The 111955-nt window shown below is 70.8% G+C and carries 104 protein-coding genes and 1 tRNA gene (2 of these 105 only partly in view); 65 read left to right on the forward strand and 40 right to left on the reverse strand.

All coding sequences use genetic code 11. The features are described from left to right. The 8 genes from ACFVTX_RS10525 to ACFVTX_RS10560 form a co-directional block, all read left to right on the forward strand. Window positions 1-183, forward strand: the final stretch of a protein-coding gene (locus tag ACFVTX_RS10525; protein WP_386900389.1) for an ATP-dependent RecD-like DNA helicase. 1125 nt of this gene lie to the left of the window's left edge; 183 of the gene's 1308 nt are visible here — the last part of the coding sequence; its start codon lies off the left edge, out of view; its stop codon occupies window positions 181-183. 183 nt (window positions 184-366) lie between these two features. After that, a complete protein-coding gene (locus tag ACFVTX_RS10530; protein WP_386899786.1) occupies window positions 367-1695 on the forward strand; it encodes a serine hydrolase domain-containing protein in 1329 nt (442 codons plus the stop codon). Window positions 1696-1778: 83 nt separating this feature from the next. Then, window positions 1779-2621 carry a class II glutamine amidotransferase gene (locus tag ACFVTX_RS10535; RefSeq protein WP_386899787.1) on the forward strand — a complete coding sequence of 281 codons (843 nt, stop codon included), beginning with the start codon at window positions 1779-1781 and terminating at the stop codon, window positions 2619-2621. Between the two features lie 116 nt (window positions 2622-2737). Continuing rightward, window positions 2738-3238: a hypothetical protein gene (locus tag ACFVTX_RS10540; RefSeq protein ID WP_386899789.1), complete on the forward strand. Its 501-nt coding sequence runs from the start codon at window positions 2738-2740 to the stop codon at window positions 3236-3238. 86 nt (window positions 3239-3324) lie between these two features. Next, the gene (locus tag ACFVTX_RS10545) at window positions 3325-3924 is read left to right on the forward strand and encodes a DUF305 domain-containing protein (RefSeq protein WP_386899791.1); all 600 of its coding nucleotides are present in this window, start codon (window positions 3325-3327) and stop codon (window positions 3922-3924) included. 154 nt (window positions 3925-4078) lie between these two features. After that, window positions 4079-4759, forward strand: coding sequence for a M23 family metallopeptidase (locus ACFVTX_RS10550; protein ID WP_386899793.1), 681 nt, complete (start codon window positions 4079-4081; stop codon window positions 4757-4759). Window positions 4760-4844: 85 nt separating this feature from the next. Then, entirely contained in the window at window positions 4845-5585 is a 741-nt protein-coding gene (locus ACFVTX_RS10555; RefSeq protein WP_386899795.1) for a DsbA family protein, read from the forward strand. Window positions 5586-5674: 89 nt separating this feature from the next. Next, entirely contained in the window at window positions 5675-6637 is a 963-nt protein-coding gene (locus ACFVTX_RS10560; protein WP_386899797.1) for an aldo/keto reductase, read from the forward strand. A gap of 23 nt (window positions 6638-6660) precedes the next feature. Here ACFVTX_RS10560 and ACFVTX_RS10565 read toward each other — a convergent pair whose 3' ends face one another. After that, a complete protein-coding gene (locus tag ACFVTX_RS10565; RefSeq protein ID WP_386899799.1) occupies window positions 6661-7431 on the reverse strand; it encodes a FadR/GntR family transcriptional regulator in 771 nt (256 codons plus the stop codon). 126 nt (window positions 7432-7557) lie between these two features. Between ACFVTX_RS10565 and ACFVTX_RS10570 the strand changes: the two genes are divergently transcribed. The 9 genes from ACFVTX_RS10570 (at window position 7558) to ACFVTX_RS10610 (ending at window position 21350) form a co-directional block, all read left to right on the forward strand. Continuing rightward, window positions 7558-8679: an enolase C-terminal domain-like protein gene (locus tag ACFVTX_RS10570; protein ID WP_386899801.1), complete on the forward strand. Its 1122-nt coding sequence runs from the start codon at window positions 7558-7560 to the stop codon at window positions 8677-8679. A 3-nt stretch (window positions 8680-8682) separates the two neighbouring features. Further along, window positions 8683-9381, forward strand: coding sequence for a ThuA domain-containing protein (locus ACFVTX_RS10575; protein ID WP_386899803.1), 699 nt, complete (start codon window positions 8683-8685; stop codon window positions 9379-9381). Beyond that, window positions 9354-10463, forward strand: a complete 1110-nt coding sequence (locus ACFVTX_RS10580; protein ID WP_386899805.1) for a Gfo/Idh/MocA family protein — start codon at window positions 9354-9356, stop codon at window positions 10461-10463. Before ACFVTX_RS10575 ends, ACFVTX_RS10580 begins: the two co-directional genes overlap by 28 nt. Window positions 10464-10629: 166 nt before the next feature. Then, complete coding sequence (locus ACFVTX_RS10585) at window positions 10630-11646, forward strand: LacI family DNA-binding transcriptional regulator (RefSeq protein ID WP_386899807.1); 1017 nt, start codon at window positions 10630-10632, stop codon at window positions 11644-11646. Window positions 11647-11765: 119 nt separating this feature from the next. Continuing rightward, on the forward strand, window positions 11766-13031 hold the full coding sequence (locus tag ACFVTX_RS10590) for an ABC transporter substrate-binding protein (protein WP_386899809.1): 1266 nt from the start codon (window positions 11766-11768) through the stop codon (window positions 13029-13031). Window positions 13032-13038: 7 nt separating this feature from the next. Continuing rightward, window positions 13039-14004 (forward strand): carbohydrate ABC transporter permease, encoded by a 966-nt coding sequence (locus ACFVTX_RS10595; RefSeq protein ID WP_386899811.1) that lies wholly within the window; start codon window positions 13039-13041, stop codon window positions 14002-14004. Next, the gene (locus tag ACFVTX_RS10600) at window positions 13997-14860 is read left to right on the forward strand and encodes a carbohydrate ABC transporter permease (RefSeq protein ID WP_386899813.1); all 864 of its coding nucleotides are present in this window, start codon (window positions 13997-13999) and stop codon (window positions 14858-14860) included. The genes ACFVTX_RS10595 and ACFVTX_RS10600 overlap by 8 nt, the downstream gene beginning before the upstream one ends. Window positions 14861-14870: 10 nt before the next feature. Continuing rightward, a complete protein-coding gene (locus tag ACFVTX_RS10605; RefSeq protein WP_386899815.1) occupies window positions 14871-16085 on the forward strand; it encodes a Gfo/Idh/MocA family protein in 1215 nt (404 codons plus the stop codon). Between the two features lie 162 nt (window positions 16086-16247). Continuing rightward, on the forward strand, window positions 16248-21350 hold the full coding sequence (locus ACFVTX_RS10610; protein WP_386899817.1) for a discoidin domain-containing protein: 5103 nt from the start codon (window positions 16248-16250) through the stop codon (window positions 21348-21350). 228 nt (window positions 21351-21578) lie between these two features. Here the strand turns inward: ACFVTX_RS10610 and ACFVTX_RS10615 are convergent, their stop codons facing one another. Together ACFVTX_RS10615 and ACFVTX_RS10620 are read right to left on the reverse strand one after the other, a co-directional pair. Beyond that, a complete protein-coding gene (locus ACFVTX_RS10615) occupies window positions 21579-22526 on the reverse strand; it encodes a DUF4432 family protein (protein ID WP_386899819.1) in 948 nt (315 codons plus the stop codon). A gap of 12 nt (window positions 22527-22538) precedes the next feature. Further along, window positions 22539-23249: a GntR family transcriptional regulator gene (locus ACFVTX_RS10620; RefSeq protein ID WP_386899821.1), complete on the reverse strand. Its 711-nt coding sequence runs from the start codon at window positions 23247-23249 to the stop codon at window positions 22539-22541. A gap of 91 nt (window positions 23250-23340) precedes the next feature. On the opposite strand from ACFVTX_RS10620, the gene ACFVTX_RS10625 reads away from it, so the two are divergent. The 3 genes from ACFVTX_RS10625 (at window position 23341) to ACFVTX_RS10635 (ending at window position 25622) form a co-directional block, all read left to right on the forward strand. Continuing rightward, a complete protein-coding gene (locus tag ACFVTX_RS10625; protein ID WP_386899823.1) occupies window positions 23341-24147 on the forward strand; it encodes an SDR family NAD(P)-dependent oxidoreductase in 807 nt (268 codons plus the stop codon). Between the two features lie 62 nt (window positions 24148-24209). Continuing rightward, a complete protein-coding gene (locus ACFVTX_RS10630; RefSeq protein ID WP_386899825.1) occupies window positions 24210-25265 on the forward strand; it encodes a mannonate dehydratase in 1056 nt (351 codons plus the stop codon). A 6-nt stretch (window positions 25266-25271) separates the two neighbouring features. Beyond that, window positions 25272-25622 (forward strand): L-rhamnose mutarotase, encoded by a 351-nt coding sequence (locus ACFVTX_RS10635; protein WP_386899827.1) that lies wholly within the window; start codon window positions 25272-25274, stop codon window positions 25620-25622. Window positions 25623-25665: 43 nt separating this feature from the next. On the opposite strand, the gene ACFVTX_RS10640 is transcribed toward ACFVTX_RS10635, so the two are convergent. After that, the gene (locus tag ACFVTX_RS10640) at window positions 25666-25854 is read right to left on the reverse strand and encodes a hypothetical protein (RefSeq protein WP_386899829.1); all 189 of its coding nucleotides are present in this window, start codon (window positions 25852-25854) and stop codon (window positions 25666-25668) included. Window positions 25855-25941: 87 nt separating this feature from the next. On the opposite strand from ACFVTX_RS10640, the gene ACFVTX_RS10645 reads away from it, so the two are divergent. Continuing rightward, window positions 25942-26382, forward strand: a complete 441-nt coding sequence (locus ACFVTX_RS10645) for a hypothetical protein (RefSeq protein ID WP_386899831.1) — start codon at window positions 25942-25944, stop codon at window positions 26380-26382. Between the two features lie 64 nt (window positions 26383-26446). Further along, window positions 26447-26980 (forward strand): GNAT family N-acetyltransferase, encoded by a 534-nt coding sequence (locus tag ACFVTX_RS10650; protein ID WP_386899833.1) that lies wholly within the window; start codon window positions 26447-26449, stop codon window positions 26978-26980. Window positions 26981-26992: 12 nt separating this feature from the next. Here the strand turns inward: ACFVTX_RS10650 and ACFVTX_RS10655 are convergent, their stop codons facing one another. Beyond that, window positions 26993-27457 (reverse strand): ASCH domain-containing protein, encoded by a 465-nt coding sequence (locus ACFVTX_RS10655; RefSeq protein ID WP_386899835.1) that lies wholly within the window; start codon window positions 27455-27457, stop codon window positions 26993-26995. Window positions 27458-27480: 23 nt separating this feature from the next. Next, a tRNA-Gly gene (locus ACFVTX_RS10660) sits at window positions 27481-27551 on the reverse strand. 130 nt (window positions 27552-27681) lie between these two features. On the opposite strand from ACFVTX_RS10660, the gene dcd reads away from it, so the two are divergent. Beyond that, window positions 27682-28287 (forward strand): dCTP deaminase, encoded by a 606-nt coding sequence (gene dcd / locus ACFVTX_RS10665; RefSeq protein ID WP_386899837.1) that lies wholly within the window; start codon window positions 27682-27684, stop codon window positions 28285-28287. 116 nt (window positions 28288-28403) lie between these two features. Then, the gene (locus ACFVTX_RS10670) at window positions 28404-28928 is read left to right on the forward strand and encodes a hypothetical protein (RefSeq protein ID WP_386899839.1); all 525 of its coding nucleotides are present in this window, start codon (window positions 28404-28406) and stop codon (window positions 28926-28928) included. 34 nt (window positions 28929-28962) lie between these two features. Here the strand turns inward: ACFVTX_RS10670 and ACFVTX_RS10675 are convergent, their stop codons facing one another. Next, entirely contained in the window at window positions 28963-29907 is a 945-nt protein-coding gene (locus ACFVTX_RS10675) for an alpha/beta fold hydrolase (protein ID WP_386899841.1), read from the reverse strand. A 69-nt stretch (window positions 29908-29976) separates the two neighbouring features. Between ACFVTX_RS10675 and ACFVTX_RS10680 the strand changes: the two genes are divergently transcribed. Next, window positions 29977-30633, forward strand: coding sequence for a TetR/AcrR family transcriptional regulator (locus tag ACFVTX_RS10680; RefSeq protein ID WP_386899843.1), 657 nt, complete (start codon window positions 29977-29979; stop codon window positions 30631-30633). Window positions 30634-30779: 146 nt separating this feature from the next. On the opposite strand, the gene fdxA is transcribed toward ACFVTX_RS10680, so the two are convergent. The 11 genes from fdxA to ACFVTX_RS10735 form a co-directional block, all read right to left on the reverse strand. Then, on the reverse strand, window positions 30780-31121 hold the full coding sequence (gene fdxA / locus ACFVTX_RS10685; protein ID WP_157423705.1) for a ferredoxin: 342 nt from the start codon (window positions 31119-31121) through the stop codon (window positions 30780-30782). Continuing rightward, on the reverse strand, window positions 31118-32551 hold the full coding sequence (locus tag ACFVTX_RS10690; protein ID WP_386899845.1) for an FAD-dependent oxidoreductase: 1434 nt from the start codon (window positions 32549-32551) through the stop codon (window positions 31118-31120). The genes fdxA and ACFVTX_RS10690 overlap by 4 nt, the downstream gene beginning before the upstream one ends. Beyond that, window positions 32548-33318, reverse strand: a complete 771-nt coding sequence (cobA, locus tag ACFVTX_RS10695; RefSeq protein ID WP_386899847.1) for a uroporphyrinogen-III C-methyltransferase — start codon at window positions 33316-33318, stop codon at window positions 32548-32550. The genes ACFVTX_RS10690 and cobA overlap by 4 nt, the downstream gene beginning before the upstream one ends. Further along, entirely contained in the window at window positions 33315-34220 is a 906-nt protein-coding gene (locus ACFVTX_RS10700) for an ABC transporter permease (RefSeq protein ID WP_386900391.1), read from the reverse strand. Before ACFVTX_RS10700 ends, cobA begins: the two co-directional genes overlap by 4 nt. Window positions 34221-34455: 235 nt before the next feature. Next, complete coding sequence (locus ACFVTX_RS10705) at window positions 34456-35199, reverse strand: ABC transporter ATP-binding protein (protein ID WP_386899849.1); 744 nt, start codon at window positions 35197-35199, stop codon at window positions 34456-34458. Between the two features lie 4 nt (window positions 35200-35203). Continuing rightward, a complete protein-coding gene (locus ACFVTX_RS10710) occupies window positions 35204-36295 on the reverse strand; it encodes an ABC transporter substrate-binding protein (protein WP_386899851.1) in 1092 nt (363 codons plus the stop codon). Window positions 36296-36325: 30 nt separating this feature from the next. Next, window positions 36326-37720 carry a sulfate adenylyltransferase subunit 1 gene (locus ACFVTX_RS10715; protein ID WP_386899854.1) on the reverse strand — a complete coding sequence of 465 codons (1395 nt, stop codon included), beginning with the start codon at window positions 37718-37720 and terminating at the stop codon, window positions 36326-36328. Continuing rightward, window positions 37720-38751, reverse strand: a complete 1032-nt coding sequence (gene cysD / locus ACFVTX_RS10720; protein WP_386899856.1) for a sulfate adenylyltransferase subunit CysD — start codon at window positions 38749-38751, stop codon at window positions 37720-37722. Before cysD ends, ACFVTX_RS10715 begins: the two co-directional genes overlap by 1 nt. Beyond that, on the reverse strand, window positions 38748-39638 hold the full coding sequence (locus ACFVTX_RS10725; protein WP_386899858.1) for a phosphoadenylyl-sulfate reductase: 891 nt from the start codon (window positions 39636-39638) through the stop codon (window positions 38748-38750). The genes cysD and ACFVTX_RS10725 overlap by 4 nt, the downstream gene beginning before the upstream one ends. Then, window positions 39635-41380, reverse strand: coding sequence for a nitrite/sulfite reductase (locus ACFVTX_RS10730; protein WP_386900393.1), 1746 nt, complete (start codon window positions 41378-41380; stop codon window positions 39635-39637). The genes ACFVTX_RS10725 and ACFVTX_RS10730 overlap by 4 nt, the downstream gene beginning before the upstream one ends. A 262-nt stretch (window positions 41381-41642) precedes the next feature. Further along, window positions 41643-42380 carry a sirohydrochlorin chelatase gene (locus tag ACFVTX_RS10735; RefSeq protein ID WP_386899860.1) on the reverse strand — a complete coding sequence of 246 codons (738 nt, stop codon included), beginning with the start codon at window positions 42378-42380 and terminating at the stop codon, window positions 41643-41645. Between the two features lie 70 nt (window positions 42381-42450). Between ACFVTX_RS10735 and ACFVTX_RS10740 the strand changes: the two genes are divergently transcribed. Beyond that, window positions 42451-43686, forward strand: coding sequence for a glycosyltransferase (locus ACFVTX_RS10740; protein ID WP_386899862.1), 1236 nt, complete (start codon window positions 42451-42453; stop codon window positions 43684-43686). Window positions 43687-43693: 7 nt separating this feature from the next. Here ACFVTX_RS10740 and ACFVTX_RS10745 read toward each other — a convergent pair whose 3' ends face one another. Both ACFVTX_RS10745 and ACFVTX_RS10750 read right to left on the reverse strand, forming a co-directional pair. Continuing rightward, a complete protein-coding gene (locus ACFVTX_RS10745; RefSeq protein ID WP_386899864.1) occupies window positions 43694-44491 on the reverse strand; it encodes a cache domain-containing protein in 798 nt (265 codons plus the stop codon). Between the two features lie 102 nt (window positions 44492-44593). Continuing rightward, window positions 44594-45355: a FadR/GntR family transcriptional regulator gene (locus ACFVTX_RS10750; protein WP_386899865.1), complete on the reverse strand. Its 762-nt coding sequence runs from the start codon at window positions 45353-45355 to the stop codon at window positions 44594-44596. Between the two features lie 146 nt (window positions 45356-45501). Between ACFVTX_RS10750 and ACFVTX_RS10755 the strand changes: the two genes are divergently transcribed. The 4 genes from ACFVTX_RS10755 (at window position 45502) to ACFVTX_RS10770 (ending at window position 49608) form a co-directional block, all read left to right on the forward strand. Continuing rightward, a complete protein-coding gene (locus ACFVTX_RS10755) occupies window positions 45502-46596 on the forward strand; it encodes an ABC transporter ATP-binding protein (RefSeq protein ID WP_386899867.1) in 1095 nt (364 codons plus the stop codon). Window positions 46597-46720: 124 nt separating this feature from the next. After that, the gene (locus ACFVTX_RS10760; protein WP_386899869.1) at window positions 46721-47899 is read left to right on the forward strand and encodes an ABC transporter substrate-binding protein; all 1179 of its coding nucleotides are present in this window, start codon (window positions 46721-46723) and stop codon (window positions 47897-47899) included. Further along, complete coding sequence (locus ACFVTX_RS10765; protein WP_386899871.1) at window positions 47899-48801, forward strand: ABC transporter permease; 903 nt, start codon at window positions 47899-47901, stop codon at window positions 48799-48801. The genes ACFVTX_RS10760 and ACFVTX_RS10765 overlap by 1 nt, the downstream gene beginning before the upstream one ends. Window positions 48802-48810: 9 nt before the next feature. Continuing rightward, a complete protein-coding gene (locus tag ACFVTX_RS10770) occupies window positions 48811-49608 on the forward strand; it encodes an ABC transporter permease (RefSeq protein ID WP_386899874.1) in 798 nt (265 codons plus the stop codon). A gap of 82 nt (window positions 49609-49690) precedes the next feature. On the opposite strand, the gene ACFVTX_RS10775 is transcribed toward ACFVTX_RS10770, so the two are convergent. From ACFVTX_RS10775 to ACFVTX_RS10785, 3 genes are all read right to left on the reverse strand, one after another. After that, a complete protein-coding gene (locus ACFVTX_RS10775) occupies window positions 49691-51601 on the reverse strand; it encodes a VWA domain-containing protein (protein WP_386899876.1) in 1911 nt (636 codons plus the stop codon). Window positions 51602-51844: 243 nt separating this feature from the next. After that, window positions 51845-52426, reverse strand: a complete 582-nt coding sequence (locus ACFVTX_RS10780) for a hypothetical protein (protein WP_386899878.1) — start codon at window positions 52424-52426, stop codon at window positions 51845-51847. Between the two features lie 83 nt (window positions 52427-52509). Next, the gene (locus ACFVTX_RS10785) at window positions 52510-53169 is read right to left on the reverse strand and encodes a MarR family winged helix-turn-helix transcriptional regulator (RefSeq protein WP_386899880.1); all 660 of its coding nucleotides are present in this window, start codon (window positions 53167-53169) and stop codon (window positions 52510-52512) included. Window positions 53170-53267: 98 nt separating this feature from the next. Between ACFVTX_RS10785 and ACFVTX_RS10790 the strand changes: the two genes are divergently transcribed. After that, window positions 53268-53888, forward strand: coding sequence for a MarR family winged helix-turn-helix transcriptional regulator (locus ACFVTX_RS10790; protein ID WP_386899882.1), 621 nt, complete (start codon window positions 53268-53270; stop codon window positions 53886-53888). Window positions 53889-53898: 10 nt separating this feature from the next. On the opposite strand, the gene ACFVTX_RS10795 is transcribed toward ACFVTX_RS10790, so the two are convergent. The 3 genes from ACFVTX_RS10795 to ACFVTX_RS10805 all read right to left on the reverse strand — a co-directional run bounded on the left by ACFVTX_RS10795 (window position 53899) and on the right by ACFVTX_RS10805 (window position 58164). Beyond that, on the reverse strand, window positions 53899-55335 hold the full coding sequence (locus ACFVTX_RS10795; RefSeq protein WP_386899884.1) for an MFS transporter: 1437 nt from the start codon (window positions 55333-55335) through the stop codon (window positions 53899-53901). A gap of 209 nt (window positions 55336-55544) precedes the next feature. Next, a complete protein-coding gene (locus tag ACFVTX_RS10800) occupies window positions 55545-56462 on the reverse strand; it encodes a serine protein kinase RIO (RefSeq protein ID WP_386899886.1) in 918 nt (305 codons plus the stop codon). Between the two features lie 211 nt (window positions 56463-56673). Then, window positions 56674-58164, reverse strand: a complete 1491-nt coding sequence (locus ACFVTX_RS10805) for a M1 family metallopeptidase (RefSeq protein ID WP_386899888.1) — start codon at window positions 58162-58164, stop codon at window positions 56674-56676. A gap of 141 nt (window positions 58165-58305) precedes the next feature. Here ACFVTX_RS10805 and ACFVTX_RS10810 point away from each other — a divergent pair, with 141 nt between their 5' ends. Continuing rightward, window positions 58306-58896 carry a TOPRIM nucleotidyl transferase/hydrolase domain-containing protein gene (locus tag ACFVTX_RS10810; protein ID WP_386899890.1) on the forward strand — a complete coding sequence of 197 codons (591 nt, stop codon included), beginning with the start codon at window positions 58306-58308 and terminating at the stop codon, window positions 58894-58896. 13 nt (window positions 58897-58909) lie between these two features. On the opposite strand, the gene ACFVTX_RS10815 is transcribed toward ACFVTX_RS10810, so the two are convergent. From ACFVTX_RS10815 to ACFVTX_RS10825, 3 genes are all read right to left on the reverse strand, one after another. Next, on the reverse strand, window positions 58910-59359 hold the full coding sequence (locus ACFVTX_RS10815) for a pyridoxamine 5'-phosphate oxidase family protein (protein WP_386899892.1): 450 nt from the start codon (window positions 59357-59359) through the stop codon (window positions 58910-58912). A gap of 56 nt (window positions 59360-59415) precedes the next feature. Beyond that, a complete protein-coding gene (locus ACFVTX_RS10820) occupies window positions 59416-59970 on the reverse strand; it encodes a hypothetical protein (RefSeq protein WP_386899894.1) in 555 nt (184 codons plus the stop codon). An 88-nt stretch (window positions 59971-60058) separates the two neighbouring features. Beyond that, entirely contained in the window at window positions 60059-61222 is a 1164-nt protein-coding gene (locus ACFVTX_RS10825; protein WP_386899896.1) for a GTP pyrophosphokinase family protein, read from the reverse strand. A 280-nt stretch (window positions 61223-61502) separates the two neighbouring features. Between ACFVTX_RS10825 and dnaK the strand changes: the two genes are divergently transcribed. From dnaK to ACFVTX_RS10845, 4 genes are all read left to right on the forward strand, one after another. Then, on the forward strand, window positions 61503-63371 hold the full coding sequence (gene dnaK, locus ACFVTX_RS10830) for a molecular chaperone DnaK (RefSeq protein WP_386899898.1): 1869 nt from the start codon (window positions 61503-61505) through the stop codon (window positions 63369-63371). Between the two features lie 2 nt (window positions 63372-63373). Beyond that, the gene (locus ACFVTX_RS10835) at window positions 63374-63994 is read left to right on the forward strand and encodes a nucleotide exchange factor GrpE (protein ID WP_386899900.1); all 621 of its coding nucleotides are present in this window, start codon (window positions 63374-63376) and stop codon (window positions 63992-63994) included. A gap of 123 nt (window positions 63995-64117) precedes the next feature. Then, the gene (locus ACFVTX_RS10840) at window positions 64118-65110 is read left to right on the forward strand and encodes a DnaJ C-terminal domain-containing protein (RefSeq protein ID WP_386899902.1); all 993 of its coding nucleotides are present in this window, start codon (window positions 64118-64120) and stop codon (window positions 65108-65110) included. A 3-nt stretch (window positions 65111-65113) separates the two neighbouring features. Further along, on the forward strand, window positions 65114-65533 hold the full coding sequence (locus ACFVTX_RS10845; RefSeq protein ID WP_386899904.1) for a heat shock protein transcriptional repressor HspR: 420 nt from the start codon (window positions 65114-65116) through the stop codon (window positions 65531-65533). 22 nt (window positions 65534-65555) lie between these two features. Here the strand turns inward: ACFVTX_RS10845 and ACFVTX_RS10850 are convergent, their stop codons facing one another. Both ACFVTX_RS10850 and ACFVTX_RS10855 read right to left on the reverse strand, forming a co-directional pair. Continuing rightward, window positions 65556-66284, reverse strand: coding sequence for a hypothetical protein (locus ACFVTX_RS10850; RefSeq protein WP_386899906.1), 729 nt, complete (start codon window positions 66282-66284; stop codon window positions 65556-65558). Window positions 66285-66363: 79 nt separating this feature from the next. Then, entirely contained in the window at window positions 66364-69111 is a 2748-nt protein-coding gene (locus ACFVTX_RS10855) for a cation-translocating P-type ATPase (protein ID WP_386899908.1), read from the reverse strand. Between the two features lie 104 nt (window positions 69112-69215). Here ACFVTX_RS10855 and ACFVTX_RS10860 point away from each other — a divergent pair, with 104 nt between their 5' ends. The 4 genes from ACFVTX_RS10860 to ACFVTX_RS10875 all read left to right on the forward strand — a co-directional run bounded on the left by ACFVTX_RS10860 (window position 69216) and on the right by ACFVTX_RS10875 (window position 72489). Further along, a complete protein-coding gene (locus ACFVTX_RS10860) occupies window positions 69216-70361 on the forward strand; it encodes a class I SAM-dependent methyltransferase (RefSeq protein WP_386899910.1) in 1146 nt (381 codons plus the stop codon). A gap of 123 nt (window positions 70362-70484) precedes the next feature. Further along, window positions 70485-70775 carry an ATP-dependent Clp protease adapter ClpS gene (clpS, locus tag ACFVTX_RS10865; RefSeq protein ID WP_386899912.1) on the forward strand — a complete coding sequence of 97 codons (291 nt, stop codon included), beginning with the start codon at window positions 70485-70487 and terminating at the stop codon, window positions 70773-70775. Further along, on the forward strand, window positions 70772-71275 hold the full coding sequence (locus tag ACFVTX_RS10870) for a DUF2017 family protein (protein ID WP_386899914.1): 504 nt from the start codon (window positions 70772-70774) through the stop codon (window positions 71273-71275). Before clpS ends, ACFVTX_RS10870 begins: the two co-directional genes overlap by 4 nt. A 65-nt stretch (window positions 71276-71340) precedes the next feature. Then, a complete protein-coding gene (locus ACFVTX_RS10875; protein ID WP_386899916.1) occupies window positions 71341-72489 on the forward strand; it encodes a DUF998 domain-containing protein in 1149 nt (382 codons plus the stop codon). A gap of 86 nt (window positions 72490-72575) precedes the next feature. On the opposite strand, the gene ACFVTX_RS10880 is transcribed toward ACFVTX_RS10875, so the two are convergent. Then, on the reverse strand, window positions 72576-72977 hold the full coding sequence (locus ACFVTX_RS10880) for an SHOCT domain-containing protein (RefSeq protein ID WP_386899918.1): 402 nt from the start codon (window positions 72975-72977) through the stop codon (window positions 72576-72578). Window positions 72978-73230: 253 nt separating this feature from the next. On the opposite strand from ACFVTX_RS10880, the gene ACFVTX_RS10885 reads away from it, so the two are divergent. The 6 genes from ACFVTX_RS10885 to ACFVTX_RS10910 all read left to right on the forward strand — a co-directional run bounded on the left by ACFVTX_RS10885 (window position 73231) and on the right by ACFVTX_RS10910 (window position 80208). Beyond that, window positions 73231-74055 (forward strand): mechanosensitive ion channel family protein, encoded by an 825-nt coding sequence (locus ACFVTX_RS10885; RefSeq protein WP_386899920.1) that lies wholly within the window; start codon window positions 73231-73233, stop codon window positions 74053-74055. Window positions 74056-74068: 13 nt separating this feature from the next. After that, entirely contained in the window at window positions 74069-75367 is a 1299-nt protein-coding gene (locus ACFVTX_RS10890; protein WP_386899922.1) for an ion channel protein, read from the forward strand. A 35-nt stretch (window positions 75368-75402) separates the two neighbouring features. Further along, window positions 75403-77061 carry a SulP family inorganic anion transporter gene (locus tag ACFVTX_RS10895; RefSeq protein WP_386899924.1) on the forward strand — a complete coding sequence of 553 codons (1659 nt, stop codon included), beginning with the start codon at window positions 75403-75405 and terminating at the stop codon, window positions 77059-77061. 77 nt (window positions 77062-77138) lie between these two features. After that, window positions 77139-77810 carry a GAP family protein gene (locus ACFVTX_RS10900; RefSeq protein ID WP_386899926.1) on the forward strand — a complete coding sequence of 224 codons (672 nt, stop codon included), beginning with the start codon at window positions 77139-77141 and terminating at the stop codon, window positions 77808-77810. Further along, on the forward strand, window positions 77811-78995 hold the full coding sequence (locus ACFVTX_RS10905; protein WP_386899928.1) for an AI-2E family transporter: 1185 nt from the start codon (window positions 77811-77813) through the stop codon (window positions 78993-78995). It abuts the gene before it with no gap. Further along, the gene (locus tag ACFVTX_RS10910; RefSeq protein WP_386899930.1) at window positions 78973-80208 is read left to right on the forward strand and encodes an AI-2E family transporter; all 1236 of its coding nucleotides are present in this window, start codon (window positions 78973-78975) and stop codon (window positions 80206-80208) included. Before ACFVTX_RS10905 ends, ACFVTX_RS10910 begins: the two co-directional genes overlap by 23 nt. Before the next feature lie 77 nt (window positions 80209-80285). Here ACFVTX_RS10910 and ACFVTX_RS10915 read toward each other — a convergent pair whose 3' ends face one another. Continuing rightward, window positions 80286-82610 (reverse strand): arylsulfatase, encoded by a 2325-nt coding sequence (locus ACFVTX_RS10915; protein ID WP_386899932.1) that lies wholly within the window; start codon window positions 82608-82610, stop codon window positions 80286-80288. A 215-nt stretch (window positions 82611-82825) separates the two neighbouring features. Here ACFVTX_RS10915 and ACFVTX_RS10920 point away from each other — a divergent pair, with 215 nt between their 5' ends. The 5 genes from ACFVTX_RS10920 (at window position 82826) to ACFVTX_RS10940 (ending at window position 86861) form a co-directional block, all read left to right on the forward strand. Beyond that, window positions 82826-83260 carry a DUF6325 family protein gene (locus tag ACFVTX_RS10920; RefSeq protein WP_386899934.1) on the forward strand — a complete coding sequence of 145 codons (435 nt, stop codon included), beginning with the start codon at window positions 82826-82828 and terminating at the stop codon, window positions 83258-83260. Between the two features lie 2 nt (window positions 83261-83262). Next, window positions 83263-83616 carry an SHOCT domain-containing protein gene (locus tag ACFVTX_RS10925; RefSeq protein ID WP_386899936.1) on the forward strand — a complete coding sequence of 118 codons (354 nt, stop codon included), beginning with the start codon at window positions 83263-83265 and terminating at the stop codon, window positions 83614-83616. A 75-nt stretch (window positions 83617-83691) separates the two neighbouring features. Beyond that, on the forward strand, window positions 83692-84843 hold the full coding sequence (locus ACFVTX_RS10930) for a type III polyketide synthase (protein ID WP_386899938.1): 1152 nt from the start codon (window positions 83692-83694) through the stop codon (window positions 84841-84843). 9 nt (window positions 84844-84852) lie between these two features. Then, on the forward strand, window positions 84853-85629 hold the full coding sequence (locus tag ACFVTX_RS10935) for a methyltransferase domain-containing protein (RefSeq protein WP_386899940.1): 777 nt from the start codon (window positions 84853-84855) through the stop codon (window positions 85627-85629). After that, window positions 85626-86861, forward strand: coding sequence for an FAD-dependent oxidoreductase (locus ACFVTX_RS10940; RefSeq protein ID WP_386899942.1), 1236 nt, complete (start codon window positions 85626-85628; stop codon window positions 86859-86861). Before ACFVTX_RS10935 ends, ACFVTX_RS10940 begins: the two co-directional genes overlap by 4 nt. Window positions 86862-86874: 13 nt before the next feature. Here the strand turns inward: ACFVTX_RS10940 and ACFVTX_RS10945 are convergent, their stop codons facing one another. Then, on the reverse strand, window positions 86875-87312 hold the full coding sequence (locus ACFVTX_RS10945) for a nitroreductase family deazaflavin-dependent oxidoreductase (protein ID WP_386899944.1): 438 nt from the start codon (window positions 87310-87312) through the stop codon (window positions 86875-86877). A gap of 195 nt (window positions 87313-87507) precedes the next feature. Here ACFVTX_RS10945 and ACFVTX_RS10950 point away from each other — a divergent pair, with 195 nt between their 5' ends. After that, complete coding sequence (locus tag ACFVTX_RS10950) at window positions 87508-87996, forward strand: DUF1877 family protein (RefSeq protein WP_386899946.1); 489 nt, start codon at window positions 87508-87510, stop codon at window positions 87994-87996. A gap of 7 nt (window positions 87997-88003) precedes the next feature. Here ACFVTX_RS10950 and ACFVTX_RS10955 read toward each other — a convergent pair whose 3' ends face one another. Further along, a complete protein-coding gene (locus ACFVTX_RS10955; protein WP_386899948.1) occupies window positions 88004-89440 on the reverse strand; it encodes a PucR family transcriptional regulator in 1437 nt (478 codons plus the stop codon). A 117-nt stretch (window positions 89441-89557) separates the two neighbouring features. Between ACFVTX_RS10955 and ACFVTX_RS10960 the strand changes: the two genes are divergently transcribed. Both ACFVTX_RS10960 and ACFVTX_RS10965 read left to right on the forward strand, forming a co-directional pair. Then, window positions 89558-90655 carry an alcohol dehydrogenase catalytic domain-containing protein gene (locus ACFVTX_RS10960; RefSeq protein ID WP_386899951.1) on the forward strand — a complete coding sequence of 366 codons (1098 nt, stop codon included), beginning with the start codon at window positions 89558-89560 and terminating at the stop codon, window positions 90653-90655. Window positions 90656-90783: 128 nt separating this feature from the next. Next, entirely contained in the window at window positions 90784-92157 is a 1374-nt protein-coding gene (locus ACFVTX_RS10965) for an APC family permease (RefSeq protein WP_386900395.1), read from the forward strand. Between the two features lie 117 nt (window positions 92158-92274). Here ACFVTX_RS10965 and ACFVTX_RS10970 read toward each other — a convergent pair whose 3' ends face one another. Beyond that, window positions 92275-93003, reverse strand: a complete 729-nt coding sequence (locus tag ACFVTX_RS10970) for a GntR family transcriptional regulator (protein ID WP_386899953.1) — start codon at window positions 93001-93003, stop codon at window positions 92275-92277. A 190-nt stretch (window positions 93004-93193) separates the two neighbouring features. On the opposite strand from ACFVTX_RS10970, the gene ACFVTX_RS10975 reads away from it, so the two are divergent. After that, entirely contained in the window at window positions 93194-93898 is a 705-nt protein-coding gene (locus ACFVTX_RS10975; protein ID WP_386899955.1) for an HAD family hydrolase, read from the forward strand. A gap of 101 nt (window positions 93899-93999) precedes the next feature. Further along, on the forward strand, window positions 94000-96978 hold the full coding sequence (locus ACFVTX_RS10980) for a LamG-like jellyroll fold domain-containing protein (protein WP_386899957.1): 2979 nt from the start codon (window positions 94000-94002) through the stop codon (window positions 96976-96978). 104 nt (window positions 96979-97082) lie between these two features. Here ACFVTX_RS10980 and ACFVTX_RS10985 read toward each other — a convergent pair whose 3' ends face one another. Further along, complete coding sequence (locus ACFVTX_RS10985; protein WP_386899960.1) at window positions 97083-97790, reverse strand: YceI family protein; 708 nt, start codon at window positions 97788-97790, stop codon at window positions 97083-97085. 120 nt (window positions 97791-97910) lie between these two features. On the opposite strand from ACFVTX_RS10985, the gene ACFVTX_RS10990 reads away from it, so the two are divergent. Further along, a complete protein-coding gene (locus ACFVTX_RS10990) occupies window positions 97911-98441 on the forward strand; it encodes a hypothetical protein (RefSeq protein ID WP_386899962.1) in 531 nt (176 codons plus the stop codon). A gap of 90 nt (window positions 98442-98531) precedes the next feature. Here the strand turns inward: ACFVTX_RS10990 and ACFVTX_RS10995 are convergent, their stop codons facing one another. Then, window positions 98532-99569, reverse strand: a complete 1038-nt coding sequence (locus tag ACFVTX_RS10995; protein WP_386899963.1) for an LLM class flavin-dependent oxidoreductase — start codon at window positions 99567-99569, stop codon at window positions 98532-98534. A gap of 91 nt (window positions 99570-99660) precedes the next feature. Next, entirely contained in the window at window positions 99661-100548 is an 888-nt protein-coding gene (locus ACFVTX_RS11000; RefSeq protein ID WP_386899965.1) for a helix-turn-helix domain-containing protein, read from the reverse strand. 71 nt (window positions 100549-100619) lie between these two features. Between ACFVTX_RS11000 and ACFVTX_RS11005 the strand changes: the two genes are divergently transcribed. The 4 genes from ACFVTX_RS11005 to ACFVTX_RS11020 all read left to right on the forward strand — a co-directional run bounded on the left by ACFVTX_RS11005 (window position 100620) and on the right by ACFVTX_RS11020 (window position 107480). Then, on the forward strand, window positions 100620-103553 hold the full coding sequence (locus ACFVTX_RS11005; protein WP_386899967.1) for a DUF5107 domain-containing protein: 2934 nt from the start codon (window positions 100620-100622) through the stop codon (window positions 103551-103553). A gap of 7 nt (window positions 103554-103560) precedes the next feature. Further along, window positions 103561-104496, forward strand: coding sequence for an aldose 1-epimerase family protein (locus ACFVTX_RS11010; RefSeq protein ID WP_386899969.1), 936 nt, complete (start codon window positions 103561-103563; stop codon window positions 104494-104496). 182 nt (window positions 104497-104678) lie between these two features. Continuing rightward, window positions 104679-106901 carry an ATP-dependent Clp protease ATP-binding subunit gene (locus ACFVTX_RS11015; RefSeq protein ID WP_386900397.1) on the forward strand — a complete coding sequence of 741 codons (2223 nt, stop codon included), beginning with the start codon at window positions 104679-104681 and terminating at the stop codon, window positions 106899-106901. A 111-nt stretch (window positions 106902-107012) separates the two neighbouring features. Beyond that, window positions 107013-107480, forward strand: a complete 468-nt coding sequence (locus tag ACFVTX_RS11020) for an aromatic ring-opening dioxygenase LigA (protein ID WP_386899971.1) — start codon at window positions 107013-107015, stop codon at window positions 107478-107480. Between the two features lie 43 nt (window positions 107481-107523). Here ACFVTX_RS11020 and ACFVTX_RS11025 read toward each other — a convergent pair whose 3' ends face one another. Further along, complete coding sequence (locus ACFVTX_RS11025; RefSeq protein ID WP_386900399.1) at window positions 107524-108795, reverse strand: MFS transporter; 1272 nt, start codon at window positions 108793-108795, stop codon at window positions 107524-107526. 83 nt (window positions 108796-108878) lie between these two features. Between ACFVTX_RS11025 and ACFVTX_RS11030 the strand changes: the two genes are divergently transcribed. The 4 genes in view from ACFVTX_RS11030 to ACFVTX_RS11045 are tightly spaced (at most 40 nt apart) and all read left to right on the forward strand, a layout consistent with a single transcriptional unit that may run on beyond the window. After that, window positions 108879-109352 carry a heme-degrading domain-containing protein gene (locus ACFVTX_RS11030; protein ID WP_386899973.1) on the forward strand — a complete coding sequence of 158 codons (474 nt, stop codon included), beginning with the start codon at window positions 108879-108881 and terminating at the stop codon, window positions 109350-109352. A gap of 40 nt (window positions 109353-109392) precedes the next feature. Next, window positions 109393-111012, forward strand: coding sequence for a carboxylesterase/lipase family protein (locus ACFVTX_RS11035; RefSeq protein WP_386899975.1), 1620 nt, complete (start codon window positions 109393-109395; stop codon window positions 111010-111012). Between the two features lie 36 nt (window positions 111013-111048). Next, window positions 111049-111681, forward strand: a complete 633-nt coding sequence (locus ACFVTX_RS11040; RefSeq protein ID WP_386899977.1) for a TMEM175 family protein — start codon at window positions 111049-111051, stop codon at window positions 111679-111681. Between the two features lie 9 nt (window positions 111682-111690). Then, on the forward strand, window positions 111691-111955 hold the start of the coding sequence (locus tag ACFVTX_RS11045; RefSeq protein ID WP_386899979.1) for a zinc-dependent alcohol dehydrogenase family protein. It continues 815 nt past the right edge of the window; 265 of the gene's 1080 nt are visible here — the first part of the coding sequence; its start codon is at window positions 111691-111693; the stop codon falls past the right edge of the window.

A 111955-nucleotide genomic window follows, 5' to 3' on the forward strand; every position in this document is an offset into this window, starting at 1 on the left:
ATCATCGACCTCGGGCCGCGGGTGTTCAGCCCGGGGCAGAGCTATGTCGCGCTCAGCCGGCTGACCTCGCTCGAGGGGTTGTACCTGCAACGGCCGCTTCGGCCGAGCGACATCATCGTCGACCGAAACGTCGAGCGGTTCATGGCCGGAGCGGCCCGCGAGATCGGCACTCCCGGGCGCTGAGCGCCGAGCGGGTGCTGCGCCACGCCCGGGCGCTGAGCGCCGTGCGGGGTTCTGGAACCTTTCGGTCTGTGCCGGACATAACCCTTCGACGGGGTGTGACGCTCGCGCGTCGCCGCCGGCAGAGCCGGTTACGCCCCTCGCTGCGGGTTACAATCACTACGGACACACGGCTGAGGGGGCACGGTGGCTGACCGTTCTGGGGGCAGGCGGCGAGCGGCTTCGGCTCTCGCGGCGATCATCACCGTGCTCGCGCTCGCGGGGTGCACCGGCGGCTCGGTCGATCCGGCGAGCCGGTTCGAACCGGTCGACGCGTCGTACCAGGAGGACGTCTCCGCGCAGCTCGATCAGGTGCTCGAGCAGGCGATCGCGCTCAGCGGCTCGAGCGGCGGCATCGCCGGGGTGTGGGCGCCGTGGGCCGGCGGGTGGACCGGAGCATCCGGTGATGTCGACTTCCGCGAGAATTCGCGACCCGTGACCGTCGAGACGGGCTTCCACCTGTCGACCGTCACCTCCGAGATCACCTGCCTGATCCTCCTCCGTCTCGTCGATGCGGGCACCGTCTCGCTCGACGACCCCGTGACCGAGTACGTCGACCGCATCCCGAGCATCGAGGGCATCACCCTCGAGCAGCTGTGCCGGCACACCTCGGGCCTCGCCGACTACTACCCGGGCCTCGAGCAGCATTTCGTCACGAACCCGAAGCGGGTCTGGTCGCCGAACGAACTGCTCGCGGGCGGCCTCGCGATCCAGCGCACCGGAGCGCCGGGGGAGGCGTGGTCGTACTCGCGCACCGGCATCCTGCTGCTCGCCCGCGCCCTCGAGGAGGCGACCGGCAAAGACTGGAACGAACTCGCCGAGCAGTACGTGCTCGAACCGCTCGGCCTCGACCGCACCGTGCTGCCCGACCCCGCCGACACCGATCACACGGGCGCGCTCGGCGCCTACGCCGCCGGTATCGCCCCCGGCGGCGGCGCGGACTGCGCGGTGATCCACGACGACTCGGCGCAGTCGAGTTCGATGGGCGCCGCAGCGGCCGGCGCCGAGTCCGACCTCGACGACGCTCGCAAGCTGAGCGAGGCCTTCGCCACCGGCGCCCTCGTCGGCGAGCACAGCGCACGCGAACTCTGGACGACCGAGCACATCGGCGGCGACGCGCCCGTCTGGGAGGGCTTCGGGCTCGGCGGCTCGCAGTTCGGGCCGTTGCGGGGGACCGCGGGCGAGTCGGCCGGCTCGTTGACCGCCGCGTTCACCGATCCGAAGACCGGACTCACCGTGGTCGTCGCGCTCAACAACTCGACGTCGGGAGCCGGGTTCGTGCGCGAGACGGCATTCGCCCTCGCCTCGATCGGGTCGAAGGCGAGCGCCGTCGACGGTCGCGACCAGCCGCTCGTCGAACTGCCGTGGTCGCTCGAACAGGCCATCGCGAAGATGCAGGCGCTCGCCCTCTGCCCCACGGCGCCCGCCGCCGAGGAACCGGTCGCCGAAGAAGGCGCGGCACCGGCCGAAGGCTGAGGCGGCGCCGGCCGGGGCGGGATTGCCTGAATCGGCGTAACCTCGACCACGAGGCATCCGTAACCTCCTGAGGGGGAATCATCATGTGCCGTTGGCTTGCCTACGCCGGGGAGCCGATCCAGCTCTCGAAACTCATCCTCGACACGCAGAACTCGCTCGTCGCCCAATCGCTGAACTCGCCGCTCGGCGCCGAGACCGTCAACGGCGACGGCTTCGGCGTCGGCTGGTATCCACTGGATGCCACGGCCGGAAGCATCCCCGCGATGTTCCACAGCATCGAACCCGCCTGGCACGACGAGAACCTCAGCGAGATCACGCACGCGATCGAGAGCCCGCTCTTCTTCGCCCACGTGCGCGCTGCAGCGGGTCCGCCCATCCAGCAGACGAACTGCCATCCCTTCCGACACGACAACTGGCTGTTCATGCACAACGGCAGCCTCGCCGGCATGGCCCTCGTCCGGCGCGACCTCGCGCTCGCCGTGGCTCCCGAGTTCTTCCCGCTCATCCGCGGCACCACCGACTCCGAGGTGCTGTTCTACCTCGCACTCACCCTCGGACTCCGGGAGGACCCGGTCACGGCGATGGCCGCCGCGATCCGCAAGGTCGAGGAGATCGGGCACGCGCACGGCGTCGAGTTCCCGATGCAGGGCACCGTCGCGGTCTCCGACGGGGCGACGGTTTGGGCGTTCCGCTACTCCTCGCAGGGGCGCACGCGCACGCTCTTCCACTCGGTCGCGATGGCGTCGCTGCAGCAGATGTACCCCGATGAGGAACGGCTGCGCGGCTTCGGCCTGAGCGCGCGCGTCATCGTCTCGGAGCCGCTCACCGACCTGCCCGGCGTGTTCGTCGAGGTGCCCGAATCCACCGTCGCGATCCTCGAGGGCGGCGAGTACCGGCACGAGCCGTTCCTCGCGACCGTCGAATAGCGCGCCGTCGCGGGCCGGATGCCACGCGCTCGCGCCCGGCGGATTCCCAGCCCCCCGGCGTGGCCGGTGGAGTACGCTCGGGGGGTATTCGTCCGCGGCGGTTTCCGGGAGGTGTCATGGCGTCGGATGCGAGCCGTGGCGTCGACCGCACGCGCTTCGGTGCGGCACGCCGGGTGCTCGTCGCGCTCCTCGGCGTGGCCGCGGTCCTCGTCGGCCTGCTCGCGATGCACACCGCAGGGGCGGGGGCCGAGCACAGCGGCATGCCGGTCGTCGCGGTCGCGGCGCCGGGCACCTCGAACGCGGCGCCGGCGCATGGCGAGCACGCCGCATCGGCGTCGGTCTCCCTCGTGGAGACGTTCGCGGCCTTGCCGGTCGTCGAGAGCATCGCGGCCGCGTGCGACGAGCAGTGCATGAGCGGGCTCGTCGACTGCGCCCTCATGGTCATCGGCTGCGTGATGCTGCTCCTCATCGTCGCGTTCGTGCTGCTCGCGGGCGGGCCGGCCGTGTTCCGACGCCTGCTCGACCGGGTCCGCGCGCTCGTCGCGGCGTTCGCACGTGGCATCCCGCTGCACCTGCAGCGACCCGATCTCACCGTTCTCTCCATCAGTCGCACCTAGGCCGAACCCAGCGCCCGCCCGGCGGGCGTGGCTTCGCCATGCCCGTCGGCAGTCACTGAACGACCCCGACGAATGGAAGAACCCCGATGCGAACCGCACGAACCATCCTGATCACGGCCGCCGCGGCGGCCACCGCCCTCGCCCTCGCGGGCTGCGCCGACACCGCCATGTCCGGCATGGACCACGGCGCAGAGCCCTCGGCGAGCGACCCGGCGACGACGGCCGCGAACGGCGCCGACGTCACCTTCGCGACGATGATGATCCCGCACCACGAGCAGGCCGTCGAGATGAGCGAACTGCTGCTCGACGAGCCCGAGCTGAGCGTCGCGGTGCGCGAGCTCGCCGAGGGCGTCATGGCCGCCCAGCAGCCCGAGATCGACCAGTTGCGCGACTGGCTCGCCGAGTGGGGGCAGGAGGAGGTCGACATGGGCGGCATGGACCACGGCGACGGCATGATGAGCGATGACGACCTCGCCGCCCTCGAGTCCGCCACCGGAGCCGACGCCGAACGCCTCTACCTCGAGCAGATGATCGTGCACCACGAGGGCGCCGTCGCGATGGCCGAGGTCGAGATCGCCGAGGGGGAGTACCCCGACGCGATCGCGATGGCCGAACGCATCGTCGCCACCCAGTCCGACGAGATCGCGCTGATGCAGGCACTGCTCGGCGCGACCTCGCGTGGATAGCCGCACGCCGCAGCCCCAGTCGCGTCGCGCCGCCCGGGAATCCGAGGCGGCGCGGCGCCGGCACGGGGCGCGGCGATCGACCCATGCGGTCCGGACCCTGGCTCCGCGTGCTGCCGCGGCCGGTCGCCGCCGGCGCGGGAGCGGCGCGCTCGCGGTGGCCGCATCCGCGGCGCTCGCCGTCAGCGTCAGCCTGCCCGCGCTCGCCGTCGATCCGCGGGCGAACTCGGCGGCGCCGTTCGCCGCAGCCACGCCCGCGGGCGCCGAAGTGCTCGCCGGCTCCGCCCAGCACGCGAGCGCCGGCACCGACGTGGTGGCGCCGCCGCTCACCGACGAGAGCTACACGACGGGCCGGGCCCGCACGACGGGCTGGTACGCGCAGACCGCCTCGACGTTCGTCAACTACTCGGGACCGATCCAGTGGCCGTTCCGGGTCGGCGTGCCGATCTCGAGCGACTTCGGACCGCGCGTCGCGCCGTGCGCGGGATGCTCCACGTACCACAAGGGCCTCGACATGAACCCGGGCGACCGTTCGCCGATCCAGGCGATCGCGGCCGGCGTGGTGCGCGAGGCCTCGGCCGTCGACAACGGCGGGCTCGGCGTCTACGCCGTGATCGACCACACGGTCGGCGGCGAACTCGTGTCGAGTGTCTACGCGCACATGGCCGAGGGCTCGCTCGAGTTCGCGGTCGGCGACGAGGTCGCCGTCGGCGACCAGGTCGGGCTCGTCGGCAACACCGGGCAGTCGACCGGCCCGCACCTGCACCTCGAGATCCTCGAGGGCGGCACGAGGCCCGTCGACCCCTACGACTGGCTCTCCGAGCGGGTCGCGCCGTGAGCGCCGACCGGCCTCGCGCCGCATCCTGCTCCACCCACTCCACCCACCGAAACCCTTACCCCACCCGAACCGGAGGAACCACCCGATGACCACGTCCCAGCCGAAGCGCCCGAACGGCGCCGCCGCCGAGGCATCCCGCCGCAAGAAGATCATGTGGGTGAACATCGCTCTCGTGGCCGCGTTCATCGCCGTCGTCGCGATCGCGTTCGCCCTGCTCAGGCCGCAGACCGCGCCGCCCGCCGACGGCAGGGCGTCGTCGTCCTCGTCGTCCTCGTCGGATGCCGCGGCCCCGACGGTCCGCGCCGACAGCCACGTGCTCGGCGAGCCGGGCACGAGCGGGGTGACCGTCGTCGAGTTCCTCGATTTCGAGTGCGAGGCGTGCGGGGCCTTCTACCCGCTCGTCGAACAGCTGCGAGAGGAGTACGCGGGCGAGGTGACCTTCGTGACCAGGTACTTCCCGCTCGACGGGCACTTCAACTCGCGGCACGCTGCCGTCGCGGTCGAGGCGGCCGCTCAGCAGGGCGCGTTCGAGGCGATGTACGCGAAGCTCTTCGAAACGCAGGCCCAGTGGGGCGAGCAGCGCGAGTCGCGGGCGCCGTTGTTCCGCGAGTTCGCGGCCGAGCTCGGGCTCGACCTCGCGGCCTATGACGCCGCGGTGGCCGACCCGGCGACGCTCGCGCGGGTCGAGTCCGACCTCACCGACGGGATCGCACTCGGCGTGCAGTCGACGCCGACCTTCTTCGTGAACGACGAGATGCTGCGGCTCGAGGCGTACGACGACCTGCAGGCCGGCATCGAGGCGGCGCTGAGTGCGGCGGGCGACTGAGCAGGGGTCGAACACGTGCGCTCCGTGGGCGCGAGTTTGTGCTTGGATGCTTGTATTCAAGTAAGAGGGGTGTCATGGCTATCGGGAATGTGCAACTGGGCAAGCTCGGCTACGGGGCCGCCAACCTGGGGAATCTCCACCGGGTTCTCACCGAGGAGGAGGCCTGGGAGATACTGGCGACCGCCTGGGACGGCGGCATACGCTACTTCGACACGGCGCCGCACTACGGGTTGGGGTTGAGCGAGCGGCGCCTCGGCGCGTTCCTGCAGACGAAGCCGCGCGATCAGTTCGTCGTCTCGACCAAGGTGGGGCGGCTGATCCGTGCCAACCCCGATGACGACGGCGGCCTCGATCTCGCCAACGGCTTCCATGTCCCCAGTACGACCAGGCGGGAGTGGGACCTCACTGCTGACGGTGTGGCGACCTCCCTCGCCGAGTCCCGCGACCGCCTGGGCCTCGATGCGATCGACATCGCGTTCGTGCACGACCCCGAGGTCTTCAGCCTCGACGTGGCGGTGGCCGAAGCGTTTCCCGCACTCGAGGCGCTCAGGAGTGCGGGGGAGATCTCGGCGATCGGGGTGGGCGCCATGAGCAGTGCGACGCTCGAGCGGTCGGTGCGCGAGGCGGATCTCGACCTCATCATGGTCGCCGGTCGCTACACGCTCCTCGACGACGAGGCGAAGGTCGGGGTGCTGCCGGCCTGCCGGGCGCGGGGCACGCTGGTCGTCGCGGCCTCGGTGTTCAACTCCGGCCTGCTGGCCTCCGACTCACCCTCCCGGGACGGGCGATTCGAGTACGGATCGATGCCCGACGAGATGTGGCAGCGCCTGCAGCTCATCCTCGCCGTCTGCCGGAACCACGGCGTTCGGCTGCCTGCCGCCGCGATCCAGTTCCCGTTGCGCGACGCGTCCGTGGCCGATGTCATCGTCGGCGGCTCTCGTCCGGCGCAGCTGCGCGAGAATCTCGAGCTGATGTCGTGCGAGATCCCCGACGCGTTCTGGGCGGAACTCGAGGCCGAGTCGGAGTCGCTGCCGGCGCGGTGGCGCGACTGACACTTCGGCTCGTCGGAGCACCGCTACCGCTCGGCGGCCTCGGATTGCCAGATCCACATCTGCGAGATGTGCTCGCGGAGGATCGCGAGTGCGTCGTCGACGCGTCCATCGCGGAGCGCGAGATAGATCGCCCGGTGCTGCTCGTTCGCACGGTCGTAGGAGGCGCGAGGCTCGGCGATCACCTGAGCCGGCGGCGGCATCTCGTCGACGAGCAGGTGGACGATCCCTTCGGTGAGCTGGTTGCCGGCGCGGGCCTGGTACACCTGGTGGAAGGCCAGATCGGCGTTCTGGAGCTGTTCGAACTCGGTCGAGTGATCCATGGTCCGGAGGTGGGTCTCCATGGCGGCGTAATCCTCGTCGGTGAGTAGCGGTGCGGCCTCCGCAAGGAGCGAGAGGTCGAGATCGAGTCGCAGCTGCACTGCGTCGCGCCGCATGCGTGCGCCGACGTTCAAGGCCAGGGCGATCCGCAGCACGCTCGGATCGAGGAAGTTCCATTTCGAGGGCTCGCGCACGACCGTGCCCTCGCCCTGCCGGATGGCCACGAGGCCGGCGGCCTCGAGGAACTTCACCGCCTCGCGGGCGACCGGCCGGCTGACCTCGAACTCCGCCACCAGCGACGGTTCCGGTGGGAGCAGCGAGCCCACGGAGTACTCGCCCGAGATGATCCGTCGCAGGAGCTCCTCGGAGACGGCGGTGCTCAGGCGGTTCGGTCGACGAGTCCTGCGCGCGTCCAGCGCCCCCGGCGCCAGATCGAGCAGCTCGGGCCGCGTCCGGCCGGCGGATGATGCTCCCACTGCTTCCTCCACTCGGGGTTCCCATGCTCTCCTGAATCGTAGCTTGCCCGATCAAACGTCAAACGTGTAACGTTTGTTGGGTGTCGGGTATCCGGCATTGGCCAACGTCGTTCGAGGATGCACCCGATGAAGATCACCACCGTGGAAGTCTGGACGGTTACCGTGCCGGCCCCGTCGCCGTCGTTCAAGTGGCGCGCCGGGTTGCCGGGCAGCGGACCCGCAGGGGAGCGCGGCATTCTCCGGATCGGCACCGACACCGGCGCGACCGGGGTGGCGTTCGCCTCGCGCCCCGGCAGTGCCCGGATGCTGCGCGACCTCGTCGATCGGGTCTGGCGCGACGAGCTCGTGGGGCAGGATCCCCTGCAGCGGGAGCACCTCTACCACCGCATCTGGGAGCTCGACCGGCTCGAGGAGTTCGCCCTTCCGTACCTCGGCACTGTCGACCTCGCGCTCTGGGACCTCGCCGCACGGGACGCCGGGCTCCCGCTCTGGCAGCTTCTCGGCGGCGCCCGCACGAAGATCCCCGCCTATGCGTCGACGACGACCTTCGACACCACCGAGGAGTTCCTCGCGGTGGCCGACCGGGCGCTCGCGATGGGCTATCCCGCCATCAAGCTGCACGCCTGGGGCGACGCCCGCAAGGACGCCGCGCTCTGCCAGGCGCTGCGCGACCATGTCGGGCCCGACGTGCCCCTGATGTACGACGGATCGGCGGGCTTCGACCTGCCGGATGCGATCCTCCTCGGCCACGCGCTCTCCGACGCCGACTACCTCTGGTACGAGGAGCCGATGCGCGAGTTCTCGGTGAACGCGTACGCCGCGCTCGGGCGTGCCGTGCGGGTTCCGCTGCTGTCGGCCGAGACCTCCGACGGGTCCTTCATGAACGCCGCCGACTTCGTCGCCGCCGGAGCCGCCTCGTTCGGTCTGCGCCTCTCCTCGGAGCTGCGCGGCGGCATCTCAGGCGCGATGCGCACCGCCCATCTCGCCGATGCGTTCCGCGTGCGGGCCGAGCCGCACGGCATGGGCGAACCGGAGCGCCACCTCTGCATGGCCGTCAGCAACGCGAGCTACTTCGAATCGCTCGTCACCCACACCGAGTTCGAGCGCGCCGAGGGCATCGACGAGGACGGCTTCCTCCTCGCCCCGGTCGGCCCCGGCGTCTCGCTTCCGCGGGGCCTGGAGTATCCGCCGGAGCTCGCCGACTACGTCAATCCCGATCCGGTCGTTGCCGCCGCAACCACGGAGTGACGGATGCGCCAGGCGATCGTCGTGCGCGGCGGCTGGGAGGGCCACCAGCCGGTGGAGGCCACTGAGTTGTTCCTGCCGTTCCTCCGAGCGCGCGGCTTCGAGGTGCGGGTCGAGGCCTCTCCAGAGGTGTACGCCGACCCTGAGGTCATGGCTCGGGCCGACCTCGTCGTGCCGTGCGTGACGATGGGGGAGATCACGCCGGAGGAGGTGGAGGGGCTCCGTGTCGCCGTCGAGAACGGGACCGGGCTCGTGGGCTGGCACGGCGGCGTCGTCGACTCGTACCGAGGCAGCCCGGCCTACCTGCAGCTCGTCGGAGGGCAGTTCGTCGCACATCCGATGGCGCCGATCGACGAGCGCGCACCGGGGGCGGAGAGTTCACGGACCCACGCGATCACGTTCACCGAGCAGGGCGCTGCCCACCCGGTGACGCGAGGCCTGATGGACTTCGAGCTCACCACTGAGCAGTACTGGGTCGCGACCGACGAGCTGAACGATGTCCTCGCCACCACCGTGCATCCCATGGATCCCGGCGTTCCCTGGAAGCGCCCCGTCACCGCCCCGGCGGTGTGGGCGCGCGAGTGGGGCGCGGGGCGGATCCTGGTCGTCACCCCGGGGCACGACGTCGACATGCTCTCGCACCCCACCGTCCGCACCATCATCGAGAGGGGGATGCTGTGGGCCGCACGCACCGAATCGGAGTGATCGGACTCGGCGTCATCTCGGGGGTCTACCTGAAGACGCTCCGCGAGGTCGACGACATCGTCGTCGCTGCGGTCGCAGACCTCGACCCGTCCCGCGCCGAGGCGGTCGCTGCGACCCTGCCGGAGGCCAGGGCGCTCTCGGTGGAGCAGCTCCTCGCGGCGCCCGACGTTGACCTCGTGCTCAATCTCACCGTTCCGGCGGCGCACGCCGAGATCGCGGAGGCGGCGATCGCGCAGGGCAAGAGCGTCTACGGCGAGAAGCCGCTGGCCGCCGACCTCGAGGCGGGCCGCCGTGTGATCGCGGCTGCCGAACGGGCCGGCGTGCGGGTCGGCTGCGCACCCGACAGCGTGCTCGGGGTGGGGATCCAGACCGCACGTGCCCTCGTGGATGACGGGAGCATCGGCCGCCCGATCGCGGCGACCGCCGTCATGGCGACGCCGGGGCATGAGCGGTGGCATCCGAACCCCGACTTCTACTACCTGCCGGGTGGCGGACCGCTGCTCGACATGGGGCCGTACTACCTCACGGCGCTCGTGCACCTGCTCGGCCCGGTGCGCAGCGTCATCGGCGCAGGCAGCCGGCTGCGCGCCGAGCGGGTCATCGGCACCGGAGATCGCGCGGGAGAGCGGATCGGGGTGCAGGTCGATTCGCATATGACCGGCGTGCTCGAGCACACGTCGGGCGCGATGTCGACGCTCGTGATGAGCTTCGACGCGGTGGCGACGTCGGCCGCACCCATCGAGGTGCACGGCGAGAAGGGCAGCCTGCTCGTTCCCGATCCGAACCGGTTCGACGGCACCTGCTCGCTCCGGCTCCTCGGTGAGGACGGCTGGCGGGAGATCCCACCGCGTGCGGGCATCGTCGGCGCGTCCCGGGGGGTTGGCCTCGTCGACCTGCTGCGAGCCGGCACCGAGCGGAGGTTCCGCGCCGACGGGACGCTTGCGTTGCATGTCCTGGAGGCCATGACGGCGCTGCTCGAGTCGGCGGCCACCGGCCGTCGCGTGAAACTCGCCTCGACCGCCGAACGACCTGTCCCTCTTACGTTGCTGGCCGGAATCGATGAGCTGACCGCGGCGAGGTGACGACCGGGGCGGTGCGCCGTGAGCGGCGGGGCCGCGTCACCGGGATGCGGGAGCGGCGCCGCAGTCAACGCGCAATGAATCAGAGTCAACCTCGAATCGTCGCATCGAGGTCGGCGGAGCGGCGTGCGGTCGCGGTGCGCGCCTTCCCTACTAGGCTTCTGGGATCATGAGCCGAGCAACGGGGGAGTCGCGCGCGCGAGTGACGCTGCGCGACGTCGCGGCGCGCGCCCGTGTTTCGGTGGCGACCGCGTCCTACGTGCTCTCCGGCACGGAGCAGGAGGGGGCGCGGTACTCCGACGAGACCGCCGAGCGGGTCCGGGTTGCCGCGACCGAACTCCAGTACCTGCCCAATCGCATGGCGAGGTCGGTGCGGACCGGCCGCACGGGGGTCATCCAGCTCGTCCTGCACATGCTCGGGGACCCCTGGACCCTGAGCATCGCCGAGTCGTTCACCGAGCGGGCGCCCGAGCACGGGTTGACGACGCTGATCGCCATGGACTCGGATTTCGCGGCGGCGTTGGCCCGCAGCGAGTTCGATGCGGCGTTCGTGGCGGCCGCCGGGGTCGCGGAGACCGCGCAGTGGCGAGCAGTCCTCGGGCCGCTGGCCCGCAAGGTGGCGGTCTACTCGCCGGCACTCGAGCCCGACGGATTCGACGTGATCCGATTCGATGATCGACGGGCCTCGCGGCTGGCCGTGGAGCACCTGCTCGAGCGCCGTCGACGGGTCGGCACCCTGGCCGTCGCGGCCGACGCCGAACGACCGCGGGGGAGCGCGCGTCGTCAGGCGTACATCGAGGCGCTGCGCGCCGCGGGCCTCGGAGTCGCCGACGGCGACATCGTCGAGTACGAGAAGGATCTCCTCGATCCGTATCGGGCGGCGCGCGCGCTGCTCGATCGCTCGGATCGCCCCGACGCCGTCTTCGCCGAGGCGGACTTCGCTGCCTTTGCGGCGGTGCACACCGCGCGGGAGCTGGGACTCCGGGTGCCCGAGGACGTCGCCGTCGTCGGCATCGGCGATTCGCGGCAGTCAGAGCTCGCCGACATCAGCTCGGTCGGCGCAGTGGACATGCGTGAGCGGATCATCGAGTTCGTGCTCGAGCGTGCGCTGGATGCGACCACGCCGACGAACCGGGTCCTCGAACTGGAGCCGACCTTGTTCGCGCGCGGCTCGACGACACTCTGACACGAACCCCTTGACGCAAAGGTCAAATGTTTGCTAGCTTCTGCGTAATCGTTTAAGCAGACTTCCGCAGTTCAGCGGAATCGACTGGCGCCGCAACGTTGCGGCGGAGAGGAATCGAGATGCGTTCACGAGTTTCCCGGTACGGCATGGGCGTGTTGGGAGTGGCGGCGGCGGCGAGCCTCGTCCTCACCGGCTGCTCCTCCGGCGGCGGCGAGTCCGCCGCCGACGGGCCCGTGACCCTGAACTACACGATCTGGGACCAGAACCAGGAGCCCGCGCTGCGCGAGGCGGCCGACGCGTTCGAGGCGCAGAACGAGAACGTCACGGTCGACATCACCGTTATCCCGTCCGCCGACTACTGGACGAAGATCCAGACGCAGCTCTCAGCCGGCTCCGGACCCGACGTCTTCTGGGTGAACGGGCCGAACTTCCAGCTCTACGCGTCAAACGACCAGCTCGCGGCGCTCGACGACACGGGGATCGACGCAGGCGACTACCCGGATTCGCTCATCGACCTCTACTCCTACGACGGAGCGCTGTACGGCGCCCCCAAGGACTTCGACACGATCGGCGTCTACTACAACAAGGCGCTCTTCGACAAGGCCGGCCTCGAGTACCCCGCCGCCGGATGGACGTGGGACGACTTCGTCACCGCGGCGGAGAAGATCTCGGACCCGGCCGCCGGCGTCTACGGCACGGCCGCCGCGCCCTATGGCCAGATGACCTACTACAACACGGTCTTCCAGGCCGGCGGCGAAGTCCTCACGGACGACACGACGAAGTCGGGCATGGACACGCCCGAGGCGGCGGAGGGCGTGCAGCTCTGGGTCGACCTGATCGAGAAGGGTGCCTCCCCGACGCTGCAGCAGCTGGCCGACACCTGGCCCGGCGACACCTTCAGCTCGGGCAAGATGGGCATGTTCTTCGACGGCTCCTGGGCCGCAGGCACCTACAGCAGCGCCGAGGCGATCAAGGACGTCGTCGGCGTCGCGCCGCTCCCGGCCGGCCCCGTCAGCGACACCTCGGTCATCCACGGCCTCGCGAACGCGGCATCCGCGAAGTCGAAGAACGTCGAATGGGCGAAGAAGCTCGCCGTCTTCCTCAGCGGTGAGGAGGGTGCGGAGATCCAGGCGAAGACCGCGACGGTCATCCCCGCGTTCAACGGCACCCAGCAGGCATGGGTCGACGCGCTGCCGACCATCGACGCGCAGGTCTTCCTCGACGAGGTCGCCAACGCCACGCCGCTGCCGATCTCGAAGAACACCACGGCCTGGATGCCCATCGAGGAGAAGTACATGAAGGAGATCCTCTCCGGGCAGACGGACACCGAGACCGGTCTCGCCGCCATGGCGAAGGAGATCGACGCGAAGCTCGCGGAGGAGTAGAGCGAGCATGACCGACACCGTCATCGACGCGGTCGTCCCGGGCGCTGCCACCGCGCAGCGCCCGGGCGGCCCCGCCGCACCGAAGCGCCGGCCTCACGGCCGAAACCGGGCCTGGTGGGCGCTGCTGTTCATCGGCCCGGCCGGCCTCGGGCTGCTGGTGTTCTACATCTGGCCCATCCTGCGCGGCATCTACCTCTCGTTCCAGAAGGTGGGGCCGTTCGGCGGCGAGACCTTCGCCGGCCTCGAGAACTTCATCACGGTCTTCCAGGAGCCCGATCTCGGCAGGGCACTGGTCAACACCCTGCTGTACGCCGGGATCGCCCTGCTCGGCATCCCGATCGCCATGGTCGTCGCCGTCCTCCTCAACACGCGTGGGCTGCGCTTCCGCGGCCTCTTCCGCGTCCTCTTCTTCATCCCGGTCGTGACGATGCCGGTGGCCGTCGCCCTCGTCTGGCGGCTGTTGCTGAACGTCGACTACGGCGTCGTCAACCTCACCTTCGGAGCGGTCGGGCTCCCCGGCCTCGCGTGGCTCTCCACCCCCTGGGTCAACATCGTCATCCTCGCCGTGATCGGCATCTGGATGGGCCTCGGCACGCAGATCATCATCCTCACCGCCGGGCTCCAAGGTATCCCCGAATCACTGCTCGAGGCCGCGGAGCTCGACGGGGCCGGACCGATCCGCCGCTTCTGGTCGATCATCGCCCCGCTGCTCTCGCCGACGACCTTTCTGCTGTGCGTGCTGAGCGTCATCGCGTCGATGCAGGTCTTCGATCTCGTGTACCTGATGATCGACCGGATCTCGAACCCGGCCTTCGCCCAGTCGAAGACGCTCGTCTACCTCTTCTACGAGAAGGGCTTCATCCAGCACGACCTCGGGGCGGCGGCGGCGATCGCCTGCATCCTGCTCCTGATCATCCTCGGGCTGAGCGCCGTGCAGTTCTGGCTCCAGCGGAAGTGGGTCCACTATGAGTGAAACGACCGCAATCCTCCAGGTTGAAAGTCAGGGCCGCTCGGCCGGACGGTCGCTGGTCTGGGTGTACGTGCTGCTGATCGCAGGCTCGTTCTTCATGGTGTTCCCGTTCCTCTGGGAGATCTTGACCTCGTTCAAGACCATCTCCGGCGCCGCCTCGGTGCCGCCGCAGATCCTCCCCGACCCGGTCACGCTCCGCGCCTACGAGAAAGTCTTCGACACCCTTCCGTTCTGGAACCTGCTCGGCAACTCGATCCTCCTCACCGCGCTGCGCACGGCCGGCCAGGTGATCCTGTGCACCATGGCGGGCTACGGATTCGCCCGGTTCTCCTTCCCAGGCAAGAACATCCTGTTCGTCGCGTTCCTCGCGGTGCTCATGGTTCCCGGGCAGCTGTTCATCCTGCCGCAGTACGAGATCATCCAGGGGCTCGGGCTCATCGGCACCATCACCGGCATCGCCATCCCCGGTCTGTTCAGCGTCTTCGGCACCTTCCTGCTGCGGCAGTTCTTCCAGTCCCTGCCGATGGACATGGAAGAGGCCGCGCGGCTCGACGGAGCCAACGAATGGCAGATCTTCTGGCACGTGATGCTGCCCCTTGCGAAGCCGGGGATCATCGCGCTCACCGTGCTGACCGCCCTGTGGTCGTGGAACGACTTCCTCTGGCCCCTCGTCGTCGCCGGCAACGTCAACTCGATGCCGTTGAGCGTCGGGCTCAGCCTGCTCACCGACCTGCGGCTGAAGGACGACGCGCTGCTCATGGCGGGGGCCCTGTTGAGCTCGCTGCCCATGATCATCGTCTTCCTGGTGCTGCAGCGGCAGTTCATCCAGGGCATCGCCTTCACCGGATCGAAAGGATAAGCAACAGAACATGGACAGCACACGGATGCCGGTCGGTGTCATCGGATTCGGGGTTCGAGCCCTGCTCACCGAGGAGCTCGCCCCGAGGCCGGACGTCGAGATCCGGGCCATCTGCGACCCGTCCGAGTCGGCGCGCGTCCGCGCCGGCGAACAATTCCCGGAGGCGCTCGTCACGGGCGACCTCGACGAGCTGCTCGCCGCCGGCGTCGAAGCCGTGTTCGTGCTGACGCCCGACCACACGCACGCCGAGGTCGTCGGCCGCTGTCTCGCCGCCGGTGTCGCCGTCTTCTGCGAGAAGCCGATCGCGATCTCGGTCGAGGACGCGGATCGCATGCTCGAACTCGCCCGATCGACCGGTGCCCGGCTGTACCTCGGCCACAACATGCGTCACATGCCGGTCGTCCGCCTGATGCGCGAGCTCATCCAGTCGGGTCGCATCGGCGAGGTGAAGGCGGTCTGGTGCCGCCACTTCGTCGGCAACGGCGGCGACTACTACTTCAAGGACTGGCACGCCGAGCAGTCGCAGGTGAACTCGCTGCTGCTGCAGAAGGGCGCCCACGACATCGACGTGATCCACTGGCTCGCCGGCGGCTATACGCAGCGCGTCTCTGCGATGGGCGGTCTCACCGTCTACGGCGATCCCGCGCTGCAGGGCGACCGCGGCGGCGAGATGATGACCGACTGGATCAGCGTCGACAACTGGCCGCCGGCGGCGCAGACGGGGGTCAATCCGAACGTGGATGTCGAGGATCTCTCGATGGTCACGATGCGACTCGACAACGGGGTGTTCGCGAGCTACCAGCAGTGCCACTACACCCCCGACTACTGGCGCAACTACACCGTGATCGGCACCGAGGGGCGACTCGAGAACCTCGGCGACGGGCCGGACGGCGTCGTGAACGTCTGGACGAGGCGGCACCCCGGATTCGCCGCCCCGGACGAGGTGATCCCGATTCCCGAGGCATCCGGATCCCACGGCGGAGCCGACCCGGTGCTGCTCGACGAGTTCCTGCGGTTCGCCCGCGAGGGCGGGGCCACGGAGACCTCGCCGATCGCGGCTCGGCAGGCGATCGCGGTCGGCGTGCTCGCTGCAGAGTCGATGCGCGGGGACGGGCGAGCCCGCACGGTGCCGCCGCTCGAACCGGAGCTGATCCGGTACTTCGACGACGGGCAGCCGGGTTCGCACGGCAGCGTCGCCCTGGCCGCCACCGCCGGGGAACACTGACCCAACCCGGACCACCGAACCAGCACCATCCGAGGGAGAAACCACCCCACCCGGCACCTCCCCACCCAGCACCGCCCTGAGAGGAACGCCTTCCGCGCATCCGACGCGTGAGCCTTTCCCGATTTCGATTCAGCGAAGAACCGATCATCCGCAGGAGGAATCATGAGACACACGCCAACGAAACCGATCGCGATACTCGGCGCCTCGGCGCTCATCGCGACCGCGATGGCCGTCGGCGCAGCCGCCGGTCCTGCGACTGCCCAGCAGACCGGCGGCAACGCGCCGTTCATCAACTCGTGGTTGGTCTCCGGGCCGTTCGACAACGCGGTCGCCGACGAGATCTACGGCTGCGAGATCGCCGAAGCGGTGAACCTCGCCCGCGCCGCGAAGGCCTCGGCTTCGTCGTCGCTCGACGCGAACCCGCCGACCCAGCTGATCGACGGCGACGCCCGCAAGCAGTGGGTGACCCAGAACGATTCCGCCCCGTCGGTCACGCTCGCGTGGGACTCCCCGATCTCGCTCAACGAGGTACGGCTGGCGCAGTGGGGCGATGCCCGCCACGTGAACGGCGAGTACGCGCTCACGTTCACCCTCGCCGACGGGTCGACGGTCGCGTCGCCGAAGGTCGCGAGCACGTCCGCGTCGCCGTCATCACCGACCGTGTACACGCACGCCGAGACCATCGCCGATGTGGTGTCGATGACGGTCGCCATCGACCCGGGCCTGACGCCGTACCCTTCGTTCACCGGCCTGTCGGAGATCGAGGTCTTCGAGCGCGTCGCACCGACCGACGGCGACGCGTCGATCGACCCCGCCGTCGGCGGAACGCTCGGCGACGATGCGGAGTCGAACGAGTGGGAGTACTTCGACGACCGTGTGTACAACCGCAACTACGACGACTACCAGGACCTCTTCGGCTACTACTCGGTGAAGCAGGGCGAGGACACCAGGAACAAGTTCGTCTACGCGCACACCTACGTCTACAGCCCCGAGGCGCAGAAGGGCTTCGTGAACGTCGGTGCGAGCGGCTCGTACCGTCTCTACGTCAACGACGACTGCGTGACCGGGAGGAGCACGCCCGTTGAGGTGCAGAAGGATCTGACCAAGCAGCAGGTCGACCTGAAGAAGGGGTGGAACAAGGTCCTGCTCCAGATCGAGCACACCTACACGGAGGACCTCAACGGCAACGGCGTGCCGATCGCCAAGGACCAGAACGTCGCCTACCTCGGCTTCTACGGCCGGGTGGCTGATGCGAACGGCAACCGGATCGAGGGCCTCGTAAGCTCGGTGAACGGCCCCTCCGAGAATCTGAAGATCGACACCAGGGCGCTCGCGGCCTCCGGAGCCGACGGGAAGGCGCTGCCGGACGGCGTGCTCCCGACCGGATACCTCGAGTGGCCGTACGTGTGGAACAAGTCGGTCACCGGCAGCCGGCACGGCGTCTCCGCTTCGTCGTTCCAGTTCATCGCGAGTGGCGGCAAGCCCGGCTACACGTGGAGGCTCGTGGACGGCGAGCTCCCGAAGGGGCTCGAACTGAACGCCGACGGCACGATCGCCGACGGGCTCGTCGACGGCATGCCGGACCTCGCGAGCACGAAGGGCATCATCAGCCCCGACGCGCGCGTCGGCGACTACGAGTTCGCCCTCGAGGTGACGGATGCCGCGGGCGCGACCAAGACGAAGGAGTTCACCCTCACCGTCGAGGACCGCCCGAACCGCAAGTTCGAAGAGGGACGGGTCGGCGCGCTCACGCACTCCACCCCGGTCTACCGGTACTTCGTCGACCCGAACTACTCGGTCGACCAGTGGGCGCAGCGCGCGAAGGAGCAGGGTCACTCGCTGGTGTCGATCGAGGCGCTCCAGCAGAACTACTACTGGCCCTCGAAGTTCGCCGACCCGGCGCACGACCGCAACCAGTACCTGCCGAAGGACGCCGAGGGCAAGGTTGTCGATGGGCTGAAGCCCTTCGCCGACGCCGTCAAGCGGTACGGCATGGACTTCGGCCTCTACTACGCCACCGAGGGCGGCGGCCTGCAGCACTACTCGACCGACGTGTTCGTGCAGAACGTCGAGGACCTGCTCGACCGCTACGAGCCGGCGTACCTGTACTTCGACGGCCCGCAGACGATGCCCAACGCGAACTACGACGTCATGTACAGCGCGGTGCGCAACCACGGCGCCGACGTGATCATCGACTCGAACGCCTGGGGCGAGGAGTTCGGCGATCCGGATCTCCGCACCGCGGAGGCATCCCACATCTTCGCCAACACGAGCGCCGATCACCTGGTGAAGCGCACGCCGATGGAGCCCTGGAAGATCATCCTTACCGACCACGAGCGGTCGCCGTACTACGGACAGCGCGACGACTTCCGGCTCGTCACGCAGGAGATGATCATGAACGCCGGGCGCGGGTACGTCGACAACAACGACCAGACCGTGACCAACAGCCGCGGCCCGAACTGGGATTCGCCCACGGACATCGCGACTCGCTATCCGCGTGCGGTCCAGGAGTACATCGACGTCCGCGAGGGTCTCGCCGACTGGTTCTCCGCCTCAGGCGCCGACCTCCACGAGTCGACGACCGGCACGGTCCCGTTCTTCCTCCCCGGCTACGGCTATGAGGACGACGGACTCGGCAACTACGACCGGTTCGCATTCCCCGGTGCGGGCGTCGGCCCGCAGTGGGGCTATGCCACGAGCCGTGACAACGTCATCTACCTGCACATCCTGGCCGGACCCGACGGGAAGCAGGGCTTCGGCGCCATCGAGGGCGGCCGGCTCGCACTCGGCGGCATCGAGCACGAGGTCACCGCCGTCACGCACCTGAACACGGGGACGGAGATCTCCTCGTTCACCCAGGACGGGAAGGAGGTCGCCCTCGACCTGTCCTCCGTCCCGGTCGACCCGATCGACACGATCATCAAGATCGAGACGGATGACACGGCGCGCAGCTACCGGCTCACCGACGCCACCATCGACGCCAGTCCGCTCAAGGGGGGTCGCCTGCAGCTCGTCGCCGGCGGGTACATAACGTACCCCGCGCTGGCGGCGGAGCTCGACAAGGTGGTCTTCACCGCACCGGCCAACGATGTCGCGAAGGTCAACAAGAAGGGTCTCGTCAGCCCGAGGGCGGACGGCTCGGTGAAGGTGGATGTCGCCGTGACGTCGGGCAAGGTCACCGAGAAGGCGCAGGTCACCGTCTCGGTGAAGGACGGCGTGGCCTACATCGGCGACGATCTGTCGTCCGCCGTGCTGCGGATCGGGGGCAAGGAGGCGTACTCGGAGCTCCCGACGGACGCGCATCCCGATTACGCTCTCGAGGGGCGCTCGGGGCATGGCCAGTCCGTGCGCCTGGATGCCGCCGACATCACCTGGCACGCCGGCATCGTCGATCTCGACGGTGGCACGAAGACCGAGCCGGTCGCCATCACCGAGGTCGACACCTTCGGCTTCGCGAAGGGCGAGCTCTCCACTCCGCAGGTCACCGAGCCGACGCGCGGCGTCGTGTGGGCGGAGGTCTCCCTGGACGGGAAGACCGTCACCAGCAACCGGGTGTTCCTCGACCTGCTGCCGACCCGCGAGGTCGCCGCGACCGCGACGGTCACGACGAGCGATGAGTCCGAGGCGGGCTCGAAGCTCACCGACGGCATCGTCATCGATGCGGGGCACCTCTCGGGATCCGGGTGGAGCACCTCGGCCGACGGAGCGTCGTGGGCCCAGTTCGACCTCGCCGCCCCTGCCGAGCTGTCGAGCATCGGTCTCCAGTTCAACAAGTCCGGACAGCGCTACGCGAATACGCCGCGGAAGATCGTCATCCAGACGAGCGTCGACGGCGAGACCTGGGCCGACGCGCAGTCCGTGGCGGGCCCCGGCGGGTCCGTGTACTGGGGCACGGTGAACTCCTACCCGGTCACGGGAGTCGCACAGCACGTGCGGGTCTCGTTCCCCGAGGGCTCGGCCGGCGCCTCGCTCGACCTGCTGGAGGTGCAGATCCATGCGACGCACGAGATGACCGGGCTCGCGAGCATCCAGGCCGAGCCGAAGCTCAGCAAGGATGAGCGCACTGCGAAGGTCAAGGTCACCGGGAGCTCCTTCCAGGGCGATGCCGTCTCGGTGCCGGCCCGTGCGGTCAAGGTCGTCGCCGACGATCCCGGCGTCGTGTCGGTCGACGCCAAGGGAGTCATCTCGGCGGTCGGCGAGGGCCGGGCGAAGATCACGGTCACCGCGAGCGTCGACGGCTACCGCGCGTCGGACTTCTTCGACGTGAAGGTCGATGAGGATCGTCGCCTGTCGCTCCCGACGTTCGTGGAGAACGTGCAGCTGTCGCTGAGCGGCAGCACCGTGCGCGTCGGGCACCCGGTGGTGGCGAACGTGGAGGCGAAGCTCGACACCGGAGCAGTGGCGAACCCCGCCGAGCTGACCACGAAGCTCGAGTTCAGCGACCCCCGGCTGACGCAGGTCGGCGGCTCGAACACGATCGTGCTGACCGAGCCGGTGGCCGGTTCCGTATCGGCGACGGTGCGGGCGACGGTCACCTTCGACGGCCAGACGATCAGCTCTGGCCCGGTCGCGCTGACCCTGACTGGAGACAACCTCGCGAGCGCCGCGACCATCACGGTCTCGTCGGTGCGCGACCGCAACGGCGTGCCCGACGGCAACAACCAGGACGATCGCTACCTCGGCGCCAAGGCGGTCGACGGGAACGCGGCGACGTCGTGGGCGTCGAAGCAGACGGATGTCACCCCGTGGATCAAGCTCGACTTCGGCAGCCCGGTGCAGGTCGATCGGGTCAACCTCGTCGACCGCGGCCACGACGTCAACCAGATCGTCGAGGGCCTGCTCGAGTGGGAGGGCGGCAGCAAGCGCATCACCGGGATCCGGTGGGAGGGGCAGCCCGACAACATGATCACGCTCGACGCCCCGGTCACGACCTCGTGGCTGAAGTTCACGATCGATCCCGACAACGTGTTCGACAACCAGGCCGTCCACGGCGAGGTCGGACTGTCCGAACTCGGCGTGTACACGGCCGCGCAGGAGCGCAGCATCGTCGACGCGTCGAACGCATCGGTGGAGACGACGATCGGCGAGCAGCCGGCGCTGCCCGCCGAGGTCGACGCGGTCTACAGCGACGGCACCACCGGCGCCGTCGCGGTCAGCTGGGACGCCGTTCCGGCCGAGAAGCTGGCCGAGGCCGGCTGGTTCATCGTCGAGGGTGCGCTCGAGGGCAGTGGCGTGCGGGCCCGAGCGGTCATCACGGTGCGATAGTCGCAGCACGGAAAGCCGGCCCGGCGCCCCTCACGGGGCGCCGGGCCGGCGGCGTTTCAAGTGGCGACGTTCAGCCGAGACCCGGGGGTCCGGAGACGATGATCGAAGGGCGTCCTGGCGGAGTCCAGAGAGCACGTCGTCGACGGAGGCTTCCGCCCGGCGCATGGAGAGGTTCACCGAGCCGCGGGAGTCCAGGATCCAGCGGCCCTTCGGCCACCTCGGCAGAGCTCAGGGGAGCGCGACCCGGCGCAGCAGCACTGTCGACGTCACGCTGCCGAGCGCCGGAACGAGGGTGCCGTCTCCGCCTCGAATGAGGCCCGTGCGAGTGGTGCCCGTGCCCGGCAGTGTGTCGCCCGGCTCGACGGCGACCGCGAACATGCGGCGGAACCACGGCCAGCCCGATCCGGCGTTCGCCTCCATCCAGAGCCACGCAACCGGGCAGCGGTCTCGTTGCCAGCTCAGCTGCATTCCGAATCCGTGCGTCGGGCTCGCGAAGACGACGGAGGGTTCCGCGCCGGGAAAGTCGGTCAGCGCGGCGAACAGCGACTGTCGCGTTCCCGGTCCCGGGAGTGCGATGCTCGACCTCACTGGGCCGCCGGCCAGGATCGAGCGCGGTGCGCCGACGGCATCGGCCCCCGCGAGCGTGCCAGGTGCTTCGGCGTCGGCGATGAGCGTCCGTGCATCGGTCACGAGGTAGCTGTGCTCATCGAGGAAGGGCCCGCCGAACGCCGGGTGCTGGAGCATCCTCGCACTGACGTCGTCCTCCGAGAGATTCCGAACGGTGTCGGTCACCTCGAGTCCCGCGGCATCGACGGCGATCCGACGGTGGAGCTCGAGCGGCGCGGTGGCCAGATGCGCACCGAGCTCGACGCTCGACTTGTCGGCTGTGTGCACCTTCCACCTCGAGAGCGCCGACTCGCCGTGGTAGCCCTGCGTGATTCCGTCGTGCTCGCGTTCTGGCCCGGCGTTCGGCGTGAGGAACTGCCAGCCGCCGGGGTAGCCGTGGTGCCAGTGCACCCTCGAATCCCCGGGCAGCGCGGGGGTCGTCGTCCGCGCCGTCGGCGCGACGCTGAGCGTGGCGATCCCTGTCGCGCGGTCGACGACCTGCACGATGTCGGCGCCGCGTTCCGGGGTGACGGTGACCTCGAACATCGTCGAGGAGAGCGTGATCGTCATCGGCTGCGGGTGCTACCCGGCGAAGTAGCGGGGATTCTCCGCGCGCAGCCGAGTGGTGTCTGTGAGCACGCGCGTCGCGTGGCGATCGATGATTCGAGTGCCGGCCGCGGAGTCGCGCGCGGCCAGCGCATCGACGAGCTGCTGGTGCTCGCCGAGGAGCTCGCGGTTGGTGACCGCGCCCGCGAGGCTCAGCCGGCGGAGCCGGTCGAGCTGCATCTTGGTGCCCCGGACGACCTCCCACAGCCGGGGAACCCCGGCGAGCTCGAACACCGCCTGGTGCAGGAGCTCGTCGGTTTCGAAGAACGCCTCGAGGTCTCCGGCCTCGGCTGCGGCGAGGTTCGCGTCGACGTGTGCCTGGATCCCGGTGGTGTCGGGAGTGCCGCTCGCGATCGCCTGCTGAAAAGCGCTCGTCTCGAGCGCGCGGCGGATGAAGACCGCCTCCTCCACCTCGCGTATCGAGATCGGGGCGATCTGGCTGCCGACCTGCGGCACGACGGTGACGAGGCCGAGGTCGACGAGTCGGGTGATCGCCTCTCGTACGGGCGATCGGCTCACCTGGAGCGATGCGGCGATGCCGGGTTCGGAGATCGGGGAGCCGGGAGGCAGATGGAGGTTCCGGATGGACTCGCTCAGGGTCGTGAACACGGCGTCGGAGATGCGGTATCGCGATTTCGGCGCGGTCAACGGCTGCAGTGCGGCGATCGCCGGGGGTGTGCTCGTCATGGGTGCCTCCGCCGCGAGTTTATCTTGCGGACTAGTATACAAGTGTGGAATTCTGAGGTCTCGCCGCACTGAAGGGCACGGAGGGACAGGAATGCAGCGCAGACATGACGGCAGCGTCGTCGTCGTCACCGGGGGCTCCGCGGGGATCGGGCGCGGCGTCGCCGAGGCGTTCGCCGTGGAGGGCGCGTCGGTCGTCGTCCACGGCCTCGTGCAGGACGGCGTCGACGAGGTCGTGCACGAGATCACGGCCGAGGGTGGCGTGGCGATCGGCGTCGCGGGCGACGTTGCCGATGAGGCGACGCATCGCGCGATCGTGGGGGCCGCGATGTCGCGGTTCGGGCGCATCGACCACCTCGTCACCTCCGCCGGCGTCCAGACCTACGGCGACGCCGCGACGACGACACCCGCGGATTTCGACCGGGTGTTCGCCGTGAACGTGCGCGGGGTATTTCTCGCTGTGCACCATTCAATCGAGCACATCCGGCGCAGCCGCGGCACGATCACGCTCATCTCCTCGACGCAGGGCGTGGCGACGCAGAGCAACGTCGTCGGGTATACCTCGACGAAGGGTGCGCTGAACGCGATGACCCGTGCGCTCGCGGTCGACGAGGCGGCCCACGGGGTTCGCGTCAACGCCATCCTGCCGGGGTCGATCGACACGCCGATGCTCCGCGCCTCGGCGCGGGAGTGGTCCGACGGCACGGACGCCGGCGAGGAGTCGGTGATCGCGGAATGGGGGCGGATGCACCCGCTCGGCCGCGTCGGCCGGGCCGCAGAGGTCGGCACAGTGTGCTCCTTCCTCGCGAGCTCGGGGGCGAGCTTCGTCACCGGCGCCGAGCTCAGGGTCGACGGCGGACTGCTCTCTCGCATCGCGGCGTCGCTGCCTGTGCGCGACTGACCGCCCCGCCCCTTCCTCCACCCGACGGCGCCCGGCCGACTCAGAACGAACGGAACCACCCCATGATCCAGCTCAGCGAATTCCTTCCCCCCCGCCCCGAATCCTCCTGGAAGCTCATCCGGCAGGTGGGGGTCGACAACGTCGTCGGCGTGCTCAACGGCGGCGAGCAGGACCAGCGGATGTTCGCCTCGGTCGGCAGCGTCGGCTGGGAGATCGAGGACCGCGATGAGGTGCCGTGGAGCCTGGCGGCACTGCGTCACAACAAGGAGCTCTACGAGCAGTGGGGCTTCAAGCTGATCGCGACCGAGGACACCGCGCCCATGGACAAGATCCGCCTCGGTCAGGACGGCCGCGACGAGCAGATCGACCAGTTCATCGAGCAGGTCCGCGCGCTCGGCGGGCTCGGCGTGCCCACGATGGCCTACAACTGGATGGCCATCACCACGTGGGGTCGCACGGACACGGCGCTGCCCGACCGCGGAGGCGCGCTGGTGACCGGGTACAACCGTGCCGTGCAGCAGGCAAACCCCGCACTGCTGCCCGAGGGCGAGGTCACCGCCGAGGACATGTGGTCGGCCCTCGAGTACTTCTTGAAGGCCGTCGTCCCCGAGGCGGAGAAGGCCGGCGTCCGCCTCGCGATGCACCCGGATGACCCGCCTCAGAGCATGGACCGTGGCGTGCCGCGCATCATGAGCTCGGTGGCGAACTTCCGTCGGATGCTCGACATCGTGCCCTCCGACTACAACGGCACGACGTTCTGCCAGGGCAACTTCGCCCTCATGCCCGAGGTGCTCGCCGGGGAGACGAGCATCCCGGCGCTCATCCGCGAATTCGGCACGGCGAAGATCCCGTTCGTGCACTTCCGTGATGTGAAGGGCACGCCCGAGTCGTTCAGGGAGACGTTCCACGATGCGGGGCAGACCGATATGGCGGCCTGCGTCGAGGCCTATCACTCGATCGGCTTCGACGGGGCTATGCGGCCCGACCACGTGCCGACGCTCGAGGGGGAGTCGAACAGCGCGCCGGGATACGAGACGCTGGGGCGCCTGTTCGCCATCGGCTACATCCGCGGCCTCGAGCACTCCGCGTACGGACACCCCGCCGCGCGGAAGGCCTGACCCGTCGTGCCAGGGGACGACTGCGTCGGCACGCCGCGGCGGTTCGCCGCCGTGATCCGGCTGCGGCCCGAGAAGCAGGCGGAGTACCTCGCCCTGCACGCGGCCGCATGGCCCGAGGTGCTGCGACGGCTCACTGAGAGCAACATCCGCAACTACTCGATCTTCCTGCGCGACGGAATGCTCTTCTCCTACCTGGAGTACGTCGGCGGCGACTACGAGGCCGACTCGGCGGCGATCGCCGCCGATCCGGTCTCGCAGCGGTGGTGGGAGCTCACCGATCCGTGCCAGCAGCCGATCGAGTCGGTGGCGCCGGGCGAGCACTGGGCGGCGATGTCCGAGGTGTTCCACCTCGACTGAGGAGGGCGGCGAACGCCCGTGCACCCAAGAGGATGCCGCAACCTCAGGCGTCGAGTGCGCCTGACGCGAGCGACGCGTCCGCGTGCCGCGGCGGTCCGTCCTGGGGCGGGCCGCCGTGCACGAGGCGCCAGAACTCCTCCTCGCGCTCGTTCGGAACGTGCACGTCGGCCTCGTCGTCGCGCCGACGACCCCCGAACGTCCCCTGAACTGCGGCGCTGATCTTCGTAAACATGCTGCCTCCCGTCGAGGAGACGCACGCGGGCATGGATCATGACGCCTCTTCTGTCGAAAGAAGCCCTCCTCGGGACACAATCACGACATGAGAACTTCGACGGCAGCCGGTCTGGCGATCGCCGGGCTCTTCGTGTTCGCGGGCTGCGCGCCCGTCCCACCGGGTGGAGGCCCCTTCGGAGACGGCTCGCAGGCGGAGCGCGTGGTGAGAGGGATGCCCGAGGGGTGGACGGGGTCGGATCCCGACCTGCTCGACGGGACGCCGGTCGTCGGCTGGGTGAGCGACATCGAGTTCGGCGTGGTCACGATGGGCAGCAGCAGTTGCCCGGCGGTCGCGCGCGAGCTCGAGGTGCTCGGTGCAGACGAGGTGCAGGTCGAGTTCGGCGAGTCGCCCAACGACCCGTGCACGGCCGACATGGCGGCGACCACGCACGTGTTCGAGCTGCCGCCCGCGGTCGACGGGCGGCCGGTGACCGTCATCGTGCGGTTCGACGACTTCGAGTCGGAGTTCGCGCTCGAGCTCGAGTAGCGCCGACCCACGAGCGCACGGCTGTCGGGGAGCGCCCGGGCGGCGGGGTCGCTAGGGTTTCGTCATGGAGACGTCGTTCACGGTGCGGCCGGCCCGGCTCGACGACGTGCCGGCGATGGCGCGCGTGATCGTCCGCTCATGGCAGGAGACGTATCGGGGCATCATGCCTGATCGGGTGCTCGACGACCCCGGGCTCGTCGACTTCCGCGAGCGGTTCTGGACGGCGGCGCTCGTCGACGAGCGCTATCGCGCGAACCGCGTCGCCGTGGCAGTGATCGACGGCGCGGTGGTCGGCGTCGCGATGGCGGGCCCGCCCGAGTCGCCCGAGGCCGGGTGGGACGTGCATCTCTTCGTGATGTACGTGCTCGCGGCGCACCACGGATCCGGCGCGGGAGCGGTGCTGCTCGATGCGGTCGTCGACCCGGCTGAGGCCGCGGCACTCTGGGTCGCCGACCCGAATCCGCGCGCCCAGGCGTTCTACCGGAAGCACGGGTTCGCAGCAGACGGGACGGTGCAGGTCGACGACGGCGTGCGCGAGATCCGGATGGTGCGGAGTGCCGGGCGATCGGCGGAGCCGCGCACGGTGCCGGGCGACTGAGGGACGGGTCGCTCAGCCCGCCGGGTCGACGAGCTCGAACCGCTCGCAGAGCACTGGCATGTCGGGCGCGAACCCGCGCGGGTTCTCGGAGTGCTCGCGCCAGTAGCGCTCGTGGATGTCACGCCAGGCGCGGAGCGTGCGGTCGCCTTCGCCCTCGGAGCGGGCGTGCTCCTCGTCGACCTCGTCGAACGGCACGATCCGCACGCTCGTCGTGCGGATCACCGCTCGCGGCGCAGCTGCGCCGTCGAGGATGACGCTGAGATCGCCGGCCTCGGGCATCCGCTCCTCGGCCGCCTCGTAGTCCCAGACCGAGGAGGCGGTGCCGGTCTTGACGCCGGAGAGCACGAGCTCGAGCAGGTCGTCGGCGTGCTCGGGGGTCGCGCCGAACGCCCAGGCCTCGGGGATCTCGGCGGGCAGCGCCGGGATGCGGGTACTCACATCGCGCCAGTACGCGGGCAGCGCCTCGGGAGTCGTCATCCGGCCCCTCGCAGTCGTTCCAGAGCCGATGACGGGAATCGAACCCGCGCTATCTGCTTGGGAAGCAGAAGTTCTGCCATTGAACTACATCGGCATGCGGCATCCGAAAGGGTGCAGCAATGACCATCGTAGCAAGGGTCTCGATACGCTTTGCTACTCGACCGGCTGGTGGTCTCGATACGCTTCGCTACTCGACCGCCGGGAGCGCTCGGTAGGCTGGGCGCGTGCTTCTCTCGGATCGTGACATCAGGGCCGAAATCGACCAGCAACGCATCCGGCTCGAGCCGTCCGATCCGTCGATGCTGCAGCCGTCGTCGGTCGACGTGCGGCTCGACCGGTACTTCCGGCTGTTCGACAACCACAAGTACCCGTTCATCGACCCGGCCGAAGACCAGCCCGAGCTGACGCATCTCATCGAGGTGCAGCCGAATGAGGCGTTCATCCTGCATCCGGGCGAGTTCGTGCTCGCCTCGACGTTCGAGGCGGTCACCCTGCCCGACGACGTCGCTGCGCGTCTCGAGGGCAAGAGCTCGCTCGGCCGGCTCGGCCTGCTCACGCACTCGACCGCGGGCTTCATCGACCCGGGGTTCACGGGGCATGTCACCCTCGAGCTCTCGAACGTCGCGACGCTGCCGATCAAGCTGTGGCCGGGCATGAAGATCGGGCAGATGTGCTTCTTCCGCCTGTCGTCGCCGGCCGAGAAGCCGTACGGTTCGGCCGACTACTCGAGCCGCTACCAGGGGCAGCGTGGGCCGACGGCGTCGCGTTCCTTCCACAACTTCCACCGCTCCGACGTGAGCGTCACCGACGCCGGTTCGAAGGGCGAGTAGCCTCCGAGGGCGGCCCCTGGGCGTCTCGACCCCCACTTGCGCGCGATCCGCAAGGCATTGCCGATGCCGTCGCCCCGAGGTTCGATGGGGTGATCGAGCTGAGGAGGCCGATCATCGTGGACACCAGCACCATCATCTGGATCGTCGTCGGAATCGCCGTGGTCATCGCGATCCTGGTCATCGTCGTGATGGCCACCAACCGGCGGCGCCGGGAGGCGCAGGCCGAAGCCGGTCGGCGCAAGGCCGCAGAGCTGCGGCAGAGCGCAGCTGAGACGGATGCCGCTGCGCGTCAGCGCGACGCCGACGCGGCCCAGGCGGCGGCCGACGCGAAGCAGGCGCAGGCGGCAGCGGCCGAGGCCCGTCTCGAAGCCGACCGGCTCGACCGGGAGAGCGCCGAGCGGCAGTCCGCCGCTGAGGAGCTCCGCGCCGAGGCGGACGACCGCCTCAGGAAGGCCGATCGCGTCGACCCCGATGTCGAGGTCGACACGGACCGCGACCGGGTCGCCGATGCGACCGCGAGCAGCGAGCCCGCTCCCGCGGATCGGGTCGGCGACGACCGCCGGGTCGACGAGCGAGCGGCCGGCGAGCCGCTCGGCCGGCATTCGAGCGGGAGCGGCCAGGGTGACGGTCGCGTACGCTGAGGGCCCTCGATCCGGCTGATGCCGGTCGCATCGCTCAGGCCGGCGGGCCGACCCGAGCAGCGAGCTCAGCGTCGTCGGCACCGACCGTGCCGCCTGCGGCCGTCGGACCTGCGAGCACGGCGTCCGACGCGGTGAGGAAGTCGACCACCGCGTCGAGCGTCACGTCGGCGCGGAGCACGCGGTTGTGGCCGAGCCCCTCCGGCGCCACCAGGCGGGCGCCGGGGTTCACGGCGAGCAGCCGCTCCGACTCGGCGTAGGGCACGCGGCGGTCGCCGCGGTCGTGCACGAGCAGCAGCGCGGTCTCAGGTCGAAGGGGATGCCTCGCGGCCGAGTAGCGCTCGAAGGGGTCGCCGCCGCCCGGGAACAGCTTCGCCGAGAACCGCTCCGCGAGCGCGTCGCGGGTGGGGTCGTCGAGGCGGAGCATCTCGCCGAATCCCTCGATGAAGGCCCGCGGGTCGGCCGCACCGGCGATGCCGACCACCCGATGGGTGTCGAGCCCGTCGTGCGCGGCCATGAGCGCTGCCAGCGCACCGAAGGAGTGCCCGACGACCGCGTGGAATCGGCCGTGCCGCTGCTGCAGGCGCTCCATCGCGTCCAGGTGGTCGATGAGGTACGTGCCGCGACCCGGCGAGTCGCCGTTGGCCGGCCCGTCGAACGCGACGATGCGGAAGCCCTCGCTGCGCAGCTCGCGGATGAGCGGTGCGAAGACGCTCGCGCGCGACTGCCAGCCGTGGGCGAGCAGCACGACGTCGTCGCCCGTGCCCCACTCGTAGGTCACTACGTCGACGCCCCGGCGGTGCAGGCCGGGAATGCGCACGGTGCCGAGCCGAGCCGAGTCGTGGGTGGCGCGGTCGGCCGGCGCGACGGGGGTGCGCGGGCCGACGCGCATGAAGAGCGGGTAGGCCAGCGCGCCGCCGGCGCGCGGCGAGATCGACCCGGTCAGACGGACTCCTGCGGCGATGGCGGATACGGCGGACATCTCGGCTCCTCAAACAATACGAACGATCGTACTGCCACTATACGAACGATCGTGCGTAAAATACAAGACATGGAGCAATCTGACGGCCGACGCGCACGGGGCGACGCCTCACGACGCCTCGTGCTCGAGCGCGCCGTCGACCTCGCCTCGGTCGAAGGGCTCGACGGGCTCTCGATCGGGCGGCTCGCCGAGGCGGCCGAGGTGTCGAAGAGCGGGGTCGCGACGCTGTTCGGCAGCAAGGAGCGACTCCAGCTCGCCGCGGTCGATGCCGCCGTCGAGCGGTTCACCCGCGTCGTCATCGAGCCGGCGCGCATCGAGCCGCGGGGCGTGCGGCGCATCGTCGCCCTGGTCGATCGCTGGATCGCCTACTCGCGCGACCGCGTCTTCCCGGGTGGATGCTTCTTCGCCGCCGCGGCGGCCGAGTTCGACGCCAAGCCGGGGCCGGTGCGCGACGCGCTCGCACGGGCCCTCGCGAGCTGGAGCGGCTACCTCGGGGCGTCGTACGGTTACGCCGTCGCGCAGGGCGAGCTCGAGGGCGACCCCGCCCAGTTCGCCTTCGAGGCCACCGCGCTGCTCGACGCGGCCAACACCCGCTCGGTCATGAGCGGGTCGAGCGAACCGTACGTCTTCGCGCGACGCGCACTCGTCGCCCGGCTGGCCGCGGCGGGCGCCGACCCGGCCGTGCTCGAACCGCTCGCCGGAGTCGACGACCGAGTGCTCGCCTGAGCCGCCCGTCGGTCGAGGAGCGAGCGACGGAGGAGCACGCGTATCGAGACCGGTGAGCCGGTTTCGAGAGCGGCTCACCCGGTTTCGAGACGCGTCGCCGCTTCGCATCGGCGCTCCTCAACCAGCGGCCGGCAGCGCCGGCCCGGCTACTCGCCCTGGGGCGCGAGCGCCGCGACGAGCGGGTGATCGTACGCGAGCGCACCCGTCTTCGCCGCGCCGCCGGGCGAACCGAGCGGCGGCACGCCGCCCGGGGTCACCTCGAAGAACTCGACGTTGGCCTTGTAGTAGTCGGCCCACTCATCGGGCAGGTCGTCCTCGTAGTAGATCGCCTCGACCGGGCACACCGGCTCGCACGCACCGCAGTCGACGCACTCGTCGGGGTGGATGTAGAGCGAACGCTCACCCTCGTAGATGCAGTCGACCGGGCACTCGTCGATGCAGGCGCGGTCCTTCACATCGACGCAGGGCAGCGCGATGACGTACGTCACGACAGTGCGAGCGCGCCGTCGCGCGAGATCGACACCTGCTCCTCGCGGGGCACGACCTTCACGCGCTCGCGCACGACGCCCGCGTACTGCTCGGGCGCCTCGAACGACTCGCCGAGGCCGCGCTCGTGCGCGTCGAGGGCGAGCCAGCCCTGCCACGTCGTGTACTCGACGCCACGGGCTGCGAGCAGTTCGAAGATCTCCTCGCCGTCGGCCGCGTCGACCGCCGGCGCGGCGAGCACGCCGTTGTTCGCGTCCTCCACGAGGTTCGTGATCGTCTCGAGGGCGTCGCCCTTCGTGTGCCCGATGAGGCCGACGGGGCCGCGCTTGATCCAGCCGGTCGCATAGACGCCGGGAAGGGGCGAGCCCGTGGCATCCAGCACTCGACCGCCCTCGTTGGGGATGACCGCACCCTGCTCGTCGAACGGGACGTCGCGGATCGGCGACGAGGCGTAGCCGACGGCGCGGTACACGGCCTGCACGGGGTACTCGACGAACTCGCCGGTGCCCTCGACCGTGCCGTCGCCGACCGGACGCGTCAGCTCGAAGCGCATGCTCTCGACACGCCCGTCGCCCGTGATCTCGACGGGGGAGTGCAGGAAGTGCAGGTGCAGGCGGCGCGACGCCGTGCCGGCGCCCGTCGAACCGGGCCCCGTGCGCCAGCCGTTGAGGGTGCGGGTCATGACCTTGACCTGGTTGTTCGAGGCGTGCAGGGCCTCGGCGTGGGCGTCGCCCTCTGCACGTTCGAAGTCGGCGTCGTAGACGACGATGTCGACGTCGGGCACCTCGCCGAGCTCGCGCAGTTCGATGGGCGTGAACTTCACGTGCCCGGGGCCGCGACGGCCGAAGACGTGCACGTCGGTGACGGGGGAGGCCTCGAGCCCGGCGACCACGTTCGCCGGGACATCCGTCGAGAGCAGGTCCTTCGGGTGCTTCGCGAGCACGCGCGCCACGTCGAGCGCGACGTTGCCGTTGCCGATGACGGCGATCGACTGCGCCTCGAGCGGCCAGGTGCGCGGCACGTCGGGGTGGCCGTCGTACCAGGCGACGAAGTCGGCGGCGCCGTACGATCCGGGCAGCTCGATGCCGGGGATGTCCAGCGGGGCGTCGCGCAGCGCGCCGGTCGCGAAGATGACGGCGTCGTAGCGCTCGGTGAGGTCGTCGACGTCGAGATCGCGGCCGATCTCGACGTTGCCGATGAGACGGATGTCGCCGGCGTCGAGCATCTCGTGCAGCGAGTTGACGATGCCCTTGATGCGGGGGTGGTCGGGGGCGACGCCGTACCGGATCAGGCCGTACGGCGCAGGCAGCGACTCGAACAGGTCGATCGCGACCTCGCCGCCCTGCTCGGCGACCTGACGGCGGAGGATGTTGCCAGCGTAGATGCCGGCGGGGCCGGCGCCCACGATCGCGACGCGGAGGGAACGGGTCATTGCTGCGTTGCCTTTCGAGTTGTGCTGGGGGAGAGCGCCTCGGGCGCGTACGGGCTCAGGGTCACGACGTCGCCGACGACGACCACTGCGGGCGAGCGGATGCCACGGCGTGCCGCCTGCAGTGCGATCGAGTCGAGCGTGCCGATGGTGACGCGCTGGTTCTCGCCGTATCCATCTTCGACGATCGCGACTGGGCATTCGCCTCCGCGCTCGCCGCGGGCGAGGGTGATGGCCGAGTTCGCGAGGGTGCCGATGCCCATGAGGAGCACCACCGTGTGGTCGCGACCGCCGCCGAGCGAGCGGATCTGCTCGTGCCCGGTGACGACCGTGAACGTCGTCGCGAGGCCGCGATGGGTGAGCGGGATGCCCGCGATCGCCGGCACCGAGATCGCGCTCGTGATGCCCGGGACGACCTCGACCGCGATGCCCGCGTCGCGGCAGAAGGCGAGCTCCTCGCCGCCGCGCCCGAAGATGTACGGGTCGCCGCCCTTCAGCCGGACGACGCGCTTGCCCTCGCGGGCGAGGGTGACGAGCAGGGCGTTGATCGCGTCCTGCGGCACGGCGTGGTGGCCGGGGGACTTGCCCACGTCGACGACCTCGGCGCGCAGCTCGACGCCCTCCGCGGCGAGCCCGTCGAGCACGCCGCGGGCGCCGAGCCGGTCGGCGACGATCACGTCGGCGGCCTCGAGGGCGCGCAGCCCGCGGATCGTCAGCAGCCCGGGGTCGCCGGGGCCGGCCCCGACGAGCGCGACCGTGCCGGCGTTCATCGGGATGCTCCCTGCAGCAGGCCGCGGCGGCGGAGCATCCGGCGCTCGAGGGGCGCGAAGAACACGAGCTCGATGAGGATGCCGATGGCCAGGATCACGAGGATCGTCGCGAGCACCGCGGAGATGTCGGCGAGCTCGCGGCTCTGGTCGAGCATCGACCCGAGGCCGAAGCCGATCGTGCCGCCCATCGCGATGATCTCGGCCGCCATCAGCGAACGCCACGAGAACGCCCACCCCTGCTTGAGGCCGGCGACGTAGCCGGGAAGCGCGGCGGGGAGCACGACGAGCGTCGCGAGGCGTCCCGGTCCTGCGCCGAGCACCGTGCCCACCCGTCGCAGTTGCGGCGGGACCTGGTCGACGCCCGAGATCAGACCGTTCACGATCGACGGCACGGCACCCATCAGGACCACGAAGTAGACGGTCGCGTCGCTGAGCCCGAACCAGAGGATGGCGGCGGGCACCCATGCGACCGAGGGCAGCACCTGCAGGCCCGAGATGATCGGGCCGACCGCGCGACGCAGCGGCTGCACCTCCGCGAGCAGCAGGCCGAGGGGCGTGCCGACCACGACGGCGATGAGGAAGCCGAGGACGCCGCGCTCGAGGCTCGTCGCGACCGCGAGCTGGAGGCGTCCCGACTCCCACGCCTGGCCGAGGGCCGCGGCGACGTCGAGCGGGCCGGGCACGATGTCGGGGCGCGGCTGCGCGATCACGACGTAGAGCTGCCAGGCGACGAGCAGCGCGATGACGAAGAGGATGGGCGGCAGCACGCTGCGCGTGAAGACCTTCCACGGGCCGGGGCGCGCGTCGGCGTCGGTCTGCAGCCGGTCGAGACCGGCGGTGAGGGTCTGCAGGTCTTCGGGTTCGGGGGCGGTTGCCGGTTCGACGAGCTCGGGGAACGGCATCGAGCCCGCGGGCAGGTCGGCTTCTTCCGCTGGTCGAGGAGCGCCCGACGAAGGAGGACGCGTCTCGAGGCCCGGTGCGGTGGCCTCGGGAGCGGTTGCAGGGGCGGGTTGCGCGGTCTCGAGACGCGTCGACTCCGTCGGCGCTCCTCGACCGGCGGGGGTCGACTCCGTCGGCGCTCCTCGACCGGCGGGGGTCGACTCGGTCGGCGCTTCTCGACCCGCGAGGGTCTCGGTGTCATGCGGCATTGCGGCGGATCTCCTTCCGCAGTTCGGCGGTGATCTCGAGCGAGAGGGCCGCCACCTCGGGCGACTCGATGCGTCGCCCCTCGGTGTCGTCGATGCGCCATTCGCCCGCGACACGGCCGGGGCGGCTCGACAGGAGGATCACGCGCTGCCCCAGCCGCGCAGCTTCGCGGACATTGTGTGTGACGAAGACGATGGTGCGCCCGGTCTGGCGCCAGACCCGTTCGAGCTCCTCGTGCAGCAGGTCGCGCGTGATCGCGTCGAGTGCGGCGAAGGGCTCGTCCATGAGGAGGACGGGTCGGTCCTGCGCGAGTGCGCGGGCGAGGGCGACGCGCTGGCGCATGCCGCCCGAGAGTTCGTGGGGGCGCTTCGCCGAGGCATCCGCGAGGTTCACGACGTCGAGCAGCTCGAGCGCCTGGGCGCGCCGCTCGGTGCGCGCGACCCCGCGCAGACGCAGGGCGAGCTCGACGTTCTGCACGGCGGTGAGCCAGGGCATGAGCGCCGATTCCTGGAACATCACGGCCGAGCCCTCGGGCGGGGTCGTGATGGTGCCGGTCGTCGGGCGGTCGAGCCCGGCGATGAGGTTCAGCAGGGTCGATTTCCCGCAGCCCGACGCGCCGAGCAGGCAGACGAACTCACCCGCTGCGACGTCGAGGTTCACGTCGTCGAGCACGACCGGCCCGGCGCCGAAGCGCTTGCCGAGGTGTTCGATGCGGATGGCCGTCTGCCCGCTCATGCGACTACTCCTCGCCGAGGCCGCCCGCGGAGATCGGCTCCTCGCCGGCCTCCTCGCGCAGCGCGTTCAGGATGCGGAGGTCGAACAGCCCGTCGATCGAGCCGTCCTTCTGGGTGCCGGCCTCGAGACCGTTCGCGACGAGCGTCTCGAAGGTCTCGGCGTGCGGGTCGACCGAGAAGGTGACGTGCTCGAGCGCGCGGTCGATGACGGCGTCGTCGAGCGGCTTGCCCGTCTCGGCCTCGATGCCCGCGTTGATCACGCCGGCGGCCTCGTCGGGGTTGTCGGCGAGCCAGGCGACGGATGCCTCGTGCCCCTCGAGCAGCGCCTGCACCGTCTCGGGGTGCTCGGCGAGGAACTCGGCCCGCACGAGCAGCACCGTCGTCGGGAAAGCCCCGTCGTCCCACAGTTCGGCCTCGTCGACGAGCACGTGCGCGCCCGCGTCGACGATGAGCCGCGACACCCACGGCTCGGGCAGCCAGGCGCCGTCGAGCGCTCCCTGCTGGAACAGGGTGAGCGTCTGCGCGTTCTCGGTCGGCGTGATGTGCACGTCGCCGCCGCCCTGCGTGTCGGTCTCGAAGCCCTCGTCGGCGAGCCACGAGCGCAGCGCCACGTCCTGCGTGTTGCCGAGCTGCGGGGTCGCGAGCGTGGTGCCCTCGAGGTCTTCGGCCGAGTCGATGCCGTCGCGCACGACGAGCGCGGCACCGCCGGTGGCGGCGCCCGCGACGATGTGCGCCGACTGCCCGCCCGACTGGATGAAGGTGTTGATCGACGGGTTCGGCCCGATGTAGGTCGCGTCGATCGCGCCGGCCGAGAGCGCCTCGATCGCGGCGGGGCCGGCGTTGAACACCGAGGTCGTGAGCTCGGTGTCGCCGAGCGCGTCCTGGAGGAGGCCCTCCTCGAGGCCGACGATCGCGGGCGCGTGGGTGACGTTCGCGAAGTAACCGAGCCGCAGCTCGGCGGCGGGCGACGTCGACGCCTCGGGCTCGTCGTTCGGTGCGGCACCGGCGGCGGCGGAGCAACCGGCCAGCATCATGGCCGCCACTCCAAGTGCGGTGATCGTCAGGGTGTTTCTGGTGGTGCGGGTGGTGCTGTTCACGGTTGTCGCCTCCTTACGGATCGTTGGTGCTTACTGTTCGGTGATGCCGGCGGCCAGAGTGCGGCCGTCGGACGGATGGATGACGAGGAAGGAGCCGGCGTGCCGGTTCTCGCCATAGGGCTCGAGGGGGAGGTCGGCGGCGACGCGCAGCGTCGCCCTGCCGATGTCGTTCACCTCGAGCGAGTCGGCGGGCACGTGCTCGAGCGTGTCGAGGTCGCGCTTCGAATCGATGGATGCCACGAGCCCCTGCACGGTCGACGTGCCGTGCTTCACGAGGACCCGGGTTCCGGGGGTGAGGGCGCGCGGGTCGAGCTGGAAGAGCTCGGCCTCGATCTCGCGGCGCGCCTCGGGCAAGGTGCCCGTCGCCGCGATCACCGCGCCGCGGGCGGCGTCGATGTCGTCGGCGAGGCGCAGCGCGACCGACTGCGGTGCGACCGCTTCGTCGAGGGATGCCCCGGCCTGGTCGATGCCCGTGACGGTCGTCTCGATCCCGGCGGGGAACACGGTGACCCGGTCGCCGACACGCACCCGGCCGGAGCCGATGCGGCCCGCGAACGCGCGGTAGTCGCGGAACGTCTCCGCACGCTCGGGGTCGGCCGCGACGTCGGGGGCGAAGCCGCCCTGCGGGCGCAGCACGAGCTGCACGGCCAGACGGAACGGGTCGTACTCGGTGTCGAGCTCGTCGTGCGAGGGCAGCTGTTCGAGCAGCTCGAGCAGCGCCGGGCCGTCGTACCAGGGCGTGTTCGCCGAACGGTCGACGATGTTGTCGCCCTCGAGGGCCGAGACGGGCAGCACGTGCACCTCGCCGAGCCCGAGCTCGCCGGTGACGCGGCGCACCTCGGCGGCGACCCCGGCGAACGCCTGCTCGTCGTAGCCGAGGAGGTCGATCTTGTTGACCGCGACGATCACGTGCGGCACGCGCAGCAGCGCCACGACCGAGAGGTGGCGGCGGGTCTGCTCGAGCACGCCCTTGCGGGCGTCGATGAGCACGACGACGGCGTCGGCGGTCGTCGCACCCGTGACCATGTTGCGGGTGTACTGCACGTGGCCGGGGCAGTCGGCGAGGATGAAGCTGCGCGCGCCCGTGGAGAAGTACCGGTACGCGACGTCGATCGTGATGCCCTGCTCGCGCTCCGCGCGGAGGCCGTCGGTCAGGAGCGCGAAGTCGAAGCCCGTGCCCGCGCCGAAGCCGCGCTCGGCGGAGGTGCGTGCGACCGACTCGAGCTGGTCGGCGAGGATCGCCTTCGAGTCGTGCAGCAGGCGCCCGACGAGCGTCGACTTGCCGTCGTCGACGGAGCCCGCGGTCGCGAAGCGGAACAGCGTGGCCGGTTGAGTATGCCGCGAAGCAGCCGTATCGAAACCAGTGGTCTCGATACGCTCGCTGGCGCTCGCCACTCGACCGACGGTCGTGGTGGTCTCGGTCATCAGAAGTACCCGTCCTTCTTGCGATCCTCCATGGCGGCCTCCGAGATGCGGTCGTCGGCCCGGGTCGCGCCGCGCTCGGTCAGGGTCGACTGCGCGACCTCGCGCACGACGGCCGCCACCTCCGTGGCATCCGATTCGACGGCGCCGGTGCAGCTCATGTCGCCGACCGTGCGATACCTGACGGTGCGCAGCTCGACGTGCTCGTCGGGCCGCGGCTGCGACACCTCGCCGACCGCGCGCCACATGCCGTCGCGGCGGAACACCTCGCGCTCGTGCGCGAAGTACAGCGGCGGGAGTTCGATGCCCTCGCGCTCGATGTAGCTCCACACGTCGAGCTCGGTCCAGTTCGAGATCGGGAACGCCCGCACGTGCTGGCCGGGCGTGTGGCGGCCGTTGTACAGGCTCCACAGCTCGGGGCGCTGGTTGCGCGGGTCCCACTGGCCGAACTCGTCGCGCAGCGAGATGATGCGCTCCTTGGCACGCGCCTTGTCCTCGTCGCGGCGGGCGCCGCCGAAGACGGCGTCGTGCCGGCCTGCGGCGATCGCGTCGAGCAGGGGCTGCGTCTGCAGCGGGTTCCGGGTGCCGTCGGCTCGCTCCTGCAGGCGGCCGTCGTCGAGGTAGCGCTGCACCTCGGCGATCTCGAGCCGCAGGCCGAGCCGCTCGACGGTCGCGTCGCGGAACGCGAGCACCTCGGGGAAGTTGTGACCCGTGTCGACGTGCAGCACCGGGAAGGGCACGCGGCCCGGCCAGAACGCCTTCGCCGCGAGGTGCAGCACCACGACCGAGTCCTTGCCGCCCGAGAACAGCAGCACGGGCCGCTCGAACTCGGCGACGACCTCGCGGATGATGTGGATCGCCTCGGCCTCGAGGAGGTCGAGCGTGTCGAGCCCCGTCGTCGGTTGAGGAGCGCCCGACGAAGTCGGACGCGTCTCGAAACCCCGCGAGACGGTCTCGAGACCCTCGGTGGTCTCGAGACGCGTCGACTGCGTCGGCGCTCCTCGACCAGCGGTGACAGTCGTGGTCTCGGTCATAGGTGCAACCCGCATTCGGTCTTGTCGAGACCGGCCCAGCGGCCGGATCGGGGGTCGGCGCCCGCGGCGACGGGCTTCGTGCACGGTTCGCAGCCGATCGAGGGGTAGCCCTCGGAGAGCAGCGGGTTCACGGTGACGCCGAACGCGCCGGCGTAGTCGATGAGGTCGTCGAAGCTCCACGCGGCGAGCGGATTGACCTTCACGAGGCCGTTGCGCTCGTCCCACGCGACGAGCGGCGTGTTCGTGCGTGTGGGGGCCTCGTCGCGGCGCACGCCCGTGAACCAGAGTTCGTATCCGGACAGCGATCGCTGCAGGGGCTCGACCTTCCGCATCGCGCAGCACGCGGCCGCGTCGCGGGCGAAGAGGTCCTTGCCGTACTTCGCATCCTGCTCGGCGACGGTGAGCTCGGGCAGCACGTCGACGATGCGCACGTCGAGTTCGGCGGCCACGCGGTCGCGCGTCTCGTGTGTCTTCTGGAAGTGGTAGCCCGTCTCGAGGAAGAGCACGTCGACGCCGGGCAGCGACTGCGCGACGACATGGGGGAGCACGGCGTCGGCCATGGAGCAGGCGACCGCCGCGGCATCGACCGAGAAGTTCCGCGCCACCCAGGCGACGACCTCGTACGCGGATGCCTCGCCGTCGGCCAGGCTCCGGAGCTCCGCGTTGCCGGCCTCGGCGAGGGCCTTCAGCGTGGCGGCATCCCGCTTCGCCGGTCGAAGAGCGCCCGACGAAGTCGGACTTCCCGTTGGTTGAGGAGCGCCCGACGGAGTCGGACGCGTCTCGAAACCACGCGAGACGATCTCGACACCCTGAGCGGTCTCGAGACGCGTCGGCTCCGCCGGCGCTCCTCGACCAGCGGTGGTGGCGCCGAGGTTGCGGGCGCTCATCGCAGCTCGTCCTCGTCGGCGCGGTGGGCCCACTCGGCGAAGGTCTCGTCGGCCGCGGCATCCCGCTGCTCGAGGAATCGGCGCACGACGGTCTCGACGTAGTCGGCGAGGCCGTCGGCGGTGACCTTGAGCCCGCGCACCGTACGGCCGGTGCCGGCCTCCTCGCGCGTGGCCGAGGCGAGCCCGCCGCCGAGATGCACCTGGAACCCGGGCGTCTGGCCGCCGTCGCCGTCGGGCAGCAGCTGACCCTTGAGGCCGATGTCGGCGGTCTGGATGCGGGCGCACGAGTTCGGGCAGCCGTTGACGTGCAGGCTGATCGGGTGCGGGAGGTCGATGCCCGCGAGACGCTCCTCCAGCGCGATGACGGCCTCGGTCGCGGTCTGCTTCGTCTCGACGATCGCGAGCTTGCAGAACTCGATGCCGGTGCAGGCGATCGTGCCGCGGCGGAAGAGGCTCGGGCGGGCCTGCAGGCCGAGCTCGTCGAGTTCTGCGACGACCTGCTCGACGTGCGCCTCCTCGATGTCGAGCAGCACGAGCTTCTGGTGCGGCGTCGTGCGGAGGCGACCCGAGCCGACGCGTTCGAGCAGCTCGGCCAGCCGGGTGAGGGTCGTTCCCGAGATGCGCCCGACGAAGGGCGTCACGCCGATGTAGAAGCGACCGTCGTGCTGGCGGTGCACGCCGACGTGGTCGCCCTGCGTGAGCGGCTTCGGAGCTGCGGGGCCGTCGGGCAGCGGGGCATCCAGGTACTCGGTCTCGAGCACCTGACGGAACTTCTCGGAACCCCAGTCGGCGACGAGGAACTTCAGGCGCGCCCGGTTGCGCAGGCGCCGGTAGCCGTAGTCGCGGAAGATCGCGGTGACGCCGTACCAGACGTCGGCGACCCGCTCGGGGGCGACCCATGCGCCGAGTCGCACCGCGAGGTGCGCGTTCGTCGACAGGCCGCCGCCCACCCACACGTCGTAGCCGATGCCGAGCTCGGGGTGGTCGACCGCGACGAACGCGACGTCGTTGATCTCGTGCACGACGTCCTGGCTCGGGTGGCCGGTGATCGCCGACTTGAACTTGCGCGGCAGGTTGGCGAGCTCGGGGTCGCCGATGTACTTCTCCTGGATCTCGAAGATCTGCGGCGTCGGGTCGATGAGCTCGTCGGCCGCGATGCCGGCGACGGGCGAACCGAGGATGACGCGGGGCACGTCGCCGCACGCCTCGGTCGTCGAGAGGTCGACGGCCTCGAGACGGCGCCAGATCTCGGGCACGTCCTCGACGCGGATCCAGTGGAGCTGGATGTTCTGCCGGTCGGTGAGGTCGGCGGTGTCGCGCGCGAACTCGGTCGAGATGCCCCCGATGACGCGGAGCTGCTCGGTCGAGAGCTGGCCGCCGTCGATGCGCACGCGGAGCATGAAGAACTCGTCCTCGAGCTCGTGCGGTTCGAGCGTCGCGGTCTTGCCGCCGTCGATGCCGGGCTTCCGCTGCGTGTAGAGGCCCCACCAGCGGAAGCGGCCGTGCAGGTCGGTGCCGTCGATCGACGCGAAGCCGCCCTTGGCGTAGATCGTCTCGATGCGCTCGCGCACCGCGAGGCCGCCGTCCTCCTGCTTCCACTGCTCGTTGGCGTTGAGGGGTTCGGTGCCGTCGACCTTCCACTGCCCGTTGGGGCGGTTCGAGGTCGGACGGGCGGGGCGCGCAGGGCGCTCGCCGCGCGTTTCTGCGCGGGCCGGGCGCTCTGCGCGCACCGTTTCGCTCAGCGTCACGAGGGCCTCCTGCGGGTCGAATCGAGGGCGGATGCTCCGCCGATGAGCCGACGCTAGGCGAGGGATGATCGGGCGGCACGTTCATGACGCGTGCCCTCGTCACGCTGCGTCACGGCCCGTCGCACGACGCCGCATTGCGTCACATGCTTGCCGAACGACCGGTGGTCGAGTAGCGACGAAGGAGCGTATCGAGGCCGATGCGCCAGGTCTCGAGACGCGTGCTCCTTCGTCGCTCGCTCCTCGACCAGCGGAGCCGCTACTCGACCAGCGAAGCGACCGCGGCCGCGTAGCGGTCGAGCACGAGCTCGACGAGCTCGGGCGGCGTTTCCGCCCCCGGCACGAGCAGCGGCGGGGTGACGAGGTCGGCGCCGGCCGCCTCGGCCAGGTCCTGGAAGTAGCCCGGCGCGAGCAGATAGCTCGCGACGACGACCCGCCCCGTGGCATCCGCCCTCGCCTCGATGACGGCGTCGGCGAGCAGCGGCGCGGCCGCCGAGAGGAAGCCCAGGCGGATGTCGCGCCCGCTCGCCGCGGCGAGGCGCTCTGCCATGTCGCGGCAGTCGGCCACCGCGCGGGCATCGCTCGACCCGGCGACCGAGAGCACGACCGTGTCGTCGTCGCGCACTCCGGCCTCGGCGAGGCGCCGCACGAGCACGGTCGCGAGCCGATCGTCGGGGCCGAGGGCGCCCGCGAGCACGACCTCGCGATCGCCGGTGTCGTCGACGGCCTCGGTCAGGTCGACGTGCACGTGGTACCCGGCCGACAGCAGCAACGGCACGACGATCGCGGGCTCGCCGGGGGCGAGCGAGGCGAGGGTCGCGGGCACGTCGGGCTGTTCGACGTCGACGTGTCCGAGCCGGGTGCTCGGCGTGGCATCCGGATGCCTCGTCGTGAGCGCCTGCGCGACCGCCTCGTGCAGCGCGCGGACCGCGGCTCGCCCGTCGGGCGAGGAGGTGCCGTGCGAGATGCCGACCAGTGCGGGTGGGAGCGCCGTCATCGCACCATCGTCGCAAATCGCGGCGGCGGTGTCGCCCGGTGTTGCGCCGTGCGACCGCTAGCCTCATCGCATGGCGACGGTTCTGTTCTGCCCGGTGACGTTCAACCTCGCCGAGACGACCCGCATGATCCAGGTCGCTCGTGCGCTCGACCCGGCGCACCGGGTCGTGTTCCAGGGGTACGAGCACGACTTCGTCGATCTGGTGCGCGACGCCGGGTTCGAGTACCTCGCCGGCGAGCCCGCGTGGGGGCGGGCCGAGCGCGACCAGGCGATCGCCTTCGATCAGGGGCGGTCGTTCCGGAGCCCCTTCACCCGCGAGCTCGTGGCGGCCCGCGTCGAGCTCGAGCGGCGCACGATCCGCGAGCTGGGTGCGGCCGCGGTCGTGACGGGGTCGAACCTGACCTCGTTCATCTCGGCGCGCGCCGAGGGGGTGCCGTTGTTCTACCCGGTGCCGTTCCCGCTGACCCGGCCGCAGGTCGCGCAGACGAAGCGCATGGGGTTCGTGACGGGCTCGGGGTGGGTCGCACGCACCGCCGACCTGGTCGCGACGGCCGCGTTCCGCTGGGTCTACAACGCCGCGCCGCTCGCCCCGAATGCGTTCACGAGCGTCGCGAAGGCGAACGGGGTGCCGCCGCTGCGTACGGTCTCGTCGTTGCTCACCGCGGACCGCAACCTCATCACCGAGATGCCGTGGGAGATGGACGGCTTCACGCTGCCCGACGGCTTCGAACTCGTCGGCCCGATCTTCGCGCACCTCGACGCCCCGATGCCCCCGATCGTCGACGAACTGGCCGCCGCGCCTGAACCGCTCGTGTACCTCGGCCTCGGCTCCTCGGCCGATCGGAAGCTCGCGCTCGCCGCGGCCGAAGCGCTCGGCGGGCTGCCGATCAACGTCGTCGCCCCGATCGGGCACTACCTCGAACCGGGCGACCTCGAGCGACTGCCCGCGAACGTGCACGTCGCCCCGCTGCTCCCCGCGCACCGTCTCGGCGGGCTCGTCGACGCGGCCGTGCTGCACGGCGGGCAGGGCACGGTGCAGACCGCGTGCGCCACGGGCGTGCCCTTCGTCGGCATGGGCCTGCAACCCGAGCAGACCTGGCATGTTCGCGCCTGCGAACGGCGCGGCAACGCGATCGCCGTCCCGCCGAAGCGCGTCTCGAAGCCCGAGTTCGTCGCAGCCGTGCGCCGCGTGCTCGCCGATCCCGCGATCCGCACCGCCGCCGACGAGGTGCGCGAGGCCTACCGCGGCGCCGACGGGGCCGCCGCGACGGCGCGGCTCATCGAGCAGGCCGTCGCCGGGGGCTGACCCCGCCTCAGTCGCGCGCCGCCTCGAGCACGAGCGCCAGCGAGGTGTCGCCGCACGGCACGAGCGCCGCGCCGCCCGGGAGGGCCGTGGCATCCTGCGCCCCGCCCTCGCGCTCGCGCAGGGGCGCGAGCGCTTCGACGAGGCCGTCGAGGCGCAGCAGCGCGCCCGTCGCGCGGTGCGAGTCGGTCGAGGTGACGATGCGTCCGGAGGCGTTCACGAGGGTGCACGGATGCCCCGACTCGCGCACCACCGGCAGCAGCACCCGTTCGAGGCTGGCGACGTACACGTCGGTGCCGACGACGCCGGCCATCTCGCCCGCCGCGCGGACGGGCGTGGTGATCGTGACGGTGTAGTCGTCGGTGCAGAGGTAGTCGACGTAGGGGCCGGTGAGGTGGCGGCCGCCGGTGCGCGCGGGCACCCGCCACCACTCGAGCGCCGTGTAGTCGCGGAACTGCTCGGCGTCGGGGTCGCTCACCGCCTCGAGGCGGCGCAGCCCCTGCTGCGCGCCGGCGCCGAAGGTGTTCGCGCCGCTCAACCACCACGCGAGATGCCAGGGCGCGTCGGCGAGGTAGCCGGGGGCGGCGACGAAGCCGGCGCCGGTGATCAGGCTGCCGGGTGCTTCGAGCGCAGGGCCGACGAGGTCGGCGACGAACGGGTCGAGGGCGGCGGCGCTCGGGGTGGAGACGGCGAGGAGCTCGGTCTCGATGCGGTCGCGCCACCCGTCGATCATCGCGAAGACCGGGTCGATGGTGGAGGCGATGCGGGCGGCGATCTGCAAGGCGGTGACGTCGACGGTGACGGTCATGGCCTCGGTCCTTTCTCTGGGACGGAGAGGGGGAGGGGGTGTCGGAGTGGGCCTCGAGACGCGGCGCGCTTCGCGCGGCGCTCCTCGACCACCGGAACTCCGCTACGGCAGGGGCGCCGGGGTTTCGAGGCGGGCCTTCTCGTCGATGAGCCACTCGACGGCCGATTCGATGTGCGCGGTCGTCGCGCGGCGCGCCTCGTCGGGGTCGACCGAACGGATCGCCTGGATCACCTCGAGCCGTGCCTGCCTGCTGCGGTCACGATACGCCTGTTCGCGCATGCACAGCCAGAGCAATGGCCCGGCTTCGGCCTGCAGCCGCAGTTCTTCGTGCACGAGCCGCGGCGATTGGCTGACCGCGGCGATCTCGAGCTGGAACCGGCCGATCGCCCGCCGGGCGCCGCCCGGTGCCGTGAGGTCGGCGCGGGCGTCGATGTCGGCGAGGCTCGCGAGGTCGTCGTCACTGGCCCGGTCGGCCGCGACCGCGGCGGCCATGCCGGCGATCGCCGTGTAGTGCAGCGAGAGGTCGCGGAGCTCGATGCGGCTGAGGGCGCGCACGCGCGCGTCGAGCATGCGCATGGCGGCGTCGCGGTCGTGGGTCACGAAGCTGCCGCCGTCGCGGCCGCGACGGGTGAGCACGAGCCCCTTGTCGCGCAGCGCCACGAGCGCTTCGCGAGCGGTCACGACGGCGACGCCGAACCGCTTCGCGAGCTCGGACTCGCTCGGCAGCCGTTCGCCGTCGCGGAGCACGCCCGCGACGATCGCGTCGGTGAGGCGCTGCTCGACGAGTTCGGCGCGACCGGCGCCGTCGAGGGGCGAGAACACGACCGCGTGGGTCGCGTCGGCACGGCTGGTGGCCTGCGGCATCCGACCCTCCTTGCTCGCGTCGTCGCTGATCTGTGACACGACCGTAACACGGGGGACTGGACATTTACATCTGGAGTCATATGATTTGGAACTGACGAACATCTGGAACCAGATGTTTGAACGTCGTCAGCATCGAAGGAGATGTCATGACCGAAGCGCAGCCGGCGATCCGGCTCACCGGGCTCACGAAGGAGTTCGGCGCCGTCACCGCCGTCGACCACGTCGACCTCGAGATCGCCGCCGGCGAGTTCTTCTCGATGCTCGGCCCTTCGGGCTCGGGCAAGACGACGGTGCTGCGACTGATCGCCGGGTTCGAGCAGCCCACGGGCGGTGCCATCGAGCTCTTCGGCGAGGATGTCACGAAGCGCGCCCCGTTCGACCGTGACGTGAACACCGTGTTCCAGGACTACGCGCTGTTCCCGCACATGAGCGTGCTCGACAACGTGGCCTACGGACTCCGCGTGCGCGGCCTCGGCAAGAAGGAGCGAAACGAACGCGCGATGCGCGCCCTCGCGAGCGTCCGGCTCGAGCAGATGGCCGGCCGCAAGCCCTCGCAGCTCTCGGGCGGCCAGCGCCAGCGCGTCGCCCTCGCCCGCGCCACCGTCGTCGAACCGAAGGTGCTCCTTCTCGACGAACCGCTCGGCGCCCTCGACCTCAAGCTCCGCGAGCAGATGCAGGTCGAGCTCAAGCAGATCCAGCGCGAGCTCGGCATCACCTTCATCTTCGTCACCCACGACCAGGAGGAGGCGCTCACCCTCTCGGACCGCATCGCCGTCTTCAACGCCGGCCGCATCGAGCAGCTCGGCACCCCCGCCGAGCTCTACGAGCGGCCCGTCTCGCGCTTCGTCGCCGACTTCGTCGGCACCTCGAACCTCTTCGGGCCCGAGCACTCGCTCACCCTCCTCGACCGCGAGGGGCACCACTCCGTGCGCCCCGAGAAGATGACGGTCGGCGCCGAGGCGCAGACCGGCGAGGGCGTGCGCAACGCCGCAGGCACCGTCGTCGAGGCGATCTACCTCGGCAGCGGGGTGCGGCTCGTCGTCGACCTCGACGCCGGCCCGCGCGTCAGCGTGCTCGAGCAGAACGTTCGCGGCCGCGTCCACGATGACGCGCACGGCGACCGGGTCGTCGTCTCGTGGCACGACGGCGACGTCGTCGCGGTCGACGGCACGCCCGTGGGCCCCCAGAACCCGACCCCGACCGCCGCGTTCGGCTCGGTCTACCCGGGGATCTCCGGGTGAGCACCCGGGTCTCGAGACGCGTCCGACTCCGTCGGGCGCTCCTCGACCAACGAGGGGCGGGCGCTCCTCGACCGGCGGGACAGCACCAGAACTGCACCACCAAGAGAAGAAACAGGAGAGAACCATGATGCGAATGCGGAACGCGCGACGAAGCGCGACCGTCGGCCTCGCGATCGCCTCGGTCGCACTGCTCACCGCCTGCGGCACCTCGGGCGGCGGCGGCGACTCGGGCGGCGACGCCGCGACCGAGCTCGGCGAGATGGAGGGTCAGCTCTCCGTGCTCGCGTGGCCCGGCTACGCCGAGGACGGCTCGAACGACCCCGCCGTCGACTGGGTCAGCCCCTTCGAGGAGGAGACCGGCTGCGAGGTCACCGTCAAGACCTTCGGCACCTCCGACGAGGCCGTCAACCTGTTCAAGACCGGCGAGTACGACGTGCTGTCGGCGTCGGGCGACGCCTCGCTGCGCCTCGTCGCCGCAGGCGACGTGCAGCCCGTGAACATGGAGCTCACGCCGAACTACGAGAACGTCTACGACTTCCTCAAGGACCAGGCGTGGAACACCGTCGACGGCGAGAACTACGGTATGCCGCACGGCTACGGCGCCAACCTTCTCATGTACAGCACGGACGTCTTCACCGAGGCGCCCGCGAGCTGGGGCGTCGTGTTCGACGAGTCCGACGCGTACGCGGGCAAGGTCACGGCCTACGACTCGCCGATCTACATCGCGGATGCCGCCATGTACCTCATGGCGACGCAGCCCGACCTCGGCATCGAGAACCCGTACGCCCTCGATGAGGAGCAGCTGGCCGCGGCCGTCGACCTCCTGAAGCAGCAGCGCGCCAACATCGGCGAGTACTGGAGCGACTACCTCAAGGAGATCCAGGCGTTCACCACCGGCGACAGCGTCGTGGGCACGACGTGGCAGGTCATCCAGAACGTGGCCGCGGCCGAGGGCGCGCCGACCGACGTCACCGTCCCCGAGGAGGGCGTGACCGGATGGTCGGACACGTGGATGATCTCGTCGAGCACGGAGAACCCGAACTGCTCGTACGCGTGGCTCGACTACATCGCGAGCCCCGAGGCGAACGGCCAGGCGACCGAGTACTTCGGCGAGGCCCCGTCGAGCGACGAGGCCTGCGAGTTCCGCTCCGACTGCGAGGCGTACCACGCCGGTGACGCGTCCTATGCCGAGAACATCTGGTACTGGACCACGCCCATCGAGGAGTGCGTCGACGGTCGCACCGACGTGCAGTGCACCGACTACTCCGCATGGACCGCCGCCTGGCAGGAGATCAAGGGCTGATGACGTCCACCCGTGCGGTGCCCGTCCCGCGTCGCAGTGCGGCGCGGGCGGGCTCCGCCTTCCTCAGCACCCACCCGCGAACCCGGCTCGCCCTGCTGCTCAGCGCCCCGCTGTTCTGGCTCGGCGTCGTCTACATCGTGGCGCTCGTGCTGCTGCTCGTCACGGCGTTCTGGTCGGTCGACAGTTTCACCGGTGAGATCACGACCGAGTTCACCCTCGACAACATCATCGAGGTGCTCACCGGTTCGCTCTACCAGACGGTCACGCTGCGCACCATCGGCGTCGCGCTCGCCGTCACCGTCATCGACGTGGCGCTCGCCCTGCCGATCGCGTTCTACATGGCGAAGGTCGCCTCCCCGCGCATGCGCCGGGTGCTCGTCATCATGGTGCTGACCCCGCTGTGGGCGAGCTACCTCGTGAAGGCGTACGCGTGGCGTTCGGTGCTCTCGCAGGACGGCATCCTCGACTGGCTGGTCACGCCGTTCGGCGGCGAGACCATCGGCTACGGCCTGCCGGCGACGATCATCACGCTCTCGTACCTCTGGCTGCCGTACGTGATCCTGCCCATCTACGCCGGGCTCGAGCGCGTGCCCGACTCGTTGCTCGAGGCATCCGCGGACCTCGGCGGGCGCACCTGGCCGACGCTGCGGCACGTCGTCCTCCCGCTCGCGCTGCCCGCCATCATCGCGGGCACGATCTTCAGCTTCTCGCTCTCGCTCGGCGACTACATCACGGTGAACATCGTCGGCGGGGCGAGCCAGATGCTCGGAAACCTCGTCTACACGAACGTCGGCGCCGCGAACAACCTGCCGCTCGCCTCGGCGATCGCGCTGATCCCGATCGTGATCATCTTCGGCTACCTCTTCCTCGTGCGTCGCACCGGCGCCCTCGACAACCTCTAAGGGGCTCGCATGCGACTGTCGCGACCGTTCCGCGTCACCCTCGGCGTCATCACGACGGCGATCCTGGTGATCGTCTACGTCCCCCTGTTCGTGGTGCTCGTGAACTCGTTCTCGACATCGACCTCGCTGACCTGGCCGCCGCCCGGGTTCACGCTCGAGTGGTGGGGCAAGGCGTTCCAGAGCGCGGGTGCGCTCGACGCGGTCGGCACGAGCATCATGATCGCGCTCGTCGCGACGGCGGTGTCGCTCGTGCTCGGCACGCTCATCTCGCTCGCGCTGCAGCGATTCGAGTTCTTCGGGCGGGAGGCGATCAGCCTGCTCGTGATCCTCCCGATCGCGCTGCCCGGCATCATCACCGGTATCGCGCTCAACAACTTCTTCCGCACGATCATGGGGGTGCCGCTCTCGATCTGGACGGTCGTGATCGCGCACGCGACCTTCTGCATCGTGACGGTCTTCAACAACGTGATCGCCCGTCTGCGCCGCCTCGGCACGAACCTCGAGGAGGCCTCGGCCGACCTCGGCGCCGGGGTGTGGACCACCTTCCGCCTCGTCACCTTCCCGCAGTTGCGCTCCGCGCTCCTCGCGGGGGGCCTGCTCGCCTTCGCACTGAGTTTCGACGAGATCATCGTGACGACGTTCACCGCCGGATCGGGCGTGACGACGCTGCCGATCTTCATCCTGAACAACATGTTCCGCCCGAATCAGGCGCCGATCGTCTCGGTCATCGCGGTCGTGCTCGTGCTCGTCTCGATCATCCCGATCTACCTCGCGCAGCGGCTCTCGGGCGAGGAGCAGCGGCGGTAGCGCCGCCTGGTACGTCGAGCAGCGCACACGGCCGGATGCCACGTGCCGGACCTCGCGGGTCCGGCCACGTGGCATCCGTTCGTCAGAAGCTCGTGACGAGGTCGCCGAGCACGTCGCTGACCTTGGTGGGGTCGGTCGCGTCGTAGAAGTGCGCGCCGGTGGCGGTCGAGATCGCCTGCAGCGAGGCGACGTCGGCGCCGCTGCCGTAGGCGAGCGTGAAGATGAGCACCGGGGTCTCGTGGTGCAGGTGGCCCAGGGTCTCGAGCATCTGCGCCTCGGTCGTCGACTCGCCGAGCGTCTCGTTCTTGCCGTCGCTGAGCAGCACGATGGCGTTGATGCGCTCGGGGTCCCAGGCTTCGGCGCGCTGCTTCGCGAAGGTGTCGACGGCCGCGTACAGCGGGGTGAACTCGACCGGTTGCAGGGCGCCGAGCGCCTTGAGGAACCGGCTGCGCTCGGTGAGGGCGTCCGCCACGGGGCTCACGAGCCCCGGGGTGATCGGGCCGTCGTCGATGGCGCTGAACGCGGCGAGGCCGATGTTGTCGCCCTTCGTGAAGTGGCCGAGGGACTCCTGGATCGCGTCCTTCGCGGCGGCGAGCTTCGTCTCGCCGGTCGCGATCTTCTCGTCCATCGAGCCCGAAACGTCGATGAGGAACAGCACCTCGGCGCGCTTGCGCACCTCGGGGAAGGCGCTCTCGATGGCGGCGATGACCTCGCGGCCGGGGAAGGCGAGCGCCCCCGAGGGTGACTCGGGCAGGCGCCCCACCTCGCTGACGACGGGATCGAGCTCGCCGTTGAGGTCGTGGTAGCCGGCGGTGCGCACGACCTGCTGGCCGTCCTTCGTGCCGGCGAAGCGCAGCAGGTCGGCCGCCGCGGCCGCTTCGGCCTCGTCGACCCACGGGCCGGTCAGCACGGTGAAGGGGTTGTCGGCCAGGTAGTAGCCGTCGCGCGGATAGATCGGCACGAGCTGCTCGAGCGGCGGCGTCGACTCGATGCGGTTCACGCCGTCGCGGCTCGTGATGCCGCGGTTGTAGTCCCACACCGACTTCTCGTCGACGATGACCGCCGAGAGGAAGTCGGCGACCGAGCCCTTCTCCTCGGACTGGCGGGCATGCCAGAGGAAGTGCTCGGGCGTCGCCATGTAGTGGCTCGTCGCGAGCTCGTCCTCGCGCACCGCCTTGACGACCGAGGCGTCGTGGATCTCGTTCACGGTGAGCTCGGCGACGGAGCCCGACTCGGCGCCGAACTCGGCGAGCATCGCGGCCTGGCCCGAGCTCGCGATGAGCGGGCTCGTCTTGCCGAGCTTGAAGGTGCCCCAGTCGGCGTGGCCCAGGTCGGTCCACGTGTTCTCGTCGGCGGCGGCGTTCCAGATCTCGTCCCAGCTGGGGCGGGCGCTCGACCAGCCGATCGCGTCGGCGAGCTGCTGGGGCATCGCCAGCACGATCGCCGAGGAGCCGACGCTCGCACCTGTGGTGGGCACGTTCGCCGCGCCCCCGGAGTCCTGGGCGACCGCGAGCCACGAGCTCGCGTCGGGCAGCCACACGGTGGGGCGATCGTCGACCGCGAGATCGGGGAACCCTGCGGCGGCGTCGGCCGCCGAGATGCCCGACTTGTCCCTCGTGGTGCTCGCGACGACGCATCGGCCGTCGACGTTGCGCGGCTTCGCGTTGTAGCCCTCGACGAGGCGGGTCGCCATCTCGGCGTTCTCGAAGGAGGACAGCACCGAGAGCTCGATGCACGGCTCGGTGCCCGCCGGGTCGGCGGGTTCGTCGGAGGGGAACACGATGGGCTCGGCCGGGGCCGCGGATGCTTCGGCTCCGCCCGCGTCCGTGGCATCCGAGCCGTTCTGATTCATGAGCACGACCGCGGTCGCGACCCCGCCGCCGACGAGCAGCAGGGCGAGTGCGCCGCCGCCGATCATCAACAGGCGGCGCTGTCGGCGCTTGCGCTGCTGACGACCCGATCGGTCGCGTCGGGTCGTGCCCTCCGCGCTCATGCGCGGCCTCGTGCGGTGGATCGGCTCGAGCCGCCGCGCAGGCTCGCTCGAGCGCTGCGCCGGGTCGGGAGCGGGGCGGGCATGACTGGAGCTTCGGGCATCGATGTGTCCTGGGGGGTGGGGGCGGGGGTCTGGCGATCGTATCCAATGCCCGGCGCGCTGCCAATGGCGAGCGTTGACAGAGTGGGGCCGAGGGATCGCCGCGATGGTCGCTCCGGCCGATCGCAGATCGCAGTTCGCTTCTCAGCTCGTCGAGTTGAGCATGCCGATGAGCACCGCGAGCCACCACGCGAGCTGGGAGACGATGGCGCTCGCGATGAACGCCGCACGCACCCGCGGGGCCAACGAACGGAACCGGGCGCGCGCGGGCAGACGGGCGAGCTCGAAGGTCCAGCGGGTGAGGGCGACGCCGTTGAGGCTCAGCACCAGCACCGCCGCGAGCTTGACCTGGGTCATCGGGCTCTCGAGGTCGGGCTCGAGCAGCGCGCCGCTCGTGAGCAGGCCCGCGAGCCCGATCCAGACCGGCAGCACGAGCGTGCGGTCGGCCTGCCGCAGCTCGCGCACCGAGCTCCACTCGGTCGCCCAGAGCAGGGCGTGCCAGTCGATCATGAGCACCGCGCCGAAGCCGACGATGAGGGAGCCGAGGTGCACGAACAGCACCGCCGTGTGCGCGGGCTCGGGCAGGCTGACGACGGTGCTCACGATGATGCTGAGCGCCCAGGCGACGGCGACCCCCGTGTACGCGAGCCCGCGTCGGATGCGACGGCGCCGCTGCTTCTCGCGCAGCGTGACGCGCACGGGGACGGCCACCGGCTGCTCGGTCATGGCGCTCGCTCTCGCGGCTGGGGTTCGGGCGGGGTTCAGACTACCGCCATGCCCCAGCACGCGGGGAGGACGAGCGCCGGGGGTCAGCGACCGGAGTGCGGGAAGGCGCCCGGGTGCCCATGCGTCGGCGCGCCGTCGAGGTGCACGTGGACGTGGAGGTGACGGTCGTCGCGGTGGCCGCGGGCCCCGCGATGCCCGCCGTGTCCGTGCTCGCGGTGCCCGTGTCCGTGCTCGCGGTGTCCGTGCCCGTGCTCGCCGTGCCCGTGCTCGCGGTGCCCGTGCTCGCACCCGTGCCGGCGCCCAGGGCGCGATTCGCGGTGCGGGCGGGGCATCCGCTCGCCGTCGTGCCAACCGAGCTCGCGCGCGATCGCCTCGAGGGTCGCGAGCGTGGTCTGGAAGTCGTCGGGCGTGACACTGCCGGCGACGCGTGCGCGGAGCGCCGTCACCCGCTCGAGCAGTGCGGCGTAGGAGGACTCGCCCTCCTCGGTGAGCCGGGGTGCGGGCTCGTCGGTGACCCAGCCGCGCTCGACGAGGGGAGCGAGGCGCTCGGGGTGGGCGGCGAGCTTCGCACGGAGGCGCGGGTCGTCGACCTTGCCGGCGATGACGTTGAGGCGTCGCCAGTCGCGGCGGGTGATGCCCTCCTCGGCGAAGAGCTCGCGCATGGCGTCGTCGAGCTTGCGGTCGACGACGCGGAGCCAGTAGCCGATGGGGCGGTGGTCGGGGGAGTTCGTGGTGGTGTTCATGGGGGCGTCCATGGTGGGTCCTTCCGTGACGCGCTCGTCGGGGCGAGCGGTCGAGGTCTATTGCATGTCTTGTGACATGTATATGTACAATGACATACATGAATGACGCTCGTCAACCCGTTCCCGGCGAACACTCAGGGCCGGCCGGCGGCGACGCCGAGGCATCCGACCCGATCGCACTCGTCGAGGCCGCGCTCGTCGCGATGCGACGCGACCAGAGCCGGCGGCGCCTGCAGCACCGCGCCGAGCACGGCGCGCACGGCGGCGCCCGCGACGGGCACCGCAGAGGGCGCGGCCCGCACGAGCATCACGAGCACCACGGGCCGGATGCCACGGGCGAACCCCCGCGCGCAGGCCGGGGCAGCGCGGGGCTCGCGCACGCGGCGCGGTTCCGCCTGCTCGACGCCCTCGAATCGGCGCCGCAACCGCCCTCGGTGGGGCAGATCGCCGAAGCGATCGGCGTCGACCAGCCGCGCGCGAGCCGGCTCGTGCAGGCCGCCGTCGAGGCCGGTCACGCGCGCCGCGAGGTCGACCCGACCGACGCCCGCCGCAGCGCGATCGTGCTCACCGCGGCCGGACGGCGCGTGCTCGAGGGCGCGCGCGACACCCGCCGGGGCGCCGTCGAGCAGGCGCTCGCCGGGTTCACGCCCGCCGAGGCCGCCGAGTTCGCCCGACTGCTGTCGCGCTTCGTCACCGCCTGGCCGCGCGACGAGAAGTGACGGGGCGCGTCTACTCCTGCGTCTCGGGCACCTTCACGTAGAGCATGAGCACGAAGCCCGCGGCGACCACGAGGATGATGCCGAGGATGCCCCAGTAGGTCGCACCGAACACCGCGATGAAGAGGGCCCACAGCATCGGCGAGAGGAAGCTCGCCGCACGGCCCGTCGTCGCGTACAGGCCGAAGATCTCGCTCTCGCGGCCCGCCGGGGTGACCCGGGCGAGGAACGAGCGCGACGCGGCCTGCGCCGGACCGACGAACAGGGTGAGCACGAGGCCGAAGATCCAGAACACGAGCTTGCCCGAGTCGTGCAGGAAGAAGACGAGCGACCCCGCCACGACCAGGCCGCCGAGCGCGGTGAGGATGACGGCGCGCGGGCCGAAGCGGTCGTCGAAGCGGCCGGCGACGATCGTCGAGACGCCCGCGAGCAGGTTCGCCGCGATGCCGAAGATCAGGACCTCGTTCGAGCTGAAGTGGAACGCCACCGCCGCGATCACCGCCCCGAAGGCGAACACGCCCGCGAGCCCGTCGCGGAACACCGCGCTCGCCAGCAGGAACCAGAACGTCGGGCGCGAGTCGCGCCACAGCCCCTTGATGTCCTTCGCGAGCACGAGGTAGCTGCGCCAGAACGTCACCCGCTCGCCGCGCGGCGCGGGCGGCGCCTCGGGCACGTAGACGAGCACCGGCCAGGCGAAGAGCAGGGTCCACACGGCGCAGCCGAGCGCGATCACCCGGAACGCGAGGCCGTTGTCCGTGGGCATGCCCCACCAGTCGAACGTCGTCGCGACGACGACGATCACGAGCGCGATGATGCCGCCGATGTAGCCGAGGCCCCAGCCGAGACCCGACACCTTGCCGACCGTCTTCGGCGTCGACACCTGCACGAGCATCGCGTTGTAGTTGACGCCCGCGATCTCGCTGAACACCGTGCCCGCGGCGATGAGGGAGACGCCGAGGAGGAAGTACGCGGGCGAGCCCTCGACGAAGAAGAGGCCCACCATGCACGCCACGAGTGCCGCCGTCGCGCCGCCGAGCCAGACCTTGCGGCGGCCGACGATGTCGGCCCGCTGGCCGAGCACCGGTGCGAGCACCGCGATGAGGATGCCGGCGATCGTGATCGCCCACCCCAGGTTCGAGGCGAGCTCGGCGAGCGCGCGCTCGTAGGCCGGGTCGCCCTCGCCGAGCGCCGCGACCGTCGGATCGAGGAAGGTGTCGCTCGTCAGGTACAGCGCCGTGAAAACGAACGTGAGGATGACCGAGTTGAACGGCTGCGTCGCCCAGTCCCACAGCGCCCACGCGAACACCTGGCGCCGCGGGATGCTCCGGCCCTCCTGCCGCTGCAGGCCCATCGCGCGGATGGCGCCGCTGTGCGCGGTGGCGGGCGGGGCGGTCGCGGCGCCGTACACCGGGGCGGTGCCGGCGGGCGTGTCGTCGGTCGGGTCGGTCATGGGGGCAGTCTCCCGGCTTCCGGTGAACGGGTGGTGTCCGCGCGCACCGGGTCCGATCCGCGTCGATCGTGTTGCACTGTATCGCGCCCGGGGCCTCAGCAGCGCCCCGGCGAGCAGAATTCAGGATGCCCCGGCCGAAACGCCCCACGTGCGACGCGACCGTGCGGTGCGTCGCGCGGGGCATCCTGAATTCTGCACCGCGCCTCTGCTCACATCGCGACCATGCCGACGAGTTCGCCGAACAGCTCCTCGGGGTCGCACTCGAGCCGCTGCCTCGTGAACCACGAGCACACGTTGACGCAGTCGCGGTGCAGGAGGTCGAAGCCCTGGGGATTCGAGATGAGGTCGACGACCTGCGGAAGGTCGATCGCGACCACCCGGCCCTCGTGCACGAGCAGGTTGTACGGCGACAGGTCGCCGTGCGCGAGCCCGGCCGCCGCGAGCGTGTGCATGAAGTCGACGATCTGATGGAACAGCCCGCGCAGCTCGTCGGGCGTCGCCCTGACCTGCGCGAGGCGGGGCGCCGCGACCCGGCCGTCGCCGATGAACTCCATGAGCACCTCGGTGCCCGAGACCTGCACCGGGTACGGCACGGCCGCGCCGAGCTCCGCGAGCCGCGAGAGCGCCTCGAACTCGGCGTACGCCCACTGCACGCGCGCGACCTCGCGGCCGAACGTCGTGCCCTTCGCGAGGGCGCGCGCGTCGCGGCTGCGGCGGGTGCCGCGTCCCTCGGTGTAGACCGTCGAACGGTGGAAGTCGCTGTGCTCGGTGCCGCGGTATCGCTTCGCGGCGAGCAGCACCGCGTTGCCCGCGACGAGCGGGTCGGCGCCCGGCACGGCGCGCTCGATGAGGAAGAGGTCGGCCTCCTTGCCGGTCTTCACGACGCCGAACTCGGTGTCGATCGCCGCGGCCGAGGTGACGACCCAGTCGGGGCGCGGCGCCGGGCCGCGCTCGGTGGGGGTGGTCGCCGGCCAGGTCGACCAGCGTTGGCCCTCGCCGGGCTCCGTGTCGAGGAAGGCGAGGTCGCCCGCGTCGAGACGCGGGGTCGTGAGGGACGGGGATGCTTCGCGCGCGCCGTTGATCGAACGCACGACGGTGGCTTCGTCGAGAGACGAGAGGAGATGCAAGGTGGATGCTCCGAACGTTGCGGAGGCCACCGGGCCGACTAGCGGCTGAGGGCCTCGCAGAGTGAAGGGGTGTCGAGGTGCATGACGAAGACAGCCATGGTCGTCTCCTCTCCTTCAGCCGGATGCTCCGGGCCCGAGGCCGCACGAACGTGTGCGGCCTCGGCAGTCTAGGGCGCTCCGCGCCCCGCGTCCAGACCCCGCCGCCGATCGCCTACGGCAGGGTCCATGTCGCCGGCGGCTTCTCGCCGCCGTACAGCCAGATCTGGAAGAACTCGTCGAGGTCTTCCCCGGACACCTCTTCGTAGACGGCCTGGAAGTCCTCGGCGGTCGCCGAGCCGTCGTCGAAGCGCTCGAGCCAGAGTCGCGTGCCTTCGAAGAAGGCGTCGTCGCCCACCTCGACGCGGAGCGCGTGGAGGGTCGCGGCGCCCCGGTTGTAGACCTGGGTGGCGAACAGGCCGAGCGCGCCGGGGTCGCCGATCTGCAGCTGCCAGTACGCGGGGGTGCGGGCCGGGCCGTACCAGGCGTTGTAGCTCTGCTGCGCGGTCGCGCCGCCGTTCTGCTCGGTCCACATCCACGTGGCGTAGGTGGCCCAGCCCTCGTTGAGCCAGATGTCCTGCCAGCGCTCGGGGCTCACCGCGTTGCCGAACCACTGGTGCGCGAGCTCGTGCGCGACGGTGCCCGCTCCTGCCGATCGCGAGTAGACCGGGCGGGTCTGGGTCTCGAGCGCATAGCCGAGGTCGTCGTCGTCGACGATCGAACCGAACGCGACGAAGGGGTACGGGCCGAAGCGGCTCTCGAAGAAGTCGATCATCGCCGCCTGACGGGCGAGGCTGGCGTTCGTCGTCTCGAGGCGCGCGGGCGTGAGGTCGCGGTCGACGGCGTCGATGATCGGCACCCCGCTCGCCGAGTACCGGGTCTCGCGCAGCTCGAAATCGCCGACCGACGCGGTCGTGAGGTAGCTCGCCTGCTCGTCGGGGGCATCCCAGTACCAGGTCGTGAACCCGCCCGCCGTCTCGGGGAGCCGGGGCTGCGTGCCGTTCGCGACGGCGACCTTGCCCTCGGGCACGGTGATCGCGAAGCTGTAGCTCGCCTTGTCGGTCTGGTGGTCGCTCACCGGGTACCAGGTCATCGAGCCGTCGGGCTCGCTCGCGACCATCGCGCCGTCGCGGGTCGTCACCCAGCCGTAGAGCGCCTCCTCGATATCGGTGGGTCGTGCGGTCGCGCCGCCGTACTCGATCACGAGCCGCGCGTGCTGACCCGCCTTGAGCTTCGGGCGCGGCTGCACCGTGAGCTCCCACACCCGCGCGGCGTCGTCCTGCACATGCCAGTACGCGGCGCCGTCGACCGTGGCGCCGGGGGCGGGCGGTGCGACCGCGGTCGCGGACTTGCCGTTCACCGAGAGCGCGGACACCTGCATGCCGCGCAGGTCGAGGTTGAAGCGGTCCAGGTCCTGCGTCGCGACGAGGTCGATCGTCGCCGTGCCGCGCAGCTCGCCCACGAGCGGCGCCGGTTCGGGGGCGGGCGGTGCGTAGTCGAGGGCGAGGTCGTAGTGCGCCACGTCGTAACCGCCGTTGCCCGCGTACGGGAAGTAGGCGTCGCCGGCCCCTGAGGCGCCCGCCGTGTAACGGGGCCCCGGGCCCTTCGGCGCGGCTGCGGCTCCGATCGCGCCGACGCCGCCGATCAGGATCAGCGCGGCCGTCACCCCACCCAGAACCCGTGTCCGACGCAGACGCATGAGCAACCCCCCGAGATGGATGTCCGACCGTTCGCCACACTCTAGGGTCGAGCGCCCGTCGCCGGTAGTCCCCGGGCGCGGGGGACGCCGCGCGGGTAGGGTCGCACCATGCACGCCGTGGCCACCGCCGAGACCTCCACCGTGGTGCTCGTCGAGGGCGAGAGCGACCGGCTCGCCCTCGAGGCGGTGGCGGTGCGACTCGGTGCCGACCTCGCCGCGGCCGACGCGGTCGTCCTGCCGATGGGCGGCGTGACGAACCTGCACCACTACCTCGCCGCGCTCGCCGAGCCGACCGCGACCCGCGGTCGTCGGCGCCGCGTGCTCGGGCTCTTCGATTCCGCCGAGACCGGGTACGTGCGCCGCGCCGTCGACGATGCGGGACTCGGCGCCCCGGGTGCGCCGCTCGAGCAGCTCGGGTTCTACGCCTGCGAACCCGACCTCGAGGGCGAGCTCATCCGCGCGCTCGGGCCGGGCCGCGTCGAGTCGCTGCTCGCCGAACACGGGGAGGCGGGGCGGTTCCGCACGTTCCAGCGGCAGCCGTTCCAGCGCGGGCGCGCGCTCGACGCCCAGCTCCACCGCTTCTTCGGCACCCACGCCGGTCGCAAGGCGCAGTTCGCACCCCTGCTCGTCGAAGCGCTCGACGCCGACCGCGTCCCGGCGGCGATGACCGCGCTCGTGGTCGCCGCGATCGACGGCTGAGCGCGGTATCCGATCAGGCGCCCGTCGGGGCCCGGTCGAACTCGCGGCCGCGCACCTCCGTGGGCACGATCCGCACCCAGCGGTCCTTCGTCTCGGGCGCCCATGGGGTGATGCCGAGCTGTTCGGCGGCCTCGACGTCGCGCTCGTGGTCGAGCTCCTCCGCGTGACCCTTCACGACGACGCTGAACGCCGAGGTGTCGCTGAACCCGTCGATCTCGAACGCGACCCGGGCGCGGATCGTGAGCTCGAGGAGCTTCGTGCCCGCCGAGGTGCGGAACACGATGACCGGCCCGCTCGGGCCGCTCGGATCGACGACGTGGTTCACCGGGAAGATGTCGACCTCGCCGCCTGCGGCGGTGGCGATGCGCCCGAAGGGGGCGGCGGCGAGCCGCTCCCAGCAGTCGGCGTCGGAGAGCGATCGTGTCGGTGTGCGGCCCTCTTCGAGCTCGTCGATCTCGTCCATACCTCGATTCTGCTCGTTTCGAGCGAGGTCGGGAAGGTCGGCGGCCCGAGTCCCGGCTACTGCAGGGCGGCGACCGAGTCGAGCAGGGTCGCGTAGCTCACGAAGTAGGTGACGCCGTCGACGTGCACGATCGACGGCTGGTAGTTCGCGTCGTAGTCGGCCGGCGCGAGCATCGTGCCGGCGATCGGGTCGTCGGAGACCGTCCAGCCTGCGGCGGGGAGCTCCACCGCGCGCGCCGACCACGCGGCGTCGTCCTCGGCGAGTTGCGCGAACCAGACCGCGCTATCGCTCTGCGGCTTCGACCACTGGCAGTCGAGGGCGCCGTCGTCGATGAGGTCGACCATGACCGGGCCGAGCGGGAACGGGGACTCGGTCTCGAGCGCGAGGCCGTCGGCGGCGAGCTCCGCGTTCTCGGCCTCGGTGAAGACGGCGTCGCAACCGGGCTCGGCCGCGGCGCCCGTGGGGGCCGGCGTCGCCTCCGCGACGGGAGTCGACTCCGCGCTTGGCGAGGCCGTGGTCGGTGCACCGGTCGTGGCGGTGCAGCCGCTGAGCAGGAGCAGGGCGAGGCCGGCGGTGGCGGTCAGGGCGCGCGGCAGGATGCGTAGGGTCATTCCGGCACCCTAGCGGTGCCGATGGTCCTCCGAATCGGGGATGCCCCTGAGACGCGCCGCCCGCGGGGTCGCGCGCGTGCGCGACCGCTCAACCGAGCTCGATCGGCGGGAACCCGGCGTCGTCGAGCGTGCCGACGGGTGCAGCGACGGCGGCGTAGCGGCTGCGGACGGCGAGCGCCGAGGCATCCGGATTCTCGTAGAGGTACCCCGTGACGACGCGGTACTCGGCGAGGCGACCGTCGGGCACCCGGCTCTCGCGGATCGGTTCGCCGCCGAGGAGTGCTGCGGCCAGTGCCGTCCAGTAGACGCCGATGCCGCGGAACGAGCGCGCGGGGCGTTGCGGCTCCGCGTCGGTGAGCAGGATGTCGTTGTCGGTGCTCGCGCACGCGACCGCGAGCCGGCGACCGAGTTCGGAGAATTCGGCGAAGCCCTCGGCGAGGGCGTCGTACTGCAGCCACCCGGCCGCCCGCACGACGCTGCGGAGTTCGCGACCCGAGCCGGTGACCGCGCCGAACGGCACGTCGAGCGCCGCGGTGATGATCTGGTCGAGCGAGCGGGCATCGCCGTCGTACTGGATGAACCGGCCGATGTACCCGCGCTCGCCGCCGCCGTCGCCCGCGGCCGGTGTGCGTGCCTCCTCGACCTGGCGGCGGATGAGGTCGAGGTTGTCGTCGGCCTGCTCGAGGAGCGCCGCCGAGATGGCGAAGAGCCGGTCGACCTCGCGCGGCAGCTGGCGGGCGGACTTGTAGCGGAAGTCGTGCTCGAGCTCGGACCACGTGTCGGAGAGCGCCGTGCGCAGCTGCACCTCGAGCTGGGTGCCCGCGGCCGGGTCGGCGTCGGCGTCGGCCGCCTCGCCCACGTCGGGGAGCAGCCCCACGAACTGCACCGAGCGGTAGCCGAAGGCGTCGAGCGGCAGGAGCGCCGACTTGTCGACCCAGGAGTCGTCGTCGACGACGAGCGCCTCGCGCACGACCTGCTCCATGGCGGGCAGGTCGCCCTCGAAGTTCGCGACGATCCGCACGCCGAGGATGTCGCGCACCTCGCGGTCGGGCGCCCTGCGGACCTTGCGTTCGAAGGATTCGCGCGACTTCACGCGCGCGGTGACGTGGAAGTACTTGAATCCCGCGGCGTCGAGGCGGCGTGCGAAGTCGGCCTCGATCTGCCCGCGCAGCTTGCGGTACCGCCGCAGCTCCCGGTCGTACCGGGCGAGCTCGGCGGCGACGAGCTGCTCGTCGTCTTCGCGCGCATCCATGGTCGGCAGGTTACCCGTCACCGCCCACCACGGTCGGGAGGGCGCGGGAATACTGAGTGTGCGCCGTGAGTTGAGTCAAGTACGCTCAAGTTTCGCCACCTCGACTTGACACGTCGAATCGGGGCTGCGAGGCTTGAGTCGTCAAGGCTCAAGTCTTGACGCATCTGACTTCGGTCGCGGGCCAGGAAGGCCGGACCGGTATCCGAATCCGCTCGGTTTCGAGATCGTGCGACTGCGTCGCGCGCTCCTCAACCAGCGTTCGGGAGAAGAGGAGAAACACATGTCACGTGCAGTAGGAATCGACCTCGGCACCACCAACTCGGTCGTCTCGGTGCTCGAGGGCGGCGAGCCCGTCGTCATCGCGAACGCCGAAGGCTTCCGCACCACCCCGTCGGTGGTGGCATTCACCAAGGACGGCGAGGTGCTCGTCGGCGAGACCGCGAAGCGCCAGGCCGTCACCAACGTCGACCGCACCATCGCCTCGGTCAAGCGCCACATGGGCACCGACTGGAAGACCGACGAGATCGACGGCAAGAAGTACACGCCGCAGGAGATCTCGGCGCGCATCCTCCAGAAGCTCAAGCGCGACGCCGAGCAGTACCTCGGCGACACCGTCACCGACGCCGTCATCACCGTGCCCGCGTACTTCAACGACGCCGAGCGCCAGGCCACGAAGGAAGCCGGCGAGATCGCGGGCCTCAACGTGCTCCGCATCATCAACGAGCCCACCGCCGCGGCCCTCGCCTACGGCCTCGACAAGGGCAAGGAGGACGAGCTCATCCTCGTCTTCGACCTCGGTGGCGGCACCTTCGACGTCTCGCTCCTCGAAGTGGGCAAGGACGACGACTTCTCGACCATCCAGGTCCGTGCGACCGCAGGCGACAACCGCCTCGGCGGCGACGACTGGGACCAGCGCATCGTCGACTGGCTCATCAAGAAGTTCAAGGACTCGACCGGCGTCGACGTCACGAACGACAAGATCGCGAAGCAGCGCCTGAAGGAGGCCGCAGAGCAGGCCAAGAAGGAGCTCTCGTCGAGCATGTCGACGAACATCCAGCTCCCGTACCTCTCGCTCACCGAGAACGGCCCGGCGAACCTCGACGAGAAGCTCACGCGCGCCGAGTTCGAGAACATGACGAGCGACCTGCTCGACCGCACGAAGAAGCCCTTCGAAGACGTGATCCGCGAGGCGGGCGTCAAGCTCTCCGACATCGCCCACGTCGTGCTCGTCGGCGGCTCGACCCGCATGCCCGCGGTGTCCGAGCTCGTCAAGAAGGAGACCGGCCAGGAGCCCAACAAGGGCGTCAACCCCGATGAGGTCGTCGCCGTCGGCGCGGCCCTCCAGGCGGGCGTCCTCAAGGGCGAGCGCAAGGACGTGCTGCTCATCGACGTCACCCCCCTCAGCCTCGGCATCGAGACCAAGGGCGGCATCATGACGAAGCTCATCGAGCGCAACACGGCCATCCCGACGAAGCGTTCGGAGACCTTCACGACCGCCGACGACAACCAGCCGTCGGTCGCGATCCAGGTGTTCCAGGGTGAGCGCGACTTCACGCGCGACAACAAGGCGCTCGGCACGTTCGAGCTGACCGGCATCGCGCCCGCGCCCCGTGGCATCCCGCAGATCGAGGTCACCTTCGACATCGACGCCAACGGCATCGTGCACGTGTCCGCGAAGGACAAGGGCACCGGCAAGGAGCAGTCGATGACGATCTCGGGCGGCTCGAGCCTCCCGAAGGACGACATCGACCGCATGGTGCGCGAGGCCGAGGAGCACGCCGCCGAAGACAAGAAGCGCCGCGAGTCGGCCGAGACCCGCAACTCCGCCGAGCAGCTCGCCTACTCGGTCGAGAAGCTGATCAAGGACAACGACGACAAGCTCCCCGCCGACGTCAAGAACGAGGTCCAGGGCGACGTCGACGCGCTGAAGACGGCGCTCGCCGGCGACGACGACGACGCGGTCAAGACCGCGTTCGAGAAGCTGTCGCAGTCGCAGACCAAGCTCGGCGAGGCGATCTACGCGCAGTCCCAGGCGGATGCCTCCGCCGCCGGCGAAGACGCCTCGGCGACCGGCCAGGCCTCCGACGACTCCTCCGACGAGGATGTCGTCGACGCCGAGGTCGTCGACGACGAGGACGAGAAGAAGTAATCATGACCGACGAGCAGAACCAGAACCACGAGGAGCCGGTGATCCGCGACAAGCGGCGCATCGACCCCGAGACCGGTGCGGTTCGGCAGCCGGCTGCCGAAGGGGCGCCCGAAGAGGGCGCCCCCGAGGCATCCGACTCGTTCGACGACGAGGCCGAGCTCACGGTCGACGACATCCTGAACGCGGCGAACGCCGAGGTCCAGGATCCGAGCGATGAGCACCTCGCGGACCTCAAGCGGGTCACCGCCGAGTACGCGAACTACCGCAAGCGCACCGAGGCGAACCGCGAGTTCGAGCGCGAGCGCGCGGTCGGCCAGGCCGTCGCCGTGCTGCTGCCGGTGCTCGACGACCTCGACCGGGCCGAGAAGCACGGCGACCTCGAGGGCGACAGCGCCTTCGCGACGATCGCCGCGAAGCTCCGCGGATCGGTCGAGAAGCTCGGGCTGGCCGCATTCGGCGAGGTCGGCGAACCGTTCGACCCGAACCGCCACGAGGCGATCTTCCAGCAGCCCAGTGACGAGGTCGAGGTCGACACGGTCGCCGACGTCGTCGAGACCGGGTACACGCTGGGCGGCGTGCAGCTGCGCGCCGCGAAGGTCGTCGTCAAGACGCCGGCGGCGTAACTCGCGATTCCGCCGGTCGGGTAGCGACCCAGGAGCGTATCGAGACCCGTCGACTGGTCTCGATACGCTTCGCTACTCGACCGGCGTCCCACATTCAGACAGACTCAGAGAGAGGAGGTGCCGATGGCCAGTCAGGACTGGTTCGACAAGGACTTCTACCAGGTGCTCGGCGTCTCCAAGGACGCGAGCGACGCGGAGATCAAGAAGGTCTACCGCAGGCTCGCACGCAAGTACCACCCAGACCAGAACCCCGGCGACGCTGCCGCCGAGACGAAGTTCAAGGAGATCAGCGAGGCGAACTCGGTGCTCTCCGACCCCGAGCAGCGCAAGGAGTACGACGCGGTCCGTGCGATGGGCGGCGGCGCCCGATTCACGGCGCCCGGCGCCGGCGGCGGCAACGGCGGCTTCGAAGACGTCTTCGGCGGCATGTTCGGCCAGGGCGGTGGGCGCAGCCAGTCGTACACCTTCCAGCAGGGCGGCGACTACGACGACCTGCTCGGCGGGCTCTTCGGCAGCGGCCGCTTCGGCCAGACGACCGGCGGGTACCGCGGCTCAGGCGGCCCGACACCCGGCCGCGACGTCACCGCGACGACGACCCTCGACTTCATCACCGCGACCAAGGGCGACCAGGTCACCCTGCAAACGGCCGAGGGCAAGCCGCTCACCGTCCGCATTCCCGCGGGCGTCTCCGACGGGCAGAAGATCCGCCTGCGCGGCAAGGGCCACCCGTCGCCCGACGGCGGCGCGCCGGGCGACCTCATCCTCACCGTCAACGTGCGCAAGCACCCGGTGTTCGAGCGCGACGGACTCAACCTTCGCGTCACGGTGCCCGTCACCTTCACCGAGGCCGCGCTCGGCGCGACGATCCAGGTGCCGACCCTCGGGGGCGACCCCGTGAAGCTCCGGGTCGCGCCCGGGACGCCGAGCGGTCGTGTACTGCGCGTGAAGGGCCGCGGCGTCGAGACCAAGAAGGGGACCGGCGACCTCCTCGCCGTCGTCCAGATCGCGGTGCCCTCGCACCTCTCGAAAGAGGCGAAGGAGGCGGCCGAGGCGCTCGCAGCGGCCCTCCCCGACGAGAACCCCCGCGACGAGCTGCTCGCCAAGGCGAAGGGCTAGACGATGGAGGTGCACGAGCGGAGCCCGCTGTTCGTGATCTCGGTCGCGGCCGAGCTCGCCGGCATGCACCCGCAGACGCTGCGTCAGTACGACCGGCTCGGGCTCGTCTCGCCCACCCGCACCGCGGGCAAGTCGCGGCGCTACTCGATGCACGACGTCGTCCAGCTGCGCGAGATCGCCCAGCTCTCGAGCGAGGGCGTGAGCCTCGAGGGCATCCGCCGGGTGCTCGGCCTCGAGGACGAGGTCGCGACGCTGCGCGCCCGCGTCCGCGAGCTCGAGGGCGCACTCGCCGACGAGATGCTCAACCGCCCGGGTCGCCGCGTGTTCGCGGCCGGCTCGGCGGGCGAGGTCATCAGCATGAAGGCCGGCACGCGGGTACGGCGCGAGAACGCCGTCGTCGTGTGGCGGCCGCTCGAACGCTGAGCGCGCCCGGACGCGCGATCGCTCAGCGGCCCCAGGCCGAGGGCGGCGCCTCGATGACCTCGTAGGGTCGCGAGCTCCAGTGGGTGCCGTAGCCGTAGTGGCTCGATGCCCAGGCCGAGGCCCAGATCGCCTGCGCCGTGGCGTCGGCCGAATCGCCGCGGGCGAGTGCCGCGTCGACCTCGGGGTATCGACCGGACTGCAGGTTCTCCGCCGCGTAGTACGCCGCCTCGACAAGGGTGGGGTAGCTGCCGAGACCCGAACCGCCGCCGGACCCCTGCCCGTTGTTCAGCGGGTTGTTGCGGTTGTACCAGTTGTCGGCGCCGTTCTCCTGACGCATCCAGCGCATCATGAACGTCACGTTCTCCTCCGTGAGCGGCCACTCGCCCTCCACGAGCACGAGCTTGGCCCAATCGACGTTCGTGCCGCCGCTGACGAGCGTCTTCTCGCCCGTCGTGGCGACGTACGACTCGTGCGAGACGGCCGGGGCCGCGACCTCCGTTCCGACGCGCACCTCCTGCACGTCGCCGCGCTGCGGCGAATGCGCTGCGGCGGTCGGCAGCATGCCGCCCGGCTGCGGCAGCGGTGCCAGTGCGAGGCCGGCGAGGAGGCCGAAGACCGAGAGCACCGCGGCTGCGGCGAGCGATCGCCGCCGCATGCGCGGTCGTGGCCCCGCCTCGCTCCGGGGACGCGTCACGTGCGTCGCGACCTTCCGCCGCGCCGCCCGCCGTCCCCCGGTTCGTGCGTCCTGCATGCGGCACCGAGGGTAGCAAACGCGTCCGGGAGCCGCACCCAGCGAACTCGATCGGCGATGCGGCCCGTGCGGAAGGGACTCAGCGGACGCCGGCGGAGGCGGTCACCTGGGCCGCAGCCGGACGGTTCGCGATGCGGCGACGCCGCAGCCACTTGTCGCCCTCGACGACCACCAGCAGGATCAGCGTCAGCCCGATGCACTGCAGCCACTGCCAGCCCGTCAGCGACACGGTGCCGAGCATCCGCTGGAACAGACCCAGCTCGGTCGACGCCACGATGAGCACGACCGGCCAGACCAGGATCTTCGCGACCGCGGCGATGGGCGGGAGCAGGCCCGACTCGGGCGTGCGGCGCATGAGCAGGGCGCTCAGCACGGTGGCGAGTCCGAGCACGACGTACGCCATGGTCATCGAGGCCGTCGGCTCGACCGGGCTCGGCTCGTCGGGCCCCCAGACGAGCGGCACGAGGGCGATGAGGAAGATGACCGCGCCGTAGACGAGCCACTCGACGAGCGAGACGCGGTTGACGACGCCGATCTTCGGATCGCGCGGCGGGTGGTTCATGATGCCGGGCGGGTTCGCGTCGGCGGCGATCGCGATCACCGCGAACAGCGCCACGAAGAAGTTGATGAACAGCACCTGCGCCGGGAACAGGGCGACGCCCTCGGCGATCGAGAACGCGCTCGCGGCGAGGAACAGCATGATCAGGCTGAGCAGCTGCGTCATCTGGAAGCGGAGGTACGCCGTGATCTTCGAGTAGACGATGCGACCGAGCTCGACCGCGTGCACGAGCGTGGCGAAGTTGTCGTCGGTGAGCACGAGCTTCGCCGCCTGCTTCGTCACCTCCGAGCCCGAGCCCATCGCGACGCCGATGTTCGCCTGCTTGATCGCCGCGGCATCGTTGACGGCATCGCCGGTCATGGCCACGATGGCGCCCTCCGACTGCAGGAGCCCGACGAGTCGGAGCTTGTCGTCGGGGGTGACCCGGCCGAACACGTGCAGGTCGGGAAGCCCCCGCAGGAGCTCCTCGTCGCTCATCCGCTTGAGGTCGGCGCCGCTCACGGCCCCCGTCCCGAGCCCGAGCTCGGCGCCGATGGCCCCTGCGGTGACGGCGTGGTCGCCCGTGATCATGCGCACGTCGATGCCGGCGCGGTGGGCGATGTCGACCGCGGCCTTCGCCTCCGGACGCAGCGGGTCGACGATCCCGACGATGCCGATGAGCACGAGCTCGGAGACCCACGACATCGGGTCGGCGGCGACCGATCCCTCCTCGCCGTCGTCGAGGAACCGGGCCGCGATCGCCAGCGTGCGAAGGCCGGTGGCCGACATGCGCTCGAGCTCGGCGGTCGCCGAGTCGGCGGCGAGGGGCTCCACGTCCCTCGACTCGCCGAGCATCGTCGTGCACCGACCGAGCACGACGTCGGGCGCGCCCTTCACGAGGAGCACGAGCCGCTGCTCGCCGCGCACCGGAACCCGCTGCAGGGTGGCCATGAACTTGTAGTCGGAGTCGAAGGGCACCTCCGCGAGGCGGGGGTAGTCCTTACGGGCTTGATCGGCGTCGATGCCGAGCCGCGCGCCGAGCACCACGAGTGCGGCCTCGGTCGGGTCGCCCACGACCTCGCCGTCCGCCGAGACGGTCGCGTCGTTCGGCAGGCTGACCGCGAGTCCGAGCGTCGGCGCGTCGAGCGGCTCGTCGGAGGTGCCCAGCACCTTCCCGTCGAACGAGTAGCCCTCCCCGGTGACGCGGTAGCTGTTGCCGCCGAACCAGGCCGTGCGCACCGTCATCTTGTTGAGGGTGAGCGTGCCCGTCTTGTCCGAGCAGATGGCGCTCGTCGCGCCGAGGGTCTCGACGTCGTTCAGCGACGCGACGATCGCGCGCTCCTTCGCGAGCTTCGATGCGCCCCAGGCGAGGAGGCTCTGCACGAACACGGGCAGGCCCGTCGGGATCGCGGAGATCGCCACGGCCGTGGCGAGGAACAGCAGCTCGTCGAGGCTCTGCCCGCGCACGAAGCCGATGATGACGATGACGAGCACGGCGCTCCAGGCGATGATGCCGAGCACCTTCGTCAGCCCGTCGAGCTCGAGCTGCAGCGGGGACTTCTTGTCGCCCACCTGGGTGAGCAGGGAGGCGATCCGGCCCATCTGCGTGCGCATGCCGGTCTCGACGACGGCGATGCGGGCGGTGCCGCGGGTGACCGAGGTGTTCTGGAACACCATCGACGTGCGGTCGGCGAGGGCCGTGTCGGCCGTGTTCTCGGCCGGCCCCTTCGGGATCGGCAGCGACTCGCCGGTGAGCGAGGACTCCTGCGTCTCGAGGTTCGCCGAGCGGAGGATCCGGCCGTCGGCGGGCACGAGGTCGCCCGACTCCAGCTCGACGATGTCTCCGGGGACGAGCCCGGTCGCCTCGATCTGGATCAGTGCCCCGTCGCGGATCACCCGCGCCTTCGGCGTCTGCAGCTTGGCGAGCGCGTCGACGCTGCGACGGGCCTTCACCTCCTGCTGCGTGCCCGTGATGACGTTGAAGAGCACCAGGATCGCCACGATGATCGCGGTCGTGACCTGCCCGATGAGGAGCGACACGATCGTCACCGCGATGAGCATCAGGGTCATGAGCTCGAGCACCTGGCTCAGCGCGATGCGCCACACGCTCGGCGGCGGGGCGCTCTGCAGGGCGTTCGGCCCGGCCTCGGCGAGTCGTCGTTCGGCCTCGGCCGCGGTGAGACCGCGCGACGCCTCGGTCTTCGCCTCCGCGACCACGTCGTCGGGGGCGAGGGCCCACCATTCGACGCCGTGGACGTCGTCGGTGCTGTGCTGAGCTTCGATGGTCATGGAAACCCCCAGAAGTCGTGTCGACAATCGACAGGCTAGCCGGGTGGATGCCGCGAGCGGGAGAGGGACGCGACATCGATTTCGCCGCGCCGTACGCTTGGGGCATGCCCTTCGACTTCGGCGCCCTGCGGCGCACCCCCGATGTCGAGGGTCCGGGGCTCGAGGCCTCGGATGCCGCGGACCGGCTGATCCTCGACGAAGCCGCCGCCCTCATCGACGCGACCGGTCCGGGGGAGCTCGTCGTCGTCGACGACTCCTACGGGGCGCTCGCGCTCGCCGCGGCCGATGCCGGGGCACGGGGCATCCGGGTGCACCAGGATCTCGTGACGGGCGAACGTGCGCTCGCCCTGAACGCGGCGAAACTCGGTCTTTCTGAGGCGGTCGCCCCCGTGCAGCTCTCGCCCGAGCTGTTCGCCGGCGCGCGCCTCGTCCTCATGCGCCTGCCCCGCTCGCTCGACCGGCTCGACGAGGTGGCCGAGCTCGTCGCCGCGCACGCGCACCCCGAGGTCGTCGTCGTCGCCGGGGGTCGCATCAAGCACATGTCGCTCGCGATGAACGAGGTGCTCCGCGGGCGGTTCGACCGCATCGACGTGTCCCATGCGCGGCAGAAGGCGCGCCTGCTCATCGCGCGCGGGCCCCGCGCGGCGAGCACCACGTCCACGACCGGTCTCGAATGGCCGCGCCGTGCGCACCACGGGGACCTGTCGCTCACGGTCGTCGCGCACGGCGGCGTCTTCGCGGGCACCGGTATCGACATCGGCACGCGGTTCCTGCTCGATCAGCTCGGTGCGGCGATGCCGGATGCCACGCGCGCCGTCGACCTCGCGTGCGGGACCGGCGTCGTGGCATCCGCCCTCGCCCTCGCCCGGCCGGACCTGCGGCTGACCGCCACCGACCGCTCGGCGTCCGCAGTCGCGTCGGCCCGGTCGACCGCCGCGGCGAACGGCGTCGCCGACCGCGTCGAGGTGACGCAGGCCGACGGCCTCGAGCTGCTCCCCGACGCGAGCGAGTGGCTCGTGGTGCTGAACCCGCCGTTCCACAGCGAGGCGGCGATCTCGACGGGCATCGCCGCGCACCTCTTCGCCGACGCCGCCCGCGTGCTCGCGCCGGGCGGCGAACTCTGGTGCGTGTGGAACTCCCACCTGCGCTACCGCCCGCTCCTCGAACGCACCGTCGGCCCGACCCGGCAGATCTCGCGGAACCCGAAGTTCACGGTGACGGCGTCGGTGCGCAGGCCGTCGGTCGAGTAGCGCGGAGCGCGTATCGAGACCCGGGCGGGGTCTCGAGACGCGTCGCGCTTCGCGCGGCGATCCTCGACGACCGGAACGGGTGCGGGGTGTGCGGACGGCCGTGCATCGTGTCAGGCTGGAGTGGTGACCGCGACACTCGAAGAGCTCGACCTCGACCTCGCCGCCCAGGGCGCCGCCGAGGTGCCGTGGCGCGCGATCGTGTGGGACGACCCGATCAATCTCATGAGCTACGTCAGCTACGTGTTCCGCAGCTACTTCGGGTTCCCGCGCGACGAGGCCGAGCGGCTCATGCTGCTCGTGCACAACGAGGGTCGCGCGGTCGTCGCCTCGGGCAACCGGGAGGCGATGGAGCGGCACGTGCAGGCCATGCACGGCTACGGCTTGCAGGCCACGGTCGCGAGGAGCGACGGGTGATCGTCGCGGGCCGCGGGGGCGGCGGCGACGGCGTTCGGCTCGTGCTCGAGACCGAGGAGGCGATGCTGCTGTCCGAGCTCGCCGACCAGGTCGACTCGGTGCTGCTGCTCGGCGAACCCGACGACCCGGCGCTCGGGCGACTGCTGCCGAGCGCCTACCCCGACGATGCGGCCGCCTCGGCCGAGTTCGGCCGGTACACGCGCGAGAGCCTCGTCGACGGCAAGCGGCAGGCGGCCCAGCGCGTGCGCGACGCGACGGCGACGCGCGGCGACCGCGGGGTGGTCGAGATCGAGCTCGACCAGTCGGAGGCATGGGGGTGGCTCACCTTCCTCACCGATCTCCGGCTCATCCTCGCCGAGCGCGTCGGGGTCGACGAGCTCGACGACGACGAGTCCGACGTCGACGCCGAGACGCGCGACGACTATCTGCGTGCGGCGTACGAGTGGGCGGGTTTCGTGCAGGGCTCGATGCTCGAGGTGCTCGACCCGACCGACGGGTGAGTCTCGCCCCTCAGGATGGGGCCCGCCCCTAGAGTGGTGCCCGACAGAGAGATCGGAGCGCCAACGTGACTCAGACCCGGACCGAGGACCAATCTCCCGCACCCGCGGAGCAGCACACCACGACGGTCGGCGCGACGCTGCGGCATCCTTCAGCGAACGTCGAATCGCTCGAATCAGCGGCGCTGCTCGTCGGCGGGGCGTTCTTCATTCTCGGCGGCCTCGTCGCCGCCATCGCCTTCTGGGGGCGCGACCTGCCCATCTCCGGCCCCGGGTCGATCGGCGAGTTCGTCTCGATCGCCTCTGCGGTGACGGCCGTGATCGCCTTCGTCCTCGGGCGCGTGCTCGCCCGCCGCACCGAGAACGCGGCGCTGCGGCGCGAGATCGGCCAGGGTCTCTCCGTGCCGGGCGCGCAGCTGCACTGGTTCGACGTCGCCGCGCTCGCCATCGCGCACGCGGTCATCGCTCTCCTCAGCTGGGTGGCGCTGTCGACGGTGCTCGAGCAGAGCTTCCGCGACGCCGTCGTGTTCACCCTGCCCGCGATCGCGCTCGCGGGCGTCGCGATCGCGCTCACCGGCTACATCGCCTTCCTCTCGTCGGCGCGCATGACCCCGATGCTGCTCTCGCTCGTGCTCGCGGTCTTCCTCGTCGTCGGCGCCCTCACGAGCATGCTGTCGGCGAGCGACCCGCACTGGTGGAAGGAGAACCTCTCGGCACTCGGCATGACGAACGACATCTCGGCGATGGCGTTCAACGTCACGCTCATCGTCGCCGGCGCGATCGTCACGATCGTCGCCCGCTACGCCACCGCAACTCTGCCCGTCGGCACCCCGCCGGATCGTCGCGGCCGCGACATCGTGCGGGTGGGCCTCGTGCTCATCGGCATCTTCCTCGCCTGCGTCGGCATCTTCCCGGTCGACGAGTTCTTCGCCGTGCACAACACCGTTGCGACCGGTATGGCCGTCTGCTTCGCGGTGATCGTGATCGGACTGCCCTGGTTCATCCGCAGCGTGCCGAAGGTGTTCGTCGGCCTCGGCTACCTCTACGTCGTGGTGATCATCGTGGTCGCGATCTTCTTCGCGACCGGCTACTACAACCTCACCGCGGTCGAGCTCGTCGCCGCGTGCCTTATCTTCAGCTGGATCATCGTGTTCCTCCGCACGGCCGGCGCCTCGGGGACGGCCGAGGCGGACGCCGCGGCGCCCCACGCCGACTAGGCGTCGCGAGCCGCCGAGCGGCGCGACGACGACGAAGGGGCCGGATGCCACTGGCATCCGGCCCCTTCGGCTGTGCGATCAGCGCATCACGCGCTGTGCGAGAGGGCCTTCGCCTTGAGCGCCTCGTACTCGCCGGCGGTGATCGTGCCGGAGTCGAGGAGCGCCTTCGCCTTGGCGATCTCGTCGGACGGGCTCGACGCAGCGCCGGCCGTCTGGCGGATGTACGCCTCGGTCGCCGCCTGCGCCGCCTTGGCGTCGCGAGCCGAACGCTCGGCCATGCCGTTGCCGCGGGCGATCAGGTAGACCAGCGCGGTGATGAACGGCACGAAGATCAGGAAGATGATCCACACCGCCTTCCACCAGCCGTTCAGCTTCTGGTCGCGGAACAGGTCGCCGATGATCGCGAACAGGGCGAAGAGGTAGGCGATGAACGCGAACGCCCAGAGGAACCACCAGATCAGGTCCCAGAAACTCTCCCAGAAACTCATGAAGTGCCTTTCTTGATACTCAGGGGCACCGACGGTCGGCGATGCCCGGACGCCCTGCTTGCGGAGGGGTTGCGCTGAGTGCCTCTCACGTCGATCCCCCCGGATCGTGACGGTCCTGAGCATGACATTAGCGTTACCGGGGGGCTGAACGTACGGAATCTTCTCCGTGACGTTTCGTGGCGCAGCTGGTTCTTGCCGCGCGGGTCGCGTGCAGTGGCGCCCCGGCGCGATAGCCTCGCGACGGGAGGTGTGCGTGGGGGAAGTGTGGGCGTCGCTCGAGCTGAACGGCTGGAGCATCGCGGGCATCGTGGCGACGCTGCTCGTGACCTGGCTGCTGGCATCGATCGCGCGCAAGGGCGTGCGTGCGGCGCTGCAGCGCGTCCCGAACCTCGGCGTCGGGGTGCGGCGGCTCGCCGACCGCATCGTCGTCTACGGCATCTGGCTGCTCGGCATCGGCATCTCGCTGACCTTCCTCGGGGCCTCGGTGCAGCCGGTGCTCGCGATCGCGCTCATCGTCGGCGTCGTGCTCGTGCTCGTGCTGCGCGGCATCGCCGACAACTTCGCCGCGAGCGTCGTGCTGCAGACCCGGCACCCGGTCGCGATCGGTGACGAGATCGAGAGCGGCGGCTTCGTGGGCACCGTGACCGAGCTCAACGGCCGCGCCGTCGTGATCCTCACCGTCGACGGGCGCATCGTGCACGTGCCGAACACGCAGGTGCTCGGCGAGCCGCTCGTCAACAACTCGGCGCACGGAGCCCGACGCAGCGAGGTCGAGGTGCGCGTCGAGGTCGGCGGGGCCACCGTCGACGGTGCCGACGAGGTCCGGGCGCTCGTCGTCGAGGCCATGAACGGCGCCGAGGGCGTGCACCGTCGCGAGACGGTGCAACTCCGTCCGATCACGCTCGCCGCCGACCGCGCGGTCTACCGGGTGCGGTTCTGGCACCACCCCCTGCACGGAATCGCCGTGACCGATGCGGTCGTCGACGCGGTCTCGTCCGCGCTCGCCGCCCGTGGGATCACGGCCGTCGTCACGAGCGACCTGCCGTCCGCACCGCTGACCCCGTCGCTGGAAATCTGAGGAAGGAACCAGGATGCCTCTGACCGCCGACGGGCCCACCGTGAAGCAGCTCATCGTCCTCTCGATCCCCGCCGTCGCAGTCGGAGCAGGCTCCGCGCTCGTGCTGTGGCTGCTCGACATCGGGTCGGCGTGGCTGCAGGACCAGCTCTGGACGACCCTGCCCGGCCTCGTCGGTGCGACCGGCTCGACGCCGTGGTGGATCATCCTCACGATGACGGTCATCGGCGCCGCCGTCGGTCTCGTGGTCTGGCTCATGCCCGGCCACGCAGGCAACGACTCGGCCGTCGGGGGGCTCGAGGGCCCGCCGCCGCCGCTGGTCGCGCTGCCCAGCCTCCTCATCGCGGTCGTGCTCGGCCTCGCCGGCGGTGTGAGCCTCGGTCCCGAGAACCCCATCATGGCGATCAACGGCGCGCTCACGGTCGCCCTCTTCGCCCGCATGTCGAAGGCGGTGCCGCCGAACCTCGCCGTGCTGCTCGCGGCCTCGGGCACGCTCGGCGCGCTCTTCGGCACCCCGGTGGGCGCCGCCCTGGCGTTCACCGGCACGCTCGCCGCGATCAAGGGCGGCGGCTCCCTCTGGGACCGCATGTTCCTGCCGCTCGCCTCCGCGGGTGCCGGCGCGATCACGATGCACCTGCTCGGAGCGCCCACGATCTCGTTCTCCGTCGAGCCGATGACCGAGGTCGGCGGGATCGACCTCCTCACCGGTGCGCTCGTCGCCGCGGTCGCGGCCCTCGCCGCGATCGCGATCGCGTGGGCGTTCCCCTACGTGCACCGCGCGTTCCACTCGATGAAGAACCCGCTCGTCTTCACCACGCTCGGCGGACTGGTGCTCGGCATCCTCGGCGCGATCGGCGGGCCGATCACGATGTTCAAGGGCCTGGAGGAGACGGGCGAACTCCTCGCCGCCCCCGACGAGTACACCGCGCTGCAGCTCGCGGCGTTCGCCGGGATCAAGCTCATCGCCCTGCTCGTCGCCGCGAGCGCCGGGTTCCGAGGCGGACGCATCTTCCCGATGGTGTTCATCGGCGTCGCCATCGGTCTCGTCGGGCACGCCGTGATCCCCGGCATGCCGATCTCGCTGGCGGTCGCCTGCGGTGTGCTCGGCACCGTGCTCGTCTCCACGCGCGACGGCTGGATCGCCCTCTTCGTCGCCGCGATCGTCGTCGGCGACCCCCTCGTGCTGCCCGTCATGTGCGTCGTGATCCTGCCGATCTGGCTGATGGTGACGCGAGCCCCGGCGCTCGAGATCGCCGCACCCGAACCCGCCGGGCCCGCCGCGCCCGCCTCCCCGTCCGAACCGGCGCGGTCGTGACGCCGGGCGATCGACCGAGGACACGAAGGAAGCCGATGCAGAAGCCGCTCGCCGGTCTGACCCGCAAGAACCTCGTGCGCGAGCTCACGGCGGGCGTGACGCTGCTCGCGATCGCCATCCCGCTGAACATCGGGTACGCGCAGATCGCCGGGCTGCCGCCGACGGCGGGCCTGTACGCGCTCATCGTGCCGACGATCGTCTACGCGCTCGCGGTCTCGAGCCGGCAGCTCGTCGCCTCACCCGACGCGGCGGCAGCCGCCCTCGTCGCGAGTTCGATCGGCGGCCTCGCGGCGGCCGGCAGCGCCGACTACGCGACCCTCGCGCTCGCGCAGGCGATCATCTGCGGCGTCATGTTCCTGCTGCTCGCGGTGTTCAAGCTGGGCTTCCTCGCGAACTTCCTCTCGAAGCCGATCCTCATCGGCTTCGTCGGCGGCCTCGCCCTCGACATCCTCGTCAGCCAGATCGCGAAGATGCTCGGGGTCAAGATCGACTCGGGCGGCGAGTTCGTCGACAAGGTCGTCGGGCTCGTCACGGGCCTCGGCACCGCGAACGCCTGGTCGATCGCGATCTCGGTCGGCTCGGTGGCGGTGCTGCTCCTCGGCAAGCGGTTCCTCGGGCAGGTGCCGTGGGCGCTCGTCGTGCTCGTCGCCGCGACCGTCCTCGTCGTCGCGGCCCAGCTCGGCGACGCGGGCGTCGACGTGCTCGGCGAGGTCCCGGCCGGTCCGCCCGCGCTGACCTGGCCGATCATCGACTGGCGGATGTGGCTCGCGCTGATCCCCTCGGCGATCGCACTCACCCTCGTGACCACAGCCGAGGGCCTGCTCGTCTCCCGTTCGTACGGCGAGAAGCACGGCTATCCGACGGATCCCAACCGCGACCTCTTCGCCTTCGGCCTGGGCAACATCGCGGCGGGCGCCTCGGGCAGCTTCGCCGTCGGCTCGTCGACCTCGCGCACCGCGGCCATGGACCAGGCGGGATCCCGCACCCAGCTGCCGTCCCTCGTGCTCGCGGCGGGAACCCTGCTGCTGCTCCTCTTCGGCACGGCGCTGCTCGCCGACATCCCCTCGCCGGCGATCGGGGCCATCGTCGGCGTCGCGATCCTGCCGCTGCTCGGCATCAAGGACTTCGCGATGCTGTGGCGGACGGACCGCTTCGAGTTCGCGGTCGGCGCCGTCTGCTTCCTCGTGACCCTCCTCGTCGGGTCGATCCCCGGCATCGTCGTCGCGTTCGTGCTCGCCCTCATCAACCTCGCGAAGCGCGCGGCGAACCCCGCGATCGATGTGCTCGAGGAGAGCGGGGAACCGGGCGACTCGCTGCTGGATCGGGCTCCGAAGGGCGAGGTCACGGCGCCCGGCATCATCGTCATCCGTCTCGCCGCCCCGCTGTTCTTCGCCAACGGCTCGGTGTTCACGGACGCAGTGAAGAAGGCCGTGCGACGGGCGAACGACGCCGGCAACGGGCCGGTGCGCCATGTCGTGATCGACATGGAGGCGGTCACCGACGTCGACGTGACCGGCGCCGAGGCGTTCGAGGCGTTGCTCGGCTGGCTCGAGCGCGAGAAGATCGTCCTCTCGTACAGCCGGGTGCGGCCCGATGCGCGCGAGCGGCTCGTCGAACTCGGGCTCCTCGGCGCGCATGCCACGTTCGTGACCAACCGCGCGGCGATCACCGCGCTCGAGAAGGAGGACGCATGATCGAAGCGATGGCGGGAACGGCCGGGGTGGAGCCCGCCGTCCGGCGGCTGCCCGAGCTGGTGGAGGGGTAGGCGCGCATGGGTCCCGTCATCGGAGACATCCTCCCCCTCGCGCTCGGGGTCGCGATCAGCCCGATCCCGATCATCGCGGCGATCCTCATGCTGCTCTCGCCGAAGGCGAAGGGCACGAGCGTCGGCTTCCTGCTCGGCTGGCTCGCCGGCATCGTCGTCGCGGTCGTCGTGTTCGTGCTCCTCGCGTCGGTCATCCCCGCCGAGGACCCCGACGCGTCCAAGCCGATCGCGGGCACCGTGAAGATCATCCTCGGCGCACTGCTGCTGCTGCTCGCGCTGAAGCAGTGGCGTTCGCGGCCCGCGCCGGGCGAGGAGGCGGCGCTGCCGAAGTGGATGTCGGCGATCGACCAACTGAACGCGGGCAAGGGGGCCGGTCTCGGCTTCCTGCTCTCCGCGGTGAACCCGAAGAACCTGCTGATGGCGGCGGGCGCGGGCGTGGTGATCGGCACGGGCGGGTTGAGCGTCGGCGAGACCACCGTCGCCGTCGTGGTGTTCACGGTCATCGCCGGATGCTCCGTCGCGATCCCCGTGATCGGCTACCTGCTGGCCGCGAAGCGGATGGCCGGCCCGCTCGAGTCGCTGCGCGGCTGGCTCGTGCACAACAACGCGACCGTGATGGCCGTGCTGCTCCTCGTGATCGGCGTCGTCATGGTCGGCAAGGGCATCGGGAGCTTCTGAATGGCTGAACAGGGAACGGCGACCGCCTCGGGCGTTGCGGGGCGGGCATACGGGCACGGCAGCCGGATGCTCGTCGCGCTCGCCGCCGCGGTGGTGTTCTTCGGGGGCGTGTGGCTGGCCCGCGACCTGCTCGCGACGGCCGCCCTTGCTGCCGTAGTCGTGATCATCGCGTACCCGGTACGGTTCCCCCTCGAACGTCGGGGATGGCCCGTCTGGCTCGCCTCGACCGCCGTGATCGTGGTCGCGTACCTCATCCTCGCGGTGCTCGCGTTCCTCCTCGTCTACGCGGTCGGGCAGTTCGTCGCCATGCTGCCCGAACTCGCGGAGGAGCTGGGGTCGACGGCCGACGGGGTGATCGGCTGGTTGCAAGACCTCGGCTTCACCGCGCCGTCGGCCGAGACGGCGACCGGATGGCTCGACCCGGCGACGATCGGATCGGCGGCGCTCGGCATCGCCGACCAGGTGCTCGGCTTCGCGACCGCCTTCTTCTTCGTGCTCACCTACGTGATCTTCATGACGGTCGACGGTGCCCGCTTCCGCGCGGCCGCGGCCGGGGCATCCGCCCGGATCTTCGGCAGCCCGTCGGCCGACGGCATCGCGCGCCGGTACTTCACCGGCGTGCGGCGCTACTACGTCGTGAACGCGACCTTCGGTGCGATCGTCGCAGTGCTCGACGGCCTGCTGCTCTGGGCCGTCGGCGTTCCCATCCCGATCGTGTGGGCCATCCTCGCGTTCGTCACCAACTTCATCCCGAACATCGGGTTCGTGGTCGGGCTCATCCCGCCGGCGATCCTGGCGCTCGTGGTCGGCGGCTGGCCGCTCATGCTCGCCGTGATCGCGATCTACTGCGTCATCAACGTCGTGCTGCAGGTGCTCGTGCAGCCCAAGTTCGTGAGCGATGCGGTCGGCCTGAGCCTCACCCTCACGTTCTTCTCCGTCGTGTTCTGGGCGTTCGTGATCGGCCCGCTCGGCGCCATCCTGTCGGTGCCGCTCTCGCTGCTCGTCCGGGCGCTGCTGCTCGAGCCCGACCCGGGCGCGGTCGCGCTCAGGCGCCTCACCGGCGAGAGCGAGGGCAGCCTGCCGGCTCGCGATTCAGGCGAGAAGAAGGATGACGGGGGCCGCCCGGTCCCCGATACTGGAAGCCCAAAGGGGGAGGTCCGCGATGTGGTGGAAGAAGAAGCCTGACGATGCGCCGCCTCCGCCGAAGCCCGAGCGCCCGGCCGTGAGCGCGGTGATCCCGCACCGCAACGCCTTCCTGCTGCTCGGGCTCGCCGGCCTGGTGGTCTCGTTGTTCGGCATCGCGGCGATGCGCGACGTCTTCTCGTCGACGTTCCTCGCGCTCGTGCTCGTCATCTGCGTGCATCCCGTCAGGCGCGGGCTCGAGCGACGCGGCGTGCCCCGTGGGATCTCCACGCTCATCGTGCTGCTCACGGTCGTCCTGCTGCTCGGCGGCTTCGTGTTCGCCCTGATCATCTCGTTCGCGCAGTTCGCGACCCTCCTCCCCGAGTACGCGCCGGAGTTCGAGACGTGGGCGGCGACCGCGGCGACGTGGCTCGAGAGCCTCGGCGTCGGCCAGGAGCAGGTCAACGCGCTCATGAGCTCGTTCGACCCGGGCAAGATCGTCGGGGCGATCGGCAGCGTGGTGTCGAGCCTGCTCGGCGGCGCCGCGGGCTTCATCTCGTTCGCCGTGATCCTCCTGACGATGCTCATCCTGATCACGTTCGACTCGTCGTACGTGCCCACGGTGGTCGTGGGCATCGGGCGCAAGCGCCCCGAGGTCGCGACGGGGCTCCTGCGGTTCGCCGACGGCGTGCGCCGCTACATGGTGGCGACGACAGGGCTCGGAATCGCCCAGGGCCTCATCAACTGGTTCGCGCTCGCGCTGCTCGGCATCCCCGGCGCCGCACTCTGGGGCATGCTCTCGTTCCTCTGCAGCTTCATCCCGAACATCGGGTACTTCATCGCCCTCATCCCGCCGCTCGTGTTCGGTGCGCTCGTCGGCGGCTGGCCGACGGTCGTCGCCGTCCTCGTCGTGTACGGCCTCATCAACGCGGTGATCCAGTCGATCATCCAGCCGAGGATCGTCGGCAACGCGGTCTCGCTCAGCCAGTCGCTCACCTTCGTCTCGGTGCTCGTCTGGGCCGTCGTGCTCGGCCCGATGGGGGCGATCCTCGCGGTACCCCTCACGCTGCTCGTGCGCATGCTGCTCGTCGACTCCAACCCCTCGGTCGCGTGGGTGCTTCCGGCGCTCGGCGAGGTCGACGACGCGAAGCGCGAGATGACCCAGCTCGATGCCGAGTCGAAGCTCGCGCGCATGCAGCGCCGCGAGGAGAAGAAGCACGCGCCGGCTGGGTCGCGCACCGATGACCGGGCGGTCGACGACACCACCGGCGACTGACGCCGGCATCGCCCCGGAACGGGGGATGCCCCGGCGAGATCGCTCTCGCCGGGGCATCCGTGTTCGCAGCGGCCGATCTATTCGCGCGCGAGCGCCGCGAGCGCCTCGAGCTCGAGGTCGAGGTACTGCTCCTCGCTCACGTCGACGGCGACGCCGAGCAGCTTGCCGCCCGAGAACGGGAACGAGTCGGTGTACCGACTGCTCACCGCGTCGCCGCTGTCGTAGCCGACGCACAGGCCGTCGCCGCACAGGGTGAACTTGCCGATCTGCGCCCGCATCGGGCCCTCGGCGACGACCTGGTCGTCGATGTAGAGCTTGCAGGTGCCGACCGACTCGCCGTGCTCGCCGGCGCCCTCGCGGATGAACTCCATGCCGAGCGCGTGCTTGCCGGGCTCGAGCGTCTCGGACGTGAACGATTGCTCGGGAGGGATGCCGAGGAAGTTGTACACGTAGTTGAGCCTGCCGTCCTTGATGAACAGCGAGTGGCCGCCGAACCGGGAGCCGTGCGCGAACAGGACGCCCTGCGCGCCCTCCTCGAGCACGACGTCGGCGATGATCTTGAACGAGCGGCCGCGCACGTTGACGGCGACCGACTCGGCCACCGCGCCGGTGTCGGGGTAGTAGACGTAGCGGGTGCGCGGCGGCTCCGACTGCGGGCGCTCGATCGTGAGCTGATCGCGCGCCGAACGGTCGTCGAGCGGCAGCACGTGGTTCTTCTCGGCCTCGGCGAACCAGGCGTCGATGAGCTCCTTGAGCTTCTCGGGGTGCTCGGCCGCGAGGTCCTTCGACTCGGAGCGGTCGACCTCGACGTGGTAGAGCTCCCAGCGGTCCTCGTCGAAGCGGCCGTGGCCGGTCAACGGGGCGTGGATCGCGGCGGCCTTCCAGCCGTCCTTCCAGATGCCGCGGGTGCCGAGCATCGCGTAGTACTGCACCTGCTTCTCGGTCTGCCCGTCGGGTGCGGCGTCGAAGGAGTACTTCATCGAGACGCCGTCGAGGGGCCGCTGCTTCACGCCGCGGAACTCCTCGGGGAACTCGATGCCGATGACGTCGAGGATGGTGGCGACGATGTCGGTCGAGTGGTGGTACTGGTTGCGGATCTCGCCCTTCGCGGTGATGCCCGCCGGCCAGTGGATGACCATCGGGTCGCACGTGCCGCCGGCGAACTGCGAGTAGCGCTTGAACATCTGGTACGGGGTCGAGAACGCGGCCGCCCACCCGGTGGGGTAGTGGTTGTAGGTCTCGGGCCCGCCGAGCACGTCGATCTTCGCGAGGTTCTCGGCGAGGTCGTCGGGGAACCCGTTGAAGAACTTGTTCTCGTTGACCGAGCCGTCGGGCGAGCCCTCACCCGAGGCTCCGTTGTCGGCGCAGTAGAAGATCAGTGTGTTCTCGAGCTGGCCCGAGGCCTCGAGGTAGTCGACGACTCGGCCGATCTGGGCGTCGGTGTACTCGCTGAAGCCGGCGAAGACCTCGGCCATGCGGCTGAACAGGCGCTTCTCGTCGTCGGAGAGCGAGTCCCAGGGCTTGACGTAGTCGGCCGCGTTCGCCTGGTCCTCGGGCAGCGGGTTGAACGGCGTGAGCTCGGTGTCGGCCGGCAGCACCCCGCGCTCGACCATGCGCTCGAGCACCCAGGTGCGGTAGGCGTCGTAGCCGTCGTCGAACTTGCCCTGGTACTTCTCGATGTACTCCGCGGGAGCGTGGTGCGGCGCGTGGTTCGCACCCGGGCAGAACCACGTGTACCAGGGCTTCGACGGGTTCGACGCCTTCTGGTCCCGGATCATGCGGATCGCCTGGTCGGCGAGGTCCTTCGAGAGGTGGTACCCCTCTTCGGGCGAGTACGGCTGCTCGATGAAGCGGTTGTCCTCGGTGAGGTCGGGGTACCAGTTGTTCGTCTCGCCGCCGAGGAACCCGTAGAACCGGTCGAAGCCCATCGCGAGCGGCCACTGCGCCTTCGAGCCGCCCGCCGAGACGTCCTCTTCGGGGACGTTGTGGTTCTTGCCGACCCAGAACGTCGAATAGCCGTTCTGCTGCAGCACCTGCCCGATCGTCGCGCACTCGGCGGGGATGTGGCCGGACAGGCCGGGGAACCCGTTCGTGCCCTCCATGATGTTGCCCATGCCGTTCGCGTGGTGGTTGCGGCCGGTGAGGAACGTCGAACGCGTCGGCGAGCACAACGCGGTCGTGTGCCACTGCGTGTACGTGAGGCCGTTCTGGGCGAGGCGGTCCATCGTGGGCATGTTGATGCGACCGCCGTACGGCGACCACGAGGCCTGCCCGGTGTCGTCGTAGAGGATCACCAGGATGTTCGGCGCCCCCTCGGGGGCCCTCGGCGTCGCGTACGGTGCCCAGTCGGCCACCGAGTCGCGGACGTCGAGCTCGACCTTCCCCTTGAATTCCACAGACATGCAACGCCTTCCCCTCGTCGATGTGCGATCGCGGACGAGCCGCACCCTGCCGACGCTACCCTTCGCCGCGTCGCCCGGGAAGGACTCCGTCGGATCCCTGCACGGCTCTCCCCGAATCGGGGCGGTGAAACTCTGGTGCAGCCCGGCCGCCGGGGATATTCTTCGGGTGTGGTCGGCGACCGCCGGCCGGCATCGTTCGAGCCATAAGGGGGATCATGGCCGAGTTCGCATACGGCCCGGTTGAGCTGTATCTGGTGGGGTTCGAGGGCGACCGGCTCGACCCGGGCACCGTCGAAGCGCTCGAGGAGTTGGTCGAGGGCGGCGAGGTCCGCCTGCTCGACCTCGTGATCGTCTCTCGCGAGCCCGACGGTGCCGTGCGCATCGTCGAGATCGAGGACGAGGGCGAGTCCTACGGCTTCGGCGTGCTCGAGCTCGAGCAGTCGGGGCTCGTCGGCGCCGAAGACGTCGACGACTTCGCCGAGCTCATCCCGCCGGGCACCTCCGCGGCACTCGCCGCCTTCGAGCTGCTCTGGGCCAAGAAGCTCGCATCGCGTTTCGCCGAGGGCGGCGGAGTGGTGCTGTCGACCGAGCGCATCCCCGCGCCGGTCGTGAACCAGTTGCTCGCCGACGCGAGCGGTGAGGAGGGCTGATCATGCCGCTGGGAAGAATGGGTCGACCGGGCCTCATCGGAATGGCCGCGCGCACGGCCGTCGTCGCCGGCACCGCGACCGCCGTGTCGGGCAACGTGCAGCGCCGCCAGCAGAATCGCGCCAACCAGCAGTACGAGGCGCAGCAGTACGAGCAGCAGCAGCAGTGGGAGCAGCAGCAGGCGATGGCCCAGCAGGCCGCCGCCCAGCAGGCTGCGGCGCAGCAGGCCGCCGCGCCGGCTGCCCCGGCGGGCGGCGTCGACGTCGTCGCCGAGCTGCAGAAGCTCGCAGCCCTGCAACAGCAGGGCATCCTCTCGGCCGAGGAGTTCGCGGCCGCGAAGGCGAAACTGCTCGCCTGACCGATCGCTGAGAACGTCGGCACGGATGCCGCGGGCCACTGTCGCCCGCGGCATCCGTCTGCCTAGACTGCACGCATGGCCGTCACCCTGCAGGGTCTCGCCACCGCGGTCCCGCCGACGGTGCTCATCCAGAACGAGGTGCGCGACGTGTTCGCCGCGCAGCCCGGCCTCAGCCGGCTCGCGCAGCGCATCATCCAGACGAGTTTCGACGTCTCGGCGATCGAGACGCGCTACACGACGCTGAGCGAGCTGAGCAACACGCCGAGAACCGCCGAGGACGGGCCGCCCGTGTTCTTCGACCTCGCGACCGGGGAGCTGCTGCTGCCAGGCACGAAGGCGCGCAACGAGATCTACGCCGAACAGGCGACCGCGCTGTACGTCGAGGCCGGCCGGGCCGCGATCGACGCCTGCCCCGCGATCGATCCCGCCGACGTCACCCACGTCGTCACCGTCTCGTGCACGGGCTTCTACGCGCCCGGCCCCGACTTCATGATCGCCCGCGACCTCGGGCTCGACCCCGGGGTGCAGCGCTACCACCTCGGCTTCATGGGCTGCTACGCCGCGATGCCCGCCCTGCGCCTCGCGAAGCAGCTCTGCGAGGCCGACCCGGCCGCCGTCGTGCTCGTCGTGAGCGTCGAGCTCTGCACACTGCACCTGCGCTCGTCGAACGACCCCGACACGATCGTCGCCTCCTCCCTCTTCGCCGACGGCGCGGGCGCGGGCATCGTCACCGCCCGGCCGCCGGCGCCGGGCGAGCGGGCGTTCGTGCTCGACGGCTTCGAGAGCCGCACCACTCCCGTCGGCGAGGGCGACATGGCGTGGAAGATCGGCGACCACGGCTTCGAGATGGTGCTCTCCAACTCGGTGCCCGCGCTCATCGACGAGTACATCACCGGAGCGCTCGAACCCCTCTTCGCCGCCGAGGCGCCCCTGGCCGCGGCCCTCGAGGCCGGCACCGCGGGCGAGGCGGTGGCGCACTGGGCGATCCACCCGGGTGGGCGAAGCATCCTCGACAAGGTCGAATCGCGGCTCGCCCTCGGCGAGTCGCAGCTCGTCCCCTCGCGCGCGGTGCTGCGCGACTTCGGCAACATGTCGAGCGCGACGGTGCTGTTCGTGCTCCGCGAGATCCTCCGATCGGATGCCGCCGCCTCCGGCGACCGGGTCGCGGCGATGGCGTTCGGACCGGGCCTCACGGTCGAGTCGGCGCTCATGACGGTCAGTGGCTGAGGTCGGGGCGTGAGCGGGGGAGCCGAGCCGGACGGACGGCCGACGGCCGGGCGCGGGGTCGCGTGGCTCGGAACCCGTGACGAGCAGACGCGCGAACTCATGGACGCGGCCGATGCCGACCCGGTGATGCTCGCGAAGACCTACGAACGGTTCGCGCTCGTGAACGCCGTCGTCTCGGGGGAGCGGGCCGTGTACCGCGACTGGGTCAGGCCGCGCCTCTCGCCCGTGTGGGGCACCCGGCTGCTCGACGTCGGCACCGGCAGCGCCGACCTGCCGCGGCGGCTGCTGCGCTGGGCGCACGCCGAGGGGCTGCGGCTCGAGGTCACCGCGATCGACCCCGACGCCCGTGCGATCGCGTGGGCGCGGGCGCAGCCCGCCGTGCCCGGCCTCGAGCTCGTGCAGACCACGAGCTCGGTGCTCGCCGACGCCGGCGAGCACTACGACCTCGTGCTCTCGAACCACGTGCTGCACCACCTCGACGGGCAGGAGTTCGGCGCGCTCCTCGCCGACAGCGAACGGCTCGCGGAGTTCGGCGGCACCGTCGTGCACGGTGACATCGAACGCAGCCGGCTCGGCTACGCCGGGTTCGCGCTCGGCACCCTGCCGTTCGCCCCGAACCTGCTGCGGGGCTCGTACATCAGGGCCGACGGGCTCACCTCGATCCGGCGCAGCCACACCGCACGCGAACTCGCGGCGGTGCTGCCGGCCGGGTGGCGGGTGCGGCGGGCGTTCCCATCGCGGCTCGAGGTGGTCTGGCAGGCGGATGCCGCGGGGCGTCCGCGATGACGGGCGACGCGGTCTCGGGCGCGGGCCCGTCGGGCGCGGTCGAACGCGTCGGCGTCGCGATCGTCGGCGGCGGGCCAGTCGGCCTGCTGCTCGGCTGCCTGCTCGCCGCCCGCGACGTGTCGGTCGCCGTCGTCGAACGCCGCACCGAGGTGTCGACGAGGGCGCGGGCGATCGGCGTGCACGCACCGGGATTCGCGGTGCTCGCGGAGGCGGGGGTCGGCGACGAGCTCGCCGAGCAGGCGATCACGATCACGGGCGGCGAGGTGAGCTGCGCGGGGCGGGTGCTCGGTCGTATGCGGTTCCCCGAGGCATCAGCCGTGTGGTCGCTGCCGCAGCACCTCGTCGAGGCCGCCCTCGAACGACGCCTCGCCGAGCTCGCGCCGGGTGCGCTGCGCCGCGGCGTCGAGGCCGGCTCGGTGCGGGGTGTGCGCGGCGGCGTCGAGCTCTCGCCCACGGGCGAGTCGGGCGGGGCGCCGCTCAGGGCCGACTACCTCGTCGTCGCCGCCGGGGTGCGCAGCCGCCTGCGCGAGAGCTTCGGCGTCGGGTGGCGGCGGGCCGCCGGCTCCGCGCGGTACGCGATGGCGGACGTGGCGTTCTCGGAGGGTGCGCCCGACGACGAACTCGCGCAGCTCCGCTTCGAGGCCGACGGCGTGGTCGAGTCGTTGCCCATGCCCGGCGGGCGTCGCTGGGTCGCGCACCTGGGCGCCGTCGACCGAGGTGTCGTCGACCGAGGCGCAGGCGCGGTACTCGCAGACGCCGCGGACCCCGCGGTCGAACCCGCCGTCATCGATGCCGCCGCATTCGCCGAGATCATCGCCGTGCGCACCGGGGTGCAGCTCGACCCTGCCGCGATCGAGCCGAGCGTCTTCGAGGCACGACAGCACCTCGCGTCGCGCTTCGCCGCCGGGCGTCTCGCCCTCGCCGGCGACACCGCCCACGAGCTCAGCCCCATCGGCGGGCAGGGCATGACGCTCGGGTTCCTCGACGCGTTCGCGCTCGCCGCGGTGCTGCCCGAGGCCCTCGCGATGAGCGACCCCGCGCCGTTCGCGCACTACGCGCGCACGCGCCGCCGCGCGGCCGCCCGTGCCTGCCGCCGGGCGCGCTTCAACATGGCGATGGGGGCTCCGGCACGTGGCATCCGGCTCACCCTGCGCAACGCCGTCGTGCGCATGCTCGCCGTGCCGCCCGTGCGCGCGGTGCTCGCGCGCACCTTCACGATGCGCGGACTCTGAGCGGTGCGGCCGCTCAGGCGGCGCGGCGCAGCACGAAGACCGGGATGAGCCGATCGGTCTTCGTCTGGTAGCTCGCGTAGTCGGGCCAGGTCTCGTTGGCACGCGCCCACCAGGCGTCGCGCTCGGCGCCCTCGAGCTCGTGCGCGACGTAGTCGTGCTTCTGGTCGCCGTCCTGCAGCTCGACCTCGGGGTGCGACTTCAGGTTCCAGTACCACTGGGGCTGCTCGGGCGACCCGCCCTTCGATGCGACGACCGCGTACTCGCCGTCGTGCTCGACCCGCATCAGCGCCGTCTTGCGCAGCTTGCCGCTCTTCGCGCCGCGGGTCGTCAGCACGATGATCGGGCGGCCGCGAAGCGTGTTCGCCGCTGCACCGTCGGATGCCTCGAACGTCTCGGCCTGCTTGCGGGCCCAAGCGGAGGTGCTGGGTGCGTAGTCGCCTTCCAGGGGCATGTCGTTCCTCTCGTCGCGCGTCTGGTCTCCTCACCTCAACGGTACGCGGCGGCGGGTTCTTCCCGCCCGGTGCCGGTCGGTCGCACGCGCCGGGCCGCACGCGCGGCGTCGCACGCGCCAGGTCGCACATGCCGTGTCGCACGCGCCAGCTAGATTGGCGATCACGCGCACCGCGCGCCGACCGATCGGGGAGACATGGAACTCGGAGTGCACTTCCGCCTGAACGACGCCGAGGCGCAGCGCGTGCTCGATGCGGCCGGCGACGACGAGCGACTGCACGAGGTGATCGGCGCCCTCGAGGCCGACGGCGAGGTGTGGGCGCGCGCGTGCGAGACCGACAAGGCCTGGGACCCGATCGCCTGCGCGCTCTCGCCCGAGGGCGACGACGGCGAATGGCCGGCCCGCGGCGTGATCGGCGGCGCGCGTGCGCTGCAGGACGACGACGAGGAGTGCTGGGTCACGCACCTCGATCCCTCCGAGAGCGCCGAGGTCGCCGCGTATCTCGCGACGCTCGACGACGGGGCGTTCGTCGAGGCCTACCGGCTCATGCCGCCCGAGCTGCGCAATCCCGAGTTCGGCGATGACGAGCAGGCCTACGCGCTCGCGATGCTCCCCGGCCTGCGCGAGTTCTTCGCGGCGGCGGCGGCCGAGCGGCAGCACGTCGTGTTCACCGTCTGGGGCTGACGCCCGCTCAGCGCTCGAGCGCCCGCACCGCGAGCCACGCCGCCGTGCGGTCGTCGGGGTTCGCCATCGACAGCCCGCTGAGCTCCTCGATGCGGTGGAGTCGTGCCGCGAGGGTCTGCCGGTGCACCCCGAGCGCTGCGGCGGTCGTGCCGAGGGCGCCGTGCTCGACGAGGTAGACGCGCAGGGTCTGCAGGAGCTCGCCGTGGGTGCCGTCGGCGCCGCGCAGCGGGTCGAGCAGGTCGGCGATGCCCGTGGTCGCGTCGGCGTCGAGCCGCTCGAGCACGAGTGCCACCGTCGGCAGTGCCCGGTACCGCACGACGGTGCGGGCATCGGCCACGGCCGTCTCGTGCGCCTGGCGCGCCTCGGCCGCACTGCGCGCGAGCGCATCGCCCGGCGCAGAGGAGCCGAGACCAAGGCGCAGCACCGCGCTGCCGTCGAGCGTGAACTCGACTGCCCGGCGGGCGAAGGCGTCGATCTGGTCGTCGCGGACGAAGCCGAGCACGCGGTCGTGCGCCTCGGTCATGACGTGCACCGCGCCGAGCTCGTCGAGCCAGCGCGCCACGAGCCGTTCGAGGTCGACTCCCTTCGAACGGCTCGAGAGCGCGAAGGCGGTCAGGCTGCGCTCGCGCACGCCCCACCGGCGCAGCAGCGCGGATGCCTCGGCGCCGCCTGCGAGCAGGGTGTCGACCATGATCGCGCGCCCGAGGCGTTCGGTGCCGGCGTGGTCGTGCGTGCGCAGCACGAGGTCGAGGAGCGCGGCCGTCTGGGAGGCGAGGTCGCGCGCCCGGCTCGTCGAGCTTTCGCGCGAGGCGATCACGAGGAGGGCCGTGAGGTCCTCGTCGGAGCCGACCGGGTGCACCTGCAGCCCAGGGTGCCGCACGCGCACGGGGCGATTGAACGCGACGGCGACCGCATCCTGCACGTGCAGGCCGCCCGCGCCCGCCGTCGTGATGACCTGACCGTAGGCGTCGAGCAGCACCGCCCAGCCGTCGATGCGGTGCGCGAGCTCGGCGATGACCGCCTTGGCGCCGCCGCGGCGCGCGACCTGGGTGAGCACCTTGGTGCCGTTCGTCACGAGCCGGTCCTCTGCGGCCTGGTCGGCCGCGAGCAGCGCGACGATCGTGGGGAGGATCGCGTCGGCGTGCCCGGGCGCCCCGACGAGGGCGGTGATCCCGGCGTCGCTCAGGGCTCCGCGCAGCACGGGGTCGGCGCCGCCGGTCACGAGCACCGCTTCGGCGAGCGACCGGGCCCGGGCGTCGTCGACGGCGAGTGCGGCGAGCAGCTGGTCGCGGTCGCCGACGACGAGGGTCGCGAACGCGGGATGGGCGACCACCGAGAAGTCGTCGAGCGCGACGGCCGAGTCGACCGGCCGGGACGGCTCGACGCGGCCCGTCATCAGCTCGGCGCCGAGCGTCGAGGCCACGGAATCGAGTCGACGAGCCATCCCTGAATTGTAAGAGATGTCGAGTGCTGCGAACTCGGCTCACACTTTCTCGCAGTGCCGAGGCGATGCGGTCGTGCCTAGCATCGGCATGCCCAGCAACTGATCCAAGGGAGCATCATGAAAGCCATCGTCTTCCGGCAGCCGGAGACGCCGATCGAGGTCGCCGACGTCGACCTCGCCGCCCCCAAGGCCGGCGAGGTGCGCGTCAAGATCGCCGCGGCCGGCGTCTGCCACTCCGACCTGCACGTGAAGCGAGGGGAATGGGACGCCCCGGCTCCGCTCGTCATGGGTCACGAGGGCTCGGGCGTGGTCGTCGAGCTCGGCGAAGGCGTCACCTCCCTCGCCGTCGGCGACCACGTCGTGCTCAGCTGGGTGCCGCCGTGCGGCGAGTGCCGCTACTGCCGCTCGGGTCACGAGGCACGCTGCCAGAAGGTCGCGACGGTCGTCGCGCCGAAGGGCGTGCTCTTCGACGGCACCTCGCGCCTCGAGCAGGACGGCGAGCCGGTGCACCACTACCTCGGCGTCTCGTCGTTCGCCGAGGAGGTCGTCGTGCCCGCGTCGGGTGCCGTCAAGGTGCGCGACGACGCCCCGCTCGACGTCATCGCCGTCGTCGGCTGCGCCGTCGCGACCGGAGTCGGCGCCGTGCTCAACACCGCTGCCGTCGAGCCGGGCTCGACCGTCGTCGTGATCGGCTGCGGCGGGGTCGGCCTCAACGTCGTGCAGGGCGCCAAGCTCGCGGGCGCCGAGCGCATCGTCGCGATCGACGTGCTCGCCGAGAAGACCAAGCTCGCCCTGCAGTTCGGCGCCACCGATCGCATCGACGCCTCGCAGGGCGACGCGGTCGAGCAGCTGTTCGAACTCATCCCCGACGGCGTCGACTACGCCTTCGACGCCATCGGCCGCACCGTCACCACCGAGCAGGCGATCCGTATGCTCGGGCTCGGCGGCGCCGCCGTGATCGTCGGGCTGCCGCCGACCGGCGCGAAGGCCTCCTTCGAGCCGCTCGTGCTCGCCGAGGCCGACCAGCGCATCCTCGGCTCGAACTACGGCTCGGTGCGCCCCTCGATCGACATCCCCGCGCTCGTCGACCGCTACATGGACGGCCAGCTCAAGCTCGACCCGCTGATCTCCGCCCGTCGGCCCCTCGCCGAAGCGGCCGAGGCGTTCGACGATCTCGAATCGGGCGAGGCGCTCCGCACGCTGCTCATCCCGTAGCCCGCACCCGCCGCCCCCGGCTGACCCACCCGACCCACCGACTCATTGGAGAGTTCGACATGACCGCCCCCACCCAGGTCGGCGCCCCCGCGCCGGCCCCCGTCGACGCCGGCCTCCGCCGCGGCGTCATGAGCGGCCCCGAGCTGGCCGCCCAGGCCATCGCCAACATCGCCCCGAGCGCCGTCATCGCGTTCACCGCCGCCGGCATCTACCTCGGCGCGGGCAACGGCACCATCTACTCGTTCATCCTCGCGACGCTCGTGATCCTCGCCGTCGGCTACTGCGTCGTCGTGTTCGCTCGGCGCCACGCCTCGGCGGGCTCGCTCTACACCTACGTCGCCAAGGGCCTCGGCCCCTTCGGCGCGTACCTCGCGGGCATCGCCCTCCTCGTCGGCTGCTGGGGCATCGCGGCCGGCTCGCTCGGCGGCGCGGTCTCGTACATGAGCCAGTTCCTCGTGCTCATCGGCGTCCCCGCCGAGGGCATGGGCTGGTCGATGGCGCTCGCCGTCGTGCTCGGCGGCCTCGCGACGCTGTTCACCATCCGAGGCATCCGCCTCTCGGCGCGCGTCTCGCTCGTGCTCGAGCTCGTCTCGGTCGCGATCATCCTCGTACTGCTGGTGCTCGCCCTCGTGTGGGCCGGCCCGGCGGCATGGGACCCGGCGCAGTTCTCGCTCGAGGGCGTGCCGTTCCAGGGCGTCGCCGCGGGCATGGTGCTCGGCATCCTCGGCTTCGTCGGATTCTCCTCGGCCGACGCGCTCGGCCGCGAGGCGAAGAACCCCTACGTCGCGATCCCGCGCGCGATCATGTGGAGCGCCGTGACCGTCGGCGTCCTCTACGTCTTCGCCGCCTACACGCAGATCGCGATCCTCGGCGAGGACCTCGCCACCGTGGCGAGTCCGCTCGAGGCGATCGCGACGCAGATCGGCATGCCCGCCTGGTTCGCGCCGCTCCTCACCTTCGGCGTCGGCGCCTCGTTCTTCGCCGTCGTCGTCGCCCCGCTCAACGTCGTCGGTCGCATCATCTACGTGATGGGCAAGGAGGGCGTCGTCGCCGAGCGCTTCGGCCGCACCCACGAGCGCCACCTGACGCCGCACCGCGTGCTGCTCGTGGCCGGCCCCGCCGCCATCGCGCTCGACCTCGTGCTCCTCGGCATCGGCGTGAACCCGATGGACATCGTCGTCTGGGTCGACACCTACGGCACCTACGGCTACATGGTGGCGTACGCGCTCGTCGCGATCGCCTGCGTCGCGTACACGCGCCGCGAGAAGATGCGCAACGGCCTCGTCTGGCTCTGCGCGGTCGTCTCGGTCGGGGCGATGGCGTACGTGTTCTTCGCGAACGTGTGGCCGGTGCCGGCGTGGCCGCTCAACGTCATCCCGTACCTGTTCCTCATCACGATGGTCGCGGCGATCGCCTGGTACCTGCACCTCGCGAAGCACCGCCCCGAGGTCATCGCGGCCATCGGCAACACCGAGACCGACGCGCTCGACGGCGTCGGCTAGGTCGCCGACCGAACCCGGACCTCGCCGCCGCTCAAGCGCGGCGGCGAGGCTTCGGTGCAGACCCCGCGCCTCCTCTATGGCCATCAGGGAGGCGCGGTTCTGTCGTTGCGGCGCGGCTCAGTCCGAGAGCTGCTCGAACTCCGATCGGGTGAGGGAGTTGCTCTCGCGGGACGCCTCCACCACGAACGTCACCGTGTCGGGGAGGTAGCGATCCTCGCCGTACTCGATCGGGGTACCGCCTGACGTGTAGCTGACGCGCCGGACTCGCAGCAGGGGACCCGCGCGGCGCACACCGAGCAGCTCGGAGTCGGCGCTGGACACGGGCACGACGTCGATCGCATGCTCGGCATGGGCGGTGACCACATCGAAGTCGCGACTGAGAGCGTCGACGACGGATGCCTCGTCACCGGGTATCGAGGCGACCTGGTCTGCAATCCAGCTCGGGTAGCAGGTGCGTTCGAGCATCACCACGCGTCCGTCGAGGCTGCGCGCCCTGGCGACCCGGAGTACCCGGCTGTGCAGGCTCACGTTGAGCCGGCGCGCTTCGCCGCCGGTGGCCTCGCCGAACTCGGCACTGTGGACCTGGCCGCCGGGCGTCATCCCCTTGCTCCGTGCCCACTGCGCAAAGGAGCGCAGCTCATCGAACGACTGGTTCTGGCGAGCTGAGCGCACGACCCAGCCGGAGCCCTGCACCGGCGTCACCAGCCCCCTGGTCTCGAGCCCGGCGAGCGCACGTCGAACGGTGCCGCGAGTCGCACCGTAGCGCTGCGCCAGCTTCGTCTCCGACGGAAGCGTCGTACCGGGGATGAACTCCCCGTCGACGATCCGGGTCAGAAGATCGCTCATGATCTCGCGATGCGAGCGTGCGGATCCGGGTGACACGGTCTCAGAGTAGGTCACCCGATCCGGCACGGAGCCCTCCCGGTGGACAACCGTTCACAGCTGTCCCCCCTTCTCGGGCGAAGAGACGGGACTGTTCAGATCTCATTCACCGGTTCGTCGCCCCCTGCACACCGACGGGAACGGGAATGGTCGGGTGATCCCGACAACGCACCTCTCCTCCGCCGCCGAGACCGCAGGGCCTGCCGCCGTGCTCTTCGATCTCGACGGCACCCTGGTCGACAGCGAGCGGCTCTGGCTCGAGGTGGTGCGAGGTCGCCTCGACGGCGCAGGACGGTCGGCCTCTCCCGCCCTCCTCGCCGAGTTCGAAGGGCTCACGACGAGCGACGCCGCTCGTCGGCTCATCGCCCTCACCGGCGAGAGCGCCTCCGGCGATCGCGTGGCCGAGGAGCTCGAGACGTTGGCGATCGAGGTGTTCAGCGGGCGCTTGCCGTGGATCGCCGGGGCACCGGAGGCGCTGTGGAGCCTGCGTGAGGCGGGCATCCCGCTGGGCCTCGTGACGAGTTCATCCCGTCGGTGGGTCGCGGCGGTGGAGCGGAGCGTGCCGCTCGGGCGCTTCGACGCCGTCATCACGGCCGATGACGTGCGGCGCACGAAGCCGCATCCGGAGCCCTACCTGCGCGCGGCTGAGCTGCTGGGTGCGGAACCGGGCGCCTGCATCGTGTTCGAGGACTCGGCGGTCGGCGCCACGGCGGCGACCGCCGCGGGATGCCGTCTCGTCCACGTCGCCCCCGACCGTCACTGTGACGCGGGGTGCTCGGCAGACCACCTCCCCGACCTGCGCCCCGTGACCGCGCCGTGGGTGCGCGGCCTGTTCGCCATGGACGGCGCGCTCCGCTGACGTCCGTTCATCTCCCCTGACCACCACCGATTCCCAGCACACGAAGGAACCCCATGTCGCCCTCCCACTGCCCGCCGCGGGTGCGAACCCGTCCAGCGAAGATGTCACGCCGCATCAGCGCAGGCGCGATCGTCGCGACCGTCGCGATCGCACTGCTCCTGCCTGCCATGCCCGCGGCCGCCGCGCAGGGCGGCGCGACGGGCGACGCACAGCCGATGACGCAGCAGCGCATCGATGCCGCCAACGATGCGTACAACGGCGCCGACACGACGCTCGAGTTCATCACGATGTCCGACACCGAGCTCGGCGGCACCGCGACCGCCGACAAGACCTCGGAGGAGGTGGCATACGAAGGGGTGAAGAAGCACTTCCAGAGCATTCGCGCCTGGGCCGATGAGAAGGCCTTCGACGCTCAGGTGGTCGTCGACAACGGCGACGTCGTCGGGGCGAACGACCCGGAGTACTCGGCACACCTCGCCGGCGACAGCGAGAAGGTCGCCGGCTGGTACCGAGCGGTCGAACGAGTCGTACGCGAGAGCTTCCCCGAGTCGCAGGCGCTGTTCACCCAGGGCAACCACGACATCGCAGACCTGATGGGCGAGACGTTCGATTCGGCCAGGGCCGACAGAGCGCCGGCCGATGCCCCGGCATGGTTCTATCCGAACGCCGACACCGGGTACGTCAGCAACTTCCACACCACGATCAACGGGATCGACTTCATCGGTCTCGATTACAACGGCACGAGCACGTTCGGGTACGGCGGGCAGCGAACCGGGTACCAGGCCTTCCTCACCAGCACGCTCCAGAAGATCGCCGCCAAGCCCGACTACGACCCGCGGAAGCCGATCTTCGTCTCGATCCACAGCGGCTACGGGGGCACCTCGCTCGGCGGCCCGTTCCATGGCGAGTACGACCTCGCCGGTCCCGACGTGCAGCGCATCCTCGCCGCCTACCCGCAGGCCGTGCTCGGTTCGGCGCACACGCACTTCTCGTCGAACCCCGAGACGAGCATCTACCAGAAGGACTTCACGGTCTACGAGAACGCCTCGATGAACTACATCTATCAGGACGTCCCCTCGGACTTCGTCGGAGGCGGCTACTTCGGCGGCAACCAGGGCGACGCCGGGGCCGGAGTGCCGCAGAAGAGCGCGAACTTCATCAGCGTGATGACGGACGGCACCACCGTGATCCGCCGCTTCGACGTCACCGGCCAGCGCTGGATGGGCATGCCGTGGGTGATCGACACGACCAAGGGCAAGGACGGCTTCACCTACACCGACGCGCAGCGCAGCACCGTGGCGCCGTGGTGGGGTGCCGCCGCGATCACCGCGACCGATGTCACCGAGAGCTCGCTTACCCTCAGCTTCGGCCAGGCGAAGGATGACGAACTCGTGAACTTCTACGAGGTCGAGATCACCGATCAGGCAGGCACCCCCGTGCCGTTCAGCGTGAACCAGGTGCCCGACTTCGGGAACAATCCTCCCAAGGCCCTCACCGGGACGTTCAAGGCGTACTCGCGGTTCTACATGACACCGAACACGATGGGCTTCGACATCCACGGCCTGAAGCCGGCCAAGAACTACACGGTCAGGGTCACCGCCTTCGACGACTTCCAGAACACGTCCGAGCCGCTCGTCGGTACGGTGCGCACCGCGGGCGAACTCGTCTTCCCCGAGTTCCCCGAGGCGCCGGCTCCTGCGCCCGACGGCGAGTTCCTCAGCCTGGCGTTCGAGGGCGACCTCAGTGACACGGGTGCAGCCGCAGACGGTGCGCCGACCGCGACTCCGGTCGGCTCGGTCTCGTATGTCGACACCGACCGCGTGGGAGCATCCGGCAAGGCCGTTCGCATCGGCGGCGGTGCCGGCAGCTACGTCGACCTCGGCTCTCGCCCGGAGTTCGATCTCGGCACCGACAAGGACCTCACCATCAGCTTCTGGACGAAGGTCACCGGAGTGAGCGGGTACGGCTCGATCATCAGCAACAAGAACTGGTCGAACTGGTACCGCTCGGGCATCAACGTCGCCCCCGAGGGCACGAACACGGGCAAGATCGAGTTCACCCTCGGCGACGGCACGAACGGCGTCTACTCGACCGGTACGGTCACCGACTACCGCAACAGCTGGCATCTGATGACCGTCACGGTGGACCGCTCGAGGAACGTCGCGAGCACGTACATGGACGGTGCGGAGACGAACGAGACGAGCATCGCGGGGGTCGGCAGCATGACCAGCGGTCTGCACATGCTGGTCGGCGTCGACGGCGGGAAGAACTACGGCATCGGCCTCGACATGGACGACCTGCGGATGTGGGACAGCGCGCTGAGCGCAGACGAGATCGCCGGTCTCTTCGCGGCGGACGACTCCACCGCGGAGACCGAGGCGCTCGCCCAGGCGGTCGAGTACGCGAAGGAACTGGCGAGCGCGAACGAGGTCGCAGCATCGAACGGGCGCGTCTTCGATGCGGCGCTCGGTGAGGCGCTCGCGACCGCGACGAGCAACAGCGAGGTGCTGCTCGGCGTCGGCGCGGGCGCGGAACTGCAGGCCGTCGGGGCTCCGACCAAGGAGCAGCTGCGTGTGAGTTTCGACGCCCTGCGGTCTGCGGTCGTCGCCGTCGAGGGACAGCCGGTTCGCTTCACGTACGAGACGGAGGTCGACAACGGCACGGTCTCGCCCGCCGAGGGCGTCGCAGATCTGGGCGGTGTCGTGCGCCTGTCGCTGTCCCCGGCGGGCGGCTTCCAGATCGCGGATTCGGCGATCAGCGTCACCGGGGTGGAGAGCTTCGCGATCGACGGCGAGGAGCTGGTGCTCACGGGCGTCGAGAGCAGGGTGATCGCCTCGGTCGTGTTCGCTGCGGTCGACGCGGGCGGCGATCCAGGTACCGGCGGCGGAGACGCAGGCGGCACCGGATCGACCGGGGGCGACGACCCCGGGAACGGCAGTGCCGGCTCGACCGGATCGGACCGGCTCGCGAGCACCGGTTGGGATGCGGCGAGGAGCTGGGCGCTGACCGGCTTCGCGGCGGCGCTGCTCGCCGGGGCGGCCGGACTGTTCTGGCTGCGCAGGCGCACGCGCGGCGCGTAGCCGAGCGCAGCATCGGCCCCCTGCATCCGTGGTTGCCTTCGCGGCGCGGATGCAGGGGCTTCACCGAGGGCGCCCCTCCCGATCGGGAGGGGCGCCAAGCAGGCTCAGCCCCGCACGAGCTCGAGCGAGAACTCGACGAATCCTTGCGGTTCGACCGAGACGAAGCCGAGGTCGGGCGCCTCGACGCCGAAGTCGGCGAAGGTGATCGGGATGCTGCCGGCCACCTGGCCGCCTGAGCCGTTCAGCACCGCCTCGAGGTCGACCGTGACGGTCTGCGTGACGCCCGCGAGGGTGAGTTCGCCGGTGGCGGTGACGGTCTGCACCTCGCCGACGGCGGGGGCGGCGTCGACCACGACCGGCTCAGTGAGCACGAACGTCGCCCTGGGGAACTCGTCGGCGCGCATCGCGTTCGAACGGAAGTACTCGTCGCGGTTGCGCGAGTCGGTCGCGATGGAGGCGACGTCGACGGTGAACTCGGCTTCCGTCAGCGTGAGCCCGTCGACCGTGAGCTCGCCGGTCACCTCGTCGGTGCGGCCGGTCACGGTCACGTCGGTGCCGTTCAGCACCTCGTCGACGCGGTACCCCGCGAACGAGCCGCCGGCCACGACCCAGGCGCCGCTCAGGTCGCCGGTCGCGGCCGTGGCATCCGACCCGCTCGACGCGGTGGGCGCGACCGTGACGGCGGGGGCCGCGTCGGCCTCGCCGACGATGACGTCGCGGTAGACGATGGGGCCCGCGATCGCGGCCGTCGCGCCGAGGGCGAGCACCCCGGCGAGGATCGAGGCGGTGATGATCTTCGTGCGCTTCTGCATGCGGCTCCTGCTCGGGGCGTGGGGTCGTCGGAGTTCGAGCATGACGTACGAACGTATGAGAACGCATTGAATCGCCCGAGATGGTTCCAACATGGCGCCGGATGGCCCAGACTGGGCGCCATGAGCGACGATGAAGCCGCGACGGGGTTCCCGAGCGACGACCCGCACCTGCTCGGGCCAGGCCTGCTGCCGACGCCCTTCACCGCGGCGGAGATCCGCGCGGCGAGCGGCTCGGGGAAGACCATCCGTCTCGAGGTCGAGCTTCCCGACGGCGATCGCTTCGAGCGCGTGAACCGCTTCACCGAGCTCGACGACGAGGGCGCCACGCTGTCGCAGTGGCGCCTCGACGGCGACGGCGCCGTTGACGGACCGGTGACGAGCGAGCGGGTGACGTGGCTCGAGCTGCAGGAGCACGCGGCGTTCCCCGCCGAGCACACGACGCGCGGGGCCGAGGTGCTCGAACTGCCGATCGGTCGCGTCGAGTGCGTGCGGTTCGAGGTCGAGCACGGCGAGGAGCACGCGAACGCCTCACGGTTCTGGTTCGCGCTCGAGCACCCGGGCATGCCGGTGCGCTACGAGATCCCGATGCCGTCGGGGGTCGTGCGCACGACGGTCGTCGCGATCGAGGTCGTACCGCGGCCGGTCGAGTAGCGGCGCAGGAGCGTATCGAGACCTCGTGACGGGTCTCGATACGGTCGCTCCGCTCCCTACTCGACCGGCCGGGTGTGGTCGCTCTGCTCCCTAGTCGACCGGCGAGGTGTGCGTCGGCTCCCAGCCGAGGCTCGGTGCGACGAACTTCGCGAACGACTCGACGAGGCGCAGGTTGAACTCGACGCCGAGCTGGCTCGGGATGGTGAGCATGAGCGTGTCGGCCTCGCGGATCGCGGCGTCGCGCAGCAGCTGCTCGACGAGCTTGTCGGGCGTGCCCGCATAGGTCTTGCCGAACGTCGAGCGCATGCCGTCGATCATGCCGACCCCGTCGCCGTCCTGGCGGCCGCCGAAGTAGAGCTCGTCCTCGGCGGTCGTGATCGGGAAGATCGAGCGGCTCACGGAGGTGCGCGGTTCGCCGGGATGTCCCGCCTCGCGCCACGCCTCGCGGAAGGCCCGGATCTGCTCGGCCTGGAGCTCGTCGAATGGCAGGCCGCGGTCTTCGGTGAGCAGCGTCGACGACATGAGGTTGACGCCCGCGCGCCCGGCCCACTCGGCCGAATCGCGGTTGCCGGCGCCCCACCAGATGCGGGAGCGCAGGCCGGGGGAGTAGGGCTCGATGCGCGCCATGCCGCGCCCGCCGAACGGCGACGAGGCATCCAGCTCGGCCATGCCCTTGCCCTCGATCGCCTCGAGGAACCGTGCGAAGTGCTCGCGCGCGATGTCGGCGCCCCGCGGGTCCTCGGAGCCGGTGTAGCCGAACGCCTCGTAGCCGCGCACGACGGACTCGGGTGACCCGCGGCTCACGCCGAGCGCGAGTCGCCCGCCCGAGATGAGGTCGACCGCCGCTGCGTCCTCGGCGAGGTGCAGCGGGTTCTCGTAGCGCATGTCGACGACGCCGGTGCCCATCTCGATGCGCCGGGTGCGGGCGGCGATCGCCGAGAGCAGCGGCATCGGCGAGGCCTGCTGGCGTGCGAAGTGGTGCACCCGGAAGTAGATGCCGTTGACGCCGAGTTCGTCCATGCCCTCGGCGAGGTCGATCGCCTGCAGCATCGAGTCGGCGGCGGAGAGCTCGCGCCCGCCGCCGAGGGGGCCGTAGTGGCCGAATGAGAGGGTTCCGAAGCGTTCCACGTGAAACGGCAACGCCGTGCTGCGCACGTCTATTCCTATGTATGAATCTGCATGGATGCTTCGGGGCCGGTCTCGAAGCGCTTCCCGAGCCTCAGCCCTTGTGCTGCGCGCGATAGCTCGTCGGGCTGACGCCGTGCACGCGACGGAAGCTGCGCGAGAAGTAGAGCGGATCGGTGTAGCCGACCGCGCTCGCGACGGCCGCGACCGGCATCGAGGTGGTGTCGAGCAGCGACCTGGCCCTGGCCATCTTGAGCGAGGTGTGGAAGGCGCCGGGGCCGCCGCCGGTCGCCCGGCGGAACTGGGTGCCGAGGTGCGACGGCGAGAGGCCGACGATGGCGGCGAGCTCGGCGACGGAGATGTCGCCGTCGACGCGGGCCTCGAGGTACCGCATGGCGCGCTCGAGCGGCGACCCGTCGGCCGGTTGCACGGCGTCGACGGCCAGGCGGGTGAGCAGGTGCCAGGCGATTCCGGATGCCGCGAGCTGCTGCGCCGGCGAGGGCCGGCGTTCGAGCAGGGTCACGAGCTCGTCGAACAGGGCGACCACCCGGTCGACCGATCGGAGACGGGCCACCGGTTCGGGCCGGCCGAGTAGCGGGCCCGTGAGCTCGGCGACGTCGGTGCCGCGCGCATGGAGCCACCAGATCGTCCATGGGGCATCCGCTGAGGCTTGGTACTCGTGCGGGGTGCCGGCGGGAATCGTCACGTAGGCGCCGGGCGCGAGGGCGTGCTCCGTCCCGGCGAGGCGCACCCGCCCGCCGCCCGCGACGCACAGGATGACGATCGTCTCGGGGCTCCCGTCTGGTCGGACTCGTCGGTGCCCGGTGGCGACCGGGAAGTACCCGGCATCGCTCACCGCGAGGTGTCGTGCGCCCGGGGTGTTCGCCGCGGCGGCGAGCTGCGGGCGCGGCACGACCGCCAGTCGCTGGTTCGCGAACCCCTCGCTGCGGAAGCTCGCTCGCGCGAGCAGCGTTTCGTCCATGTCATCCCTCGTTCTCACCATACCGGCGCGCTGTTCGCCGCCGTAGCGTCGATCTCGATCAAGGAGGTCGCATGACGATGGAATCCGCCGAAGCGGTAATGGTGCTCCCGGAGGCGCCCGATGCGCTCGGCCGCGTGCTCGACGCGGGGGGCGCGGTCGCGTGGAGCGAGCCGATCGCCATCCGCACCTACGAGGCCGACGAGCCGAGCCGGTATCCGATGTTCCTCGACCACCGCGTCTACCAGGGCTCGAGCGGCAAGGTATACCCGATCCCGTTCACCGAGCGGATCGCCGAGGAGCCGACGACGCGCGAGTGGCGCGCGGTGCATCTCGAGAACAGCTACGTCCGACTCGTGATCCTGCCCGAGCTCGGGGGGCGCATCCACGTCGGCTACGACAAGACCACCGGCTACGACTTCTTCTACCGCAACAACGTCATCAAGCCGGCGCTCGTCGGGCTCGCCGGCCCCTGGATCAGCGGCGGTGTGGAGTTCAACTGGCCGCAGCACCACCGCCCGGCGACCTACCTGCCCGTCGAGACGTCGATCGAGGAGGGGGTCGACGGGTCGGTCACCGTGTGGTGCGCCGATCACGACCCGTTCGCGCGGATGTCGGCCCAGCACGGCGTGCGCCTCCGCCCCGAGAGCTCGGTCGTCGAACTCGTCGTGCGACTGCACAACCGCACGAAGGAGCGCCAGACCTTCCTCTGGTGGGCGAACGTCGCCGCACGCTCCGACGGCGACTACCAGGCCTTCTTCCCCGAGGACGTCCGCTATGTCGCCGACCATGCCCGGCGTGCGCTCACGGCGTTCCCCGAGGCGGACCGCCCCTACTACGGCGTCGACTACCCGGCGCTCGCCGAGGACGCCCCCGGCGCCGCGCGCATCGACTATTACCGGAACGTCCCCGTCCCGACGTCGTACATGATCGTCGACTCCGAGCAGGACTTCTTCGGCGGCTACGACCACGCGGCCGGCGCCGGTTTCGTGCACTGGGCCGAGCGACGGGTCTCGCCGGGGAAGAAGCTCTGGACCTGGGGCGACGCCCCGTTCGGCCACGCGTGGGACGCCCAGCTCACCGACGGCGACGGACCCTACGTCGAACTGATGGCGGGGGTCTACACCGACAACCAGCCCGACTTCACCTGGATCCTCCCCGGTGAGACGAAGGTGTTCACGCAGTACTGGTATCCGCTCCCGGCCATCGGCGCGGCGCACCAGGCGACCCCGGACGCCGCGGTCCACGTGGACCGCGGCGATGCCGTGACCGCCCGGTTCGCCGTCACCGCGCCGCAGCCCGGTGCGACCCTGCGACTGCTCGACGGCGATCGCATCGTCGCCACGCGAACGGAGGACCTGGCGCCGGGTGCCGCCGCGGTCATCGCGGGCCCGCGGCCAGACGGGGAGCTCGTCGCCGAGCTGCTCGACCGAGACGGGCGCGTGCTCGTGCGCTGGACGCCCACGCCCGTCGACGATGACGCGGGCGAGCCCTGGGTGGCCGAGGAGCCGCCGCTGCCGGAGGCGATCGAGTCGGTCGAGGAGCTCTACCTCACGGGGCTCCACCTCCAGCAGTACCGGCACCCCACCCGCTCGCCCCTCGCCTACTGGCGCGCCGCGCTCGAGCGCGACCCGGGCGACGTCCGCACCAATCTCGCGCTCGCCGATCTCGACCACCGCGCGGGTCGCTACGAGTCGGCCGTCGAGCGGGTCCGGCTCGCACTGGTGCGCCTGACGAAGCGGAACGCGAACCCCGTCGACGCCGAGGCCTTCTACCTCCTCGGGCTCGCGCTCGAACGGCTCGGCCGTCGCATCGAGGCCGAGCAGGCGTTCGGGAAGGCCGGTTGGGACGGCACCTGGGCCGGGGCCGCCGGATTCGCGCTGGCGCAGTCGCTCGGCCGGCGCGGGCGGAACCGCTCAGCATTGCGGGTGCTCGACACGCTCGACGGAGTGGTCGGGCACGACGCCCGGCGCGCCGCGCTGCGAGCGATCGTCGTGCGCCGTCTCGGTCGGGAGAGCGAGGCCGCCGAGCTGCTGGCTGCCGCGCTCGCGGTCGACCCGCTCGACGCGACCCTGCGGTTCCTCGCCGGTGCCGATGTCGACGCGGAAGGCGGGCTGCTGCTCGACATCGCCATCGACCTCCGCGACGCCGGAGCCGACGACGCCGCGCTCGCCGTGCTCGCCCGCGCCGCCGATGCGCCGATCACCGCGGCCGGCAACCACCGCCCCGTGGCGTTCTATCTCGCCGCTGCGATGCTCGACGAGCAGGGACGGGCGGCGGAGGCCGCGACGCACCGCGGCCTGGCGCGGTCGGCCGAGTCGACCTGGGCATTCCCGCACGGGCTCGACGCCCACGACGCGCTGGAAGCCGCGCTCGCCGCGGACGAGTCCGATGGCGTCGCCCACTCGCTCCTCGGCATGCTGCTCTACGCCCACGGACGCCGTCGCGAGGCCGCTCACCACTGGGCCCGCGCGGTCGAGCTCGGCTCGCGGGAACCCGTGCTCCTGCGCAATGCGGGGATCGCGGCCTACAACGTCGGGCGCGACGACGCGGCGGCCTGGGCGTGCTTCGAGCTCGCGGTCGCCGAAGCACCGCTCGACGCACGGCTGCACTACGAACGCGACCAGCTCGCGATGCGGCTCGGCCACGCGCCGAAGGATCGGCTCGCGCGACTCGGCGCGGTGGAACCGCTCGTGCTCGCGCGCGACGACTTCACGATCGAGTACGTGACGCTGCTCACCGCCGAGGGGCGGCCCGACCGTGCCCACGAGATCCTCTCGACCCGGTCGTTCCGCCCATGGGAGGGCGGTGAAGGCCGAGCCGTCGCCGCCTGGGATGCCGCGCGAGCAGCCTTGGGCCTCCCGCTCGCCGACCCGCCGGCGACGCTCGGCGAGGCTCGCGCGCAGTACACGGCACCGGTGGCCCGGCACGCCGACGGCGCGACCGACTACTTCGCGACGAGCCTGCCGGAGCTGCTGCTCTTCAGCCGGCAGCCCGATGACGAGTGAGGGTGCGATGACCGCGGGGCGAGCGCCGACGGTCGGGTTCTCGCTGCGGGCCTCCGGCTACGAAGCCGAGATCGTCGGCCTCGGGGCGAGCGTGCGCTCGCTCCGGTGGGGCGGGCGCGACCTCGTCATGCCGTTCGCCGCCGACGAGGTGCGTCCCATGATGCGCGGTGCACTGCTCGCCCCGTGGCCGAATCGCCTCGCCGACGGCCGGTACGAGTTCGGCGGGCGATCGCATCGGCTCCCGGTCGACGAGCTCGCGACCCGGACGGCCGTGCACGGGCTCGTGGCCTGGAGCGACTTCGAGCCCGAGCTCGTCGCTCGCGATCGGCTTGTCCTCGGGGCCCGGATCGAGCCGCGGCCGGGCTACCCGTGGCGTGTGGCGATCCGCACGGAGTTCGCGCTCACCGAGCAGGGGCTCGGCCAGGAGATCGTGGCGACGAACGAGAGCGACTCGCCCGCTCCGATCGGCCTGGGCGGTCATCCGTATCTGCTCGCCGGGCGGCCGGACGCGCGGGCGATCGACGAGTGGTTCCTCGAGCTGCCGGCCGAGGAGGTGCTGCTCGTCAGCGACGATCGCATGCTGCCGAGCGACTCGGTGCCGGTGGGGTCCGGCGGGCGCGACGACGACTTCCGCAGCGTGCGCCGGCTCGGCGCCGCGGTGCTGAACAACGCCTTCACCCGATTCGCCGCCGGCCCCGACGGGCGCACCCGTGCGCGGGTGGTCGACCGGTGCGGGGTCGGCGCCGAGATCTCCTGGGATGGGCGCTGCAGGTGGGTGCAGCTCTACACCTCCGATCATGCGACGGGCGACGGCTTCCGCGCTGCGCTCGCCGTCGAGCCGACGACCTGCCCGCCCGACGCGTTCAACTCCGGGCGCGACCTCATCGCCCTCGCGCCCGGGGCGAGCACGAGCCTCGGGTGGACGATCAGCGCGCTCGGCTGATCGCGCGCCTGAGCGCAGCCCGACGCGGACGGCGCCGCGCCGAGGAGGCTGGCGCGCCCCGTGGCATCCGTCTACCGTGAAGTCGGGGGCGAATCCGGTCGGAATCCGGAATACCAACCCCCTTCGCAAAGTTGAGTTAACTAGACTCAAGTTTTGAACGAAGGGAGCATTGAGTGGCAAACATGCAGGGCGCGCCGAACTCGCAGGAAGAGCAGAAGTCGGCGCTCGAACAGTTCGGCGTCAACCTGACCGACCTCGCGAAGGCCGGCAAGCTCGACCCGGTCATCGGACGCGACTCCGAGATCCGGCGCGTGAGCCAGGTGCTGACCCGTCGCACCAAGAACAACCCCGTCCTCATCGGCGAACCCGGCGTCGGCAAGACCGCCGTCGTCGAAGGGCTCGCCCAGCGCATCGTCGCGGGCGACGTCGCCGAGTCGCTGAAGGACAAGCAGCTCGTCTCGCTCGACATCTCCGCCCTCGTCGCCGGCGCCATGTACCGCGGCCAGTTCGAGGAGCGGCTCAAGGCCGTGCTGAAGGAGATCAACGAGGCCGAGGGCGGCATCATCACCTTCGTCGACGAGCTCCACCTCCTCATGGGGGCGGGCGGCGGCGAAGGATCGGTCGCGGCCTCCAACATGCTGAAGCCGATGCTCGCCCGCGGCGAGCTGCACCTCATCGGTGCGACCACCCTCGACGAGTACCGCGAGTACATCGAGAAGGATGCCGCGCTCGAGCGCCGCTTCCAGCAGGTCTACGTGGGTGAGCCGTCGGTCGAAGACACCATCGCGATCCTCCGCGGGCTCAAGGGCCGCTACGAGGCGCACCACGGGGTGACGATCTCCGACGCCGCGCTCGTGGCCGCGGCATCCCTGTCGAACCGGTACATCACCGCCCGGCAGCTGCCCGACAAGGCCATCGACCTCATCGACGAGGCCATGTCGCGCCTCAAGATGGAGATCGACTCCTCGCCCGTCGAGATCGACCAGCTCAAGCGCCAGGTCGACCGTATGAAGCTCGAGGAGCTCGCCCTCAAGAAGGAGAAGGACGACGCCTCGAAGGAGCGCCTCGCGAAGCTCCGCGAGACGCTCGTGAGCCAGGAGCGCGAACTCGCCGGGCTCGAAGCCCGCTGGGCGCGCGAGCGTCAGGGCCTCAACCGCGTCGGCGAGCTCAAGAAGCGCATCGACGAGGCCGTCACCCAGCGCGACCTCGCGCTGCGCGCCGGCGACTACCAGAAGGCGTCGAAGCTCGAATACGAGACCATCAAGAACCTGCAGCGCGACCTCGAGGCCGCCGAGCAGGCCGATGCCGCGGGCAACGCCGGCGGCGAGCCGCGCATGGTCAACGAGCAGGTCACCGACGAGGACATCGCCGCCGTGATCGCCGCGTGGACGGGCATCCCCGTCGGCCGCCTCATGCAGGGCGAGACCGAGAAGCTGCTGCACCTCGAGGCCGAGCTCGGCAAGCGCCTCATCGGCCAGAAGCGGGCCGTCGGGGCCGTCGCCGATGCGGTCCGCCGCTCGCGCGCGGGCATCAACGACCCGAACCGGCCGACCGGCTCGTTCCTGTTCCTCGGCCCGACCGGCGTCGGCAAGACCGAGCTCGCGAAGGCGCTCGCCGAGTTCCTCTTCGACGACGAGCGCGCCATGGTGCGCATCGACATGTCGGAGTACGGCGAGAAGCACTCGGTCTCGCGCCTCGTCGGCGCCCCTCCGGGCTACGTCGGCTATGACCAGGGCGGGCAGCTCACCGAGGCCGTACGCCGTCGCCCGTACTCGGTGATCCTCTTCGACGAGGTCGAGAAGGCGCACCCCGAGGTGTTCGACGTGCTGCTGCAGGTCCTCGACGACGGCCGGCTCACCGACGGGCAGGGTCGTACGGTCGACTTCCGCAACACGATCCTGATCCTCACCTCGAACCTCGGCTCGCACTACCTGATCGACCCCTCGCTCAGCTGGAGCGAGAAGGAGGAGGCCGTCATGCAGACGGTCAGGCAGTCGTTCAAGCCCGAGTTCGTGAACCGGCTCGACGACCTCGTCGTGTTCTCCGCCCTCAGCGAGCAGGACCTCGCCGAGATCGTGAACCTCTACATCGACCGGCTCACGGCGCGGCTGCACGAGCGGCGGCTCGCGCTCGGCGTCACCCCCGACGCGCGCGCCTGGCTCGCCGAGCGGGGCTACGACCCGCTGTACGGGGCGCGGCCGCTGCGCCGGCTCATGCAGCGCGAGATCGACGACCGGCTCGCCAGGGCGCTGCTCGACGGCAGCGTGCGCGACGGCGACACGGTCGTGGTCGGCCTCGCCGACGACGGGGAGTCGCTCACGGTGTCACGGGCGGACGCCCCGGGCGATGCCCGTGACTCCGCCGCGGGCGACGACGTGATCGACGCCGAACTCGTGGAGGAATAGGCGAGCTGCGGCGACGCGGCATCCGTTTTCACAACGGATGCCGCGTCGCCATGTCGCTGCGGCGTCCGACTCGCTAGGTTTGGCCCTGAACGACGGTTCGAAGGGGGAATCATGTCGGAGCAGTTCGAAACGGGTGGAGCGGTGCTGAACCGCACCCAGGTCAATGTGGTGCGACTCACGGGGCTCGCCGGCATCATCGGCGGCATCCTGTTGATCGTCGTCGCGGTCGTCGCATGGTTCGCGGTGTCGGCGCAGTTGCGGGCCGAGAACATCGTGATCTCCGACGACGCGCCGATCTTCGCGGGCAAGGTCGTCGACGGGCCGATCGACGCCTATGTGCAGGCGGAGGTCATCAACATGCACGCCCTCGAGATGGCCGACGGCCAGACGTACGCCGAGCTCGACATGGACGACCCGGTCCGGGCCACGGTCATGGATGCCTCGTTCCTGCGGGCCTCGCTGTTCACCTCGGTGGTCGCATTCGGCGTGGCGCTCTTCGCCGCCGGCGCCGGAGTGCTCTTCCTGCTGTTCGGCTGGTCGATCCGCGTGCTCGTACCGCCGTTGCCGAAGACCGCGTAGGGCTGAGACGGCGCGAGCGGGCGAGCGCGCTCGCCCGCTCCGCTCAGTCGGCGACTTCGGACGGTGCGGTGGACGGCTGCGCCTCGGGCACGCCGTTCGCGGCAGGGGAGATCCGTCGTTCGACCGCGAGGGCGAGCAGCATGATGCCGACGCAGCCGATCACCATCACGGCGATGTACCAGGCGTCGAGCCCGTGCTCGAGCAGCACGCCCGCGGCGACCGGGCCTGCGATCGCGCCGCCCTGGAAGGCCGCCGAGTTGATCGCGTTGTAGCGCCCGCGGTTGCGGTCGGAGGCGAGGTCGTTGTAGACCGCGGGTACCGTCGGCTGCAGCATCGTCTCGCCGAAGGCGAAGACGCCCATGAAGGCGAGCACGCCGATCGCGGCGGCGAGCGTGTCGGGCAGCAGGCCGGCGCCGCCGAGCAGCAGCCACGACACCGCCCACACGAGCGCCATGACCTGCATGACCCGGGTGCGGCGGTGCCCGCTGATCAGCTTGAGCACGGTGAACTGCAGCAGCACGATGACGGCCGTGTTGACGGCGAACGCGAAGCCGATGACCTGCGTCGAGACCTCGGCGACCTGGCGGGCGAACGCCGGGAACCCGGCCTCCATCTGGCCGTAGCCGATGAACACCGCGATGAAGGTGAGCAGCGTCAGCCACAGCACGACCGGCTGGCGGATGATCTCGCGGTAGCCCCCGACGGGCGGCGCGTCCGCGTCGTGCTCGCCATGGGTGCGCACGTGACGCAGCGGGCCGAGGAGGAGCGCCATGGGGATGACGCTCGTCGCCGCGTCGATCAGGAAGATGGTCGTGAAGGTGCCCGGGTCGTCGACGTCGATGAAGAAGCCGCCGACGATGCCGCCGACCCCGATGCCGAGATTGACGAGCGCGAAGTTGATGCCGAAGTACTGCTGTCGCAGCTCGCCGTCGACGATCGAGGCGATGAGCGCGTTGAAGCCGGGCCATGAGACGCCGAAGTTGATGCCGATGAGCACGAGCGCGACGGCGGCGACGGCGGGCGTCGTCGCGAAGGCGAGCAGTGCGCAGCCGACGATCATCGCCGAGAGGCCGACGAGCAGCACGATCCTGGCGCCGAAGCGATCGATCAGGGTGCCGCCCGGGCCCGTCACGACGAGACCGGTGATCGCGATGAGGCTCATGAGCGCGCCCGACAGCCCGAGCTCGAACCCGCGCACCTCGTGCAGGTAGATGATCGTGAACGGCAGCGTGAGACCGCGCCCGAGCGTCTGGATCGCGACGGTCGACAGCAGCCAGCGCCCCTCGGTCGGAAGCGCAGCCCAGAACCCTCTCATGCCGGTCACTGGGACATCTTGGCGCACACCGCCGACATCGGCGAACCGCTCCGCGGAGCCCGCCCCGGCGGTACCATGCGACCATGAGCGAACTGCTCGGCCGCCTCGCGGCCGAAGACGACGAGCTGCGGTTCGCCGCGTTCACCCTCGACGACGCCTGGGTGCTCGGCACCCGGCTGCGTGCGACCGCGGCCGAGCGGGGGCTTCCGGTCGCGATCGCGATCTGGTTCGGCCGGCAGCGCGTCTTCCACGCGGCGCTGCCCGGCGCGAGCGCCGACAACGACGGCTGGCTCGAGCGCAAGCATCACGTCGTCGAGCGCTACGGCACCTCGTCGTTGCGGGTCGGCGAGGAGTTCCGCGCGAAGGGCGAGGACTTCGACACCCACGCCCGGCTCGACCCGCAGCAGTACGCCGCGCACGGCGGCGTCGTGCCGCTGAGGCTCGCCTCGGGCGCACTGATCGGCGCGGTCGGCGTCTCCGGGCTCCCGCAGCTCGACGACCACGAACTCGTCGTCGAGCACCTCCGGGCGATGCTCGGCGAGACGCGCGAGGGCTGACCCGCCTGCGTCGTTCACCCGGCCGACGTACGATGCGCGCATGACGCTGCGTGCGACGTCCGCCCTCCGCGACGACCTGGTCGTCGCGACCGATGCCGGTGCCGTGCGCGGGGTCCGGAGCCGCGGGGTGCGCCGCTGGCGGGGCATCCCGTTCGCCGACTCGACGGCGGGCGCCGGCCGCTTCCGCGCTCCGCGGCCCGTGCCCGGCTGGGACGGCGTGCGCGACGCCGCGCACTTCGGGCCCGTGGCGCCGCAGCTGCGGCGCGGCCAGTTCATCGGCGCGCACCCGCGGCTGCCGCGCAGCGAGGACTGCCTGAGCCTCAACGTCATCGCCCCCGCAGATGCAGCGGCGCCGGATGCCACGGGCCGCGGCCGTCCGGTGATGCTGTTCCTGCACGGGGGCGGGTACAGCGTCGGCTCCTCGGGGGAGTACCCGCGGCAGGGCGAACGGCTCGTGCGCGAGCACGGCATCGTCTACGTCAGCTGCAACTACCGCCTGGGCGCGCTCGGCTGGCTCGACCTGCGCCGCTACGCGAGCGCGGAGCATCCGATCGACGGCAATCTCGGGCTGCGCGACCAGGTGGCCGCCCTCGAGTGGGTGCGCCGCAACATCCGCGCCTTCGGCGGCGACCCCGACCGGGTGACGCTCTTCGGCGAATCGGCGGGCGGCAACTCGGTGACGACCCTCATGACCGTGCCCGCGGCCGAGGGGCTCTTCGCGCGGGCGATCGCGCAGTCGTCGCCCGCGAACGCCGTGTACCCGGCCGAGATCGCGCAGCGCTGGGCCGACGAGTACGTGGCGCTGCTGAGCCGGGTCGTCGACGATGACGACCTCGACAGCGATTCGGGGCCGGATGCTTCGGCGATGCTCCGGCGCGCCGGCGCGATGCAGCTCGCCGAGGCGACGACCCGGCTCGCCGTCAGAACCCCCGACGAGAACCCGGGCACGATCAGCCTCGCGCCGGTGATCGACGGCGAGTTCCTGCCCGAGCGGCCGCTCGACGCGTTCAAGGCGGGTCGGGCGCACCGGGTGCCGCTCATCATCGGCACGAACGACCGCGAAGGCTCCCTCTTCGAGGGGCGCATCGACATCCTCCCGACGACGAAGCCGCGCATCCGCGCGATCTTCGCGAACACCCGCAAGAAGTCGCGCAAGGCGATCAAGCGGCAGTATCCGGGGCTGCCCGAGCGGCGGCCCGCGGCCGACTTCGCGGGCGATTTCACCTTCTGGTTCCCGAGCGTGAAGCTCGCCGAACGGCACGCGCGGTTCGCGCCCACCTACATGTACCGCTTCGACGCGGCGCCGCGCATGGCGAGGCTGCTCGGCCTGGACGCGACGCACGGGCTCGAGCTCTTCGCCCTGTTCGAGAAGTTCGACACGGTGACCGGCACGGGGCTCACCCTGCTCGGCGGGCGGCGGAGGTTCCGCGCCGTCGGGCGGCGCATGCAGGCGTACTGGGCCGAGTTCGCGGCGAGCGGCGCCCCGACGGCGCCGGGCGGGTCGGGCGCACCGGCTTCGCGAACGGCCGGATGCCTCGACTGGCCGCGCTACGACGAGGTGGCCCGGCGCACGCTGATCCTCGACGGCCGGGACCGGATCGAAGCCGATCCGCGCGGCGAGCGGCGGATCGCGTGGCAGCGATTCGTGCCGCACGTCTGAGGGCCGCCGAGCCGGTGATTCGCTAACGTTCGAGGCATGTCCGGTTCGTACGCGACCGCTCCGGCCTCGGCCGAGCGGCTGAAGGCCTTCACCGACGCGGTCGTCGCGATCGCGATGACCGTGCTCGTGCTGCCGCTCATGGAGAGCGTGACCGACCTCGGCGGCGACGGCGGGAGCGTCGCCGACTGGTTCGACCGGCACAACGGGCAGCTCGTGAGCTTCGCGTTGAGCTTCGTGCTGATCGCGACCTTCTGGCAGACGAACCATCGCGTGTTCGCGCAGCTCGAACGCGTCACGCCCGCCCTGCTCTGGCTGAGCGTTGCGTGGATGTTCACGATCGTCTGGCTGCCCGTGCCGACGGCCATGCTCGGCTCGATGCGCGAGGACGATGCGCAGAAGATCGTGTACATCGGGAGCCTCATCGTCACGAGCCTCGTCTCGCTGGCGATCCGCGGGTACCTGCTCAGGCACCCCGGACTGCACCGCACCGAGCCCGCGCTCCTGCGCCGTGGCATCCTCGCCGATGCGACCTCGATCGCGCTCTTCGCGATCGCGCTCATCCTGTCGATCGCCGTGCCCGCGATCGGCTACTGGGCGATGCTGCTGCTCCTGCTGTTCGGGCCCATGCATGCGCTCGTCACTCGCGTGTTCGAGCGGCGGCGAGCGTAGGCTCGGGTCATGCTCGCCACCGTCATCCACGCCGCCCGCGACATCCGCGTCGAGACCGTGCCCGACCCCGTCATCACGACGGGCGACGACGCCATCGTGAAGGTCGTCGCCGCGTGCGTCTGCGGCTCCGACCTCTGGCCGTATCGCGGCATCACGCCGACGCACGAGCCCCACCGCATCGGGCACGAGTTCATCGGCATCGTCGAGGCGATCGGCGACGACGTCGTCTCGATCAACGTGGGCGACTTCGTCATCGCCCCCTTCTACGTGTGCG

Source organism: Agromyces sp. NPDC058136, assembly GCF_042884375.1.
In the GTDB taxonomy this organism is placed as follows: Bacteria; Actinomycetota; Actinomycetes; order Actinomycetales; family Microbacteriaceae; genus Agromyces.

Bases quoted from the DNA above. Each gene is read 5' to 3' on its own strand.
- ACFVTX_RS10535 (WP_386899787.1), top strand. From the start codon at position 1,779: ATGTGCCGTTGGCTTGCCTACGCCGGGGAGCCGATCCAGCTCTCGAAA.
- ACFVTX_RS10540 (WP_386899789.1), top strand. From the start codon at position 2,738: ATGGCGTCGGATGCGAGCCGTGGCGTCGACCGCACGCGCTTCGGTGCG.
- ACFVTX_RS10545 (WP_386899791.1), top strand. From the start codon at position 3,325: ATGCGAACCGCACGAACCATCCTGATCACGGCCGCCGCGGCGGCCACC.
- ACFVTX_RS10555 (WP_386899795.1), top strand. From the start codon at position 4,845: ATGACCACGTCCCAGCCGAAGCGCCCGAACGGCGCCGCCGCCGAGGCA.
- ACFVTX_RS10570 (WP_386899801.1), top strand. From the start codon at position 7,558: ATGAAGATCACCACCGTGGAAGTCTGGACGGTTACCGTGCCGGCCCCG.
- ACFVTX_RS10575 (WP_386899803.1), top strand. From the start codon at position 8,683: ATGCGCCAGGCGATCGTCGTGCGCGGCGGCTGGGAGGGCCACCAGCCG.
- ACFVTX_RS10585 (WP_386899807.1), top strand. From the start codon at position 10,630: ATGAGCCGAGCAACGGGGGAGTCGCGCGCGCGAGTGACGCTGCGCGAC.
- ACFVTX_RS10590 (WP_386899809.1), top strand. From the start codon at position 11,766: ATGCGTTCACGAGTTTCCCGGTACGGCATGGGCGTGTTGGGAGTGGCG.
- ACFVTX_RS10595 (WP_386899811.1), top strand. From the start codon at position 13,039: ATGACCGACACCGTCATCGACGCGGTCGTCCCGGGCGCTGCCACCGCG.
- ACFVTX_RS10600 (WP_386899813.1), top strand. From the start codon at position 13,997: ATGAGTGAAACGACCGCAATCCTCCAGGTTGAAAGTCAGGGCCGCTCG.
- ACFVTX_RS10605 (WP_386899815.1), top strand. From the start codon at position 14,871: ATGGACAGCACACGGATGCCGGTCGGTGTCATCGGATTCGGGGTTCGA.
- ACFVTX_RS10610 (WP_386899817.1), top strand. From the start codon at position 16,248: ATGAGACACACGCCAACGAAACCGATCGCGATACTCGGCGCCTCGGCG.
- ACFVTX_RS10615 (WP_386899819.1), bottom strand. From the start codon at position 22,526: ATGACGATCACGCTCTCCTCGACGATGTTCGAGGTCACCGTCACCCCG.
- ACFVTX_RS10620 (WP_386899821.1), bottom strand. From the start codon at position 23,249: ATGACGAGCACACCCCCGGCGATCGCCGCACTGCAGCCGTTGACCGCG.
- ACFVTX_RS10625 (WP_386899823.1), top strand. From the start codon at position 23,341: ATGCAGCGCAGACATGACGGCAGCGTCGTCGTCGTCACCGGGGGCTCC.
- ACFVTX_RS10630 (WP_386899825.1), top strand. From the start codon at position 24,210: ATGATCCAGCTCAGCGAATTCCTTCCCCCCCGCCCCGAATCCTCCTGG.
- ACFVTX_RS10640 (WP_386899829.1), bottom strand. From the start codon at position 25,854: ATGTTTACGAAGATCAGCGCCGCAGTTCAGGGGACGTTCGGGGGTCGT.
- ACFVTX_RS10645 (WP_386899831.1), top strand. From the start codon at position 25,942: ATGAGAACTTCGACGGCAGCCGGTCTGGCGATCGCCGGGCTCTTCGTG.
- ACFVTX_RS10650 (WP_386899833.1), top strand. From the start codon at position 26,447: ATGGAGACGTCGTTCACGGTGCGGCCGGCCCGGCTCGACGACGTGCCG.
- ACFVTX_RS10655 (WP_386899835.1), bottom strand. From the start codon at position 27,457: ATGACGACTCCCGAGGCGCTGCCCGCGTACTGGCGCGATGTGAGTACC.
- ACFVTX_RS10675 (WP_386899841.1), bottom strand. From the start codon at position 29,907: ATGTCCGCCGTATCCGCCATCGCCGCAGGAGTCCGTCTGACCGGGTCG.
- ACFVTX_RS10680 (WP_386899843.1), top strand. From the start codon at position 29,977: ATGGAGCAATCTGACGGCCGACGCGCACGGGGCGACGCCTCACGACGC.
- ACFVTX_RS10690 (WP_386899845.1), bottom strand. From the start codon at position 32,551: ATGACCCGTTCCCTCCGCGTCGCGATCGTGGGCGCCGGCCCCGCCGGC.
- cobA (WP_386899847.1), bottom strand. From the start codon at position 33,318: ATGAACGCCGGCACGGTCGCGCTCGTCGGGGCCGGCCCCGGCGACCCC.
- ACFVTX_RS10700 (WP_386900391.1), bottom strand. From the start codon at position 34,220: ATGCCGTTCCCCGAGCTCGTCGAACCGGCAACCGCCCCCGAACCCGAA.
- ACFVTX_RS10705 (WP_386899849.1), bottom strand. From the start codon at position 35,199: ATGAGCGGGCAGACGGCCATCCGCATCGAACACCTCGGCAAGCGCTTC.
- ACFVTX_RS10715 (WP_386899854.1), bottom strand. From the start codon at position 37,720: ATGACCGAGACCACCACGACCGTCGGTCGAGTGGCGAGCGCCAGCGAG.
- cysD (WP_386899856.1), bottom strand. From the start codon at position 38,751: ATGACCGAGACCACGACTGTCACCGCTGGTCGAGGAGCGCCGACGCAG.
- ACFVTX_RS10725 (WP_386899858.1), bottom strand. From the start codon at position 39,638: ATGAGCGCCCGCAACCTCGGCGCCACCACCGCTGGTCGAGGAGCGCCG.
- ACFVTX_RS10735 (WP_386899860.1), bottom strand. From the start codon at position 42,380: ATGACGGCGCTCCCACCCGCACTGGTCGGCATCTCGCACGGCACCTCC.
- ACFVTX_RS10740 (WP_386899862.1), top strand. From the start codon at position 42,451: ATGGCGACGGTTCTGTTCTGCCCGGTGACGTTCAACCTCGCCGAGACG.
- ACFVTX_RS10745 (WP_386899864.1), bottom strand. From the start codon at position 44,491: ATGACCGTCACCGTCGACGTCACCGCCTTGCAGATCGCCGCCCGCATC.
- ACFVTX_RS10750 (WP_386899865.1), bottom strand. From the start codon at position 45,355: ATGCCGCAGGCCACCAGCCGTGCCGACGCGACCCACGCGGTCGTGTTC.
- ACFVTX_RS10755 (WP_386899867.1), top strand. From the start codon at position 45,502: ATGACCGAAGCGCAGCCGGCGATCCGGCTCACCGGGCTCACGAAGGAG.
- ACFVTX_RS10760 (WP_386899869.1), top strand. From the start codon at position 46,721: ATGATGCGAATGCGGAACGCGCGACGAAGCGCGACCGTCGGCCTCGCG.
- ACFVTX_RS10765 (WP_386899871.1), top strand. From the start codon at position 47,899: ATGACGTCCACCCGTGCGGTGCCCGTCCCGCGTCGCAGTGCGGCGCGG.
- ACFVTX_RS10770 (WP_386899874.1), top strand. From the start codon at position 48,811: ATGCGACTGTCGCGACCGTTCCGCGTCACCCTCGGCGTCATCACGACG.
- ACFVTX_RS10775 (WP_386899876.1), bottom strand. From the start codon at position 51,601: ATGAGCGCGGAGGGCACGACCCGACGCGACCGATCGGGTCGTCAGCAG.
- ACFVTX_RS10780 (WP_386899878.1), bottom strand. From the start codon at position 52,426: ATGACCGAGCAGCCGGTGGCCGTCCCCGTGCGCGTCACGCTGCGCGAG.
- ACFVTX_RS10785 (WP_386899880.1), bottom strand. From the start codon at position 53,169: ATGAACACCACCACGAACTCCCCCGACCACCGCCCCATCGGCTACTGG.
- ACFVTX_RS10790 (WP_386899882.1), top strand. From the start codon at position 53,268: ATGAATGACGCTCGTCAACCCGTTCCCGGCGAACACTCAGGGCCGGCC.
- ACFVTX_RS10795 (WP_386899884.1), bottom strand. From the start codon at position 55,335: ATGACCGACCCGACCGACGACACGCCCGCCGGCACCGCCCCGGTGTAC.
- ACFVTX_RS10810 (WP_386899890.1), top strand. From the start codon at position 58,306: ATGCACGCCGTGGCCACCGCCGAGACCTCCACCGTGGTGCTCGTCGAG.
- ACFVTX_RS10815 (WP_386899892.1), bottom strand. From the start codon at position 59,359: ATGGACGAGATCGACGAGCTCGAAGAGGGCCGCACACCGACACGATCG.
- ACFVTX_RS10820 (WP_386899894.1), bottom strand. From the start codon at position 59,970: ATGACCCTACGCATCCTGCCGCGCGCCCTGACCGCCACCGCCGGCCTC.
- ACFVTX_RS10825 (WP_386899896.1), bottom strand. From the start codon at position 61,222: ATGGATGCGCGCGAAGACGACGAGCAGCTCGTCGCCGCCGAGCTCGCC.
- dnaK (WP_386899898.1), top strand. From the start codon at position 61,503: ATGTCACGTGCAGTAGGAATCGACCTCGGCACCACCAACTCGGTCGTC.
- ACFVTX_RS10835 (WP_386899900.1), top strand. From the start codon at position 63,374: ATGACCGACGAGCAGAACCAGAACCACGAGGAGCCGGTGATCCGCGAC.
- ACFVTX_RS10840 (WP_386899902.1), top strand. From the start codon at position 64,118: ATGGCCAGTCAGGACTGGTTCGACAAGGACTTCTACCAGGTGCTCGGC.
- ACFVTX_RS10845 (WP_386899904.1), top strand. From the start codon at position 65,114: ATGGAGGTGCACGAGCGGAGCCCGCTGTTCGTGATCTCGGTCGCGGCC.
- ACFVTX_RS10850 (WP_386899906.1), bottom strand. From the start codon at position 66,284: ATGCAGGACGCACGAACCGGGGGACGGCGGGCGGCGCGGCGGAAGGTC.
- ACFVTX_RS10855 (WP_386899908.1), bottom strand. From the start codon at position 69,111: ATGACCATCGAAGCTCAGCACAGCACCGACGACGTCCACGGCGTCGAA.
- ACFVTX_RS10860 (WP_386899910.1), top strand. From the start codon at position 69,216: ATGCCCTTCGACTTCGGCGCCCTGCGGCGCACCCCCGATGTCGAGGGT.
- ACFVTX_RS10880 (WP_386899918.1), bottom strand. From the start codon at position 72,977: ATGAGTTTCTGGGAGAGTTTCTGGGACCTGATCTGGTGGTTCCTCTGG.
- ACFVTX_RS10890 (WP_386899922.1), top strand. From the start codon at position 74,069: ATGCCTCTGACCGCCGACGGGCCCACCGTGAAGCAGCTCATCGTCCTC.
- ACFVTX_RS10895 (WP_386899924.1), top strand. From the start codon at position 75,403: ATGCAGAAGCCGCTCGCCGGTCTGACCCGCAAGAACCTCGTGCGCGAG.
- ACFVTX_RS10900 (WP_386899926.1), top strand. From the start codon at position 77,139: ATGGGTCCCGTCATCGGAGACATCCTCCCCCTCGCGCTCGGGGTCGCG.
- ACFVTX_RS10905 (WP_386899928.1), top strand. From the start codon at position 77,811: ATGGCTGAACAGGGAACGGCGACCGCCTCGGGCGTTGCGGGGCGGGCA.
- ACFVTX_RS10910 (WP_386899930.1), top strand. From the start codon at position 78,973: ATGTGGTGGAAGAAGAAGCCTGACGATGCGCCGCCTCCGCCGAAGCCC.
- ACFVTX_RS10915 (WP_386899932.1), bottom strand. From the start codon at position 82,610: ATGTCTGTGGAATTCAAGGGGAAGGTCGAGCTCGACGTCCGCGACTCG.
- ACFVTX_RS10920 (WP_386899934.1), top strand. From the start codon at position 82,826: ATGGCCGAGTTCGCATACGGCCCGGTTGAGCTGTATCTGGTGGGGTTC.
- ACFVTX_RS10925 (WP_386899936.1), top strand. From the start codon at position 83,263: ATGCCGCTGGGAAGAATGGGTCGACCGGGCCTCATCGGAATGGCCGCG.
- ACFVTX_RS10930 (WP_386899938.1), top strand. From the start codon at position 83,692: ATGGCCGTCACCCTGCAGGGTCTCGCCACCGCGGTCCCGCCGACGGTG.
- ACFVTX_RS10940 (WP_386899942.1), top strand. From the start codon at position 85,626: ATGACGGGCGACGCGGTCTCGGGCGCGGGCCCGTCGGGCGCGGTCGAA.
- ACFVTX_RS10945 (WP_386899944.1), bottom strand. From the start codon at position 87,312: ATGCCCCTGGAAGGCGACTACGCACCCAGCACCTCCGCTTGGGCCCGC.
- ACFVTX_RS10950 (WP_386899946.1), top strand. From the start codon at position 87,508: ATGGAACTCGGAGTGCACTTCCGCCTGAACGACGCCGAGGCGCAGCGC.
- ACFVTX_RS10955 (WP_386899948.1), bottom strand. From the start codon at position 89,440: ATGGCTCGTCGACTCGATTCCGTGGCCTCGACGCTCGGCGCCGAGCTG.
- ACFVTX_RS10960 (WP_386899951.1), top strand. From the start codon at position 89,558: ATGAAAGCCATCGTCTTCCGGCAGCCGGAGACGCCGATCGAGGTCGCC.
- ACFVTX_RS10965 (WP_386900395.1), top strand. From the start codon at position 90,784: ATGAGCGGCCCCGAGCTGGCCGCCCAGGCCATCGCCAACATCGCCCCG.
- ACFVTX_RS10970 (WP_386899953.1), bottom strand. From the start codon at position 93,003: ATGAGCGATCTTCTGACCCGGATCGTCGACGGGGAGTTCATCCCCGGT.
- ACFVTX_RS10980 (WP_386899957.1), top strand. From the start codon at position 94,000: ATGTCACGCCGCATCAGCGCAGGCGCGATCGTCGCGACCGTCGCGATC.
- ACFVTX_RS10985 (WP_386899960.1), bottom strand. From the start codon at position 97,790: ATGCAGAAGCGCACGAAGATCATCACCGCCTCGATCCTCGCCGGGGTG.
- ACFVTX_RS10990 (WP_386899962.1), top strand. From the start codon at position 97,911: ATGAGCGACGATGAAGCCGCGACGGGGTTCCCGAGCGACGACCCGCAC.
- ACFVTX_RS11000 (WP_386899965.1), bottom strand. From the start codon at position 100,548: ATGGACGAAACGCTGCTCGCGCGAGCGAGCTTCCGCAGCGAGGGGTTC.
- ACFVTX_RS11005 (WP_386899967.1), top strand. From the start codon at position 100,620: ATGACGATGGAATCCGCCGAAGCGGTAATGGTGCTCCCGGAGGCGCCC.
- ACFVTX_RS11010 (WP_386899969.1), top strand. From the start codon at position 103,561: ATGACCGCGGGGCGAGCGCCGACGGTCGGGTTCTCGCTGCGGGCCTCC.
- ACFVTX_RS11015 (WP_386900397.1), top strand. From the start codon at position 104,679: ATGCAGGGCGCGCCGAACTCGCAGGAAGAGCAGAAGTCGGCGCTCGAA.
- ACFVTX_RS11020 (WP_386899971.1), top strand. From the start codon at position 107,013: ATGTCGGAGCAGTTCGAAACGGGTGGAGCGGTGCTGAACCGCACCCAG.
- ACFVTX_RS11025 (WP_386900399.1), bottom strand. From the start codon at position 108,795: ATGAGAGGGTTCTGGGCTGCGCTTCCGACCGAGGGGCGCTGGCTGCTG.
- ACFVTX_RS11030 (WP_386899973.1), top strand. From the start codon at position 108,879: ATGAGCGAACTGCTCGGCCGCCTCGCGGCCGAAGACGACGAGCTGCGG.
- ACFVTX_RS11035 (WP_386899975.1), top strand. From the start codon at position 109,393: ATGACGCTGCGTGCGACGTCCGCCCTCCGCGACGACCTGGTCGTCGCG.
- ACFVTX_RS11040 (WP_386899977.1), top strand. From the start codon at position 111,049: ATGTCCGGTTCGTACGCGACCGCTCCGGCCTCGGCCGAGCGGCTGAAG.